The sequence below is a fragment of the Xanthomonas sp. LMG 12459 genome, from assembly GCF_009192905.1.
Lineage (GTDB): Bacteria > Pseudomonadota > Gammaproteobacteria > Xanthomonadales > Xanthomonadaceae > Xanthomonas_A > Xanthomonas_A sontii.
The window spans coordinates 1-81,704 of record NZ_NSGT01000067.1 but is presented as its reverse complement, the minus strand read 5'-3'; the positions used below and the strand labels follow the sequence as shown (position 1 = coordinate 81,704).

Below are 81,704 nucleotides of genomic sequence, written 5' to 3'. Positions count from 1 at the left end.
GGGATTCGGGATTGGGGATGCGCGCGTCGGAAGCGAAAAGTCTTCCTTGTGGGAGGGACTTCAGTCCCGACGCCTTGCGCGACCAGAGGATGGGATGGCTTCGCTCGCCGCGGCTGAAGCCGCTCCTTGTATCTGGACATGTCGCCTGTTTAGTGGTGCGTGAGCCGAGACCACCGTAGAGGCGGCTTCAACCGCGACGCGCTGTTCCCGGAATGGCTGTGAGTGGCGCGCCCGGCGACGCGCGGTCGCAAAGTGACGACTGCGCGCCGCAGGCTTCAACCAATCCCCAATCCCTAATCCCCACTCCCCGCCTCATACGACGGAATCGGCTGCAGCAGCCCAAACTTTTCCTTGTGCAGCTTCTGCTTCAGCGGCGGCAGATCCAGGTCCGGTTCGTGCAGGCGGGTTTCCGGCAGTTGGTCGAGCAGGTGCCGGATCAGGGTCAGGCGGCCGCGCTTCTGGTCGTTGAAGTCGACCAGGGTCCATGGCGCATAGTCGCGGTGGGTGGCTTCCAGCATCGCCTCGCGCGCGCGGGTGTAGTCGGCGTACTGGCTGCGCGACTTCAGGTCCACCGGCGACAGCTTCCAGCCCTTCAACGGGTCGTGCAGGCGCTCGGCGAAGCGCTTTTCCTGCTGCGCCTGGTCCACGCACAGCCAGTACTTGAACAGGCGGATGCCATCGTCGACCAGCAACTGCTCGAACAGCGGGGTCTGGCGCAGGAAGGCGTGGTATTCGGCATCGCTGCAGTAGCCCATGACCCGCTCCACGCCGGCGCGGTTGTACCAGCTGCGGTCCATCAGCACGATCTCGCCGGCCGCCGGCAGATGCGCGATGTGACGCTGGAAATACCACTGCGTGGCTTCGCGGTCGGTCGGCTTGGGCAGGGCGACCACGCGGCACTGGCGCGGGTTCAGGTGTTCGGCGATGGCCTGGATCGCGCCGCCCTTGCCGGCGGTGTCGCGGCCTTCGAACAGCACCAGCACGCGCTCGCCGCTGTGCTGCACCGCCTGCGCCATCGCGGTCAGTTCCAGCTGCAGCGGCTGCATCAGGGCCTTGTACTGCTTGCGCTTGAGGTGGCTCATTTGCTGCTCCGCTTGCGGGTGCCGGTGCCGGCCATGCTGCGCGCCACTTCCAGCAGCGCGCCCTGCTGGCGGGCGTCGAGGGCGCGGTAGGCCTGCAGCAGATCGTGTTCGCCGCGGGTGCGTGCCGGGTCCAGTTGGCTGGCCAGTTCGCCGAGCAGGGCGCCGGCGGGCACGCCGAAGGTGCGCGCCAGGGCGGTGAGCTGGGCGCGTCCGGGCAGCTTTTCGCCCGCCATCCAGGCCTTGACCGTGGCCGCGCCGGCGCGCGGGATGGCCGCGGCGATATCCGCGGCGCTCATGCCGCTGGCCTTGGCCAGCAGGCGCAACGTGGTGTCCAGGGGCATGCGGGAGTCCAGGTCATTCCTTCAGCCGCGGGCGCAGCGTGGCCAGATTGCAGGGGCGGGTGCGGGCATCCAGCTGCGCGGCGATGATCCGCTCCCAGGCCGTGCGGCAGGCCGAGGTGGAGCCGGGCAGGCAGAACAGGAAGGTGGCGTTGGCCAGGCCGGCGAAGGCGCGCGACTGCAGCGAGGAGGTGCCGATCTCCTCGACGCTGATCGCGCGGAACAGCTCGCCGAAGCCTGGCATCTCCTTGTCCAGCAGAGGCAGCAGCGCCTCGGGCGTGGAATCGCGGCCGGTGAAGCCGGTGCCGCCGGTGACCAGGATGCCGTCCACCTCCGGATCGGCGATCCAGGCCGAGACCGTGGCGCGCATCCGATAGCGGTCGTCAGGCAGCAGTTCCCGTGCGTGCAGGCGATGGCCGACGCCGCCGAGAGCGGCGACCAGATAGTCGCCGGAGCTGTCCTGGTCGAGGCTGCGCGTGTCCGAGACGGTCAGCACGCACAGGTTCAATGCGATGAAGTCGGCGTTGGCGGTCATGCCGGCAGCCTAGCGGCTCGCCCGGCCGGCGTACAGCCTGGGCGCGTTGGCGCTTCAGCCGCGGCTACGGCGGGGTTGGCGCGTTGTCGTTGACGACGGCAATGGGGGCGCTTCGGGCCGCCGAAGTGTGCGCCTGGGCGTGGTGATCGCGCGCTGGGATCGCCGCCTGGGCGGGGAGCCGCATCCGCGCACGTTGCTGGCGCGCGCCCGCCGATTCAGGCGTGGAGGTGGACCGGGGTCGTGCCGTCGCATGGCAGGACCAGGGTCGTGGCCGGAAGCGACGGACGCTGGCGGCACGATCGGCGGCCAGCGGCAAGCGCTCGGGTTCGCGCTGCAGGGCACGTCGCTGTGCCTCCGCACTGTGCCACTCGGTGCATTCGAGCAGGGTGCGGCCGTCGTCCGACAGGTACAGGTGCGCGGCGATCAGGCCGCGCAGCGCATGTGCGCCATCCTGCAGGGCGGCGAAGGCGGCATCGGCGCGGCTTTGCGCCTGCGCTGCATTGCGGGTCGGGACGCGGGTCATCACCACGCAGGACGCTGCCCGGTGCGGATCGGATACGCCGCTGCGGATGCGCCGGTATCGCCGCAGCGTCCGCCGCAGCGCCGGCAGGCGTGCACGCAGCAGTCCATGCAGTGCTGGCGCCGCGTCGCAGCAGCAGCGTGCGTACAGCAGGTCGGGGGCATCGCCCAGCGATTCCATCCAGGTCAGGGCATGCAGCCGGTGATCGCACAGGCCGCGCATGCAGTCGAACAGCGCGGCGCGATCCGGAATGGGGGCTTCGGCGAGCAGCATGCTGCGAACGGGGGCGGAAGAATCGGGCGTCGGAATCGGGAGCGGCAGCGACATTGCGGGATCTGCACGAGGAGCGTGCGCGCAGTGTCGGACCTCAAGTTCACTTGAGGTCAAGCGCTTCGGTAGCTCGACTTGCACGCTGGCGACTGCGCCCCTGCGCCCCTGCGCCCCTGCGCCTCACGGGCTGCCGTTGGCTGGGTCGCTGCGACCTGCAGCGACGCTCGTCCACACCACCCGTGCGCTGTGACGCAAGCGCGCTCGGCGATGGGAGACGGCGATGCGGATGTACCGGCGGTGATGTCGATGGCGACGTTGACTGGCGATACGTCGCTACGCCGTCCGTTGCTGGATGTGCCGCCGCGGCCTTGTGGCGCATCCGTGAGCGATCGATCAGGTCGAGCCTGCGCCTTCCCAGCCATGGCGCGAAGCCGTGTCGCGCAGCAGCGCGGCGAAGTCGTCGGCGAAGCCGCGCATGTCGAACAGGCCGCTGTCCGCGCGCCGCGCCTGCAGCCGCTCGCGCAGCGCCTGCAGCGCCGCGGGATCGCGCCCCAGGCGCACCGCGGTGGCGACGAACGCTGCGTCGTCGGCGGCATTCATGTCGTCCAGGCCGAGATGATGATTGAGGCTGCCGGCCACGCGTGCGGCAAAGGTGCTGCCGGGGCAGGTCAGCACCGGGCAGCCGGCCCACAAGGCATCGGAGGCGGTGGTGTGGGCGTTGTACGGATGCGTGTCCAGGAACAGGTCGGCGTGCCGGTAGCGTGCCAGATAGTCCGGATGCGCCAGCTTGGGCATGAAACGCAGGCGCGTCGGGTCCACGCCGGCCGCCGCGGCGGCCGCACGCAGTCGGTCATCGGCCTGGCCCGGGCCGGACAGCAGCCACAGCACGCTGTCCGGCACCTGGCGCAGCACCTCCAGCATCCGCGCCATGCTGCGCGGGCCGAGCTTGTAGCTGTTGTTGAAGCAGCAGAACACGGTGCCGTGCTCGGGCAGGCCGCAGTCGCGGCGCGCGGGCGGGCTGCCGACGACGCGCGTGTCGTCGGATGGCTGGAACGCGCGCGGCAGCCATAGCACCCGCTCGCTGTAGTGCGCGGCCAGCGCCGGCGGCAACGCGTAGGCGTCGCCGACCACGTAGTCGATCCAGGGTGCGCCGGAGGTGCCGGGGTAGGCCAGCCAGTTCACCTGCACCGGCGCCGGACGCAGCGCCAGCACTTCCGGCGTGCCGCCGCCGCCCCAGCCGCGCAGATCGAACAGCAGGTCGATGCCGGTATCGCGGATGCGCTGGGCGATCTGCCGATGCGGCTGTCCGGCCACGTCGTGCCAGGCATGTGCAGCCGCCTGCAGCCGCGCACGGAGCGCGCTGCGGTCGTCGCCGTTGAGCGCGAACAGGTTCACCTGCAGGTCGGCATGCGCGCGCAAGTGCTCGAACAGGGCAACGGTCAGCAGGCCGGTGGGATGCGCGCCGAAGCCGTTGGACAGGAAGCCGATGCGCAGCGGGCCATCGCCGCGTACCTGCGCAGCGGGCAGCGGCGCGAGAGCGCGCGCCAGCGCCTGGGCGCGGTTGCGCGCGCAGCGCAGTTGTTCGTCCGCGCCCGTGTCCTCGTTGAGGAAGGCGAACGGTTCGATCGCCGGGTGGCCTTGCCGTACCGCGCCGCGCACCTGCTGCGATAGCGCGTCCAGTCCGCGCCAGTCGCACAGCTTGCGCCGCCAGTTCAGCAGGTAGGCGGCGATCGACGGTTCCTGCGGCAACAGTGCATGCGCGTGGGCATAAGCCTGTGCCGCGGCTTCCGCCTCGCCATTGTCTTCCAGGGCGTGGCCTAGCCATACCGCGATGCCGGGGTGCTGGGGCGCCTGCCGCAGTGCCTCGCGCAATGCCTGCGCTGCGTCGGCATGACGACCCTGGGTCCAGCGCACCCGGCCCAGCCGCGCCAGTGCCTCCGGATGTCCCGGGCGCAACTGCAGCGCGCGCACGGCGGCCTGTTCGCCGGCCGCCACTGCGCCGGCGCCGAGTTCGGCGTCGGCGAGCATCACCCAGGCCAGGAAGTCCTGCGGATCGCGCCGCACCGCGGCCTGCAGTTGCAGGCGTTCGTCGACGCCGCCGCCGCTCATGCGGCCGTGGCGGCCGCGATCGACCGCGGGCGGTGCACGCTCACGGCGCCAGCGCCTTGACGTAGTGCTGCGCGCTCAGCTCCTGCTGCCAGCCGCAGGCGCGGTACAGGGCCTGCGCGGACAGATTGTCCTGCGCCGTCTCCAGCACGATGCGCACTGCGCCGTCGTCCGCGGCGTGGCGTTCGGCGGCATGCAGCAGCGCCTGCGCCACGCCGTGGCGGCGGTGCGCGGGCGCCACGTACAGGTCGTTGAGGATCCACAGCCGCGCCGCCCGCACCGAAGAGAAGGACGGATACAACTGCACGAAGCCGGCGGCCTGCGCATCGCGTTCGGCCAGCAGCACCACCGACTCCGCGTTGGCCAGGCGCGCGGCCAGGAACGCGTGCGCGGTCGCCGCGTCCGGCGCCTGCCCATAGAACTGCCGGTAGGCATCGAACAGCGCTGCCAGCGCCGGCAGGTCGCGCGCATCGGCGTGGCGCACGCGCACGCTCATGGGCTGTCGCTCAGGCGCGCCAGTTCGTCGACCTGGTGCTCGTGGCTCAGGCGCCCGATCAGCGCATCGAGGTCGCCCTCGATCACGTTCGGCAGGTCGTACAGGGTCAGGCCCTCGACGCGGTGATCGGTGATGCGGCCCTGCGGGAAGTTGTAGGTGCGGATGCGCTGGCTGCGGTCGCCGCTGCCGACCTGCAGCTTGCGGTCCTGCGCCTCGGCCGCGGCCTGCTTGCTGCGCTCGGCCTCCAGCAGTTGCGCCTTGAGCCGCTTCAGCGCCTTGTCGCGGTTGGCGTGCTGGCTGCGCTCGGTCTGGCACTCCACCACCACGCCGCTGGGCACGTGGGTGATGCGGATCGCCGACTCGGTCTTGTTGACGTGCTGGCCGCCGGCGCCGGAGGAGCGGAAGGTGTCGATCTTCAGGTCGGCCGGGTTGATCGCGATCTCCTCCACGTCGTCGGCCTCGGGAATGATCGCCACCGTCGCCGCGGAGGTGTGGATGCGGCCCTGCGACTCGGTCGCCGGCACGCGCTGCACGCGGTGCGTGCCGGATTCGAACTTCAGCTTGGAGTAGGCGCCGCGGCCGACGATGCGCGCTACCACCTCCTTGTAGCCGCCGTGCTCGCCGGGGCTGTCCGATTCCACTTCCACCTTCCAGCCCTGGCGTTCGGCGTAGCGGGCGTACATGCGGAACAGGTCGCCGGCGAAGATCGCCGCCTCGTCGCCGCCGGTGCCGGCACGCACTTCCAGGAACAGGTTGCCGTCGTCGCGCGGGTCGCGCGGCACCAGCAGCAGCGCCAGCTCCGCGTCGAGTTCGGCCAGGCGCGCCTGCGCGGCGGCGATTTCCTCCTCGGCCAGTTCGCGCAGTTCCGGATCGGCGCGCATCGCCTCGGCCGAGGCCAGGTCGGCCTTGGCCGCCGCCTCGGCGGCCAGCGCGGCGGCGACCGGCTCCAGTTGCGCGAATTCGCGCGAGTAGTCGCGGAAGCGCGTGTTGTCGCTCACCACCTCGGGGTCGGACAGCAGGCGTTCGAGTTCTTCGCGACGCTCGGCCAGCGCCTCCAGCTTACGGCGCAGGGTCGGTGTCATCGGTCTTCAGAATGGGGTGGAAATAGCCCGGCTTCTCCGGGAACAGGCGCTCGGCGGCGCGCGCCAGCTCGGCGTCGCCGCGCAGCGCCGCCTCGCGCAGCGCCGCGGTGGGCGGATGCAGCAGGCGGTTGGTCAGGGTGTTGGCGAGAAATTCCAGCACCTCGTCGGCAGGCTTGCCGTGCGCCAGTTGCTGCCGCGCCTTGGCCAGCACGTCGTCGCGGGTGCTGTCGCCGTGCGCGCGCAGGCGCTTGAGCGGCGCCTGGCGGGTGCTGGCCTGCAGCGCCTCCATGTAGCGCACGACCTGCAGGTCGATGATCGCCTCGGCCGCCTCGGCAGCCTCGCGGCGGCCGCGGCGGTTGTCCTCGACCGCGCGCTCCAGGTCGTCGACGGTGTACAGGTAGGCGTCGGCGAGATCGGCCACGCCGGCCTCGATGTCGCGCGGCACCGCCAGGTCGAACAGCAGCATCGGCTTGTGCTTGCGCGCGCGCAGCGCCTGCTCGACCTGCGCCCGCGTCACCACCGGCTCGCGCGCGGCGGTGGCCGAGAACACCACGTCGGCCTCGTGCAGGTGGCGCTCCAGCTCGCTCAGCGGCAGCGCCACGCCGCCGTGGCGGCTGGCCAGTTCCTGCGCATGGGTGAGGGTGCGGTTGGCGATCAGCAGGCGCCGCACGCGGCCCTCGCTGAGATGCTTGGCGGCCAGCTCGATGGTCTCGCCGGCGCCGACCAGCAGCACGGTGGATTCGCTGAGCCGGGCGAAGGAGCTCTGCGCCAGGCGCACCGCGGTGGAGGCGACCGAGACCGGATTGGCGCCGACCCGGGTGTCGGTGCGCGCGCGCTTGGCCACCGAGAATGTCTGCTGGAACAGGCGGTCCAGGCGGCTGCCCATCGCCCCGTGCTCGCGCGCCAGCGACCAGGCGTCCTTCACCTGGCCGAGGATCTGCGGCTCGCCCAGCACCATCGAGTCCAGCCCGGTGGCGACCCGGAACAGGTGCCGCACCGCGTCCGCATCCTGATGCTGGTACAGATAGCCGTGCAGGCCGGCGGCATGCGAGTCCAGCCAGTCGGCCAGGTGCTGCGCATCGCCGGCGATGGCGTACAGCTCGGTGCGGTTGCAGGTGGACAGCAGCGCCGCCTCGGCGACGTCGGGCAGCCCGCGCAGCGATTGCAGCGCGCGCGGCAATGCGTCGCCGGCGAATGCCACCCGTTCGCGCAGGTCGACCGGCGCGGTCTGGTGGTTCAATCCGAGCACCCACAACGTCATCTGTTCAGTTGCTTGCGATAAGCTGCTGGCCATTCAGGGCCCCATTTTACGGCCCGGCCGCTTCCGATGCCCGCATTGATTCGCATCCGTACCTTTCTGCTGCTGTCCGCAATCGCCGCCGTGGCCGCACCGGCCGCGGCCAAGGCACCGAGTCCCGCCCAGGACGTGATGACCCCGGTGCTGGCCGGCGAGTTCGCGTTGCAGGCCGGGCAATTGGCCGACGCCTCGCGCTGGTACCTGCAGGCCGCCAACGACAGCCCCGGCGATGCCGGCCTGGCCGAGCGCGCCACCCGCATCGCGATGCTGGCCAACGACACCGCGGCCGCCGCCCAGGCGCTGGCGCTGTGGCGGCAGCGCGCGCCCGAGTCGCTGGCCATGCGCAGCGCCGAGGCCTCGCTGGCCCTGCGCAACGGCAACCTGCGCCAGGCGCGCAGCTTGCTGGTGGCCCTGCTGCGCGACAAGGACCCGCGCGGCTGGCGTTTCGCGCTGATCGCCCTGGTCAGCGGCAACCGCGATCCGGAGGTCGCCGCCAAGGCCCTGGACCAGTTGCTCGACGCCAATGCCATCCCCGACCAGCTCGAGGCCTGGCAGGAATTCGGACGCCTGGCGCTGCGCCTGGACCAGCCCAAGCTGGCCGAGCGCATCGTCGACCAGTTGGTCAAGCGCTTCCCACAGGAGCCGCGCGTGGCGCTGCTGCATGCCACCCAGCTGCAGCAGGCGGGCAAGATCGAACAGGCGCGCGCGTTGCTGCAGGGCGTGGAGCCCAAGGTGTCCGGCGACCCGGAACTGCGCACCGCGCTGGCCTATGCCTACGACGCCATCGGCGACACCGCCGCCGCGGCGCGGGTGCTGGCGCTGGGGCCGCAGACCACCCAGAACTACGGCCTGCGCGCCTCGATGCTGGCCAAGCTGCAGGACAATGCGGCCCTGACCGCGCTGTACGACGAGCTGCGCAAGGGTGCCGACCGGCCCGATCCGGAGCGGCGCCTGCTGCTCGGCAAGATCGCCGAGTTCCTCAAGCGCAACCAGGAGGCGGTGGACTGGTACCGCGGCGTGCCGGGCGGCCCGTTGCGCAGCGAGGCGCGGCTGCGCGCCGCCGGCGCGTTGTACGCGCTCGGCCAGAAGGACGCGGCCTTCGCCGAGGCGCGCGCGCTGCAGGACGACGCCGAGGCCGACGATGCCGCGCGCCGCGACGCCTACGTGCTGGAGGCGGAACTGCGCCAGCGCAGCGGCGACGACGCCGGCGAGCTGCAGGTGTTCGAGCGCGGCCTGGCTGCGTATCCGGACGACAACGCGCTGCTGTATGCGCGCGGGCTGTCCTGGGAGCGTCGCGACCGCATCGACCGCGCCGAGGCCGACCTGCGCAAGATCCTGGTCACCGACCCGGAGAACGTGGCGGCGCTGAACGCGCTCGGCTACACCCTGGCCGACCGCACCAAGCGCTATCGCGAGGCGTTGCAACTGATCGACCGCGCCCGCACCGCCGATCCCGACAATGCCGCGATCATCGACAGCTACGGCTGGGTGCTGTACCGGCTCGGCAAGACTCAGGAAGCGCTGGTGCAACTGCGTCGCGCCTGGAGCCTGGTGAAGGATCCGGAGATCGCCGCGCATATCGGCCAGGTGCTGTGGGAGCAGGGCAAGCACGAAGAGGCCAACAAGTACTTCGACGAGGCGCGCAAGCTCGATCCGGACAATCGCGCGCTGCGCCGCGCCCTGGACAAGGTGGCGCCGTGACCGCCGGCCTGCGCACCGCCTGGGCGCTGGTCGCCGGGCTGCTGCTGGCCGGTTGCAGTGCGCTGCCGACCCGCACCCCGTCGCCGGTCGCCGTCGCCGCCCCCGACGCCGCTGCGCAGCAGGCCGAGGCCGCGCGTGCGCAGTGGCTGCGGGCGCATCCGGACTGGTCGTTCCAGGGGCGGGTGGCGATCACCAAGGGGCGCAACGGCGGCAGCGGCCGCATCGACTGGACCCAGCGGCAGCGCCAGTACGAGGTGCAACTCAGCGCGCCGGTGACCCGGCAGAGCTGGCGCCTGACCGGCGACAGCCACTCCGAGGCCGGGCGCCTGGAGGGACTGGAGGGCGGTCCGCGCGACGGCGAGAACGCCGAACAGCTGCTGCTGGAGGCGACCGGCTGGGAGATCCCGGTCAACCTGCTGCCCGACTGGGTGCGCGGGCTGGTGGCGACCGACGCGCAGGCGCCGGAGCGGGTCGACTACGACGCGCAGGGTCGGCCGCATATGCTGCGGCAGATGGGCTGGGACATCGAATTCCAGGACTGGTATCCGCCCAGCGACGGCCGTCCGGCGCTGCCGCGGCGCATCGAGGCGCGCAACGGCGATGCCAAGGTGCGCCTGCTGGTCGACGCCTGGACCGTGCCTGCGCCATGAGCGGCGGCACCGACGGGGGCTGGTCGTCCTGGCCGGCCCCGGCGAAGCTGAACCTGTTTCTGCAGATCACCGGCCGCCGGCCGGACGGCTACCACCAGTTGCAGACCGTGTTTCGCCTGCTGGACTGGGGCGACACGGTGCATCTGCGGCCGCGCGCGGACGGGGCGGTGGCGCGGATCGGTCCGTCCGTGGCCGGCGTCGCCGAGGCCGACGACCTGCTGGTGCGTGCCGCGCGCCTGCTGCAAACATCGGCAAATATCGCCCAAGGTGTGGATATCCGCGTCGAAAAGCGCATTCCTGCTGGCGGTGGCTTCGGTGGCGGTTCGTCCGATGCGGCGACCGCGCTGGTGGCGCTGAATGCCCTGTGGGGCGCCGGGCTGGACGAAGACGCCTTGGCTGGCCTCGGCCTGTCGCTGGGCGCGGACGTGCCGGTGTTCGTGCGCGGACGCGACGCCTGGGCCGAGGGCGTGGGTGAGCGATTGACCGCGCTGGCGCTGCCGCCGGCCTGGTATGTGCTGGCCGATCCGGGGGTGCACGTGCCCACCGCGGCCCTGTTCCAGTCCCCGGATTTGACGCGGGATGCTGCGCCCGCGAAAATAGCGGACTTCGTTTCAGGTTTCCTGCTCGGCAACGCGTTCGAGCCGGTCCTGCTTCGCCGCGAACCGGCCGTCCAGGCCACGTTCCAGGCGCTGGCTCGGATCGGCACGCCACGCCTGACCGGGTCGGGGAGCGGTTGTTTCGTCGAGTTCGCCGATCGCGCTGCCGCTGTGCGCGCGCTGGCGGACTTGCCGGACGGGATGCGCGCCTGGGTGGCAGGTGGCGTCCCGCGTTCGCCGCTGCTCGACGCGCTGGAGGCTTGACACAGGTTTACGCAGGGGCGTCGCCAAGAGGCCCAAGGCACCAGGTTTTGATCCTGGCATTCGTAGGTTCGAATCCTACCGCCCCTGCCATTATGCGAGTCCCTCGCAAAAGCCCGCACATCCATGTGCGGGGGTTCAACAGGTAGAAGCATCGCTCCTCCTGGCTTCCCGATTCACATCGTTATCGTCGCCACACGCTCTTTGCAGCCACCCGAGAGACCCCTCATGCAAGACCAACGCAACCTGCTGGTGTTCTCCGGCAACGCCAACAAGCCCCTGGCCAAAAGCATCTGCCGCGAGCTGGGCGTGCGCCCCGGCAAGGCGATGGTCTCCAGCTTCTCCGACGGCGAAGTGCAGGTGGAGATCGAGGAGAACGTGCGCCGGCAGGAAGTGTTCGTGATCCAGCCGACCTGCGCGCCCAGCGCAGAGAACCTGATGGAGCTGCTGGTGATCATCGACGCGCTCAAGCGCGCCAGCGCCGCCAGCGTCACCGCGGTGGTGCCGTACTTCGGCTACTCGCGGCAGGACCGGCGCATGCGCTCCTCGCGCGTGCCGATCACCGCCAAGGTCGCGGCGAAGATGTTCAGCGCGGTCAACGCCGACCGCGTGCTGACCGTCGACCTGCACGCCGACCAGATCCAGGGCTTCTTCGACATCCCGGTCGATAACGTCTACGCCTCGCCGCTGCTGCTGGCCGACATCTGGCGCGCCTACGGCACCGACAACCTGATCGTAGTCTCGCCGGACGTGGGTGGCGTGGTCCGTGCCCGCGCGGTGGCCAAGCGCCTGGACGATGCGGACCTGGCGATCATCGACAAGCGCCGTCCGCGCGCCAACGTGTCCACGGTGATGAACATCATCGGCGACGTCGAGGGCAAGACCTGCGTGCTGGTCGACGACATCGTCGACACCGCCGGCACCCTGTGCGCCGCCGCGGCCGCGCTGAAGGAGCGCGGCGCCCTGAAGGTCGCCGCGTACTGCACGCACGCCGTGCTGTCCGGCCCGGCGGTGAGCAACATCAGCAATTCGCAACTGGACGAACTGGTGGTCACCGACACGATTCCGCTGTCGGAGGCCGCCCGCGCCTGCGGCAAGATCCGCCAGCTCAGCGTCGCCGAGCTGCTGGCCGAAACCATCCGCCGCATCGCCTTCGGCGAGTCGGTGAGCTCGTTGTACGTGGATTAAAGGCTGGGAATGGGGGATCGGGAATAGGGAATGGGCGGAGCGCGGTATTGCGCTGTTGCGATTCCCCATTCCCGATTCCCCACTCCCGGCTTCACAGACTCTTCTGGTCGCGGAAGAGTCATCAAAACCGCCGCGAGGCGGTTCATTCAACCAGGGTAGTAAACGCAAATGGCAACCACGCATGAAATCAAGGTTCAGCGCCGCGAAGTCGAGGGCAAGGGTGCGAGCCGCCGCCTCCGTCGCGACGGCCTGATCCCGGCGATCGTCTACGGTGGCGATCTGAAGCCGGTCAACATCCAGCTCGACCACAACGAAGTCTGGCTGGCCAGCCAGAACGACTGGTTCTATTCGTCCATCCTCAGCCTGAGCCTGAACGGCGACGTGCAGAAGGTGCTGCTGCGCGATATGCAGCGTCACCCGTTCAAGCAGCTGATCATGCACATCGACTTCCAGCGCGTGAACGACAACGAGGCTCTGCACGCCTCGGTGCCGCTGCACTTCATCAACGAGGACGTGTCCCCGGCCGGCAAGTCGGCCGAAGTGGTCGTCACCCACGAGCTGAACGAAATCCAGGTCGTGTGCCTGCCGAAGGACCTGCCGGAGTTCGTCGAAGTCGACCTGGCCGCGCTGTCGGTCGGCGACGTGATCCACCTGTCGGACCTGAAGCTGCCGGCTGGCGTCGAGCTGCCGGAACTGAAGCTGGGCAAGGAGCACGACGTGGCGGTGGTCATCGCCAAGCACGGCCGTGTCGAGGAAGAGCCGGAAGCCACCGACGCGGCGGCTGCCGCCGAGCCGGCCAAGAAGGACGGCAAGTAATCGCCTGCGCGGCGTCCGGGCCATCGGTCCGGACGCCGCGGCGATGCATTGCGCATGACTGGTCTGCGTCTGATCGTCGGCCTGGGCAATCCCGGCGCCGAACACGCGAACACCCGGCACAACGCTGGGTTTCGTTTTGTCGACGCGTTGGCCGAGCGGGCCGGCGCGCGCTGGAGTGTGGACGCCAAGCTGTTCGGCGAGACCGCCAAGGTCGAGGTCGCGGGGCAGTCGGTGTGGCTGCTGAAGCCGGCCACCTTCATGAACCTCAGCGGCAAGTCGGTCACGGCCGCCTTGCGCTTCTGGAAGATCGAACCGGCGCAGGCGCTGCTGGCGCACGACGAGTTGGACCTGGCGCCAGGCACGGCGCGGCTCAAGTTCGACGGCGGCCACGGCGGCCAGAACGGACTGCGCGATACCATCCGCCTGCTCGGGCACGCCGGCTTCCACCGCCTGCGCATCGGCATCGGCCATCCCGGCCACAAGGACAAGGTGGTGCCGTGGGTGCTGGGGCGCGCCGGCAAGGACGACCAGGTGCTCATCGATCGCGCCATCGACGACGCCATCGACGTGCTGCCGCTGGCCGTGCAGGGCGATTTCAACGAGGCGATGAAGCGGTTGCATACGCAGGGGAAATAGGGAATGGGGAATGGGGAATGGAAAGGCGGCTATGCTTTCCGATTCCCTATTCCCGATTCTCCATTCCCGGATCACACACATGGGCATCAAATGCGGCATCGTCGGCCTGCCCAACGTCGGCAAGTCGACCCTGTTCAATGCGCTGACCAAGGCGGGCATCGCTGCGGCCAATTTTCCGTTCTGCACCATCGAGCCGAACGTGGGCGTGGTGCCGGTGCCGGATCCGCGCCTGAACGCGCTGGCGGCGATCATCAATCCGCAGAAGGTCGTGCCGACCGCGGTCGAGTTCGTCGACATCGCCGGCCTGGTCGCCGGTGCGGCCAGCGGTGAGGGCCTGGGCAACAAGTTCCTGGCGCACATCCGCGAGGTCGATGCGATCACCCACGTGGTGCGCTGCTTCGAGCATGGCGACATCATCCATGTGAACAACAAGGTCGACCCGGTTTCCGACATCGAGACCATCGACACCGAACTGGCCCTGGCCGATCTGGACAGCGTGGAGAAGGCGCTCAACCGCGCCGAGCGTTCGGCCAAGGGCGGCGACAAGGACGCGGCGGCGCGCAAGCCGGTGCTGGCCAAGCTGCAGGCCGCGCTGGCCGAGGGCAAGGCCGGGCGCAACGCCGGGCTGGACGAGGAAGAGAAGGCGCTGGTGCGCGACCTGTTCCTGCTCACCCTCAAGCCGGTGATGTACATCGCCAACGTGCTGGAAGACGGCTTCGAGAACAATCCGCACCTGGATGCGGTGCGCGCGCATGCCGCCGCCGAGGGCGCCGAGGTGGTGCCGGTGTCGGCGGCGATCGAGGAGGAGCTGTCGCAGCTGGACGACGCCGACCGCGATGCGTTCCTGGCCGATCTGGGCCTGAGCGAGCCGGGCCTGAACCGGGTGATCCGCGCCGGCTACACCCTGCTGGGGCTGCAGACCTACTTCACCGCTGGCGTGAAGGAAGTGCGCGCCTGGACGGTCAAGGCCGGGTCGACCGCACCGCAGGCCGCGGCGGTGATCCACACCGACTTCGAGAAGGGCTTCATCCGCGCCGAAACCATCGCCTACGACGACTTCATCAAGTACAAGGGCGAGGCCGGCGCCAAGGAAGCCGGGCGCCTGCGTCTGGAAGGCAAGGAGTACCGCGTGCAGGAAGGCGATATCCTGCATTTCCGCTTCAACGTCTGATGCGCGCGCGCGTCCTGGCCGGGCGCGCGCGAGCCACGACGATTTCCTGCGACATCGCGTCAAAATACTGTTGACAAGGCGGGGATGTCAGGGAAGAATAGCGGGCTGTTTCACCCCTCTCTGATTTCGGCCTCGCAGCCGGGTTCGAGTGGGTAAGTTGGAGGGATACCCAAGCGGCCAACGGGGGCAGACTGTAAATCTGCTGGCTTACGCCTTCGGTGGTTCGAATCCACCTCCCTCCACCAGTTATTTTGTTGTGGCAGTGCGGCATCCCGTAGCGGGAGTAGTTCAACGGTAGAACCTCAGCCTTCCAAGCTGATGGTGCGGGTTCGATTCCCGTCTCCCGCTCCATTGAACGCGCTTGTGTCACAATAGAACAACGCTCACGTAGCTCAGTCGGTAGAGCACCTCCTTGGTAAGGAGGAGGTCGAAGGTTCGATTCCTTTCGTGAGCACCATATTCAGTCGTCAAATCTTTCTACGATCACCGAGAAGAAGCAGCCATGGCCAAGGGTAAGTTCGAGCGCACCAAGCCGCACGTCAACGTCGGCACCATCGGTCACGTCGACCACGGCAAGACCACGCTGACCGCGGCGCTGACCAAGATCGGCGCAGAGCGCTTCGGCGGCGAGTTCAAGGCGTACGACGCGATCGACGCGGCGCCGGAAGAGAAGGCGCGCGGCATCACGATCTCGACCGCCCACGTGGAATACGAATCCCCGACGCGCCACTACGCGCACGTGGATTGCCCGGGTCACGCGGACTACGTCAAGAACATGATCACCGGTGCGGCGCAGATGGACGGCGCGATCCTGGTGTGCTCGGCCGCTGACGGCCCGATGCCGCAGACCCGCGAGCACATCCTGCTGTCGCGTCAGGTCGGCGTGCCGCACATCGTGGTGTTCCTGAACAAGGCCGACATGGTCGACGACGCCGAGCTGCTCGAGCTGGTCGAGATGGAAGTGCGCGAGCTGCTGAGCAAGTACGACTTCCCGGGCGACGACACCCCGATCATCCACGGTTCGGCCCGTCTGGCGCTGGAAGGCGACCAGAGCGAGATCGGCGTGCCGGCGATCCTGAAGCTGGTGGACGCGCTGGACTCGTTCATCCCGGAGCCGCAGCGCGACGTGGACAAGCCGTTCCTGATGCCGGTGGAAGACGTGTTCTCGATCTCGGGTCGCGGCACCGTGGTGACCGGTCGTATCGAGCGCGGCGTCATCAAGGTGGGCGACGAAATCGAGATCGTCGGCATCCGTGCGACGCAGAAGACCACCGTGACCGGCGTGGAAATGTTCCGCAAGCTGCTGGACCAGGGCCAGGCGGGCGACAACGCGGGCCTGCTGCTGCGCGGCACCAAGCGTGACGACGTGGAGCGCGGCCAGGTGCTGTGCAAGCCGGGTTCGATCAAGCCGCACACCGAGTTCGAAGCCGAGGTGTACGTGCTGTCGAAGGACGAGGGTGGCCGTCACACCCCGTTCTTCAAGGGCTACCGTCCGCAGTTCTACTTCCGCACCACCGACATCACCGGTGCGGTGCAGCTGCCGGAAGGCGTGGAAATGGTGATGCCGGGCGACAACGTCAAGATGGTGGTGACGCTGATCAACCCGGTGGCGATGGACGAAGGCCTGCGCTTCGCGATCCGCGAAGGCGGCCGTACCGTCGGCGCCGGCGTGGTGGCCAAGATCATCAAGTAATGCCCTCCGGCGGCGCAGGCCGCCGGGCTCGACGGCAGGATGGCGGTCTCGGCCGCCGGAATCCGACGAGGTGCAGGCGGCTACGGCCGTCGGGTTCAGCGAAGGGCGGGCCGGAACCTTCGGTCCGCCTTCGCCGTCTCAGGGAAGTGCAGTCGTTCTTACTACACGCCAGTAGCTCAATTGGCAGAGCAGCGGTCTCCAAAACCGCAGGTTGGGGGTTCGAGTCCCTCCTGGCGTGCCAATCTGCCGCTCCCTATCCAGTGACCTCGGTCGCATAGCAGCAAGAGTCGGATGAACAGCAAGATCGAGCATTCCAAAGGCCCCGCCGCCTCTGTCGGTGGCGATATCGTCAAGTACGTCATCGCTGCGTTGCTGGTGGTCGCCGGCCTGTTTGTCTGGTTCTGGTTCGGCGATGCGAGCCGTGCTGCACAGCTGGGGAGTTGGTCCGGTCCGCTGCGCGGACTGGCGGTGGTCGCCGGCCTGGTCGCCGGTGCCGCGGTGTTCCTGCTGACCGCCAAGGGTCGCGAAGGCCGCGAGTTCCTGTCCGAATCCCGTTTCGAACTGCGCAAGGTGGTGTGGCCGACCCGCCAGGAAGCCATCCGCACCACCTGGGTGGTGATCGTGGTGGTGATCATTCTGAGTCTGTTGCTGGGCGGGTTCGATTTCCTGATCCAGAAGCTGATGCAGTGGTTCGTGAGCCGTTGAGGAGAGTGCAGCAGTGAAGCGTTGGTATGTCGTTCACGCCTATTCAGGCTTCGAGAAGTCCGTGGCCCAAGCGCTGCGCGACCGTATTGCGCGTGACGAGATGCAGGAGCGCTTCGGTGACGTGCTGGTCCCCACCGAGGAAGTGATCGAGATGCGCTCCGGCCAGAAGCGCCGTTCCGAGCGCAAGTTCTTCCCGGGTTACGTGCTGGTCCAGATCGAAACCCACGACGAAGGCGGCATTCCGCGCATCGACAACGAAAGCTGGCACCTGGTCAAGGAAACGCCGAAGGTGATGGGCTTCATTGGCGGTACCGCCGATCGTCCGCTGCCGATCCGCGACGAAGAGGCCGATGCGATCCTGCAGCGCGTTCAGGATGGCGTGGAGAAGCCGCGTCCGAAGGTGCTGTTCGAGCCGGGCCAGATGGTCCGCGTCACCGACGGCCCGTTCAACGACTTCAACGGCGTGGTCGAGGAAGTCAACTACGAGAAGAGCCGCCTGCGCGTGGCGGTGCTGATCTTCGGTCGTTCCACTCCGGTGGAACTGGAATTCGGTCAGGTCGAGAAGGCCTGAGCCCGCCCCGGCGCGGCTGCGCCGGGCGCCAAAATCTCTGCTATACTGCGCGGCTCCCTGTCCAGGCAAGCCGCCGGGCAGAACGGAAGCCGCCGCGAGGCGGCTTTCTGCGCACTTCAAAAACGTGATGGCGGGACACGTGATTTTCCCGTCGCGATGGGGAGCCTGCGGTTTAGGCGCTAGCACCCGGAGACACTAAAATGGCAAAGAAAGTCGTCGGTTACATCAAGCTGCAGGTGAAGGCCGGTCAGGCCAACCCCTCGCCGCCGGTCGGTCCTGCGCTGGGTCAGCGTGGCCTGAACATCATGGAATTCTGCAAGGCGTTCAATGCCGCCACGCAGAAGCTGGAGCCGGGCCTGCCGACTCCGGTCATCATCACGGCCTATTCGGACCGTACCTTCACCTTCGTCACCAAGAGCACCCCGGCCAGCGTGCTGCTGAAGAAGGCCGCGGGCGTCAGCTCCGGCTCCAAGCGCCCGAACACCGAGAAGGTGGGCAAGGTGACCCGCAAGCAGCTCGAAGAGATCGCCAAGGCGAAGGAAGCCGACCTGACGGCGGCGGAGCTGGAAGCGGCGGTACGCACGATTGCGGGTTCCGCCCGCAGCATGGGCCTGACGGTGGAGGGTTAAGCAATGGCACAGACCAAGCGACAGAAAGCGATCCGTGCTGCCGTGCAGCCGGGCAAGGCGTATTCGATCGACGAAGCGCTGAAGATCGTCAAGACCACCAGCAAGGCCAAGTTCGTCGAAGCCGTCGACGTGGCCGTGCGCCTGGGCGTGGACGCGAAGAAGTCCGACCAGCAGGTGCGCGGTTCCACCGTGCTGCCGGCCGGTACCGGCAAGAGCGTGCGCGTGGCCGTGTTCGCCCCCGCCGGCGCCAAGGCCGATGAGGCGCTGGCCGCCGGTGCCGACGCCGTCGGCATGGACGACCTCGCCGAGAAGATGCAGGGCGGCGACCTGAACTACGACGTGGTCATCGCCACCCCGGACGCGATGCGCGTCGTCGGCAAGCTGGGCACCCTGCTGGGCCCGCGCGGCCTGATGCCGAACCCCAAGGTCGGCACCGTGTCCGCCAACCCGGCCGAAGCGGTCAAGAACGCCAAGTCGGGCCAGGTGCGCTACCGCACCGACAAGGCCGGCATCATCCACTGCACCATCGGCAAGGCCAGCTTCGAAGACGACGCGCTGAAGAGCAACCTGCAGGCGCTGCTGCTGGACCTGGTCAAGGCCAAGCCGGCGACCTCGAAGGGCACCTACCTGCAGAAGATCTCGGTGAGCTCGACCATGGGTCCGGGCGTCACCATCGATCAGGCTTCGCTGTCCCTGAAGTAATCGCAACACGGCGCCGCCCGCGAGGTGCGGCGCCGGTGTCACCCTTTTGAAGGCGTCGCCCGGGGCAACCCGACGCGAAGCCGTCAAAGACCGCAGGCGCGGTCTGCGCACACCGACGACGGGCACGGAAGCTCGACACGGCAAGGAGTCGCCGTCGGTACAGCGGGATCGCTTAATCAGCCCCTCGGGGCCAGCCGGCGTAGATGGTGCCGCCTTTCTGGAGTTTTTCTGGTGCAGGCCAGCCCGGTGTTCCGGGCGCGCTCACTCCAGGTCTGGAACGGCCACCAACTGGGATGCCATGCGGCATCCCCGGCATCCAGGATGGAGGCCGCCCAGGACCGCAAGCGGCAGGAGCCGCGAGCGGAGTAAGTTTGAAGCAGGGATTCGGGATTCGGGATTGGGGATTGGCAAGAGCGGCGGTATCGCTCCTGACGCATCCCAGGTCGCGCATTTCAACTCCCGGCTTTAACGGAGGAGTGCAATGGCTCTCAATCTGTCCCAGAAGCAAGAAGTCGTCGCCGAACTGGCCGACGTCGCCGCGAAGGCCCACTCCTTGGTTGCTGCCGAGTACGCCGGCATCACGGTCTCGCAAATGACCGCGATGCGCAAGAAGGCGCGCGAAACCGGTGTGTACTTGCGTGTTGTCAAGAACACCCTGGCCGCGCGTGCCGTTGCCGGTACCGAATACGAGTGCGTCCAGGACGCGCTGGTCGGTCCGCTGCTGTATGCGTTCTCGACGGAAGAACCCGGCGCTGCCGGTCGTCTGATCAAGGAATTCGCCAAGGGTAACGACAAGCTGCAGGCCAAGGTCGTGTCGCTGGGTGGTCAGCTGTATCCGGCCGCTCATCTCGAGGTGTTGGCGTCGCTGCCGACCCGCGAGCAGGCGCTGGCCATGCTGGCACGCGTGCTGGCCGAGCCGGCGAGCATGTTCGCCCGTGCGGTCAAGGCCGTGGGCGACAAGCAGGGTGGCGGCGACGCCGCGCCTGCCGACGCCGAAGCGGAAGCCCCGGCCGAAACGGCTTAAGTTCGCGACACCTGAAACGGTTCACTAGAACCTCATCCAGAAAAAATTCCAAAGGTAATCACAATGTCCCTGTCTAACGAGCAGATCGTCGACGCAATCGCCGAAAAGACCCTCATGGAAGTGATGGAGCTGGTCAAGGCCATCGAAGACAAGTTCGGCGTCTCCGCCGCCGCCCCGGTCGCCGCTGCCGGTCCGGCCGTGGCCGCCGCCCCGGTCGAAGAGCAGACCGAGTTCAACGTCATCCTGATCGACGCCGGCGCCAAGAAGGTCGACGTCATCAAGGCCGTCCGCGCCATCACCGGCCTGGGCCTGAAGGAAGCCAAGGACCTCACCGAGGCCGGCGGCGTCCTGAAGGAAGCCGTGTCGAAGGAAGACGCCGACAAGTTCAAGAAGGACCTGGAAGCCGCTGGCGCGAAGGTCGAAGTCAAGTAAGCAGTCCCTTGCATCGCCAGCCGTTCAAGGCGATGCACTGAAGGCTGGGGGCGAAAGCCCCCGGCCTTTGGCCGTTTCAGGCGGGAACCGGGAATCGGGAATGGAGAATCGGAACAGCCACGCTACGTGCGCTCCACGATTCCCCTTTCTCCATTCCCCAGTCCCCGCTTCACCACCGAGTTGGTAGTTGGAAGTAGCGGGAGAAGGCGTGCTGGTGCCGGCAATACCAGCGACTTCCAACTGACAATTTATGTTCACTCAGGGCCGCGGACGCGTGGCCCGCATCAGCCAAGGTGATACCTCATGACGTCTTATTCGTTCACCGAAAAGAAGCGTATTCGCAAGGACTTCGGCAAGCAGCGCTCGATCCTCGAAGTGCCGTTCCTGCTCGCCATCCAGGTGGATTCCTACCGCGAGTTCCTGCAGGAGAACACCGACCCGAACAAGCGTTCGGACCACGGCCTGCACGCGGCCCTGAAATCGGTGTTCCCGATCTCCAGCTACAGCGGCAACGCGGCGCTGGAGTACGTCGGCTACAAGCTCGGCGAACCGGTGTTCGACGAGCGTGAATGCCGCCAGCGCGGCATGAGCTACGGCGCGCCGCTGCGCGTGACCGTGCGCCTGGTGATCTACGATCGCGAGTCCTCGACCAAGGCGATCAAGTACGTCAAGGAGCAGGAGGTCTACCTCGGCGAAATCCCGCTGATGACCGACAACGGCACCTTCATCGTCAACGGCACCGAGCGCGTCATCGTTTCGCAGCTGCACCGCTCGCCGGGCGTGTTCTTCGACCACGACCGCGGCAAGACCCACAGCTCGGGCAAGCTGCTGTACAGCGCCCGCATCATTCCGTACCGCGGCTCCTGGCTGGACTTCGAGTTCGACCCGAAGGACGCGCTGTTCACCCGTATCGACCGCCGCCGCAAGCTGCCGGTGTCGATCCTGCTGCGCGCGCTCGGCTACTCGAACGAGGAGATGCTGTCCGAGTTCTTCGAGATCAACACCTTCCACATCGACCCGAAGGAAGGCGTGCAGCTGGAGCTGGTGCCCGAGCGCCTGCGCGGCGAAACCCTGAACTTCGACCTGGCCGACGGCGACAAGGTCATCGTCGAAGCCGGCAAGCGCATCACCGCGCGCCACGTCAAGCAGCTCGAAGCCTCCGGCATCGCCGCGCTGGCCGTGCCCGACGAGTACCTGGTCGGCCGCATCCTGTCGCACGACGTGGTCGATGCCTCGACCGGCGAACTGCTGGCCAGCGCCAACGACGAGATCAGCGAAGATCAGCTGACCGCCTTCCGCAAGGCCGGCGTCGACGCCGTGGGCACGCTGTGGGTCAACGACCTGGATCGCGGCCCGTACCTGTCCAACACCCTGCGCATCGATCCGACCAAGACCCAGCTCGAGGCGCTGGTCGAGATCTACCGCATGATGCGTCCGGGCGAGCCGCCGACCAAGGACGCCGCGCAGAACCTGTTCCACAACCTGTTCTTCACCTTCGAGCGCTACGACCTGTCCACGGTCGGCCGCATGAAGTTCAACCGCCGTGTCGGCCGCAAGGAAGTCACCGGCGAGTCGGTGCTGTACGACAAGAAGTACTTCGGCGAGCGCAACGACGAGGAGTCCAAGCGCCTGGTCGCCGAGCACGCCGACAGCTCCGACATCCTGGACGTGATCAAGGTCCTGACCGAGATCCGCAACGGCCGCGGCGTGGTCGACGACATCGACCACCTGGGCAACCGTCGCGTGCGTTCGGTCGGCGAAATGGCCGAGAACGTGTTCCGCGTGGGCCTGGTCCGCGTCGAGCGCGCGGTCAAGGAGCGTCTGTCGATGGCCGAGTCCGAAGGCCTGACCCCGCAGGAACTGATCAACGCCAAGCCGGTGGCCGCCGCGATCAAGGAGTTCTTCGGCTCCTCGCAGCTGTCGCAGTTCATGGACCAGAACAACCCGCTGTCGGAAGTGACGCACAAGCGTCGCGTCTCCGCGCTGGGCCCGGGCGGTCTAACCCGCGAGCGTGCCGGCTTCGAAGTGCGCGACGTGCATCCGACCCACTACGGCCGCGTCTGCACCATTGAAACGCCGGAAGGCCCGAACATCGGCCTGATCAACTCGCTGGCGGTGTATGCCCGCACCAACCAGTACGGCTTCCTCGAGACGCCGTACCGTAAGGTCGTGGACGGCCAGATCACCGACGAAGTCGAGTACCTGTCGGCGATCGAAGAGAACGAGTACGTCATCGCCCAGGCCAACGCGCTGCACGACGCCAAGAGCCGCCTGACCGAGCAGTTCGTGCCGTGCCGCTACCAGGGCGAGTCGCTGCTGAAGCCGCCGGCGGAAGTGCACTTCATGGACGTGTCGCCGATGCAGACCGTGTCGATCGCGGCCGCGCTGGTGCCGTTCCTGGAGCACGACGACGCCAACCGCGCACTGATGGGCGCGAACATGCAGCGCCAGGCCGTGCCGACGCTGCGTGCGCAGAAGCCGCTGGTCGGTACCGGCATCGAGCGCGCCGTGGCGCGCGACTCGGGCGTGACCGTGAACGCCCGCCGTGGCGGCGTGATCGAGCAGATCGACGCCGGCCGCATCGTGGTCAAGGTCAACGAGGCCGAGATCGGTGGCGGCACCGACGCCGGCGTCGACATCTACAACCTGATCAAGTACACCCGTTCCAACCAGAACACCTGCATCAACCAGCGTCCGCTGGTGAACGTGGGCGACGTGATCGCGCGCGGCGACGTGCTGGCCGACGGCCCCTCGACCGACATCGGCGAGCTGGCCCTGGGCCAGAATATGCTGATCGCGTTCATGCCGTGGAACGGCTACAACTTCGAAGACTCCATCCTGCTCTCCGAGCGCGTGGTGGAAGAGGATCGCTACACCACGATCCACATCGAAGAACTGACCTGCGTGGCGCGCGACACCAAGCTGGGGCCGGAGGAAATCTCCGCCGACATCCCCAACGTGTCCGAGCAGGCGCTGAACCGTCTGGACGAGAGCGGCGTGGTGTACATCGGTGCGGAAGTGCGCGCCGGCGACATCATGGTCGGCAAGGTCACGCCGAAGGGCGAGAGCCAGCTGACTCCGGAAGAGAAGCTGCTGCGCGCGATCTTCGGCGAGAAGGCCTCGGACGTGAAGGACAGCTCGCTGCGCGTGCCGCCGGGCATGGACGGCACCGTCATCGACGTGCAGGTGTTCACCCGCGACGGCATCGAGAAGGACAAGCGCGCCCGCCAGATCGAGGAAAACGAGATCAAGCGGGTCAAGAAGGACTTCGACGACCAGTTCCGCATCCTGGAAAGCGCGATCTATGCGCGTCTGCGTGGCCAGCTGATCGGCAAGGTCGCCAACGGCGGTCCGAACCTGAAGAAGGGCGACACCATCAGCGACGCCTACCTGGACGGCCTGAAGAAGTCCGACTGGTTCGCGCTGCGCATGAAGGACGAGGACGCCTCCGAGGCGATCGAGCGCGCGCAGAAGCAGATCCAGGCGCACGAGAAGGAGTTCGAGCGTCGCTTCGCCGACAAGCGCGGCAAGATCACCGCCGGCGACGACCTCGCCCCGGGCGTGCTGAAGATGGTCAAGGTGTTCCTGGCGGTGAAGCGCCGCATCCAGCCCGGCGACAAGATGGCCGGTCGCCACGGCAACAAGGGTGTCGTGTCGATGATCCAGCCGATCGAGGACATGCCGTACATGGCCAACGGCGAGACCGTGGACATCGTGCTGAACCCGCTAGGCGTGCCGTCGCGTATGAACATCGGCCAGGTGCTGGAAGTGCACCTGGGCTGGGCCGCCAAGGGCCTGGGTCGCAAGATCCAGAACATGCTCGAGGCCCAGGCCAAGGTCGCCGACCTGCGCAAGTTCCTGGCGCAGATCTACAACCACGACCAGAAGCTGGGCGAGGATCGCGTGGACCTGGACCAGTTCAGCGACGCGGAACTGCTGGCGTTGTCGAAGAACCTGACCGACGGCGTGCCGATGGCCACCCCGGTGTTCGACGGTGCGACCGAGGCCGAGATCAAGCACATGCTCGAGCTCGCCGACCTGCCGATCAGCGGCCAGACCCAGCTGTACGACGGCCGCACCGGCGAGGCGTTCGATCGCCACACCACGGTGGGCTACATGCACATGCTGAAGCTGAACCACCTGGTCGACGACAAGATGCACGCGCGCTCCACCGGCCCGTACTCGCTGGTCACCCAGCAGCCGCTGGGCGGCAAGGCGCAGTTCGGCGGCCAGCGCTTCGGCGAAATGGAAGTCTGGGCGCTGGAAGCCTACGGCGCGGCCTACACCCTGCAGGAAATGCTGACGGTGAAGTCCGACGACGTGCAGGGCCGCAACCAGATGTACAAGAACATCGTCGACGGCGAGCACGAGATGGTCGCCGGCATGCCGGAGTCCTTCAACGTGCTGGTAAAGGAAATCCGCTCGCTGGCGATCAACATGGAACTGGAAGACTGAGGGCAGGGAATGAGGAGTCGGGACTAGGAAACCGCCCGGGCGTTTGCCCACAGGCCGCCGGCGTTTCCTGTCCCGCCTCTCCGCTTCCAACGATTCCCTATTCGCTATTCCCGATTCCCGGAGAAATCAAATGAAAGACCTGCTCAACCTCTTCAACCAGCAGCGCCAGACGCTGGACTTCGACGCGATCAAGATCGCGCTGGCCTCGCCGGACCTGATCCGTTCGTGGTCCTTCGGCGAAGTGAAGAAGCCGGAAACCATCAACTACCGCACCTTCAAGCCCGAGCGCGACGGCCTGTTCTGCGCCGCCATCTTCGGTCCGATCAAGGACTACGAGTGCCTGTGCGGCAAGTACAAGCGCATGAAGCACCGCGGCGTGGTCTGCGAGAAGTGCGGCACCGAAGTGACACTGGCCAAGGTGCGCCGCGAGCGCATGGGCCACATCGACCTGGCCTCGCCGGTCGCGCACATCTGGTTCCTGAAGTCGCTGCCGTCGCGCATCGGCCTGATGCTGGACATGACCCTGCGCGACATCGAGCGCGTGCTGTACTTCGAAGCCTACGTGGTGACCGAGCCGGGCCTGACCGCCCTGGAGCGCCGCCAGCTGCTGACCGAAGAGCAGTACCTGACCGCGCGCCAGGAGCACGGCGACGACTTCGACGCCGCCATGGGCGCCGAGGCCGTGTACGAACTGCTGCGCACCATCGACCTGCAGTCGGAAATGACCCGCCTGCGCGAAGAGATCGCCAGCACCGGTTCGGAAACCAAGCTCAAGCGTCTGACCAAGCGCATCAAGCTGATCGAGGCCTTCATCGAGTCCGGCAACCGTCCGGAGTGGATGGTGATGACCGTGCTGCCGGTGCTGCCGCCGGATCTGCGTCCGCTGGTGCCGCTGGACGGCGGCCGCTTCGCGACGTCCGATCTGAACGATCTGTACCGCCGCGTCATCAACCGCAACAACCGCCTGCGCCGCCTGCTCGAGCTGAACGCGCCGGACATCATCGTGCGCAACGAAAAGCGCATGCTGCAGGAATCGGTCGATGCGCTGCTGGACAACGGCCGTCGCGGCCGTGCCATCACCGGCACCAACAAGCGCCCGCTGAAGTCGCTGGCCGACATGATCAAGGGCAAGCAGGGCCGGTTCCGCCAGAACCTGCTCGGCAAGCGCGTGGACTACTCCGGCCGTTCGGTGATCGTGGTCGGCCCGACCCTGCGTCTGCACGAGTGCGGCCTGCCGAAGAAGATGGCGCTGGAGCTGTTCAAGCCGTTCGTGTTCGCCAAGCTGCAGCGTCGCGGCCTGGCCACCACCATCAAGGCCGCCAAGAAGCTGGTCGAGCGCGAAGAAGCCGAGGTCTGGGACATCCTGGAAGAGGTGATCCGCGAGCACCCGGTGCTGCTGAACCGTGCGCCGACCCTGCACCGTCTGGGCATCCAGGCGTTCGAGCCGGTGCTGATCGAAGGCAAGGCGATCCAGCTGCACCCGCTGGTCTGCACCGCGTTCAACGCCGACTTCGACGGTGACCAGATGGCCGTGCACGTGCCGCTGTCGCTGGAAGCGCAGCTGGAAGCGCGCGCGCTGATGATGTCCACCAACAACATCCTGTCGCCGGCCAACGGCGAGCCGATCATCGTGCCGTCGCAGGACGTGGTGCTGGGTCTGTACTACATGACCCGCGCGCTGGAGAACAAGAAGGGCGAGGGCATGGTCTTCGCCAACATCGCCGAAGTGAAGCGCGCCTACGACAACCGTGCGGTCGAACTGCACGCCAAGGTCAAGGTCCGCATCACCGAGACGGTGATCGACGAGGACGGCAACCGCAGCAAGAAGGCCTCGATCGTGGACACCACGATCGGGCGCGCGCTGCTGGCCGAGATCCTGCCGGAAGGCCTGCCGTTCGCGCTGGCCAACACCGAGCTGACCAAGAAGAACATCAGCCGCCTGATCAACTCCAGCTACCGTCAGCTGGGTTTGAAGGACAGCGTCGTGTTCGCCGACAAGCTGATGTACACCGGCTTCGCCTACGCGACCCGCGCCGGCGTGTCGATCGGCATCGACGACATGCTGATCCCGTCGGAGAAGAAGGGCATCCTCGGCGAAGCCGAGCAGGAAGTGCTGGAAATCCAGGAGCAGTACCAGTCCGGTCTGGTCACCGCCGGCGAGCGCTACAACAAGGTCGTGGACATCTGGTCGCGCACCAACGAGCGCATCGCCAAGGCGATGATGGACACCATCGGCACCGAGAAGGTGGTCAACGCCAAGGGCGAGACCATCGACCAGAAGTCGATGAACTCGCTGTACATCATGGCCGACTCCGGCGCGCGTGGTTCGCAGGCGCAGATCCGTCAGCTGGCCGGCATGCGCGGCCTGATGGCCCGCCCGGATGGCTCGATCATCGAGACGCCGATCAAGGCGAACTTCCGCGAAGGCCTGAACGTGCAGGAGTACTTCAACTCCACCCACGGTGCCCGTAAGGGTCTGGCCGATACCGCGCTGAAGACCGCCAACTCCGGTTACCTGACCCGCCGCCTGGTCGACGTGGCGCAGGACGTGGTGATCACCGAGCCCGATTGCGGCACCACCGACGGCCTGACCATGACCCCGATCGTGGAAGGCGGCGACGTGGTCGAACCCTTGCGCGACCGCGTGCTCGGCCGCGTGGTGGCCGAGGACGTGTTCCTGCCGGGCAACGACGAGGATCCGATCGTCACCCGCAACACCCTGCTCGACGAGCAGTGGGTGGCCAAGCTGGAAGAGGCCGGCGTGCAGTCGGTCAAGGTCCGCTCGACCATCACCTGCGAATCGGCGTTCGGCGTGTGCGCGCGTTGCTACGGCCGCGACCTGGCCCGTGGCCACCTGGTCAACATCGGCGAAGCGGTCGGCGTCATCGCCGCGCAGTCGATCGGCGAGCCGGGTACCCAGCTGACCATGCGTACCTTCCACATCGGCGGCGCGGCCTCGCGTGCGGCGGCGGTGGACAACATCACGGTCAAGACCACCGGTTCGATCAAGTTCAACAACCTCAAGTCGGTCGAGCATGCCAACGGCTCGCTGGTGGCGGTGTCGCGTTCGGGCGAACTGTCGGTGCTCGACGGCCACGGCCGCGAGCGCGAGCGCTACAAGCTGCCGTACGGCGCCACCATCACCGCCAAGGACGGCGACGCCGTCAAGGCCGGCCAGTCGGTGGCGAACTGGGATCCGCACAATCACCCGATCGTGTCGGAAGTGGCCGGTTTCATCCGCTTCATCGACTTCATCGACGGCGTCACCGTCATCGAGAAGACCGACGAACTGACCGGCCTGGCCTCGCGCGAGATCACCGATCCGAAGCGTCGCGGCACCCAGGCCAAGGACCTGCGCCCGATCGTGCGCATCGTCGACGCCAAGGGCAACGACCTGACCATCCCGGGCACCGATCTGCCGGCGCAGTACCTGCTGCCGCCGCGCTCGATCGTCAACCTGCAGGACGGCGCGCCGGTCGGCGTGGGCGACGTGGTCGCCAAGATCCCGCAGGAAGCGTCCAAGACCCGCGACATCACCGGTGGTCTGCCGCGCGTGGCCGACCTGTTCGAAGCGCGCAAGCCGAAGGATCCGGCGATCCTGGCCGAGCGTTCGGGCATCATCAGCTTCGGCAAGGACACCAAGGGCAAGCAGCGCCTGATCATCAAGGACACCGACGGGTCGGAGCACGAAGAGCTGATCCCGAAGTACCGCCAGATCATCGTGTTCGAAGGCGAGCACGTGGCCAAGGGCGAAACCGTGGTGGACGGCGAGCCGAGCCCGCAGGACATCCTGCGTCTGCTGGGCGTCGAGCCGCTGGCCGCGTACCTGGTCAAGGAAATCCAGGACGTGTACCGCCTGCAGGGCGTGAAGATCAACGACAAGCACATCGAGGTCATCACCCGGCAGATGCTGCGCAAGGTCGAGATCACCGACCAGGGCAACAGCAAGTTCCTCAACGGCGAGCAGGCCGAGCGCCAGCGCGTCATCGAGGAGAACGCCCGCCTGGTGACCCGCAACGAGCTGCCGGCCAAGTACGAGCCGGTGCTGCTGGGCATCACCAAGGCCTCGCTGGCGACAGAGTCGTTCATCTCGGCCGCGTCGTTCCAGGAGACCACCCGCGTCCTCACCGAGGCGGCGGTCCGCGGCACCAGCGACACGCTGCGCGGCCTGAAGGAAAACGTGATCGTGGGTCGCCTGATCCCGGCCGGTACCGGCCTGGCGTACCACAACACGCGCCGCCGCAACGCCAGCGGCCTGACCGAGTCGGAGATGCAGACCCTGTCCGGCGGCAGCGCCGAGCCAGCGGTCGAGACCTCCGCGCCGGCGGCTGCGGGCAGCGAAGAGTAAGCAGCAAGCCGGACCGGTCCCGCTCGCGGGGCCGGTCTACCAAGCGAAAGGGGGCGCAGCGGAAGCGCCCCGTATTCCGGCCCCGGACGGGCCAGCAAGTAAAAATTCCGTTGTGTTGACGGCGCTTTGACTTGCCCGCTATACTTTCCTGTCTCGGCAGGCCGTCCTTCGGCCTGCCTTCGTTTTCACGCATCCAGGCCCGACGGCCTCAATCAGAAGAATCCACTGATGGCGACGATCAACCAGCTGGTCCGCAAGCCGCGGCAGGCGACCACCTACAAGAGCGCCTCTCCGGCGCTGGACAAGTGCCCGCAGCGCCGTGGCGTCTGCACGCGCGTGTACACCACCACCCCGAAGAAGCCGAACTCGGCCCTGCGCAAGGTCGCCAAGGTGCGCCTGACCAACCAGGAAGAGGTCATCAGCTACATCGGCGGCGAAGGCCACAACCTGCAGGAGCACTCCGTGGTCCTGATCCGCGGCGGCCGCGTCAAGGATCTGCCGGGCGTGCGCTACCACACCGTGCGCGGTTCGCTCGACGCTGCCGGCGTTGCCAAGCGTCGCCAGGGTCGTTCCAAGTACGGCGCCAAGCGCCCGAAGAGCTAAGGGAAAGTACACATGTCTCGTAAAGGTAATACGCCGCAGCGCGCCGTTCTCCCGGACCCCAAGCACGGGAGCGAAACCATCGCCCGCTTCATCAACATGGTGATGCTGAGCGGCAAGAAGTCGGTCGCCGAAAAGATCGTGTACGGCGCGATGGACGTGATCGGCGAGAAGAACCCCAACGCCATCGAGCTGGTGCAGAAGGCGCTGGACAACGTCGCTCCGGCGGTCGAAGTCAAGTCCCGCCGCGTCGGCGGCGCCACCTACCAGGTGCCGGTCGAGGTGCGTTCCTCCCGTCGCATGGCGCTGGCGATGCGCTGGCTGATCGACTCGGCGCGCAAGCGCGGCGAGAACTCGATGCCGCGCAAGCTCGCGGCCGAGCTGGTCGATGCTTCGGAAAACCGTGGCGGCGCCATCAAGAAGCGCGAAGAGACTCACCGCATGGCGGAAGCGAACAAGGCGTTCGCGCACTACCGCTGGTGACCTTCCGGGCCTTGGAAACGGGGCCCGCTGGCACCATCTGAGTGCCGCTAGCCGCGCCGTTGCGCGTGGCACAAATCCGAAGGCCGCCGCAAGGCGGCGTTCGGCCATCCGAAATCCAAGAAATTTGAGAGGCTCCCTGTGGCCCGTACCACTCCCATCGAGCGTTACCGCAACTTCGGCATCATGGCTCACATCGATGCCGGCAAGACCACCACCTCCGAACGCATCCTGTTCTACACCGGCGTCAGCCACAAGATCGGCGAGGTGCATGACGGTGCCGCGACGATGGACTGGATGGAGCAGGAGCAGGAGCGTGGCATCACGATCACCTCCGCGGCCACCACCGCGTTCTGGACTGGCATGGACAAGTCCATGCCGCAGCACCGCTTCAACATCATCGACACCCCCGGGCACGTGGACTTCACCATCGAAGTCGAGCGCTCGCTGCGCGTGCTCGACGGCGCGGTGTTCGTGCTGTGCGCGGTCGGCGGCGTGCAGCCGCAGTCCGAGACCGTGTGGCGTCAGGCCAACAAGTACGCGGTGCCGCGTCTGGCGTTCGTCAACAAGATGGACCGCACCGGCGCCAACTTCGACAAGGTCGTCGAGCAGCTGAAGGCCCGCCTGGGCGCCTACCCGGTGCCGATGCAGGTGCCGATCGGCGCCGAAGACGGCTTCGAAGGCGTGGTCGACCTGGTCAAGATGAAGGCGATCCACTGGGATACCGCCTCGCAGGGCACCGTGTTCGAATACCGCGACATCCCCGCGCACCTGGTCGACAAGGCCGCCGAAGCGCGCGCGTTCATGGTTGAGGCCGCGGCCGAAGCCAACGAAGACCTGATGGACAAGTACCTCAACGAGGGCGACCTGTCCGAGGCCGAGATCCTGGGCGGTCTGCGCGAGCGCACCCTGAAGGTGGAAGTGGTGCCGGTGTACTGCGGTACCGCGTTCAAGAACAAGGGCGTGCAGGCCATGCTCGACGGCGTGATCCAGCTGCTGCCGTCGCCCAGCGACCGTCCGCCGGTCAAGGGCATCGACGAGGACGAGAAGGAAGACAGCCGTCCGGCCACCGACAACGCCCCGTTCTCGGCGCTGGCGTTCAAGATCATGACCGACCCGTTCGTCGGCTCGCTGACCTTCTTCCGCGTCTACTCGGGCACGCTGAACTCCGGCGACCAGGTGTACAACCCGGTCAAGTCGAAGAAGGAGCGCGTGGGTCGCATCCTGCAGATGCACTCCAACAACCGCGAAGAGATCAAGGAAGTGCGCGCGGGCGACATCGCCGCGGCGGTGGGCCTGAAGGACGTCACCACCGGCGACACGCTGTGCGCGCAGGACCACATCATCACCCTGGAGCGCATGGTGTTCCCGGAGCCGGTGATCTCGATGGCGGTCGAGCCGAAGACCAAGTCGGACCAGGAAAAGATGGGCATCGCGCTGAGCCGTCTGGCGCAGGAAGATCCCTCGTTCCGCGTCAACACCGACGAAGAGTCCGGCCAGACCATCATCCGCGGCATGGGCGAGCTGCACCTGGAAATCATCGTCGACCGCATGAAGCGCGAGTTCAACGTCGAAGCCAACGTCGGCAAGCCGCAGGTGGCCTACCGCGAGACCATCCGCAAGGCGGTCAAGCAGGAAGGCAAGTTCGTGCGTCAGTCCGGCGGTAAGGGCCAGTACGGTCACGTCGTGCTCGAGATCGAGCCGCAGGAACGCGGCCAGGGCTACACCTTCGAGAACGCGATCGTCGGCGGCGTGGTCCCGAAGGAATACATCCCGGCGGTGGACAAGGGCATCCAGGAAGCGGTGGCCAACGGCGTGATGGCCGGCTACCCGATCGTGGACGTCAAGGTGCGCCTGATCGACGGTTCGTACCATGACGTCGACTCGTCGGAAATGGCGTTCAAGATCGCCGGCTCGATGGGCTTCAAGGAAGGCTTCAACAAGGCCAACCCGGTGCTGCTGGAGCCGATCATGAAGGTCGAGATCGTCACCCCGGAGGATTACCTGGGCGACGTGATGGGCGACGTGAGCCGTCGTCGCGGCATCCTGCAGGGCCAGGACGACAGCCCGTCGGGCAAGGTGATCAACGCGATGGTGCCGCTGGGCGAAATGTTCGGCTACGCCACCACGCTGCGCTCGATGTCGCAGGGTCGCGCCACCTTCTCGATGGAGTTCGACCACTACGCCGAAGCGCCGGCCAACATCGCCGACTCGGTCATCAAGAAGAACTGAGATTAGAGCGACGGGATGCGTGCCGCGGACCCGATCCGCGCCGCATCCCGCTCGCTCGTCCCCCAATACGAATCACGAGGTAGAGAAGACATGGCAAAGGGTAAGTTCGAGCGCACCAAGCCGCACGTCAACGTCGGCACCATCGGTCACGTCGACCACGGCAAGACCACGCTGACCGCGGCGCTGACCAAGATCGGCGCAGAGCGCTTCGGCGGCGAGTTCAAGGCGTACGACGCGATCGACGCGGCGCCGGAAGAGAAGGCGCGCGGCATCACGATCTCGACCGCCCACGTGGAATACGAATCCCCGACGCGCCACTACGCGCACGTGGATTGCCCGGGTCACGCGGACTACGTCAAGAACATGATCACCGGTGCGGCGCAGATGGACGGCGCGATCCTGGTGTGCTCGGCCGCTGACGGCCCGATGCCGCAGACCCGCGAGCACATCCTGCTGTCGCGCCAGGTCGGCGTGCCGCACATCGTGGTGTTCCTGAACAAGGCCGACATGGTCGACGACGCCGAGCTGCTCGAGCTGGTCGAGATGGAAGTGCGCGAGCTGCTGAGCAAGTACGACTTCCCGGGCGACGACACCCCGATCATCCACGGTTCGGCCCGTCTGGCGCTGGAAGGCGACCAGAGCGAGATCGGCGTGCCGGCGATCCTGAAGCTGGTGGACGCGCTGGATTCGTTCATCCCGGAGCCGCAGCGCGACGTGGACAAGCCGTTCCTGATGCCGGTGGAAGACGTGTTCTCGATCTCGGGCCGCGGCACCGTGGTGACCGGTCGTATCGAGCGCGGCATCATCAAGGTGGGCGACGAAATCGAAATCGTCGGCATCCGTGCGACGCAGAAGACCACCGTGACCGGCGTGGAAATGTTCCGCAAGCTGCTGGACCAGGGCCAGGCAGGCGACAACGCGGGGCTGCTGCTGCGCGGCACCAAGCGTGACGACGTGGAGCGCGGCCAGGTGCTGTGCAAGCCGGGTTCGATCAAGCCGCACACCGAGTTCGAAGCCGAGGTGTACGTGCTGTCGAAGGACGAGGGCGGCCGTCACACCCCGTTCTTCAAGGGCTACCGTCCGCAGTTCTACTTCCGCACCACCGACATCACCGGTGCGGTGCAACTGCCGGAAGGCGTGGAAATGGTGATGCCGGGCGACAACGTCAAGATGGTGGTGACGCTGATCAACCCGGTGGCGATGGACGAAGGCCTGCGCTTCGCGATCCGCGAGGGCGGCCGTACCGTCGGCGCCGGCGTGGTGGCCAAGATCATCAAGTAATGCCCTCCGGCGGCGCAGGCCGCCGGCTGGAATCGCCAGCGACCTCGGTCGCCGGCATCGCGAAGGGTCGGCGCAAGCCGGCCCTTCGTCGTTTCGGGCTATGCAAAATTCTTGCGATTTGCTCCGCCGTGGTGTTGCGGAGGCGTGAAGTCGTCGCTATAATGCGCGGCTCGGCGTTCCTGGGTAGGGCGCCGGTAAGACAGCGAAAAGAGAGGCAGGACGCCGCTCGTGTTCGCAGGACCGGGAAGGTCGCGTCGCATGGAGCACTCAACAGCCCCGGGTTGTTGACGTTGCTCTAGCTGCGCATTATACTTTTCCGTCTGGGCAGGCCGGGTCGACTGGTCTGCCCCAGTTTTTGGGGCGGAGGAATGCCCCCGCCGAGCCGGATGCTCTGCGGTACGACATCAGGAAACAACCGGGGCAGGTATCCCAGAGGCCTTGCCCGTCGCTCTTTTAACGAAGGAACCCACCGTCATGGCGGACCAAAAGATCCGGATTCGGCTGAAGGCGTTCGATCATCGTTTGATCGACCGTTCGGCCAGCGAGATCGTCGAGACGGCCAAGCGGACCGGCGCGCAAGTGCGTGGCCCGATCCCGCTGCCGACCAAGATCGAACGCTACACCATCCTCGTTTCCCCGCACGTCGACAAGGACGCGCGTGACCAGTACGAGACCCGCACGCACAAGCGCGTGCTCGACATCGTCGACCCCAACGACAAGACCGTGGACGCGCTGATGAAGCTCGAGCTCGCGGCTGGCGTCGATGTCCAGATCAAGTTGACCTGAGGACTACGACCATGACGAAGAAGTATTCGTTGGGCTTCGTGGGCCGCAAGGCCGGCATGAGCCGCGTCTTCACCGAAGACGGCCGCTCCATCCCGGTCACCCTGATCGAAGCGACCCCGAACCGCATCACCCAGCTCAAGACCGTCGAAGCCGACGGCTACAGCGCCGTGCAGATCACCGTGGGCGCCCGTCGCGCCGCGCTGGTCAACAAGCCGGCGTCCGGCCATTTCGCCAAGGCGAAGGTCGAAGCGGGTCGCGGCCTGTGGGAGTTCCGCGTCGAGGACGCGCAGCTGGGCGAGTTCGCCGTCGGCGGCGAAATCAAGGCGGACATCTTCGCCGTCGGCCAGAAGGTCGACGTCCAGGGCGTCACCAAGGGTAAGGGCTTCCAGGGCACCATCAAGCGGCACAACTTCCGCATGGGCGATGCCACCCACGGTAACTCGCTGTCGCATCGCGCGCCGGGTTCGCTGGGTCAGCGCCAGACCCCGGGTCGCGTTTTCCCGGGCAAGAAGATGTCCGGCCACATGGGCGCGGTGCAGCAGAGCACGCAGAATCTGGAAGTGGTCAAGGTCGACGTCGAGCGTGGCCTGATCGCCATTCGCGGCGCTGTGCCTGGCGCTGCCGGTGGCGACGTGATCGTGCGTCCGGCTAGCAAGGCATAAGGAGAGATGACGATGGAACTCGTTATCACGGGTAGCAACAACAAGGTCTCGGTCTCCGACGCCGTGTTCGGCCGCGATTTCAGCGAGGATCTGGTTCACCAGGTCGTCGTCGCCTATCGCAACGCCGGCCGCGCCGGCACCAAGGCGCAGAAGACGCGTTCGGAAGTCAACGGCACCACCAAGAAGTCGAAGAAGCAGAAGGGCGGTGGCGCTCGCCACGGCGCGCTGACCGCTCCGATCTTCGTCGGCGGTGGCGTGACCTTCGCGGCCAAGCCGCGCAGCTTCGAGCAGAAGGTCAACCGCAAGATGTACCGCGCAGCCATCTGCGCGATCCTCTCGGAACTGAACCGCCAGGGCCGCCTGATGGTCGTCGACGCGTTCGACGTCGAGGCCAGCAAGACCAAGGGCCTGGTCGAGAAGCTGAAGGGTCTGGAAGTGGGCAAGCGCCCGCTGATCGTGACCGAAGAAGCGTCCGAGCATCTGTACCTGTCCGCCCGCAACCTTCCCTACGTGGAAGTGCGCGACGTGCAGGGCCTGGATCCGGTGTCGCTGGTCGGGGCCGATACGGTCGTGATCACCGCCGATGCGGTCAAGAAGGTCGAGGAGTGGCTGGCATGAGCAGCAACGAAAAAATCTTCAGCGTGCTGCGCGCTCCGCGTGTCTCCGAAAAGACCGCGCGCCTGCAGGAACTCTCCAATCAGTACGTCTTCGAGATTTCGAACGAAGCCACCAAGGCCGATGTCAAGGCCGCGGTCGAGCAGCTGTTCGACGTCAAGGTCGAGTCGGTCAACGTGTTGAACGTCAAGGGCAAGAACAAGTCCTTCCGTTCGCGCAGCGGTCGTCGCGGCGATTGGCGCAAGGCGTACGTGCGTCTGGCCGAAGGCCAGTCCATCGACGTAACGGCCAAGGCCTGAGGTACATCCCATGCCATTGATGAAATTCAAGCCCACCTCCGCAGGCCGTCGTTCGGCCGTGCGCGTGGTCACGCCCGATCTGCACAAGGGCGCCCCGCACGCTGCACTGGTGGAAAAGCAGAGCAAGTCCGGTGGTCGTAACCACCACGGCCGCATCACCACCCGCCACGTCGGCGGTGGCCACAAGCAGCACTACCGCGTCATCGACTTCAAGCGCAACAAGGAAGGTATCCCGGCGCGCGTGGAGCGGATCGAATACGATCCCAACCGCACCGCCCATATCGCCCTGCTGTGCTACGCCGACGGCGAGCGCCGCTACATCATCGCGCCGAAGGGCCTGAAGGCCGGCGACCAGGTGATCGCCGGTTCGGATGCGCCGATCAAGACCGGCAACACCCTGCCGCTGCGCAACATCCCGGTCGGTACCACTGTCCATGGGATCGAGCTGAAGCCGGGCAAGGGCGCGCAGATCGCGCGTGCCGCCGGCGCCGCGGTGCAGTTGGTCGCGCGTGAAGGCATCTACGCCACCCTGCGTCTGCGCTCCGGCGAAATGCGCAAGGTGCCGTCCGAGTGCCGCGCCACCATCGGCGAAGTCGGCAACGACGAGCACAACCTCGAGAAGCTGGGCAAGGCGGGCGCGAAGCGCTGGCGCGGCGTGCGTCCGACCGTTCGCGGTGCGGCCATGAACCCGGTCGACCACCCGCACGGTGGTGGTGAGGCGAAGGCCGGTCAGGGTAATCCGCATCCGGTCACCCCGTGGGGTGTCCCGACCAAGGGTTACAAGACGCGCCATAACAAGCGCACCGAACAATTCATCGTCCGCGATCGTAGGGGCTAATCGACCATGGCACGTTCACTCAAGAAGGGCCCGTTCGTCGATCACCACCTCGTCAAGAAGGTGGAGGCCGCGGCCGGTAGCAAGCGTCCGATCAAGACCTGGTCGCGTCGTTCGATGATCCTGCCGGAGATGGTGGGTTTCACCATCGCCGTGCATAACGGCAAGAACCACGTTCCGGTGCTGGTCAACGAGAACATGGTCGGCCACAAGCTCGGCGAATTTGCCGTCACCCGGACCTTCAAGGGTCACGGTGGCGACAAGAAGTCGGGCCGGTAAGGAGAGATGACGATGGAAGCGAAAGCAATCCTGCGCACCGCGCGCATCTCCCCGCAGAAGGCCCGCCTGGTCGCCGACCAGGTCCGTGGTCTTTCCGCCGAGCGGGCGGTCAACCTGCTGAAGTTCTCGGACAAGAAGGCTGCCCACCTGATCAAGAAGGTGGTGGAGTCGGCGATCGCCAATGCCGAGAACAACCAAGGCGCGGATGTCGACGAGCTGAAGGTCAAGACCATCATGGTTGATGAAGGTCCGACCCTGAAGCGTTTCATGGCGCGGGCGAAAGGCCGCGGTACCCGCATCCTCAAGCGCACCAGCCACATCACTGTGGTTGTGGGCGCCGCCAAGTAAGCGGAAAGGAAAAGACGATGGGTCATAAAGTTCATCCGATCGGAATCCGCCTGGGTATCGCCAAGGACTGGAATTCCAAGTGGTACGCCAACAAGGCCGAGTTCGCCGGTTACCTGGCAGCCGACCTCAAGGTCCGCGAAATGCTGCGCAAGAAGCTGGCGCAGGCGGGCATCAGCAAGATCCTGATCGAGCGTCCGGCCAAGACCGCGCGCGTGACGATCCACACCGCCCGCCCGGGCGTGGTGATCGGCAAGCGCGGTGAGGACATCGAGAAGCTGCGCAAGGAAGTGAGCGAGATGATGGGCGTCCCCGCCCACATCAACGTCACCGAAGTGCGCAAGCCGGAGCTGGATGCGCAACTGGTCGCCGAGTCGATCGCGCAGCAGCTGGAGCGTCGCATCATGTTCCGCCGCGCGATGAAGCGCTCGGTCGGCAACGCGATGCGCCTGGGTGCCCTGGGCATCAAGGTCAACGTCGCCGGCCGTCTGAACGGTGCGGAAATCGCCCGTTCCGAGTGGTACCGCGAGGGCCGCGTGCCGCTGCACACGCTGCGTGCCGACATCGACTACGGCTTCGCCGAAGCCAAGACGACCTACGGCATCATCGGCATCAAGGTCTGGATCTACAAGGGCGAGATCTTCGATTTCTCCCAGGTTGGCCAGGAAAAGCAGGACGATTCCCCGCGCAACGATCGTAACGATCGCGGCGACCGTGGCGACCGTCCGTCGCGTCCGGCCCGTGAAGCGAGGTAACGGCAATGTTGCAACCCAAGCGAACCAAATACCGCAAGATGCACAAGGGTCGTAACGACGGCCTGGCGTGGAGCGGAAACGCCGTCAGCTTCGGCGAGTACGGGCTGAAGGCCACGGCGCACGGTCAGCTGACCGCGCGCCAGATCGAGGCGGCGCGCCGCTCGATCAGCCGCTACGTCAAGCGCGGCGGCAAGATGTGGATCCGCGTGTTCCCGGACAAGCCGATCACCAAGAAGCCGATCGAAGTGCGAATGGGCTCCGGTAAGGGTAACGTCGAGTACTGGGTCGCGCAGATCCAGCCCGGTCGCATGATCTATGAAATCGAAGGCGTCGGCGAAGATGTCGCGCGCGAGGCGTTCCGCCTGGCCGCTGCCAAGCTTTCGGTGACCACCACCTTCGTGACCCGGACGGTACGCTGATGGACATCAAACAACTCCGCGAGAAGTCGGCCGACGATCTGAAGGCCCACCTGACCGATCTGCGCAAGGAGCAGTTCGCCCTGCGCATGCAGCAGGTCACCGGGCAGCTGCCGAAGACTCACGAAACCCGCCGGGTGCGCCGCGAGATCGCTCGCGTCAAGCACCTGCTCGGCAGCACGAAGTAAGGATGGCCGCGATGAGCGACAATAACGAAAGCAAGACGCTGCGCACGGTCGAAGGCCGTGTGGTCAGCAACAAGATGGACAAGACCGTCACCGTGCTGGTGGAGCGTCAGGTCAAGCATGCGCTGTACGGCAAGTACATCAAGCGCTCGACCAAGCTCCACGCCCACGACGCCGACAACGCCTGCAACGAAGGCGATGTCGTGCGCGTGACCGAGATTGCGCCGATGTCCAAGACCAAGAACTGGCGGGTGGTGGAAATCGTCACCCGCGCGGCCGAATAAGGGAGATCTGAATCATGATCCAGATGCAGAGCTACCTCGACGTCGCCGACAATTCCGGTGCCAAGGAAGTGATGTGCATCAAGGTGCTCGGCGGCTCCAAGCGCCGCTACGCGCACATTGGCGACATCATCAAGGTCACCGTCAAGGACGCGATCCCGCGCGGCAAGGTCAAGAAGGGCGAAGTCTACGACGCCGTCGTCGTGCGTACCCGCAAGGGTGTGCGTCGTCCGGACGGTTCGTTGATCCGCTTCGACGGCAACGCCGCGGTGTTGCTCAACAACAAGCAGGAGCCGATCGGCACGCGCATCTTCGGGCCTGTGACCCGCGAGCTGCGGTCCGAGAAGTTCATGAAGATCGTCTCGCTCGCTCCCGAAGTGCTGTGAGCGGAGGACATACACATGGCTAACCGTATCAAGAAGGGCGACCAGGTCGTCGTCACCACCGGCAAGGACAAGGGCAAGCAGGGCGAAGTCGTCCGCGTCGACGGCGACCGCGTGGTCGTCTCCAACGCGAACATCGTCAAGCGCCACACCAAGCCGAACCCGCAGGCGGGCGTCGCCGGCGGCGTGGTCGAGCGCGAAGCGTCGATCCATATTTCCAACGTTGCGATCCTCAACCCGGCCACGGGCAAGGGCGACCGCGTTGGCTTCAAGGTGCTGGAGGATGGACGCAAACTGCGTGTGTTCCGCTCCAGCGGTGAGGCGCTCGACGCCTGAGGAATGACACAATGACTTCCCGTCTCGAAAAGATCTACAAGGAAGAAGTGGTACCGGCTCTGATGAAGAAGTTCGGTTACACCAATCCGATGGAAGTGCCGAAGCTGGTCAAGGTCACGCTGAACATGGGCGTGGGCGAAGCCGCGACGAACAAGAAGATCCTGGAAAACGCCGTCGCCGACATGGCCAAGGTCTCCGGCCAGAAGCCGGTGGTGACCAAGTCGCGCATCTCGGTGGCGTCGTTCAAGATCCGCGATGGTTGGCCGATCGGCTGCAAGACCACGCTGCGTCGCGCCAAGATGTACGAGTTCCTGGACCGCCTGATCAACATCTCGCTGCCGCGCGTGCGCGACTTCCGTGGTGTCTCGGGTCGTTCGTTCGACGGCCGCGGCAACTTCAACATGGGCGTGAAGGAGCAGATCATCTTCCCGGAAATCGACTTCGACGCCGTCGACGCGATCCGCGGTATGGATATCGCCATCACCACCACCGCCAAGACCGACGCCGAAGCCAAGGCGCTGCTCGAAGCGTTCAAGTTCCCGTTCCGTAACTGATTGACAGACGGGATTCGGGATTCGGGATTCGGGATGGAAGGGCGTTGCGCCCGTCACATCCCGGGTTCTGGAAATCTCCAATCCCCACTCTCGAATCCCGAGGATTTACAGATGGCAAAGACCTCCATGGTCAACCGCGACATCAAGCGCAAGAAGCTGGCGAAGAAGTTCGCCGACAAGCGTGATGCGCTGAAGAAGATCATCGCCTCCGGCACCGCCTCGTACGACGAGAAGGCCGAGGCCGTGACCAAGCTGCAGAAGCTGCCGCGCGATTCGTCGCCGAGCCGCCAGCGCACCCGTTGCGAACTGTCCGGCCGTCCGCGTGGCGTGTACGGCAAGTTCGGCCTGGGCCGCAACATGCTGCGCAAGGCGACCATGAACGGCGACGTTCCGGGCCTGCGCAAGGCCAGCTGGTAATGCCAGCGGCGCCGGTCCCGTTCGCGGGGCCGGGCAGGGTGGTCTAGCCGCCCGCGTGTCGTTCAGACAACGAGTCCGACGCAAGTCGGACTTTTTGTCGTATACTCCCGCTCCTTGCCTCGCGGCAGGGACGGGTATGGCAGCCGCCGCGGGTTCCTCCGGCGGTTGCGCGCTTCACCCCCTGCGTCATTCCACCGCTCCACCACACAAGATTTTCGCGAAAGCGGATATCGGTGCACTCAAAGGTAGACACCATGAGCATGACTGATCCCATCGCCGACCTGCTGGTCCGCATCAAGAATGCGGCCGCGGTTGGCAAGCCGACGGTGAAGATGCCGTCCTCCAAGATCAAGGTTGCGATCGCCGAAGTGCTGAAGGCCGAAGGCTATATCAGCGATCTGCGCGTCAACGCGATCGAGAACAACAAGTCCGAACTGGAAATCGTGCTGAAGTATTTCGAGGGCCGTCCGGTCATCGATACGCTCAAGCGCGTTTCGCGTTCGGGTCTGCGCCAGTATCGCGGCAAGACCGAGCTGCCGAAGGTTCTCGGCGGTCTGGGCGTTGCCATCATTTCCACGTCCAAGGGCATCATGACCGATGCGCAGGCCCGTCAGGCCGGCGTCGGTGGCGAAGTCCTGTGCTTCGTGGCCTAAGGGAAGGAGCACTCACATGTCCCGCGTAGCCAAGAAGCCGATCTCCCTCCCGAAGGGCGTCGAACTCACCGTCCAGGCCGATCAGGTCAGCGTCAAGGGCCCGAAGGGCACCCTGTCGCTGCCGAAGCCGGCCGGCGTCGAAATCAAGCAGGAAAACGGTGTCGCCACGCTGTCGGCGAACGATCCGTCGCACATCGCCATCACCGGCACCGTTCGCGCCATCCTGGCGAACATGGTGCAGGGCGTGTCCGCGGGCTTCGAGCGCAAGCTCGAGCTGGTGGGCGTCGGCTACCGTGCCACGATGCAGGGCAAGGACCTGAGCCTGGCGCTCGGTTTCTCGCACCCGATCGTGTTCAGCGCGCCGGAAGGCATCACCCTGGCCGCTCCGACCCAGACAGAGATCCTGGTGCAGGGCGCCGACAAGCAGCGCGTCGGCGAAGTCGCCGCCAAGATCCGCGGTTTCCGTCCGCCGGAGCCCTACAAGGGCAAGGGTGTGAAGTACGCCGGTGAAGCCATCATTCGCAAGGAAGCCAAGAAGGCCTAAGGCAGGTCCTTCTGCGAGGAGCCCGGCCATCCATGGCCGGACTCTCCACTGCAAAAGCCTGTTCCCCTTCAGCTTTCCTAGGACACATACCATGAGCATCAACAAGAACATCGCCCGCCTGCGTCGCGCCAAGTCGACCCGCGCCCACATCCGCGAGCTCGGCGTCGCCCGCCTGTCGGTGCTGCGCACCGGCCAGCACCTGTACGCGCAGGTCTTCACCGCCGACGGTTCCAAGGTCCTCGCCGCGGCGAACACCCTGCAGGCCGACGTCAAGGAGGGCCTGAAGAACGGCAAGAACAGCGACGCCGCCGCCAAGGTGGGCAAGCTGATCGCCGAGCGCGCCAAGGCCGCGGGCGTCGAGAAGGTCGCCTTCGACCGCTCGGGCTACCGCTACCACGGCCGCATCAAGGCGCTGGCCGACGCCGCGCGCGAAGGCGGCCTGCAGTTCTGATCCTTGCGGGCGCGGCGATGCCGCGTCCGTCCCGCCGATGCGGGCTGCATCGGACCTTGGCGCGCCTTCTGCGCGCGTCCGGGGAACACGGCTCCAGACCACAACCACAAGCGGCAACGAAGCCGTAAATCTTTTCCTCTATCAAGGACATCACAATGGCTGAAGAACAGCGTGCACCGCGGGGTCGTGATCGCGACCGCAACCGCGAAGAGAAAGTCGACGACGGCATGATCGAGAAGCTGGTCGCGGTCAACCGCGTCAGCAAGACGGTCAAGGGCGGTCGCCAGTTCACCTTCACCGCGCTGACCGTGGTCGGCGACGGCAACGGCAAGATCGGCTTCGGTTACGGCAAGGCGCGCGAAGTGCCGGTCGCGATCCAGAAGTCGATGGAGTATGCGCGCAAGGGCATGCTCAACATCGATCTGAACAACGGCACCCTGTGGCACCCGGTGAAGTCCGGCCACGGCGCGGCGCGCGTGTTCATGATGCCGGCATCGGAAGGTACCGGCGTGATCGCCGGCGGTGCGATGCGCGCCGTGCTGGAAGCGGTGGGCGTGAAGAACGTGCTGGCCAAGGCCGTCGGTTCGCGCAACCCGATCAACCTGGTGCGCGCCACCCTGCGCGGCCTGGAAGACATGCAGTCGCCGGCCCGCATCGCGGCCAAGCGCGGCAAGAAGGTGGAGGATCTGACCCATGGCTAATGAATCCACCAAGACCGTCAAGGTGCGCCTGGTGCGCGGCCTGCGTGGTACCCAGTCGCGTCACCGCCTGTCGGTGCGTGCCCTGGGCCTGAACAAGCTCAACGATGTGCGCGAACTGAAGGACAGCCCGCAAGTGCGCGGCCTGATCAACAAGGTTCAGTACCTCGTCCAGGTTGAGGAGTAATCGACCATGACTTTGCATCTGAATGATCTGAAGCCCGCACCGGGCGCGCGTACCGAGCGCACCCGCGTCGGTCGCGGCATCGGTTCCGGCCTGGGCAAGACCGCCGGCCGCGGCCACAAGGGTTCGTTCGCGCGCAAGGGCGGCGGCAAGATCAAGGCCGGCTTCGAAGGCGGCCAGACCCCCATGCAGCGCCGTCTGCCGAAGATCGGCTTCCGTTCGAAGATGGCCAAGGACACCGCCGAAGTGCTGTCCTACCAGCTCGACAACCTGCCGGCCGGCGAGATCGATTTCGCTGCGCTGCGCGCTGCGAAGCTGGTCCCGAGCACCGCGAAGAAGGCCAAGGTGGTCCTGAAGGGCGAACTGACCAAGAAGTTCGTGCTGAAGGGCGTTGCGGCGACCGCCGGTGCCAAGGCGGCAATCGAAGCTGCCGGCGGCAGCGTGCAGGAGTAACACGCAGATGGCGCAGGCTGGCATGGGTAACCTCGGCGGCGGGCTCGGCAAGTTCACGGAACTTCGCCAGCGCCTGTTGTTCGTTCTCGGCGCATTGATCGTCTATCGCATCGGCTGCTACGTGCCGGTGCCGGGCGTCAATCCCGAAGCCATGCTTGCGCTGATGCAGGCGCAGGGCGGCGGCATCGTGGACATGTTCAACATGTTCTCGGGCGGCGCCCTGCACCGTTTCAGCATCTTCGCGCTGAACGTGATGCCGTACATCTCGGCGTCGATCGTGATCCAGCTGGCCACGCACATCTTTCCGTCGCTGAAGGCGATGCAGAAGGAAGGCGAGTCGGGCCGGCGCAAGATCACCCAGTATTCGCGCATCGGCGCGGTGCTGCTGGCGGTGGTGCAGGGCGGCAGTATCGCCCTGGCGCTACAGAACCAGACTGCACCGGGCGGCGCGCCGGTCGTCTACGCCCCCGGCATGGGCTTCGTGCTCACCGCAGTGATCGCGTTGACCGCCGGCACCATCTTCCTGATGTGGGTCGGCGAGCAGGTGACCGAGCGCGGCATCGGCAACGGCGTCTCGCTGATCATCTTCGCCGGCATCGTCGCCGGCCTGCCGGCGGCGGCGATCCAGACCGTGGAAGCCTACCGCGACGGCAACATGAGCTTCATCTCGCTGTTGCTGATCGTCCTGACCATCCTCGCCTTCACCCTGTTCGTGGTGTTCGTCGAGCGCGGGCAGCGGCGGATCACGGTGAACTACGCGCGCCGCCAGGGCGGTCGCAACGCGTACATGAACCAGACCTCGTTCCTGCCGCTGAAGCTCAACATGGCCGGCGTGATTCCGCCGATCTTCGCCTCGAGCATCCTCGCCTTCCCGGCGACGCTGTCGATGTGGTCGGGCCAGGCCGCTTCCAACAGCACGTTCGGTATGTGGCTGCAGCGCATCGCCAACGCGCTGGGCCCGGGCGAGCCGGTGCACATGATCGTGTTCGCCGCGCTGATCATCGGCTTCGCGTTCTTCTATACCGCGCTGGTGTTCAACTCGCAGGAAACCGCGGACAACCTGAAGAAGTCCGGCGCGCTGATTCCAGGCATCCGTCCGGGCAAGGCCACCGCCGACTATGTCGACGGCGTGCTGACCCGCCTGACCGCGGCCGGCTCGGTGTACCTGGTGATCGTGTGCCTGCTGCCGGAAGTGATGCGTGCCCAGCTCGGCACCTCGTTCCACTTCGGTGGCACCTCGCTGCTGATCGCGGTCGTGGTGGTGATGGACTTCATCGCGCAGATCCAGGCGCACCTGATGTCGCACCAGTACGAGAGCCTGTTGAAGAAGGCCAACCTCAAGGGTGGCTCGCGCGGCGGCGGTTTTGCCCGCGGTTGATTGCTATACTGTTTGAATCCTTCCGCGAAGACGCCCCCGGCTCCCGGGCGCAGTCTTCCGACTTGAAGGGCGGCCCGTGCAGCGGTCTCGTGCGCGGGTGAGACGTGGTGGTCCTGCGCTGGAGTAGCGCGGGCGGCAAGGTGGATACATCGCCTCGCCAACGACGTCCGGCGCCGGAGCATGGGCACACTCCCCATGCCGGGCTTGCGGAACCTTGCGGTTCCGCGGGCTTCCATGTAACCCGAGACCTTGCTAGACTTACAAGTTCACTTTTTGATCCATCCTGCCGGATGGCGCCGTGGTGCGCCGTCGGGCCATCACTCAGTTGGAGAACCGCGTCATGGCGCGTATTGCAGGCGTAAACCTGCCAGCCCAGAAGCACGTCTGGGTCGGGTTGCAAAGCATCTACGGCATCGGCCGTACCCGTTCGAAGAAGGTCTGCGAAGCCGCAGGCGTGACCTCGACCACCAAGATCCGCGACCTGTCCGAGCCGGAAATCGAGCGCCTGCGTCTCGAAGTCGGCAAGTACATCGTCGAAGGCGACCTGCGTCGCGAAATCGGCATCGCCATCAAGCGACTGATGGACCTGGGCTGCTACCGCGGCCTGCGTCACCGTCGTGGCCTGCCCCTGCGCGGTCAGCGCACCCGTACCAACGCCCGCACCCGCAAGGGTCCGCGCAAGGCGATCAAGAAGTAAGGGACCGACATGGCTAAGCCCGCAGCAGCAAAGACCAAGAAGAAGATCAAGCGCGTCGTCACCGACGGCGTCGCCCACGTCCACGCTTCGTTCAACAACACCATCGTGACCATCACCGACCGTCAGGGCAATGCGTTGTCCTGGGCGACCTCCGGTGGCGCCGGTTTCCGCGGTTCGCGCAAGTCCACGCCGTTCGCGGCGCAGGTGGCCGCCGAGAAGGCCGGGCGCGCTGCGCTCGACTACGGCGTGAAGTCGCTGGAAGTGCGCATCAAGGGCCCGGGTCCGGGTCGCGAGTCCGCCGTCCGTTCGTTGAACAACGTCGGATACAAGATCACCAACATCATCGACGTGACGCCGATCCCGCACAACGGGTGCCGTCCGCCGAAGAAGCGTCGCGTCTAAAGGAGCGATAAGAAATGGCTCGTTATATCGGTCCTACCTGTAAGCTCGCGCGCCGCGAAGGCGCCGATCTTTCCCTCAAGAGCCCGGCGCGTGCGCTGGACTCCAAGTGCAAGCTGGAGCAGAAGCCCGGCCAGCACGGCGCGACCGCCCGCAAGGGCAAGCTGTCCGACTACGCCACCCAGCTGCGCGAAAAGCAGAAGGTCAAGCGTATCTACGGCCTGCTGGAGCGTCAGTTCCGCAACTACTACAAGAAGGCCTCGACCAAGAAGGGCAACACCGGCGAGAACCTGCTGCAGCTGCTGGAAACCCGCCTGGACAACGTCGTCTACCGCATGGGCTTCGCCGTCACCCGTCCGGCCGCGCGCCAGCTGGTGTCGCACCGTGGCGTGCTGGTGAACGGCAAGTCGGTGAACCTGGCCTCGTACCAGGTCAAGGCCGGCGACGCGATCGCCCTGTCGGAAAAGGCGCAGAAGCAGCTTCGCGTGCAGGAAGCGCTGACCGTTGCCGAAACGCACGACCTGAACCCGTCGTGGGTCGAGGTCGATTCGAAGAAGTTCAGCGGCATCTTCAAGGCCGTGCCGGACCGTGCGGACCTGCCTGCCGACATCAACGAAGCGCTGATCGTCGAGTTGTATTCGAAGTAATCACATCGGAGAGCCTCCGGTCCACGGAGGCTCGTCAGGAGAACCCGCAACATGACGGTTACCGCCAACCAGGTTCTGCGCCCGCGTGGGCCGCAGATCGAACGCCTTACCGACAACCGCGCCAAGGTCGTGATCGAGCCCTTGGAGCGCGGGTATGGGCATACGCTGGGCAACGCCCTGCGTCGCGTGCTGCTGTCCTCGATTCCCGGCTTCGCGATCACCGAAGTCGAGATCGACGGCGTGCTGCACGAGTACACCACGGTCGAAGGGCTGCAGGAGGACGTGCTGGAAGTCCTGCTGAACCTCAAGGACGTGGCCATCCGCATGCATACCGGTGACAGCGCCACGCTGTCGTTGTCCAAGCAGGGTCCGGGCACGGTCACTGCCGCCGACATCAAGACCGACCACAACGTCGAGATCCTCAACAACGACCACGTGATCTGCCACCTGACCAAGGACACGGCGATCAACATGCGTCTGAAGATCGAGCGTGGCTTTGGCTATCAGCCGGCCGCAGCGCGCCGCCGTCCGGACGAAGAGACCCGCACCATCGGTCGCCTGGTCCTGGACGCCTCGTTCTCGCCGGTGCGCCGCGTCGCCTACGCGGTCGAGTCGGCCCGCGTCGAGCAGCGTACCGACCTGGACAAGCTGGTCCTGGACATCGAAACCAACGGCACGATCGATGCCGAGGAAGCCGTGCGCACCGCCGCCGACATCCTCAGCGACCAGCTGTCGGTGTTCGGCGACTTCACCCATCGCGACCGTGGCGCGGCCAAGCCGGCCAGCAACGGCGTGGATCCGGTGCTGCTGCGTCCGATCGACGATCTGGAACTGACCGTGCGTTCGGCCAACTGCCTGAAGGCCGAGAGCATCTACTACATCGGCGATCTGATCCAGAAGACCGAAGTCGAGCTGCTCAAGACCCCGAACCTGGGCAAGAAGTCGCTCACCGAGATCAAGGAAGTGCTGGCCCAGCGTGGCCTGTCGCTCGGCATGAAGCTGGAGAACTGGCCGCCGGCCGGCGTCGCCCAGCACGGCATGCTCGGCTGAGTTTTACGCATCCGGCCGGTGCCGCAAGGCATCGGCCGCGTGTCGTTCGCTTCATCCGCTTCATCCGCATCACCACGTCGACGGGTCGCCAAGCCCGCGGCGTCGCCCGGTCAGGGACGGCCGGCACGGACCATCCGCAGTCCACTTTCAACGCCAGGACGGCGACAGCGATCTCCAACAGTCACACTCTTCCATAGGAATCCCAACCCATGCGTCACCAGAAATCCGGCCGCAAGTTCAGCCGCACCAGCGCCCACCGCGAAGCGATGTTCAAGAACATGGCGGCGTCGCTGATCAAGCACGAGCTGATCAAGACCACCCTGCCGAAGGCCAAGGAACTGCGCCGCGTCGCCGAGCCGCTGATCACCCTGGCCAAGGTCGACAACGTCGCCAACCGCCGCCTGGCGTTCGCTCGCCTGCGCGACAAGGAAGCGGTGGGCACCCTGTTCACCACGCTGGGCCCGCGCTACCAGGCGCGCCCGGGTGGCTACCTGCGCATCCTCAAGTGCGGCTTCCGCGCCGGCGACAACGCGCCGATGGCGTACGTCGAGCTGGTCGATCGCCCGGCCGTGGCCGAGGAAGTGGCCGAGTAATCGGTTCGCATCTGCAGCAGCAAGAAGCCCGGCATGTCCGGGCTTTTTGTTTTTTGGGGGATCGCGGAGTCGGGATTGGGGATGGGGAGAGCGCGGTCGCGGCGCGGGCTGGGGCGGCCGACAGCGCCATGACACATGGTGATGGAGCGCACGATCGCGGATAATGCGTGGATCGTCGATGCGAGTTCGAGTCCGATGAATCCGTTACGTTGGGGTTTCCGCGCGCAGTTCCTGCTCGGCTTTCTGATCTGTGCCGGCCTGCTGGGCTATGCGATCTTCGTGCAGCTGCAGCTGGGCATCGAGCCGTGCCCGCTGTGCATCTTCCAGCGCATCGCGTTCGCCGCGCTGGGCGTGCTGTTCCTGCTCGGTGCCCTGCACGGGCCGCGCAGCGCCGGCGGGCGCAAGATCTATGGCGTCCTGGCGTTCCTGGCCGCGCTCGTGGGCGCCGGCATCTCCACCAAGCATGTCTCGGTGCAGCTGTTCCCGGACCCGATGGCGTCCTGCGGCCCGCCGCTGAGCTTCCTGCGCGAGACCATGGGGCCGTTCGAGGTGCTGCGCCGTGTGCTGACCGGCACCGGCGACTGCGGCAACATCGACTGGCGCTTCCTCGGCCTGTCGATGCCGATGTGGTGCCTGATCTGCTTCGTGTTGCTGGCGGTGTTCGCGCTGTATGCCGGGTTCAAGAGCCGCAAGCGCACGCTGATCTGACCGTCTTGCGGCTGCGCGTCGGTCGCCTGGTCTGATGGCGACCGTCGTCAACCCGCCGGGCGCTGCTGCGGCCGTCGCGGGCAGCGCTGACGTATGCCGCTGACGCGCACCGACGTTGCCCATCCTGTCCGTTCGGCGCCCCCGGTGTTTGTGCAGTGCCGGTCTGTCGGTCAGCGCGACGCGCTGGCCGGCGCCCGCGCTCCGTCGGCCTGCGGAACCACCTGAACGAGGAATGCCGCCACCGGCCTGGCCCAGACCGACGGGTCGGCCTGGGCGAAGGTCTTGTGGCCATCGTCGCCGAACGGCGGCAGGTCGACGAAGGTCACCGGCGGGGTCGAGCCCGCGCGGTAGGCGGCGTACATGCGGTGCGCCAGGTCGCGCCGGAAGAAGTGATCGTTCTCGGCGTACAGCCATAGCTGTGGCAGCATATTCGCCGCGCCCAGGGTTTTCTCCGCCTCGACCAGGCGGTCCTCGCCGGCGCAGATGACCTCCTTGCCGTTGCTGCCGCGCCCGCCGGCGAAGCTGATCACGCCACGCACGCCGGGTGGCGGCGCATCGGCCAGCGCCACCGCGCCGAGGCCGCCGGCGGACTGGCCGACCACGACGATGCGCTGCGGGTCCACGTCGGGAAGGCGAGCGGCGGCGTCGACGATCGCCGCCTCGGCCGCCGCGATCCTGCGCCCGGCGACGACGAAATCGACGTCGTGGCAGTTGCCTGCGCCTTCCAGGTAGCTGCCGCTGGAACTGCCGTAGCCAGGCCGCAGCGCCAGCACCACCATGTAGCCACGGGCGGCGAACCAGCGCGCGGCGCGGGCGAAGCCGAGGCGGGTGTCGGCGAGCTTGCGCTTGTCCGCGGGCGTGCCGTGGTGGATGACGATCAGCGGGAACGGACCGTGGCCCGTGGGGCGATACACGCGCGCGGCGAGATCGTAGCCGACGCCTTCTAAGACCACCGGCATCCGGAAGTCCGTAACGCGCTTGGCATGCACCGGCAATGGCGCAACGCAGGCGAGAAGGGTGGCCGCGAAGGCGGCGAACAGGTGCTGGCGCATGTGCGAAACCTGCCTGGACGGGCGTGGCAACGCGTCGTGGCGGTTCGTGTGCGATCGGCGTGCCGTGTGGCGCTGCCTCCGCTGGCGATCCCACGGCCACGACGCGGCGCGCGGCTTCGCTGTCCTGCTGGACGTGCCTTGGTCGGGTGGTCCGGATGCATCTTACCCGGCGATTGGCGGCGGCCCCTCGACCGATCGGTAGCGGCTTCCTGGCCACCGTTGCGTTTGCATCACTCCGCCACAACCGCCGTCATCCATCGTGTGGTGGCCTGCGGCACGTCGCGCGACATGCCGCAGGCCGCCGTCAGGGACTTGCTCAGAAGTCCTGCTGCAGGCTCAGGTAGACGCCGCGGCGCGGCGCCCACTGCGGCGCGAACACACCGATGCCGCCGCCGTCGCGCAACTGGTAGTGGCGGTCGAGCACGTTGAGCACGGCCAGCTGTGCGTGCAGCGGGTGGCTGCTGGCCAGGGCGAAGTCGTGGCCGGCGCTGAGGTTGAGCTGGAAGTACGCCGGCAGCTCGCCGCCATTGGGCACGCCGTCGGCGTCGGTGCGCAGGCCGCTGCCGAACAGGTAGTCGGCGCCGATGCGGCTGTCGTCGGCCAGGGCGTAGTTGATGCCGCCGGAGGAGGTCAGCTTCTGGTCGTGGTCCAGGTGGATCCAGTGGTCGTAGGCGTAGGCCAGCGCGTCCGGGTCGAAGTTGTACAGGCTGGTCATCACCCGCTTGCCCATGGCCTTGCTGTAGGCCGCGTTGAAGTAGGCGTTGATCGGGCCGTTGCTGTAGTCGGCGCTGAACTCGGCGCCGCGGATGCGGCCGTAGCGGTAGTTGAAGGTGGAGTAGACGTAGGCGGCGCCGAACTGGCCTTCGTCCTGCAGGCGATCGGCCTTGCGGTAGTAGGTGTCCAGGCCCAGGGTCAGGTGGTCGCCGACCATCTGCGAGATGCCCAGGTCGTAGTAGTCGCTGCGCTCGCTCAGCGGCTTGGTCGGGCCACCCGCCGCCGACTGCTGGTTGGTGGTGCCGTCGTACAGGGCGATGTCGCTGGTGGAGATCAGCTCGGTGGCCGGCGGGGTGAAGTAGCGCGCATAGCCGGCGTGCAGGGTGGTGCTGTCGCTGGCGTGCCAGACCACGCCCAGGCGCGGGCTGAGCTGGCCCTCGGTGGTGCCGAAGGCCTTGTAGCGGTCGCCACGCACGCCGTAGTTGATGGTCCAGGCGTCGCTCGGCTGCCACTCGTCCTGCAGGTAGACCGCGTAGGTGCTGGCGTGGAAGCGGCTGCTGTCGGGAATGAACAGCGGCACGTCGCTGCTCTGGCTGCCGTCGTCGTTGGCCGGGAACACATAGGCGTTGTTGCTGGCGTTGGCGTGTTCGAAGTTGCCGTACACGCCGTAGCGCAAGGTGTGGGTGCTGCCCCACGGCGTGGAGAAGTCGGCCTGCAGGGTGCTGGCACGGTTGGCGCGCTGCACCTGCGAGGCGATGCCGTTGAAGATCAGGTCGCCGGCGATGTCCGGGGAGAAGGCGACGCTGCTGTAGCGCTGGCCGGCCGACAGCTGGTAGCTGGTGTCGCCGAGTGCGCCCTGCAGCACCAGGGTGCCGAAGCGGGTGTTCTCGCGCTGGTTCTCGTCGAGCTGCGCCGAATCGAAGGTACTGGTGCCCTGGTAGGTGAAGGCCGGCGTCTGCCCCGGGTTGTTGGGGATCTGGAAGCGGTTGTTGGCGTAGCCGACCAGCAGACTGAGCCGGGTGTTCTCGTTCAGCAGATAGCTGAGGTCGGCGAAGCCCTTGCCCTGGTGGGTCTTGTCGTGGATCGGGTTGTCGCTGTCGGTCGGGTTCTCCATGCCGATGCGGTTCTGCAGGTAGTTGCCGCTGGCGAACCAGCTGAAGCGGCCGTCGCTGCCCCACCACGAGGCGTTGGGGTTGAGCGTGCCGTAGGAGCCGCCGGTGATGCCGACGCTGCCGCCGTTGCCCAGTTCCACGCCGTTCTTGGTGGTGATGTCGACCACCGCCGCGGTGCGGTCGCCGAACTGCGCCGGCAGCGCGCCGTCGAGCAGGCGGATGTTCTTGATCGTGCGCGGATCCAGGGTCTGGCCGAAGCCGGAGATGGATTCGGGGATCATCACGCCGTTGATGCGGTACTGCAGGTTGGCGTGGTCGCCGCGCACATGGATGCCGCCATAGGAATCCTGGACCACGCCCGGTGCCTGCAGCAGCACCTGGTTGAGCGGGGTGGAAGCGCCCAGCGGCAGGCGCGCGATGTCCTCGGCGCTGATCGCGTACTGGCTGCTGCCGATGTCCGGCGACAGCGCGTTGCGCGCGGCTTCCAGCTTGGCGGTGACGGTGACCGGATCGAGATCGACGGTCGGCTCGGCGGCAGCGCTGCTGTCGGCGGCGGTATCCGCAGCGAGGGCGAGGCCGGGGGCGACCAGGAGGATCAGGGCGATGGCGGAGGAGAGGGGGCGACGTGTCATGGCGAGGTGGACCGAATGGAAAGGAATTGTTACTTAATAACAGTGTGCTTTCGCAAAAACGCCGGCGTAGGCCGGAAGTCATGGTGGCATCGCGATGTTGCTTGCCGTTCATGTCCTGGCGCTGCCAGCGTGACCGGCGTGCGGCGCTATGCGGCGCGCCCCGGCTCTGCGAACATCGCACACTGCCAAGGAGTCCTTTCATGAATCTGTCCGCCGCCGCCGTGTCCGCATCCGCCTCGTCGTCCTGGTCACCTGCCAGTTGGCGTGACAGGCCGGCGCTGCAGATGCCGGTGTATCCGGACCCGCAGGCGCTGGAGACCGCGCTGACGGAACTGCGGCAGTTGCCGCCGCTGGTGACCTCCTGGGAGATCTTCGCGCTGAAGAAGCAGCTGGCCGAGGCGCAGGAAGGCAAGCGCTTCCTGCTGCAGGGCGGCGATTGCGCGGAGAACTTCAGCGATTGCGAATCCGGCACCATCTCCAACCGGCTCAAGGTGCTGCTGCAGATGAGCCTGGTGCTGGTGCACGGCCTGCGCCTGCCGGTGGTGCGGGTCGGTCGCTACGCCGGGCAGTACGCCAAGCCGCGCTCGGCCGATACCGAGACCCGCGAGGGCGTGACCCTGCCCAGCTACCGCGGCGACGTGGTCAATGGCCCGGAGTTCACCGCGCAGGCGCGGGTGCCGGACCCGCGGCGCATGATCACCGCGCACTCGCGTTCGGCGATGACCATGAACTTCGTGCGCGCGCTGATCGACGGCGGCTTCGCGGATCTGCACCATCCCGAGTACTGGAACCTGAGCTGGGTCGGCTGCTCGCCGCTGGCCGAGGACTACCAGAAGATGGTGGCCTCGATCGGCGATGCGGTGCGCTTCATGGAGACCCTGTCCGGCGCGCAGCTGTACAACCTCAATCGCGTCGATTTCTACACCTCGCACGAGGCCTTGCTGCTGCCCTACGAGGAAGCGCTGACCCGCGAGGTCCCGCGGCAGTGGGGCTGGTTCAACCTCAGCACGCACTATCCGTGGATCGGCATGCGCACCGCGGCGCTGGACGGCGCGCATGTGGAGTACTTCCGTGGTATCCGCAATCCGATCGCGATCAAGGTCGGGCCGTCGGCGCAGCCGGACCAGTTGCTGCGCCTGATCGACGTGCTCAATCCGGAAGACGAGCCGGGCCGGCTGACCTTCATCCACCGCATGGGCGCGGCGCAGATCGCCGAGAAGCTGCCGCCGCTGCTGGACGCGGTGAAGCGCGACGGCCGCCGCGTGCTGTGGGTGTGCGATGCGATGCACGGCAACACCGAAAGCACCAGCAACGGCTACAAGACCCGGCGCTACCAGAACGTCCTGGGCGAGGTGGAGCAGTCGTTCGACATCCACGCCGCGGCCGGCACCCGCCTGGGCGGCGTGCATCTGGAACTGACCGGCGAGGACGTCACCGAGTGCACCGGCGGCGCGCGCGAACTCACCGAGCGCGACCTGGAGCGGGCCTACCGTTCCAGCGTCGACCCGCGCCTGAACTACGAGCAGTCGCTGGAGATCGCGATGGCGATCGTGCGCAAGCAGAACGGGCGCAACGTCGCCACGCCGCTGGCGTAGTCGGTTGGTGTAGTCCGCGGCGCGTGCCGCTGCCGCACGTGCGGCGCATTATCGTGCCGTGGCCCGAGGGCTGCAGCATCGCTGCATGCGATACCGCGCATCGGCTTCGCGTCGCCAGCGGCATGCGCCGCTTTTCGGAAGCGCTTGCACGCGCGCCTGTATGCCATGCGGCTGCCGTCGCCCGGCGCCGCCGCGCGTGCTCGACATCGCGCTAATCCCTCCACTGCCAGACTGTCGCGACTCCTCCCCCCGACAAAGGAGCGCATCTTGACCCTCGATCTTCATTGGGTGCCCTGGCGTGCCTATACGCTGCCGATCGGCGCCGCGCTGATTCTCGGTTTTCTGGCCTGGTGGCTGCTGTTGCGGATCGCCCAGCGCATGCGCGGCCGCGACTACCGGCGTGCGCGCATCGTGCGCGTGATCAGCGTGCCGGTCGCCTTCCTGCTGCCGATGCTGATGCTCAGCTTCGCGCTCGAATCCACGCCGCTGGACGAGAAGGCGCTGACCGACCTGCAGCACCTGCTGCACATCGGCATGATCGGCTGCGTGACCTGGCTGCTGGTGCGCGGCGTGGCGGCGCTGGAAACGGCGATCCTGCGCAGCCATCCGATCGAGGTGGCGGACAACCTCACCGCACGCCGCGTGCAGACCCAGACCCGGGTGCTGGCGCGGGTGGCGATGGGCACGATCATCCTGGTGGGCACCTCGATCGTGCTGCTGACCTTCCCTGCGGTGCGGCAGATCGGCACCACCTTGCTGGCCTCGGCCGGCATCATCGGCCTGGTCGCCGGTATCGCCGCCAAGCCGGTGTTCGGCAATCTGATCGCCGGCCTGCAGATCGCGCTGACCCAGCCGATCCGACTCGACGACGTGGTCATCGTCGAAGGCGAGTGGGGCCGCATCGAGGAGATCGGCAGTTCCTACGTGGTGGTGCGGATCTGGGACGAGCGGCGCATGGTGGTGCCGCTGACCTGGTTCATCGAGAACCCGTTCCAGAACTGGACGCGCAACAGCGCCGACCTGCTCGGCACCGCGTTCCTGTGGCTGGACTACCGCACGCCGATCGCACAAGTGCGCGCCGAGCTGGAGCGGATCTGCAAGAGCGAGCCGCTGTGGGACGGGCGGGTCTGCGTGACCCAGGTGACCGACACCAGCGAGCGCACGATCCAGGTGCGCCTGCTGGTCAGTGCGCGCAACTCCGGCGACGCCTTCGACCTGCGCTGCATCGTGCGCGAACGCATGCTGGATTTCCTGGTGCGCGAGCATGCCTACGCGTTGCCGCTGCTGCGCGCGGAAGTGGCGCCGGAGCCGGTGCGGCTGTCGCACCCGCCGGTGCGCGCCAGCGATTCGGAGGCGATGCGTTCGCCCGGTGCCGAGGATGGGGCGCCGGCAGTGAATGCGACAGCGGGCGAGGCACGTGCGTCCCGCTGATCGCTGAGCGGTCTTGCCGCATGATCATGCGGCGTGGGATGGGATTTGCGCGACCACCAGCGGTGCCCGCCGAATGCCAGGAACGCGAATGCGCCCACCGGTGACTGGCAGGCGCATATCGCTTGAAGAAAGCCGGCACCGCCGCGGCGCGGGGTGCGGCTAGGCTGCAGGAGGATGCCGCCGCCGCCGCACCAGGTCGCGGGCGAGGATGCCGACCACGGCGAGATTGATCGCCAGCACCGCCCACGACGCCCAGCCGGGGTGGCGCACGATCGCGTAGACGTCGAAGGGCAGGTAGATCGCCGCGGAGATGCAGCCTAGCAGCGAGGCCCAGGCCTTGGCGCGCCACAGGCCCCAGGCCTCGATGATGTGCAGCACGCCGTAGGCGAGCATGCCGGCGGCGGCCAGGTGCACCGCGCCGGGGTTGATCATGGTCAGCAGCGAGGGCAGGGCGCCGTGGTCCGGGTCCAGGCTGAAACGCACGATCAGCTTGTCCACCCCCGCGCGCAGCGGGGCCGGACCCATCAGTTCCAGCCCCGTGGCCGCCAGCACCGCGAGCAGGCCCTTGCCGGCCTCCAGCAGTGCGATCAGGTGCAGACCCGGATGCGCGTGCGGATCCGGGTTGTACGCCTTGTCGGCGGCCATGGGCGTGCGCTATCCCTTAGCCCGCGCGACCGGCGCGCTTGCGCTCGTTTTCGGTCAGGTGCTTCTTGCGCAAGCGGATCTCCTTCGGGGTGACTTCGACCAGTTCGTCGTCCTCGATGAAGTCCAGCGCCTGCTCCAGCGTGTACTTGATCGCCGGAGTCAGCTTGATCGCATCGTCCTTGCCCGAGGCACGCATGTTGGTCAGCGGCTTGGTCTTGATCGCGTTGACGGTCAGGTCGTTGTCCTTGGAGTGGATGCCGACCAGCTGCCCTTCATACACGTTGTCGCCTTCGGCGGCAAACAGGCGGCCGCGCTCTTCCAGCGGGCCCAGCGCGTAGGCGGGGGTGGCGCCCGGCGCATTGGCGATCATCACGCCGTTCTGGCGCTTGGCGATGGCGCCCTGCTCCTTCGGGCCGTAGTGGTCGAACACGTGGAACAGCAGGCCCGAGCCCTGGGTCAGGGTGCGGAACTCGTTCTGGAAGCCGATCAGGCCACGCGCCGGGATCATGTAGTCCAGGCGCACGCGGCCCTTGCCGTCCGGCTCCATGTTCTTCAGCTGGCCCTTGCGGATGCCCAGCTTCTCCATCACGCCGCCCTGGTGCTGCTCCTCGATGTCCACCACCAGCTGCTCGACCGGCTCCATCAACTGCCCGTCGATCTCCTTGATGATCACTTCCGGGCGCGACACGGCCAGTTCGAAGCCCTCGCGGCGCATGTTCTCGATCAGCACCGACAGGTGCAGTTCGCCGCGGCCGGAGACCAGGAACTTGTCGGCGTCTTCCAGCTGCTGCACCTTCAGCGCCACGTTGTGCACGGTCTCGCGCTCCAGCCGGTCCTTGAGCTGGCGGCTGGTCAGGAACTTGCCGCCGGACAGGTCCTTGTTGCCGGCGAACGGCGAGTTGTTGACCTGGAAGGTCATCGAGATGGTCGGCTCGTCCACGGTCAGCGGCGGCAGCGCCTCGGGGGCTTCCAGCGCGCACACGGTGTCGGAGATGGTCAGCTCCTGGATGCCGGAGATGGCGACGATGTCGCCGGCCTGCGCGCTGTCCTGCTCGATCCGCTCCAGGCCCAGGAAGCCCAGTACCTGCAGCACCTTGCCCTGGCGCTTCTTGCCTTCGCGGTCGATCACCGCCACCGGCATGTTCTTCTTCAGCACGCCGCGCTGGATGCGGCCGATGCCGATCACGCCGACGAAGTTGTTGTAGTCCAACTGGCTGATGCGCATCTGGAACGGGCCGTCCGGGTCCACGTCCGGCTTCGGCGCGTGCTGCATGATCGCTTCGTACAGCGGGGTCATGTCGCCGTCGCGCACGCTGTCGTCCAGCGAGGCGTAGCCGTTCAGCGCCGAGGTGTAGACGATCGGGAAGTCGAGCTGCTCGTTGGTGGCGCCGAGCTTGTCGAACAGGTCGAACACCTGGTCGATCACCCAGTCCGGGCGCGCGCCGGGGCGGTCGATCTTGTTGACCACCACGATCGGCTTGAAGCCCATCGCGAACGCCTTCTGGGTCACGAAGCGGGTCTGCGGCATCGGGCCGTCCATCGCGTCGACCAGGATCAGCACGGTGTCCACCATCGACAGCACGCGCTCCACCTCGCCGCCGAAGTCGGCGTGTCCTGGGGTGTCGACGATGTTGATGCGGTTGCCCTGCCAGGTGATGGCGGTGTTCTTGGCCAGGATGGTGATGCCGCGTTCCTTTTCCTGGTCGTTGCTGTCCATCACGCGCTCGGCCAGCACCGTGCGCTCGGACAGGGTGCCGGACTGCTTCAGCAGGCAGTCGACGAGGGTGGTCTTGCCGTGGTCGACGTGGGCGACGATGGCGATATTGCGAAGATTTTCGATGGACATGCGAAAGGGGGCCAGCCGGCGCCAGAAGGAAGGAAAGGAAGCCACCTAGTATACCCGGATCCCGTGACGCCTGCCGGCGGTCGGCGGCGGTGGGCCGGGCGGGGGCATTCAGGCGCCGGCGCCGGGCGCGGGCAAAGCCTGAACGAGGCGACGTGTATCCTATGCGCCCCTCATGACGCCCCCGTTTCCAAGGAATCCCATGTCCCTGATCGCCCATTTCGACACCGCCCGCGGCCCGATCAAGATCGAGCTGTATCCCGACAAGGCCCCGCTGACCGTGGCCAACTTCGTGAACCTGGCCAAGCGCGGCTTCTACGACGGGCTGAACTTCCACCGCGTGATCGCCGACTTCATGATCCAGGGCGGTTGCCCGGAAGGCTCCGGCCGCGGCGGCCCGGGCTACCGCTTCGAGGACGAGACCAACAACGGCGTGCGCCACGACCGCGGCGTGCTGTCCATGGCCAACGCCGGCCCCAGCACCAACGGCAGCCAGTTCTTCATCACCCACACCGCCACTCCGTGGCTGGACGGCAAGCACACCGTGTTCGGCAAGGTGCTCGACGGCCTGGACGTGGTCGACAGCGTCGCCCAGGGCGACGTGATCAACAAGATCACCATCGAAGGCGACGCCGACGCGGTGCTGGCGGCCAAGGCCGACCGCGTCGCCGAGTGGAACCGCACCCTCGACGCCTGATCCGGCGCTGTCCGCGCGACCGGCCCTGCGGCCGGGCGCGCGGAGCCTGCGTGCTACCATTTTCCCGATTGATTGCCGCACCCGACCGCCGATGACGATGCGCCCCCTTGTGTTGTGCCTGCTGCTGCTCGCCATCGGCGGCGGCGTGCATGCCTGGTGGCGCAGCGCGGACCCGGCGCCGTCGGCCGCACTGGCCGCGGGCGACCCGCGGCGGCTGACCGGCGAGGCCGGCATCGTCATGCTCGCCGCCGACTGGTGCGGCTACTGCCGCCGGCAACAGGCCGATTTCGCCCGCGCCCAGGTCCGCTACACGGTCCTGGACGTGGAGCAGGAGGCCGGCCGCCAGGCCGCCGCCGCGCTGGGCCTGGAAGGCGTGCCGATCACCGTGATCGGCCAGCACGTGGTCGAAGGCTACGACACCGCCGCCCTGGACCTGCACCTGCAGCCGCTGGGCTATCGCGTCTACTGATCCACCCCACCCACTTTCTTAGCAGAGGAATCCCCCATGAAAGCACCCGTTCGTGTTGCCGTCACCGGCGCCGCCGGCCAGATCGGTTATGCCCTGCTGTTCCGCATCGCCTCCGGCGAAATGCTGGGCAAGGACCAGCCGGTGATCCTGCAGTTGCTGGAACTGCCGATGGAGAAGGCCCAGGCCGCGCTGAAGGGCGTGATGATGGAGCTGGAAGACTGCGCGTTCCCGCTGCTCGCCGGCATGGTCGGCACCGACGACGCCGAAGTCGCGTTCAAGGACGCCGACATCGCCCTGCTGGTCGGCGCGCGTCCGCGCGGCCCGGGCATGGAGCGCAAGGACCTGCTGCTGGAGAACGCCAAGATCTTCACCGCGCAGGGCGCGGCGCTGAACAAGGTGGCCAAGCGCGACGTCAAGGTGCTGGTGGTCGGCAACCCGGCCAACACCAACGCCTACATCGCCATGAAGTCGGCGCCGGACCTGAACCCGAAGAACTTCACCGCGATGCTGCGCCTGGACCACAACCGCGCGCTGAGCCAGCTCTCGCTCAAGCTCGGCAAGCCGGTCGGCGGCATCGAGAAGCTGGTGGTGTGGGGCAACCACAGCCCGACCATGTACCCGGACTACCGCTTCGCCACCGCCGACGGCGCCTCCATCGCCGATGCGATCAACGACCAGGAATGGAATGCCGGCACCTTCATCCCGACCGTGGGCAAGCGCGGCGCGGCGATCATCGAAGCGCGCGGCCTGTCCTCGGCCGCCTCGGCCGCCAACGCCGCCATCGACCACGTCCGCGACTGGGTGCTGGGCAGCAACGGCAAGTGGGTGACGATGGGCGTGCCGTCCGACGGCTCCTACGGCATCCCGGAAGGCGTGATCTTCGGGTTCCCGGTCACCACCGAGAACGGCGCCTACACCATCGTCAAGGATCTGCCGATCGACGACTTCAGCAAGAAGTACGTCGACAAGACCCTGGCCGAGCTGGAAGAAGAGCGCAGCGGCGTGGCCCACCTGCTGGGCTGATCGCCAACTGCGATCGCGTCGTCACGGAACGCCGGGCCCCGCCCGGCGTTTCGCGTTGTGGGAGTCCGACATGATGAATCTGATCCACTGGCGGCTGTACGTCGCCGTGGTCGAGTGCGGCAGCATCAGCGCCGGTGCCGCGCGCTGCGGCATCACCCAGTCCGGCGCCAGCCAGGCCATCGCGCAGATGGAGCACGTGCTGGGCACGGCGCTGCTGCTGCGCGAGCGCGGGCGGATCCGGCCGACTCCATTCGGGACGCGTGCGCTGGAACATGCGCGGGCGATGCTGGCCGAGCTGGGGCAGATCCAGGCCCTGGCCAAGGCGGAGCGTGCAGCGGGTGCGGCCTCGCTGCGGGTCGCCGGCTTCGCCTCGTCGCGGCCATGGCTGGCGCCACGCCTGCGCGCGTTCGAGCGGGCGCATCCGGACACGGGTGTGGTCTGGCTGGAAGGCGGCGACGAGGAGGTCGAGGCCTGGCTGGCGGCCGGGACGGTCGACCTGGGCGTGGTGCTGGATCCGGCGCCGGAGCGCGACGCCATGGTGTTCGGCATGGACGAGTGGCTGGCGGTGCTGCCGCCGGCACTGGCGCGTCCGCAGGCGCGCGACATCGCCCTGGCGGAACTGCTGACGCTGCCGTTCGTACTGGCCACCGGCGGCTGCTGGCTGCATGCGCAGCGCCTGGCCGAACGCGCCGGGCTGGCGATCGCCGACCTGCGCCTGCAGGTGCGCGACTGGTCCAGCGCCTGGGCGCTGGTGCGCGACGGCGCGGGCGCCAGCCTGCTGCCGACGTCGGTGCTGCCGGCCGAGCGCGACGGCGTGCAGGTGCTGCCGTTGCAGCCGCGGCTGCAGCGCCGCTTCGCCCTGGTCGCTGCTGCACACGCGGCGCCGGCCGCGCTGCAACTGCGCCGGTTCCTGGACGAGGCCATTAGCGGCGCTACTGACCCGGCCTGACATTCTTGTTTCTCCGCAGGCCGCCGTGCCGCACACACTGCGCGCGCCGACTGTCCGGCGCCTCTTCGAGACCGTTCCGATGCTCCTCTATGCCGCCCCTGGCGCCTGTTCCCTGGCGCCGCACATCGTGTTGCGCGAACTGCAGCTGCCGTTCCGGTTGGTGCGCGTGGACAACCACAGCAAGCGCACCGCCGATGGCGAGGACTTCCGCGCGATCAATCCCAAGGGCTACGTGGCCGCGCTGCAACTGGAGGACGGCCAGGTGCTGACCGAGGGGCCGGCGATCCTGCTGTACCTGGCCGACCGCTGCCCACAGGCGGCGCTGGCGCCACCGGCGGACGCAGACACTTTGCCGCGCTACCGCCTGTACGAGTGGCTGGCCTTCATCAACAGCGAACTGCATGCCGGCAGCGTGCCGCTGTTCGATGCCGGGCTGGCACCGGCGCGGCGCACCGCGGTCGCCGCTCGCCTGCTGCAGCGCTATGCCCATGCCGAGGCTGCGCTGCGCACGCAGCCGTACCTGCTCGGCGAGCGCTTCGGTGTGGCCGATGCCTATCTGTTCACCGTGCTCGGCTGGCTGCCGCGGTTCGGCCTGTCGCTGGACGCGCATCCGGCGTTGGCGGCGTACGCGGTGCGCATCGCGCAGCGTCCCAGCGTGGCGGCGGCGCTGGCCGCCGAGCAGGCGCTGCAACCGGCCTGAGCGCGGCACGCAGGCGGTGCCAGGCATGACCTTCGGCGCTCGGCCGCAGCGCGGCGGCCGTGCTAGGTTGCCCGGGCCATTCGAAAGGGGATTTCGACCATGCTCATGCCGTTCCGCTGGATCGGCGCCCTGGCGCTCGCCAGTGCGTTGCCTGTCGCCGCCCACGCCGCCACCGCCGACAGCGGGTATCGGCAACCGCCCGAGCCGCTGCTGGGCGTGATGCGCGCCCCGCTCAATCCGACGCCGCGGCTGGACCCGACCGGGCGCACCCTGTTGCTGGTGGAGCGCCAGGCCTACCCGCCGATCGCGCGCGTCGCCGAGCCGTACCTGAAGCTGGCCGGGGTGCGCGTGGAACCGCGCACCCACGCCCGCCACGACATGTCCAACGGCTACGGCATCCGCGCCTGCCTGGACGGCTTCAGCCTGGTCGACGTGGCCAGCGGCAAGCAGACCGCAGTGACTTTGCCGGCCGGTGCCTGCCCGGCGCAGCCGGTGTGGTCGCCGGACGGGCGCCGCTTCGCCTTCAACAACACCGCGGCCGACCGCGTCGAACTGTGGCTGGGCGATGTCGCCACCGGCGCGGTGCGTCGTATCGACGGCGTGCAGCTCAACCCGGTGCTGGGCGGCGAGATCCAGTGGCTGGGCGGCAGCGACACGCTGCTGGTGCGCGCGGTACCGCAGGACCTGGGCCCGGCGCCGGTCAAGGCGGCGGTGCCGCCGGGACCGGAGGTCAAGGAAGCGATCCGCGGCAAGGGCGAGAGCAGCACCTACGAGGCCCGCGACACCCTGTCCAGCCCCGAGGACGAGGCCCTGTTCACCTACTACGCCACGGCGCAGCTGGTCACCGTGGATGCCGCCAGCGGCAAGCTGCGCACGGTCGGCAAGCCGGCGGTGTACTCGGTGGTCGACGGTGCGCCGGACGGCCGCCACGTGCGCGTGGAGCGCCTGCAGCGTCCGTACTCCTACGTCACCACCTACGGCCGCTTCGCCCACGACGTGGCGGTGCTGGACCTGGCCGATGGCAGCGAGCGCGTGCTGGCGAACCTGCCGGTGGCCGACCGGGTGCCGGTGCACGGCGAGCCGACCGGACCGCGCGACTATTCCTGGCGCGCCAACCAGCCGGCCACGCTGATCTGGGCCGAGGCGCTGGACGGCGGCGACTGGAAAACCAACGTGCCGGCGCGCGACAAGCTGCTGACCCTGTCTGCACCGTTCACCGGCAAGCCGCGCGAGCTGGCCAAGGTGACCCAGCGCTACGCCGGCCTGAGCTGGTTCGCCCAGGGCGGGCAGGCGCTGCTGGACGAGTACGACGAGAACCGCCACTGGCGCCGCACCACGCTGCTGGATGCGGACCGCCCCGGCAGCGCCGGGCGGGTGCTGTTCGACCTGTCCACCGACGACCTGTACGCCGATCCCGGCACGCCCGAGCTGCGTCGCCTGGCCAACGGCGAATACGTGCTGCGCGAGGACAACGGCGCGCTGTTCCTGAGCGGGCAGGGCGCCACCCCGAGCGGCGACCGGCCGTTCCTGGACCGCTACGACCTGGCCAGCGGCAAGACCCAGCGCCTGTTCCGCAGCGGCGCCGACGTCGACGAAGCCTTCGCCGGGTTCGCCGCCGACGACACCACCCGCTTGCTGACCTGGAGGCAGTCGCCGAGCGACCCGCCGAACGTCTACCTGCGCACGCTGGGCCAGCCGCAGCCGGCTGCGGCAGCCGGCGAGGCGGTGGTCGCCTCCACCCTGGCGCCGGTGACTCGCTTCCCCGATCCGACACCGGTGGTGCGGCAGATCAAGAAGCGGCTGGTGACCTACAAGCGCAAGGACGGCGTGGAACTGTCCTTCACCCTGTACACGCCGCCCGGCTACAAGGAAGGCACGCGCGTGCCGGCGATCCTCTACGCCTATCCGCTGGACTACGCCGATGCCTCCAAGGCCGGCCAGGTCAGCGGCGCCAACGACCGCGACTTCACCCGCCTGCATTCCTACCAGCTGTTGCTGCTGGCCGGCTACGCGATCATCGACGACGCCGCGTTCCCGATCGTCGGCGATCCCAAGACCGCCTACGACACTTACCTGCAGCAGTTGGTGGAGAACGCGCAGGCGGCGGTGGACAAGGCGGTGGCGCTGGGCGTGGTCGACCGCGACCGCATCGGCGTCACCGGCCACAGCCACGGCGCGCTGATGGCGGCCAACCTGCTGGCGCACACCGACCTGTTCCGCGCCGGTGTGGCCACCAGCGGCAGCTACAACAAGACCCTGACCCCGTTCGGCTTCCAGAACGAGCGGCGGTCGTTCTGGGCCGCACCGGAGGTGTACGCGCAGGCCTCGGCGTTCTTCCACGCCGACAAGATCAACGAACCACTGCTGCTGGTGCACGGCATGGACGATGCCAACCCCGGCACCGAGACCACCCAGGCCCCGCGCATGTTCCAGGCCATCCGCGGCCTCGGCGGCACCGCGCGGCTGGTGCTGCTGCCGTTCGAACCGCACTGGTACACCGCGCGCGAATCCAACGAGGACGTGGTGGCGGAAATGCTGGAGTGGTTCGACCGCTACGTGAAGCAGGCGCCGCCGCGTGCGGCGTCGGCGGACAAGGCGAAGACGCAATAGTCGGCCGACCTGGGAGCGCACGATGACATGGCGTTTGCTCTGCGCGCCGGTGTTGCTGGCGCTCACTGCATGCGGTGCGGTCGACACGGTGAAGAATGCGTACGCGCATTCGCGGGAGGTGGCTGCCGACTTGGAGAAATCGGTCGGCAGCAAGCCCGCGGTCGGCTTCAACTGGGCGAACGGCGCGCTGGTCCAGGTCACGGTCAATTTCCAGGGCGTGCCGCACAAGCCGTTGGCGCAGATCATGCAACTCAGCAAGGATTCGGTGGCCACGCGCTTCGAGCAGGCGCCGGGGGGGGGGCGTTTACGGTGCCGGGGAAGTAGCTAGTAATTGATGCTCATGGTCGCGGAAGCACTGTGCGCATCTCAGTCAACCGTCTAGGAAGACGTATCCATGGATCCTCTGTCCTTCAGTTTGCCGACCGTCATTTGGTCGGGAATTGTCGCTGCATTTATCTCTTTGAGTGGCGTGGTCCTTTCCAATCGTGCCAGCATGAGCCGGCTTAAGGAGCAGTTGCGGCATGATGCAAAAGAGAAGCATCAGGATCGTCTCGCAAGTCTGAGGCGAGATGTGTACTTGCCGCTTATTGCCGAAACAAATAGAGCGAATGGGTACCTTGGATCTCTCTCTGCTCAAGATCCAACTGAGGGCGGTTTTGGAGAGCCTCTGCAAGGTGTGATCGCAATGTTGGCGAAAGTCCAACTTGTTGGCTCTCGAGAAGCTACAGCGGCCGCGGCCGAGTTGACTGCGCTGTATGGGGAGGCGCTTCTAAGGCTTATCGGCTTTGCAAAGCCAATGCATGAGGCAAAGATCGACATTAGGATTTCGGATGAACTGTATCAACAGAGTGCTGCTCAGGTGCAGCGAGTGCTTTCCGAGATTGCAGCGGAAAACGAATCAGGGGTGCCAAATCAAATTCGGCTGGCTTCGCTGTTTAACTCATTGAGCAACTATCGTGAGCAGTCTTCAATTCATTCAGGCGCGCGCAATGCCGCCTGGGATGTCTACAACTCTAATCAGCAAGGCTTCGCAAGAGCGGTCCTTGAGGAAATAAAAAGGCTTGGCCCCGCGCAGATCAGTCTAATGTGCGCAATTCGAAGTGAATCAGGTTTGGATGGTGATGCTTCTGAGCTCAGGGCTCGGCTAGAGGAGAATAGCAAGAGGGGAGGTCAGGCAATTGATGAGTTGCTGAGTAAGCTGAATTCATCTGTTGATGGCTGAAAATTGCTGGGCTCAGTGCGTTTGCCGGCGGATCTTTGGGGTAAATACGATGAAGAATGAATTTGAAGACGATCTCATCATTGTGCCAGTGCCTCCGCTAGTTGCAGTTTTGCTTAATCTGGAAAAAAAGAAGGGATCTTCTCTCACAGAAGGCGAAGTCCTGGAGGCGAGAGACAATGCTGTTTGCATCGCATTGCCAAAGGGCGTATGCGATGCTATCGCGGAATCTCGCGGATACAACGACATCGATCCTGAGCGGGCCTGGGAAGAGTGGGTTGAGATTCGCTCCTCACTTCAAGCTGGGTCTGACAGTTAGCTCAGCCCAAACTCGCCCCTAGGGATTGTGAGGAGAACGTTTATGTTCTTCGACCAAGGTCGGAACGACGCCCTCCCCGCCGAAGGACTATGCTCGGAGCCGGTGCACCGGCCTTGGGAGGGGCGGCATGGACTACGCGACGCTGTACCGACGCTCGATCGAGCGGCCGGAAGAGTTCTGGGCCGAGCAGGCCAGGGCGATCCACTGGGAGCGGCCGCCGCAGGCGATCCTGGAGTACGACACGCCGCCGTTCCGGCGCTGGTTCGTCGGCGGGCTGACCAATCTGTGCCACAACGCGGTGGACCGGCATCTGCCCGAACGCGCCACGCAACTGGCGCTGGTCGCGGTGTCCAGCGAAACCGGGCAGACTCAGGAGATCACCTATGCGCAGCTGCACCGCGAGGTCAACGCCTTCGCGGCGGTGCTGCAGCGGCTGGACGTGCAGCGCGGCGACCGCGTGGTCATCTACATGCCGAACATGGCCGAGGCGGTGTTCGCGATGCTGGCCTGCGCGCGCATCGGCGCGGTGCATTCGGTGGTGTTCGGCGGTTTCGCCGCGCACAACCTGGCGCTGCGCATCGACGATGCGCGGCCCAAGCTGTTGATCGCCGCCGATGCCGGTAGCCGCGGCGGCAAGCGCATCCCCTACAAGCCGCTGGTCGATGCCGCCTGCGCGGAGGCCAGTGCGCCGCCGCAGACCGTGCTGATCGTCTCGCGCGGGCTGGATCCGGCGCAGCCGCGCGTGCCCGGGCGCGATGTCGACTATGCCGAGCTGCGCGCCGAGGTCGGCGATGCGCAGGTGCCGGTGGTGTGGCTGGAATCCAACGAGCCCAGCTACCTGCTGTACACCTCCGGCACCACCGGCAAGCCCAAGGGCGTGCAGCGCGATGTCGGCGGGCATGCGGTGGCGCTGGCGTTGTCGATGCGCACGGTGTTCGACTGCGGCCCGGGGCAGACCATGTTTTCCACCTCCGACGTGGGCTGGGCGGTGGGGCATTCGTACAACGTGTACGGTCCGCTGATCGTCGGCGCGACCTCGCTGTTGTACGAAGGCCTGCCGGTGCAGCCGGATCCCGGCGTGTGGTGGGCGCTGTGCGAGAAGTACCGGGTGCGCACCATGTTTTCCTCGCCGACCGCGATCCGCGTGCTGAAGAAACATCCGGCGCGCTACCTGCGCGAGCGCGACCTGAGCGCGCTGCGCTATCTGTTCCTGGCCGGCGAGCCGCTGGACGAGCCGACTGCGTTGTGGATCGGCGAGGCGCTGGGCAAGCCGGTGATCGACAACTACTGGCAGACCGAAACCGGCTGGCCGGTGCTGACCCTGTTGCCGGGCGTCGAGTTGCGGCCGGTGAAACCGGGATCGCCCGGCTTTCCCAATCTTGGGTACCGCACGCGCATCGTCGACGAGCACGGCGTCGAGGTGCCGGCCGGGCGCAAGGGCGTGCTGGTGATCGAGCCGCCGTTGCCGCCGGGCTGCATGACCACGGTGTGGAACGACGACGCGCGCTTCCTGCGCAGCTACTTCAGCCATTTCGATACGCTGCTGTACAGCTCGCTGGACTGGGCGATCCGCGACGAGGACGGCTACACCTTCATTCTCGGCCGCACCGACGACGTGATCAACGTGGCCGGACATCGCCTGGGCACGCGCGAGATCGAGGAAGCCATCGCCGGCCATGCTGACGTGGCCGAGGTCGCGGTGATCGGCATGCACGACGAATTGAAGGGGCAGGTGCCGGTGGTGTTCGCGACGCTGAAGCAGGTCGCGCCGGATGCCGCGGCAGTAGTCGAGGAACTGCGCCAGTGCGTGGTGGAGCGTCTTGGCGCGGTGGCGCGGCCGGCGCAGGTGTATCTGGTGCAGGCCTTGCCGAAGACGCGGTCGGGCAAATTGTTGCGGCGCTCGCTGCAGGCGCTGGCCGAGCAGCGCGATCCGGGCGATCTGTCGACGCTGGACGATCCCGGCGCGCTGGAGGAAATCCGCCGCGCCTTGCGCGGTTGACGTGCGACTGGCGACGCCGGCGCAGCCGCGCCGGCGTTCGCATCGCCGATCAGCTCAGCCCTTCGGCCTGCAGCGCCGCCTGCACCTGCGGATCGGCGGACATGCGTTCGAAATGCAGTTGCAGATTGGGGCCGAGCGCGATCTGCTGCGCGCGCGCCCAGCGCAGGGTGACGAACAGGTAGGCATCGGCGATGGAACGGCGCGCGCCGCCCAGCCAGGTCTGCTGTTCCAGCGCAGCTTCCACGCGCGCGTACAGCGTGCGCACGCGTTCGCGTGCATGTTCCTGGGTGCGGGCGATCACCGCGGCATCGTCGAGATAGCGGGTGCTGCCGAACAGCGGATGAAACGCCGGGTGTAGATCTGCGTTGAGGAAGGCCAGCCAGCGCTGCACTTCGGCACGGCTGCGCGGGCTGCCGTCGCCAGCCAGGTGCGCGTCGGGCGCGAGATCGGCGATGTAGTTGAGGATCGCCGAGTTCTGGGTCAGCACCCAGTCGTCCATCTGCAGCGCAGGCACCGCGCCGGCCGGATTGATCGCCAGGTACGCCGGCGCCTTCATCGCCGCGGCATCCAGCAGCTTCAGTTCGAACGGCAATCCGGCCCAGCGCAGCGCGATGTGATCGGCCAGCGAACAGGCGCCGGGCTTGGAATAGAGTTTCATGGCAGGCGGTTCCGCATCGGTCAGGACGGCAGAGCGTACCTGCTGTGCGGGGCGCTTGGCGATGAAGACGCGCCATGCGTGGCGCGCGCGCCTGCGTCAGGGCATGCCTGTGTGGCGAACGATCAGGACGCGTTGCGCGGGTGCAGCTTCTGCACGCGATAGAACGTGTGGTCGCCGATGGTCGCGACCTGATAGGCATTGCGCCAACTCGGGCTGGCGATGGCATGCGCGGCGAAGTGGCTGGCGCCCGGCACGATCTCCTTGCGCTGGCCCTGCGGCAGCGCCCAGTTGCGCTCGGCGGCGAAGGCGACCTTGACCGCATCGGCCCAGGCGTCGTCGTTCTTCAGTTCGGTGCCCGGCTTCACCAGGCCTGGCGCGAACTGCTTGCGTGCGGTGACCACCTGGCACATCGAATCGCCCCACAGGCCGCTGTCCAGGCGACGCAGCGCCACTTCCGCGACGGCTTGTTGTCCGCGCAGCGTCTGGTCGCGCGCTTCCAGGTATACGGTGGTGCTGAGGCAAAGCGAATCGGCAGCGGGTTGCGGCAACAATTGCGAGAGCCAGAGAATCCAGGCCAGTTTCATCGTACTCCTTGCTCCGTATGGGCCGTCGTCGTGGCGCTGCGCCGGGATGGCGCGGCAAGCGATGCGGCTTGGCGTCATGGGGAGGCGGCCTGTCACGGGCCGCCCGGGTGCCGGCAATCTGAAGTCCGGCGGATCCGCCAAGATGGGCGGATCGAGAAGAGGCGCGAACGATAGGGGCCGGTTCCCGAATCGCAACTGAATCCCGAGTGTTGACAGGGTTCACATCTCGCTGTGTCGAGATGCCGTCGCGCCTGGCCGCGCGACGGCATTGTGCAACGCCGCACTGCGGCGCATGAGGCTCAGGGAAACTGCTTGCGCTGCATCAGCATGGCGTACACCTTCACCACCGGATCGGCGTGTCCGCTCAGTTGCGCCAGGCGTTGATCGCGATCCGGCCAACGCTGTGCCTGATCGGCGAGCACGCGCAGATCGCCGAACCAGGTGTCGTGATCGCGTGCGTAATACGGGCCGCTCAGCAGCGTGGCGAGCAGGTGCATGCCGCGGTCGCGCGCCGCGCCCGCCGGCGCGTACTCGAGATAGCGCAGCAGTTCGCGCAGGCGCGCGCGCTGCACGCGGCCGCTATCGTCGCTGGCGGCGGTCTGCTGCAGCACGCCGTGGTCGAGTTGGTCGAGGAACTCGATCGATGCTTTTTCCGTGGCCGCATCGCCTGCACCAGCAGCCGCATCCAGCAACTGCGTGCGGATGTTGTAGCCGGCCTGGCGGATCAGCGAGATCGCATCGGCGTCGATCGACTGCGCGGGGAGCTGCGGTGCCGGCACGATGCGCTCGGCCGGCAGCTCGGCGACGAAGCGCTGTTCCAGCAGCCAGTGGTTGCCGAGCACGCTGGAAGCGCAGCGCGTCTGCGCAAGATGCGCGGCGACGTAGCCGCGGTAGGCAGCGTGCAGGCGCTCGCGCAGGGCGCTGTCGGACATTTGTTGCAGCACCAGCGGCATATCGCCGGCCACGCTGAGTTCGGTGGCGGTGAAACCGGCATCGTCGCCGCGGATGCGTTCGAACATGCGCACCAGGCTGTCGCCGAGCTGTGCCTGTCCCGCAGTGTCCAGCGGCGCCGCGGCGAGCGCCATCTTCAGCGCCGGGGCGGTGTCGGTTTCGTGTTGCGCCGCGTCCACGCGTGCGGCGATTGCGCTCGCGCGCGCTGCCGGTGACGCCGGCTGCAATGCGCTGGCCAACGCATAGGTCGGGCTGGGATCGTCGAGATAGTCCGCATCGCAACTGCCGGCGTGCGGCGTCGGCAGCGCGGCGAACAACGCCTGAACCTGCGCTGGCGTGGCGTGTTGTGCGGCGCGTGTCTGCAGCGTCAGCCGATCCAGACCAGCGGTGCGCGGTGAGCGAAGTTCGTCGTCGTGCTCTTCGTCGATGCTGCCGACGCGGGCCAGGCCTGGCATGCGCCGTTGCGCGCGCTCGGCCAGTGCCACGGCCTGTTGGGTCAGCCGTTGCGCGGCAGCGGCCCGGTTGCCGTCGGCTGGAAGATCGGCGGATGCAGCCAAGCGCAGCAGCACATCGGCCTGGAAGTCGGCAGGCAGCGCCTGCGCCGCGGCCAGCACCGCACTCGCAGGTGGCCCGGGCACGGCGCTACCGTTCATCGAAGCGGCACCAGTGGACGGCGGCGTCTGCGCACTGGCCGGGCCGGCATGCGGGTGTGTTGCGAGGGAAGCCGGCGCTGCGGGTTGCGCGCCGTGGGCGGTGGCCGCGCGTTGCAGCAGCGGCACGCACGCGCCGGCGACCAGCAGCGCGAGAAGCAGATGACGGGGACGTGGGGCGGAACGCATGGGAACTCCTGAAGGCGGGCGACGGACTGCACGGCGCATGGGCGCCGTGCAGGACCGGGGAGCGCACTCCCCGGCGCGACCAGTCAGTGGTCAGTTGTAGCGCGCGGTGTTGCGCGGCACGTTGGCGCGGATCACCCCGAGCGGATCGTCGGTGATGATGCTGGTGAAGCCGGCAGTGACCTGTGCGCGGAAGTCCGGACGGTCGTCGGCGGTCTCGTTGCCGAAGTACTTGGTACGGGTCAGGTAATCGTCGAGCGAGGCACAGCAGGTGCCGTTGCTGCGCACGTAGTGCTGGCCGTCATGGCTGCTGAGGCGGTACTCGGGCACCGGCGAGAACGCGCCGATCGCGCGTTTCTGCGCCTGGTTCTCGGCCAGCAGTTCGGCGGTCGGGTCGCCGCGGCGGGGCTGCTTGTTGCCGATTTCCAGCCAGGCGAAGCCGTTTTGGCGACGCGCCTCGTTGATCCAGGCGTTGACCCGGCACGCCGGCGTGTCGCCGCGCCCCGAGCCGCACTCGCCGACGTAGCCGCCATCGGCCAGCCTGTCCATGTCGCCGGCGTAGATGGTCGGCGCGAATGGCACACCCTTGGTGAAGCGGGTGATCTCGCTGGGCGTCTTCGGCAGCAGCGAGGCGCTGAATTTCAGCACCACCTGGTTCTCCATGCGGAACGCGTGGACCTGGTCGGCCGCGCGCGAGACTGCATCCAGGTTCTTCAGATCAAGCACCACCACCATGTGGTTGGCGTAGGTCACCACGGTGTTCAGCGCCTTGGCCAGCGAGGTCGGATTGTCGTTGGTCTTGGCGAAGTTCTTGTCGCGCAGGAACGAGTTGACCAGATCATGACTGGTCAGGGTGCTGATGTCCGGATTCCAGCCCTTCGGATTGGTTGCCGGCTGGAAGATATAGAAGCCGGGTTCGTGATACACCACGCGACCGGCGTTCTGGTCGTGGAACAGCCAAAGGATGCCGTCGGAGGCCTGCTTGACATCGAGTTCGATCGCTTCGATGTTGTTGTTGTAAGTGCTGAGGATCGAGCAGGTGGAGTTTTCCGCGCAGCCGTCGCCGACCAGGCCGCGGTGCGAAATCACCACGACATCGGCGTGGCTGCCCTGGTAGGGGGCTTTCATCACGTTGAGGATATGTTGCGGGTTCCAGTTGCTGGCGGCCGACGCCATGCCGGACAGCGTGGCCAGCGACGCGCAGGCCAGCGCCAGGGCGAGAACCTTGGCGGGTTTCTTGGGCAGTTTCATGTGCTCTCTTCCGTTCGGGGTTGATGGAATGAAGTGAAGCAGCGCAGCGCGCGGCAACCGCCGCGCCCATGGACGCGGTTGTTTGCAGCGCAATGCTCGAAGCGACGGGCATCGTCCTGGCGTTGCATGCCACCCGTCTGAAACTGGACTCCTGGCGACACCCCGCGTGGGCCACCGCGCGGTGTCGCCGGGATTTGGACCGAGGCCGGCTACCGTGGCGTGTCCGCGCCGTGCAGGTAGCGTTGCAATGCCAACGGCTCGTCGGTTTGGATCATGCTGACGCCGTGCTTGCGCAGCCCACCCCAGACCGCGGCCGGATCGCGCAGCGCGCGCTGGTCGGTGTAGTTGGCCGACAGCCGCATCGGCCTGCCGCTGGCGATGTCGTTGGTCATGGTGTTGACGAACAGGCGCGCGTGCGGCGCCAGTTCGCGCTGCGCGATGTCCAGCACCACCGGGTCGTCGAACATCAGCTGCACCACCGCCGGCTGCAAGCTGACGGCGCGGCGCAGGGCCTGCTCGGGCGGCAGCGTCGATTCGCGCTGCAGGTACAGCGCCTGCACCGCGATGTCGGCCTTGCGCGCGCGCTGCAGCACCGCTGCGGGCACGTCCAGCGGCACGTTGAGCAGCACGTCGCGTTGCGCGCCGGCCGCGTCCACCGCGTCGATCACCTGGTCCAGCGCCGCGGCCTTGACGTCCAGGTTCACCAGCACCTTGCCGCGCGCCACGGCCAGCGCCTGCGCCAGCGTCGGCGGATGCCGCGCGGTGAGCGTGCTGTCGCGGCCGCCACCCCGGCTGCGCACGCGCAAGGCGGCGATCTGCGCCGCGTCCAGATCGGCCACCGCGCCGTGCCCGTCGGTGGTGCGGTCCACCGTCTCGTCGTGCATCAGCACCAGCGCGCCGTCGCGGGTGGTGCGCACGTCGATCTCGACCATGTCCACGCCGCGCGCGATGCACGCGGCGATGCCGTCCAGGGTGTTCTCCGAGGCGAACGTCCAGCAGGCGCGGTGCGACACCACCAGCGCCGGCCCATGCGGGTCGCGCAGCCGGTCGGGCAGGCTCGGCGTTGCCGCCATGGCCAGGACCGGCATCGACAGCACGGCGCTCATCAGCAGTCTCCGGCAGCGCATGCTCACCATCTCCAGGTCAGCGACGTGTTGTAGTTGCGGCCGAAGATCGGCCGCGCGTAGATCGCGTCGGCGGTGCCCTGGCCGGACAGCGTGTCCACGCGCGCATTGCCTTCGGTCAGGCCGAGCGCGTTGCCGACGTTGGCGGCGTGCAGCTGCAGCTCCAGGTGCTCGCTCAACCGCGCGAACAGGCCAAGGTCGTAGGTGGTGTAGGCGGGCAGGGCGGTGGCATTGGTGTAGTCCACATAGCGCTGACCCATGCGATAGGCGGTGGCCGACAGTTCCAGCGGCCGGCCGTCGATGTCGAAGTACAGGGTCGGGCTGATCGACGCCATGAACTTCGGGATGCGCGAGATCTGCTTGCCGTCCAGGTCGCCGTAGCTGAGGCCGGTGGTCGCGTTGCTCAGGCCACGCGTCTGCGGATCCTGCAGCGTGGCCGAACCGGTGATGCCGAACAGCGGCAGCGGCCGCCAGGTGAACTCCGATTCAAGGCCCAGGGTGCGGGTCTTGCCGACCAGCGCCAGGCTCTGCACCGCACCGCTGCCGTCGAGCACGATGGCGCTGATCGACAGATCGTTGAAGCGGCTCCAGAAGCCGACCGTGGAGAACGAGAAGGTGTCGCCGAAGCTGCCGCGCAGGCCTGCCTCGGCTTGGTCGATATCGGTGACGTCGGCGTGTTGGGTCTGGTAGACGTTCTGCAGCCGCGGCAGGCGCTGCGACTGGGTGTAGCGGGCGAAGGTCTGCAACTGCGGGGTCAGCGCGAACTCGGCACCGAGCGTCCACTGCGTGGCATGGCGATGATCGGTGCGCGGGCTGAACGCACCGCTGAGCCCGCCGACGTTGTCGTCGGCGAGCGTGGTCGGATCGCCGAGATTGCGCGTGGTGTTGGCGTAGACGCCGCCGTTGGCGTTGTAGCGGGTGTAGCGCACGCCGGCATCCAGGCCAAGGCGGCCGAAGCGCACCGAGTCCCACAGGTACGGCGACAGGTAGGTGCCGTTGGCGAAGCCGCGGGTGACGCCATTGCCGTAGCGCACGAAGCCGTTCTGGGTGACCGAACCGACCACGTTGCCGGCGGCGTCGTAGGCCAGCACGTCCAGGCGCTGCGCGTTGTTCTGCAGCGTGGTCAGCACGGTGTTCTGCAGGCGGTCCTGGCGGTATTCGAAGTGCTGCACGTCGAGGCCGGCGGTGAGCGTGTGCTGGCCCAGCGCCGTGTCGTCGAACGCCTTGCTCAGGCGCAGGTCGTCGGACAGCGTGCGCAGATGGGTGCGCGCATTCCACAAGCCGCTCTCCAGCACCAGGCCGTTGGCCGCGGCTGGATCGTAGGCGGCGCCGTTGCGGCTGGCGACGTAGCCGACCCGCGCCACCCGCGTGCCGAAGCCGCTGCGCGCACGGCCGAGCTGGGTGTTGAGATAGGCGCCGGCGTCGTAGGGCGCGGCGCCGGAGAACAGCGCGGTGTAGTCCACCTCCGCATCGACGAAGCGCATGCGGTTGTTGAAGGTCAGGCCGTTGCCCAGATCCCATTCCAGGTGCGTGCCGAGTTGCTTGACCTTGCTGTGGATGCCGTCGGCCAGGTCGAGGTTGCGCGCCAGCGGGCCGTTGCCGTCGAAGCTCAGCGCGGTGGTGTGGCGCAGGTCGTTGGACAGCAGGGTGCCGTCCAGCGGATCGATCAGCGCCGACAGCGATTGCGACGGGTTGCGCGGGTCGGCCAGCGGGATCGGGTTGTAGAAGGCGGTCCGGTCGTTGAGGTACTTGGCGTCGACGTCGAGGATCGCATCGCCCATCAGGAAGGTCAGGTTGCCGCGCAACTGGCCGCCCTGGTCGGCGGTGTAGCCGGTGCGGCGCAGACCGTCGTCGCTGCGGTGGTAGCCGCCGATGCTGTACAGCACGTTCTCGCTGAGCGGGCCGGCGCTGTAGGCATCCTCGCGGCGCAGGCCGTCGCTGCCGACGCTCATGCGTACCGCGCCCTCGGGGGTGGCGGTGCCGTGGCGGGTGATGGCATTGACCGTGCCGCCCGGCGCGTTGGTCGCGAACAGCGGCGAGGTGCCGCCGCGGACCACTTCCAGGCGCTCGGTCATCATGTCCAGCGCGAACAGGGTGTCGACGTTGAAGAAGCTTTCCTGCGGCTCGTCGAACAGGGTCAGGCCGTCTTCCTGGTACTGCACGTAGTACCAGCCGCCGGCCGGCAGGCCGCGCACGTAGAGGTTCTGGCCGCCGCCCTGGCCGCCGGAGGGTTCGGCGGAGAAGCCGGGGACCGCCCGCAGCATGTCCACGCTGCTGCTCGGGGTGCTGCGCTCCAGGCGTTCCTTGGACACCACGCTGATCGCGAAGGGGGCGTCCTTCTGCGACTGGCCCTGCGGCGTGCCGGTGACCACGATCTGGTCCAGCGTGGTGGTGGCGTCTGCCGGGGGTGCTGGCGCGTCCTCGGCATGGACGGTCGCGGCGCTGCCGAGGATGGACGCGAGCGCCAGTGCCAGCAGGCTCGGGTGCGGATGAACGGTACGCATGAAGACCCCCAGTAAAAGAATGTGTGGTTAATACTATTTGCAATGTATGAAAATTGGATGTCCACGTGCTAGGTTGTTGCGGTTCGTGCATCCATCACGCTTTGCGTCCGCCTATGCCGCATTCCGATTTCCCGCCGCGCGTCAGTGCCGGCGGCCGCCAATTGCTCGATCGTGTGTTCAAGACCGGGGTGCAGACCCAGGCGGCGCTGAGCCGCGACCTGGATCTGTCGCAGCCCACCGTGGCGCGCCTGCTGCAGGGCTTCGTACAGGACCGCATGGTCCAGCTCAGCGCCCGTGCCGCCGAGGGGCGCGGCAATCCCAGCGTCGATGTGCGGCTGGCGCCGGATTACGCCTACGCCTTCGGCATCGGCCTGATGGGCGACGTGGTGGCGCTGGCGCTGGTGGATTTCGCCGGCACCGTGCGCGGCCAGCGCCGCGTGGGCCTGGCCGATATGCGCCGCGCGCCGGTGCTGGCGCAGTTGCAGCGATTCCGTGCGGAGCTGCTGGCCGAGACCGGCGTGGACCCGGCGCGGGTAGTCGGCATGGGCATGGCGATTTCGGCGTTCTTCACCGGGCAGGGCCGGCAGATGGCCGGGCCGCCGGCGCTGGAGGACTGGACCCAGGTGGACCTGGTGCCGATCCTGGAAGAAGCCCTGGGCTGCGCGGTCACCATCGAGAACGATGGCGCGGCGGCGGCGGTGGCCGAGAGTCTGTACGGGGTCGGCCGCGACTGCCGCGACTTCGTCTACCTGCACCTGACCAACGGCTTCGGCGGCGGCATCATCGCCGATGGCCGGCTGTTCCGCGGCCACCGCGGCAATGCCGGCGAGTTCGGCGGCATCTGGACCGTCGGCGGCATGGCCTATCCGAACCTGGACGCGCTGCTGTCGCTGGTGCGGGCCGCCGGCCAGGACTACGCCGGAGTCGAGCAGATGCTCGGCGCGATCGACGCGCACACCCCGGGCGTGGACGCCTGGCTGGACATGGCCGAGGCGCCGTTCTCGCAGTTGTGCGCGTATCTGGCCTATGCGCTGGATCCGCAGGCGATCGTGATCGGCGGGCGCCTGCCGGCCGCGATCGCGCAGCGCCTGATCGAGCGTATCCGCATCCCGCGCGCGCCCAACCGCCACGGCCTGGCGCCGCCGCTGCCGCAGTTGTGCATCGCCCGCACCGTCGGCGACGCGGTGACCCTGGGCGCGGCGTTGATGCCGCTGCAGCGGGCGTTTTTCGCCTGAGACATGCAGCGGCGGGCGCAGTGCGTCGCGCCGCGGTGCAGGTGTTGCTGACCAGACGCTAGCCCGCGTTGCAGCGCGGTGGCGTCGACCGTGCGCCGCTGTCTCAGCCGCTGCTCGCGTTCGTCGCCAGGCCGGCACCGATCGGATGCGATCGCCGGCGTCCCGTCAACAGCGCCAGCAGCAGGCATAGCGCCCCGCACAGCAGCGGGCCGGCCGCCATCGCCCAGCACAGCAGCAGGCAGTGCCCGTCGCGGTAGGCCAGCGCATCCAGCAGCACGCCGATCAGTACCACCCCGGCGGCCAGCGCGATCTGTGCGGCGGCGGTCAGCGCGGCGAAGCACAGCGCATGCTCGGCGACCGCCCGGGTGGCTGTGTACTGCGCATGCCAAGCCCACACCAGTTGCCCGCCGCTGCCGCCGATGGCGCCGATGCAGGCCGCTGCGGCCAGGCTCAGCAGCGGCTGCGCCGGCAACGCCAGGGCGAACAGCGGCGCGCACAGCAACAGGGCGCCGCCGAGCCAGGCCAGCCGTTGCGTCGGCGTGCGCTGTCGACCCCAGCGCGCGGCCAGCGGCTGCACCAGCACCGTGCCAAGCGCGTAGGCGATCAGGACCGCACTGCCCCAGCCGGGCGAGAGCAGGCCGTAGGCGGCCACGTACGGGGCGAGCTTGGTGAACGCGGGCAGGGTCAGCGAGACCGCTGCGATCAGTGCCAGCGGCTGCCAGGGAATCGCGCGCCACGAGGGCGCTCGGTCGATCGCGAGCACAGCCGTGGCGTCGGCCGGGGCAGGGTGCGCATTGGCGTGATGGCGCAGCGCCCGCTGCAACTGCCAGGCGCACAGCATCGCCACCGCCGCCAGCACCGCGCTGGCCTGCAGCGCCAGGCTGCCGCCATCGGTCCCGCGCGCCAGCACCGCACCGACCACGCTGCTGATCAGCAGCGCCGCCGCGCCGCTGCCGGCCAGGCGCAGCGCACTGGCGCCGTCGTGGCCGCGCCAGGGCCACTGCGCCAGGCTCAGCAAGGTGTTCTGGGCCACGTCGCAGGCGGCGTAGGCCAGCCGGAACAGCAGGCTCACCGCCAGCACGTAGCCGAGTCGCCACGGCGGCGGCAGCAAGGGTGCGGCGAACACCAGCAGCAGCGCCAGCGCCGCGGCGGCCAGGCCGTGCCATTGCAGACGCCCGGCGCTGCGCACGTCGCGCAGGCGCCGGCGCAGGCCCCAGCCGGCGCCGAGGCCGATCGCGGCGCTGAGCAGCAGGCCCAGCGCCAGCACCAGCCCGGCCGTGATCGCGCGCAGCCCGGCATGTTCGGTCAGCGAGTAGATCAGCAGCAGTTCGCCGGCGTACCACAGCAGGCTCTTGCCGAAATGCGCGCCGGCATACGCCGCCAGCGCCGTTTGCGGCAGGCGGGGCAGGGCGGGCAGGGGCGAGGCGGGCGGCATGCCCAGGCTTATAGCCGCGCGATGCGACAGCACCAAGTCCGCCGCGCCGGCTTGCTAGGATCGAAGGCGCTGGTCCCCGTCGTTCGAGGAGTTCGCCGATGTCGCTGTCATGGTCATGGCCCCGGTTGCTGTGCCTGTGTCTTGCCGCCTTCGCTGCGCCTGCCGTCGCGTCCGTGGCCGCGCGCCCGCAGGCGGTGTATCAGCTGTCCGCCGCCGACCTGTTGCGTCTGCTGCGCGGCGATGCGCAGGCCGCGGCGACGCCGCTCGCCGGCAGCGCCGAGCAACGCCGCGCGCAGGCCGGCACGCTGGCGCGGCTATACATCGCCGGCGTCGCCGACGCCAGCGAAGGCAGACAGTGGTGCGCCGGCGCGCAGGGCGTGCTGACGCACGAACTGGTCGATCGCGTGTTCACCGCGCTCGCCGCGCTGCCGCCGGCGCAGTTGCGGCAGCGCGCCGCGGTTCCGGTGGAGCAGGCGCTGCACGACGCGTTCCCCTGCGCGGCGCGTTGAGCGTCACAGGCCCGTCGGTGACGGGCGCCGGGCCTGACTGCTGCGGGCGACCTGGGCTTGCGCGTGCCGGGATCGAGAGCGATCGCCCTACAACTGCGCCGCCAGCCGGCTGCCCTGGGCGATGGCGCGCTTGGCGTCCAGTTCGGCGGCGACATCGGCACCGCCGATCAGATGCGCGCTGCGGCCGGCGGCCTGCAGCGCCGCCTGCAGGTCGCGCCGCGGTTCCTGGCCGGCGCAGACCACCACGGTGCCCACCGGCAACAGTTGCTCGGCGCCGTCCACGCGGATGCGCAGGCCGCTGTCGTCCACGCCCAGGTATTCGACGCCGCCGAGCATGGTCACGCCCTTGGCCTTGAGCGTGGCGCGATGGATCCAGCCGGTGGTCTTGCCCAGCCGCGCGCCGGGCCGGCCCGGGCTGCGCTGCAGCAGCCACACGCTGCGCGCCGGCGGCTCCGGGCGCGGCTTGCACAGCGCGCCGCGGCCTTCGAACTGCGGGTCCACGCCCCATTCGGCCATCCACCGCGCCGGGTCCAGCGCGGTCGACGCACCGGCGTGCACCAGGAACTCGCCGACATCGAAGCCGATGCCGCCGGCGCCGATGATCGCCACCTTGTCCGCCGCCTGTACCCGGCCCTGCAGCACGTCCAGATAGCTGACCACGCTGGGATGATCGGCGCCGGGGAAGTCCACCGCGCGCGGCACGATACCGGTGGCCAGCACCACCTCGTCGAAGTCGGCCAGCAGCGCCGCATCGGCGGTGGTGTGCAGGCGCAACTCCACGCCGGTGGCGTCGATCTGGTGGCGGAAGTAGCGCAGCGTCTCGTGGAATTCCTCCTTGCCGGGAATGCGCTTGGCCACGTTGAACTGGCCGCCGATCTCGCTGGCGCTGTCGAACAGGGTGACGCGGTGGCCGCGCTGCGCGGCCACGGTGGCGCAGGCCAGGCCGGCCGGGCCTGCGCCGACCACGGCGATGCGCTTGGGCGCGCGGGTCGGCAGGTAGTTCAGTTCGGTCTCGGCGGCCGCGCGGGGATTGACCAGGCAACTGGCGGTCTTGTTCTCGAACACGTGGTCCAGGCAGGCCTGGTTGCAGGCGATGCAGGTGTTGATCGCCTGCGCCTGGCCGCGCTGCGCCTTGTTCGCCCATTCCGGGTCGGCCAGCAGCGGCCGCGCCAGCGACACCATGTCGGCGCCGCCGCCGGCCAGGATGCGCTCGGCCACGTCGGGCATGTTGATGCGGTTGGTGGCGATCAGCGGCAGCCGCACGTGCGGCTTGAGCTTGGCGGTCACCGCGGCGAAGGCCGCGCGCGGCACCGAGGTGGCGATGGTCGGCACGCGTGCTTCGTGCCAGCCGATGCCGGAGTTGATGAGGGTCGCGCCGGCGGCCTCGATCGCCTGCGCCTGCAGCACGATCTCCTGCCAGTCGCTGCCGTCCTCGACCAGGTCCACCAGCGACAGCCGGTAGACGATGATGAAGTCCGGTCCGCAGGCGGCGCGGATGCGGCGCACGATCTCCACGGCGAAGCGCATGCGCTTGGCCGCGTCGCCGCCCCAGGCGTCATTGCGGCGGTTGCTGCGCGGGGCGATGAACTCGTTGATCAGATAGCCTTCCGAGCCCATCACCTCGACGCCGTCGTAGCCGGCCTCGCGCGCCAGCTTGGCGGCATGGGCGTAGGCATCGATCTGGCGTTCGACGCCGCGCGCCGACAGCGCACGCGGGGTGAACGGATTGATCGGCGCCTTCAGTTTCGACGGCGCCACCGACAGGGGGTGGTAGGCGTAGCGCCCGGCGTGCAGCAGTTGCAGGCAGATCTTGGCGCCATGCGTGTGCACCGCGGCGGTCACCTGCCGGTGCGGGCGCACTTCCCATGGCCAGGACAGCTTGCCGCCAAACGGTTTCAGCCAGCCGACCACGTTCGGCGCGAAGCCGCCGGTGACGATCAGGCCGACGCCGCCGGCGGCGCGCTCGGCGAAGTACGCGGCCAGTTTGGGGAGGTCGCGGGCGCGGTCTTCCAGGCCGGTGTGCATGGAGCCCATCAGGATGCGGTTGCGCAGCTGGGTGAAGCCCAGGTCCAGCGGGGCGAACAGGTGTGGGTAGGCGGCGGGGGTGG

The 81,704-nt window shown here is 67.4% G+C and carries 82 protein-coding genes and 5 tRNA genes; 67 read left to right on the top strand and 20 right to left on the bottom strand.

From position 1 onward, the window contains the following. Positions 1-293: 293 nt before the first annotated feature. The 8 genes from ppk2 to hemA form a co-directional block, all read right to left on the bottom strand. A complete protein-coding gene (gene ppk2 / locus CEK65_RS15240) occupies positions 294-1,082 on the bottom strand; it encodes a polyphosphate kinase 2 (RefSeq protein ID WP_152182232.1) in 789 nt (262 codons plus the stop codon). After that, positions 1,079-1,423, bottom strand: a complete 345-nt coding sequence (locus CEK65_RS15235; RefSeq protein WP_010341252.1) for a helix-turn-helix domain-containing protein — start codon at positions 1,421-1,423, stop codon at positions 1,079-1,081. Before CEK65_RS15235 ends, ppk2 begins: the two co-directional genes overlap by 4 nt. Positions 1,424-1,436: 13 nt before the next feature. Beyond that, positions 1,437-1,955 carry a molybdenum cofactor biosynthesis protein B gene (gene moaB / locus CEK65_RS15230; protein WP_017908870.1) on the bottom strand — a complete coding sequence of 173 codons (519 nt, stop codon included), beginning with the start codon at positions 1,953-1,955 and terminating at the stop codon, positions 1,437-1,439. 64 nt (positions 1,956-2,019) lie between these two features. Beyond that, positions 2,020-2,802 (bottom strand): hypothetical protein, encoded by a 783-nt coding sequence (locus CEK65_RS15225; protein WP_226980592.1) that lies wholly within the window; start codon positions 2,800-2,802, stop codon positions 2,020-2,022. Positions 2,803-3,138: 336 nt separating this feature from the next. After that, positions 3,139-4,854, bottom strand: a complete 1,716-nt coding sequence (locus tag CEK65_RS15220; protein ID WP_152182231.1) for a tetratricopeptide repeat protein — start codon at positions 4,852-4,854, stop codon at positions 3,139-3,141. A 40-nt stretch (positions 4,855-4,894) separates the two neighbouring features. Continuing rightward, entirely contained in the window at positions 4,895-5,347 is a 453-nt protein-coding gene (locus CEK65_RS15215) for a GNAT family N-acetyltransferase (protein WP_152182230.1), read from the bottom strand. Continuing rightward, the gene (prfA, locus tag CEK65_RS15210; RefSeq protein ID WP_010341257.1) at positions 5,344-6,429 is read right to left on the bottom strand and encodes a peptide chain release factor 1; all 1,086 of its coding nucleotides are present in this window, start codon (positions 6,427-6,429) and stop codon (positions 5,344-5,346) included. Before prfA ends, CEK65_RS15215 begins: the two co-directional genes overlap by 4 nt. Continuing rightward, positions 6,407-7,690: a glutamyl-tRNA reductase gene (gene hemA, locus CEK65_RS15205; RefSeq protein WP_152182229.1), complete on the bottom strand. Its 1,284-nt coding sequence runs from the start codon at positions 7,688-7,690 to the stop codon at positions 6,407-6,409. The genes prfA and hemA overlap by 23 nt, the downstream gene beginning before the upstream one ends. A gap of 66 nt (positions 7,691-7,756) precedes the next feature. On the opposite strand from hemA, the gene CEK65_RS15200 reads away from it, so the two are divergent. From CEK65_RS15200 to CEK65_RS14930, 53 genes are all read left to right on the top strand, one after another. Further along, on the top strand, positions 7,757-9,427 hold the full coding sequence (locus CEK65_RS15200) for a tetratricopeptide repeat protein (protein ID WP_152182228.1): 1,671 nt from the start codon (positions 7,757-7,759) through the stop codon (positions 9,425-9,427). Next, positions 9,424-10,077 carry a lipoprotein insertase outer membrane protein LolB gene (gene lolB / locus CEK65_RS15195; protein ID WP_152182227.1) on the top strand — a complete coding sequence of 218 codons (654 nt, stop codon included), beginning with the start codon at positions 9,424-9,426 and terminating at the stop codon, positions 10,075-10,077. The genes CEK65_RS15200 and lolB overlap by 4 nt, the downstream gene beginning before the upstream one ends. Beyond that, positions 10,074-10,937: a 4-(cytidine 5'-diphospho)-2-C-methyl-D-erythritol kinase gene (ispE, locus tag CEK65_RS15190; protein ID WP_152182226.1), complete on the top strand. Its 864-nt coding sequence runs from the start codon at positions 10,074-10,076 to the stop codon at positions 10,935-10,937. The genes lolB and ispE overlap by 4 nt, the downstream gene beginning before the upstream one ends. Before the next feature lie 13 nt (positions 10,938-10,950). Then, a tRNA-Gln gene (locus CEK65_RS15185) sits at positions 10,951-11,027 on the top strand. Between the two features lie 135 nt (positions 11,028-11,162). Continuing rightward, entirely contained in the window at positions 11,163-12,122 is a 960-nt protein-coding gene (locus tag CEK65_RS15180) for a ribose-phosphate diphosphokinase (RefSeq protein ID WP_017907365.1), read from the top strand. Between the two features lie 168 nt (positions 12,123-12,290). Further along, entirely contained in the window at positions 12,291-12,938 is a 648-nt protein-coding gene (locus CEK65_RS15175) for a 50S ribosomal protein L25/general stress protein Ctc (protein ID WP_017907366.1), read from the top strand. A gap of 54 nt (positions 12,939-12,992) precedes the next feature. Further along, positions 12,993-13,574: an aminoacyl-tRNA hydrolase gene (gene pth, locus CEK65_RS15170; RefSeq protein ID WP_017907367.1), complete on the top strand. Its 582-nt coding sequence runs from the start codon at positions 12,993-12,995 to the stop codon at positions 13,572-13,574. A 79-nt stretch (positions 13,575-13,653) separates the two neighbouring features. Beyond that, on the top strand, positions 13,654-14,745 hold the full coding sequence (ychF, locus tag CEK65_RS15165; protein WP_010341267.1) for a redox-regulated ATPase YchF: 1,092 nt from the start codon (positions 13,654-13,656) through the stop codon (positions 14,743-14,745). A gap of 159 nt (positions 14,746-14,904) precedes the next feature. After that, positions 14,905-14,990, top strand: a tRNA-Tyr gene (locus CEK65_RS15160). A gap of 32 nt (positions 14,991-15,022) precedes the next feature. Continuing rightward, positions 15,023-15,096, top strand: a tRNA-Gly gene (locus CEK65_RS15155). 30 nt (positions 15,097-15,126) lie between these two features. Beyond that, positions 15,127-15,202, top strand: a tRNA-Thr gene (locus CEK65_RS15150). A 45-nt stretch (positions 15,203-15,247) separates the two neighbouring features. Further along, positions 15,248-16,438: an elongation factor Tu gene (tuf, locus tag CEK65_RS15145; protein WP_152182225.1), complete on the top strand. Its 1,191-nt coding sequence runs from the start codon at positions 15,248-15,250 to the stop codon at positions 16,436-16,438. A gap of 165 nt (positions 16,439-16,603) precedes the next feature. Beyond that, positions 16,604-16,679, top strand: a tRNA-Trp gene (locus tag CEK65_RS15140). Between the two features lie 50 nt (positions 16,680-16,729). Further along, the gene (gene secE, locus CEK65_RS15135; RefSeq protein ID WP_017908390.1) at positions 16,730-17,143 is read left to right on the top strand and encodes a preprotein translocase subunit SecE; all 414 of its coding nucleotides are present in this window, start codon (positions 16,730-16,732) and stop codon (positions 17,141-17,143) included. A 13-nt stretch (positions 17,144-17,156) separates the two neighbouring features. Then, positions 17,157-17,714, top strand: coding sequence for a transcription termination/antitermination protein NusG (gene nusG, locus CEK65_RS15130; RefSeq protein ID WP_010341344.1), 558 nt, complete (start codon positions 17,157-17,159; stop codon positions 17,712-17,714). A 200-nt stretch (positions 17,715-17,914) separates the two neighbouring features. After that, the gene (gene rplK, locus CEK65_RS15125; protein WP_010341342.1) at positions 17,915-18,343 is read left to right on the top strand and encodes a 50S ribosomal protein L11; all 429 of its coding nucleotides are present in this window, start codon (positions 17,915-17,917) and stop codon (positions 18,341-18,343) included. A gap of 3 nt (positions 18,344-18,346) precedes the next feature. Further along, positions 18,347-19,045, top strand: a complete 699-nt coding sequence (rplA, locus tag CEK65_RS15120) for a 50S ribosomal protein L1 (RefSeq protein ID WP_017908392.1) — start codon at positions 18,347-18,349, stop codon at positions 19,043-19,045. A 481-nt stretch (positions 19,046-19,526) separates the two neighbouring features. Further along, complete coding sequence (rplJ, locus tag CEK65_RS15110) at positions 19,527-20,069, top strand: 50S ribosomal protein L10 (protein ID WP_010341340.1); 543 nt, start codon at positions 19,527-19,529, stop codon at positions 20,067-20,069. Positions 20,070-20,132: 63 nt separating this feature from the next. Continuing rightward, positions 20,133-20,501 carry a 50S ribosomal protein L7/L12 gene (rplL, locus tag CEK65_RS15105; protein ID WP_010341338.1) on the top strand — a complete coding sequence of 123 codons (369 nt, stop codon included), beginning with the start codon at positions 20,133-20,135 and terminating at the stop codon, positions 20,499-20,501. Positions 20,502-20,804: 303 nt separating this feature from the next. Next, positions 20,805-24,956, top strand: coding sequence for a DNA-directed RNA polymerase subunit beta (gene rpoB / locus CEK65_RS15100; protein ID WP_017908393.1), 4,152 nt, complete (start codon positions 20,805-20,807; stop codon positions 24,954-24,956). A gap of 130 nt (positions 24,957-25,086) precedes the next feature. Further along, the gene (gene rpoC / locus CEK65_RS15095) at positions 25,087-29,304 is read left to right on the top strand and encodes a DNA-directed RNA polymerase subunit beta' (RefSeq protein ID WP_152182224.1); all 4,218 of its coding nucleotides are present in this window, start codon (positions 25,087-25,089) and stop codon (positions 29,302-29,304) included. Between the two features lie 228 nt (positions 29,305-29,532). Next, positions 29,533-29,907 carry a 30S ribosomal protein S12 gene (gene rpsL / locus CEK65_RS15090; protein ID WP_003469157.1) on the top strand — a complete coding sequence of 125 codons (375 nt, stop codon included), beginning with the start codon at positions 29,533-29,535 and terminating at the stop codon, positions 29,905-29,907. A gap of 12 nt (positions 29,908-29,919) precedes the next feature. Further along, entirely contained in the window at positions 29,920-30,387 is a 468-nt protein-coding gene (gene rpsG, locus CEK65_RS15085; RefSeq protein ID WP_010341334.1) for a 30S ribosomal protein S7, read from the top strand. A gap of 138 nt (positions 30,388-30,525) precedes the next feature. After that, positions 30,526-32,616 carry an elongation factor G gene (gene fusA, locus CEK65_RS15080; protein WP_152182223.1) on the top strand — a complete coding sequence of 697 codons (2,091 nt, stop codon included), beginning with the start codon at positions 30,526-30,528 and terminating at the stop codon, positions 32,614-32,616. A 90-nt stretch (positions 32,617-32,706) separates the two neighbouring features. Then, on the top strand, positions 32,707-33,897 hold the full coding sequence (gene tuf / locus CEK65_RS15075) for an elongation factor Tu (RefSeq protein WP_043093035.1): 1,191 nt from the start codon (positions 32,707-32,709) through the stop codon (positions 33,895-33,897). Between the two features lie 474 nt (positions 33,898-34,371). Beyond that, positions 34,372-34,683, top strand: a complete 312-nt coding sequence (gene rpsJ / locus CEK65_RS15070; RefSeq protein WP_010341589.1) for a 30S ribosomal protein S10 — start codon at positions 34,372-34,374, stop codon at positions 34,681-34,683. Between the two features lie 11 nt (positions 34,684-34,694). Beyond that, entirely contained in the window at positions 34,695-35,345 is a 651-nt protein-coding gene (gene rplC, locus CEK65_RS15065) for a 50S ribosomal protein L3 (protein WP_010341590.1), read from the top strand. Between the two features lie 12 nt (positions 35,346-35,357). After that, positions 35,358-35,963: a 50S ribosomal protein L4 gene (gene rplD, locus CEK65_RS15060; RefSeq protein WP_010341591.1), complete on the top strand. Its 606-nt coding sequence runs from the start codon at positions 35,358-35,360 to the stop codon at positions 35,961-35,963. Continuing rightward, positions 35,960-36,259, top strand: a complete 300-nt coding sequence (rplW, locus tag CEK65_RS15055; protein ID WP_010341592.1) for a 50S ribosomal protein L23 — start codon at positions 35,960-35,962, stop codon at positions 36,257-36,259. The genes rplD and rplW overlap by 4 nt, the downstream gene beginning before the upstream one ends. A gap of 10 nt (positions 36,260-36,269) precedes the next feature. Further along, positions 36,270-37,097: a 50S ribosomal protein L2 gene (rplB, locus tag CEK65_RS15050; RefSeq protein ID WP_010341593.1), complete on the top strand. Its 828-nt coding sequence runs from the start codon at positions 36,270-36,272 to the stop codon at positions 37,095-37,097. Between the two features lie 6 nt (positions 37,098-37,103). Continuing rightward, positions 37,104-37,373: a 30S ribosomal protein S19 gene (rpsS, locus tag CEK65_RS15045; RefSeq protein ID WP_010341594.1), complete on the top strand. Its 270-nt coding sequence runs from the start codon at positions 37,104-37,106 to the stop codon at positions 37,371-37,373. A gap of 12 nt (positions 37,374-37,385) precedes the next feature. After that, positions 37,386-37,721: a 50S ribosomal protein L22 gene (rplV, locus tag CEK65_RS15040; RefSeq protein WP_003470663.1), complete on the top strand. Its 336-nt coding sequence runs from the start codon at positions 37,386-37,388 to the stop codon at positions 37,719-37,721. Positions 37,722-37,738: 17 nt separating this feature from the next. Then, positions 37,739-38,473 carry a 30S ribosomal protein S3 gene (gene rpsC, locus CEK65_RS15035; protein ID WP_010341595.1) on the top strand — a complete coding sequence of 245 codons (735 nt, stop codon included), beginning with the start codon at positions 37,739-37,741 and terminating at the stop codon, positions 38,471-38,473. Between the two features lie 5 nt (positions 38,474-38,478). Continuing rightward, positions 38,479-38,892 (top strand): 50S ribosomal protein L16, encoded by a 414-nt coding sequence (gene rplP, locus CEK65_RS15030; protein WP_003470657.1) that lies wholly within the window; start codon positions 38,479-38,481, stop codon positions 38,890-38,892. Then, positions 38,892-39,077 carry a 50S ribosomal protein L29 gene (rpmC, locus tag CEK65_RS15025; protein WP_010341597.1) on the top strand — a complete coding sequence of 62 codons (186 nt, stop codon included), beginning with the start codon at positions 38,892-38,894 and terminating at the stop codon, positions 39,075-39,077. Before rplP ends, rpmC begins: the two co-directional genes overlap by 1 nt. Before the next feature lie 11 nt (positions 39,078-39,088). Beyond that, positions 39,089-39,358, top strand: a complete 270-nt coding sequence (gene rpsQ / locus CEK65_RS15020; protein WP_010341599.1) for a 30S ribosomal protein S17 — start codon at positions 39,089-39,091, stop codon at positions 39,356-39,358. 14 nt (positions 39,359-39,372) lie between these two features. Further along, a complete protein-coding gene (rplN, locus tag CEK65_RS15015) occupies positions 39,373-39,741 on the top strand; it encodes a 50S ribosomal protein L14 (protein ID WP_003486699.1) in 369 nt (122 codons plus the stop codon). Positions 39,742-39,756: 15 nt separating this feature from the next. Beyond that, positions 39,757-40,074: a 50S ribosomal protein L24 gene (rplX, locus tag CEK65_RS15010; RefSeq protein ID WP_010341604.1), complete on the top strand. Its 318-nt coding sequence runs from the start codon at positions 39,757-39,759 to the stop codon at positions 40,072-40,074. Positions 40,075-40,085: 11 nt separating this feature from the next. After that, positions 40,086-40,628, top strand: coding sequence for a 50S ribosomal protein L5 (gene rplE / locus CEK65_RS15005; RefSeq protein ID WP_010341606.1), 543 nt, complete (start codon positions 40,086-40,088; stop codon positions 40,626-40,628). Between the two features lie 111 nt (positions 40,629-40,739). Next, entirely contained in the window at positions 40,740-41,045 is a 306-nt protein-coding gene (rpsN, locus tag CEK65_RS15000; RefSeq protein WP_010341607.1) for a 30S ribosomal protein S14, read from the top strand. A 254-nt stretch (positions 41,046-41,299) separates the two neighbouring features. Next, on the top strand, positions 41,300-41,698 hold the full coding sequence (rpsH, locus tag CEK65_RS14990) for a 30S ribosomal protein S8 (protein WP_010340446.1): 399 nt from the start codon (positions 41,300-41,302) through the stop codon (positions 41,696-41,698). 16 nt (positions 41,699-41,714) lie between these two features. Beyond that, positions 41,715-42,242 (top strand): 50S ribosomal protein L6, encoded by a 528-nt coding sequence (rplF, locus tag CEK65_RS14985; RefSeq protein WP_017908703.1) that lies wholly within the window; start codon positions 41,715-41,717, stop codon positions 42,240-42,242. Positions 42,243-42,333: 91 nt separating this feature from the next. Then, a complete protein-coding gene (gene rplR / locus CEK65_RS14980; protein ID WP_043093028.1) occupies positions 42,334-42,693 on the top strand; it encodes a 50S ribosomal protein L18 in 360 nt (119 codons plus the stop codon). Between the two features lie 155 nt (positions 42,694-42,848). Further along, positions 42,849-43,394: a 30S ribosomal protein S5 gene (gene rpsE / locus CEK65_RS14975; RefSeq protein ID WP_010340449.1), complete on the top strand. Its 546-nt coding sequence runs from the start codon at positions 42,849-42,851 to the stop codon at positions 43,392-43,394. Continuing rightward, positions 43,387-43,578, top strand: coding sequence for a 50S ribosomal protein L30 (rpmD, locus tag CEK65_RS14970; protein WP_010340450.1), 192 nt, complete (start codon positions 43,387-43,389; stop codon positions 43,576-43,578). The genes rpsE and rpmD overlap by 8 nt, the downstream gene beginning before the upstream one ends. 6 nt (positions 43,579-43,584) lie before the next feature. Beyond that, positions 43,585-44,028, top strand: a complete 444-nt coding sequence (gene rplO, locus CEK65_RS14965) for a 50S ribosomal protein L15 (RefSeq protein ID WP_010340451.1) — start codon at positions 43,585-43,587, stop codon at positions 44,026-44,028. Between the two features lie 7 nt (positions 44,029-44,035). Next, on the top strand, positions 44,036-45,406 hold the full coding sequence (gene secY / locus CEK65_RS14960) for a preprotein translocase subunit SecY (RefSeq protein WP_026143874.1): 1,371 nt from the start codon (positions 44,036-44,038) through the stop codon (positions 45,404-45,406). A gap of 340 nt (positions 45,407-45,746) precedes the next feature. Further along, positions 45,747-46,103, top strand: coding sequence for a 30S ribosomal protein S13 (gene rpsM / locus CEK65_RS14955; protein WP_010340453.1), 357 nt, complete (start codon positions 45,747-45,749; stop codon positions 46,101-46,103). 9 nt (positions 46,104-46,112) lie between these two features. Beyond that, a complete protein-coding gene (gene rpsK, locus CEK65_RS14950) occupies positions 46,113-46,505 on the top strand; it encodes a 30S ribosomal protein S11 (RefSeq protein ID WP_003470632.1) in 393 nt (130 codons plus the stop codon). 14 nt (positions 46,506-46,519) lie between these two features. Then, the gene (rpsD, locus tag CEK65_RS14945; protein WP_010340454.1) at positions 46,520-47,149 is read left to right on the top strand and encodes a 30S ribosomal protein S4; all 630 of its coding nucleotides are present in this window, start codon (positions 46,520-46,522) and stop codon (positions 47,147-47,149) included. A gap of 51 nt (positions 47,150-47,200) precedes the next feature. Then, a complete protein-coding gene (gene rpoA, locus CEK65_RS14940; RefSeq protein WP_010340455.1) occupies positions 47,201-48,199 on the top strand; it encodes a DNA-directed RNA polymerase subunit alpha in 999 nt (332 codons plus the stop codon). Between the two features lie 209 nt (positions 48,200-48,408). Then, the gene (gene rplQ, locus CEK65_RS14935) at positions 48,409-48,792 is read left to right on the top strand and encodes a 50S ribosomal protein L17 (RefSeq protein ID WP_010340456.1); all 384 of its coding nucleotides are present in this window, start codon (positions 48,409-48,411) and stop codon (positions 48,790-48,792) included. A 195-nt stretch (positions 48,793-48,987) separates the two neighbouring features. Then, complete coding sequence (locus tag CEK65_RS14930) at positions 48,988-49,500, top strand: disulfide bond formation protein B (protein ID WP_043095224.1); 513 nt, start codon at positions 48,988-48,990, stop codon at positions 49,498-49,500. Between the two features lie 170 nt (positions 49,501-49,670). Here the strand turns inward: CEK65_RS14930 and CEK65_RS14925 are convergent, their stop codons facing one another. Together CEK65_RS14925 and CEK65_RS14920 are read right to left on the bottom strand one after the other, a co-directional pair. Further along, positions 49,671-50,552: a CocE/NonD family hydrolase gene (locus CEK65_RS14925; RefSeq protein WP_152182222.1), complete on the bottom strand. Its 882-nt coding sequence runs from the start codon at positions 50,550-50,552 to the stop codon at positions 49,671-49,673. A 316-nt stretch (positions 50,553-50,868) separates the two neighbouring features. Next, entirely contained in the window at positions 50,869-53,010 is a 2,142-nt protein-coding gene (locus CEK65_RS14920) for a TonB-dependent receptor (protein ID WP_152182221.1), read from the bottom strand. A gap of 200 nt (positions 53,011-53,210) precedes the next feature. On the opposite strand from CEK65_RS14920, the gene CEK65_RS14915 reads away from it, so the two are divergent. Together CEK65_RS14915 and CEK65_RS14910 are read left to right on the top strand one after the other, a co-directional pair. Beyond that, positions 53,211-54,605 carry a 3-deoxy-7-phosphoheptulonate synthase class II gene (locus CEK65_RS14915; RefSeq protein WP_152182220.1) on the top strand — a complete coding sequence of 465 codons (1,395 nt, stop codon included), beginning with the start codon at positions 53,211-53,213 and terminating at the stop codon, positions 54,603-54,605. Between the two features lie 267 nt (positions 54,606-54,872). After that, the gene (locus tag CEK65_RS14910; RefSeq protein ID WP_026143871.1) at positions 54,873-56,036 is read left to right on the top strand and encodes a mechanosensitive ion channel domain-containing protein; all 1,164 of its coding nucleotides are present in this window, start codon (positions 54,873-54,875) and stop codon (positions 56,034-56,036) included. Positions 56,037-56,195: 159 nt separating this feature from the next. Here CEK65_RS14910 and CEK65_RS14905 read toward each other — a convergent pair whose 3' ends face one another. Together CEK65_RS14905 and typA are read right to left on the bottom strand one after the other, a co-directional pair. After that, positions 56,196-56,681, bottom strand: a complete 486-nt coding sequence (locus tag CEK65_RS14905) for a DUF2127 domain-containing protein (RefSeq protein ID WP_017913015.1) — start codon at positions 56,679-56,681, stop codon at positions 56,196-56,198. Positions 56,682-56,697: 16 nt separating this feature from the next. Further along, the gene (gene typA, locus CEK65_RS14900) at positions 56,698-58,527 is read right to left on the bottom strand and encodes a translational GTPase TypA (RefSeq protein ID WP_010340464.1); all 1,830 of its coding nucleotides are present in this window, start codon (positions 58,525-58,527) and stop codon (positions 56,698-56,700) included. 199 nt (positions 58,528-58,726) lie between these two features. On the opposite strand from typA, the gene CEK65_RS14895 reads away from it, so the two are divergent. The 10 genes from CEK65_RS14895 (at position 58,727) to prpE (ending at position 68,509) form a co-directional block, all read left to right on the top strand. After that, positions 58,727-59,221: a peptidylprolyl isomerase gene (locus CEK65_RS14895; RefSeq protein ID WP_152182219.1), complete on the top strand. Its 495-nt coding sequence runs from the start codon at positions 58,727-58,729 to the stop codon at positions 59,219-59,221. A gap of 91 nt (positions 59,222-59,312) precedes the next feature. Then, the gene (locus tag CEK65_RS14890) at positions 59,313-59,690 is read left to right on the top strand and encodes an NrdH-redoxin (RefSeq protein ID WP_082028765.1); all 378 of its coding nucleotides are present in this window, start codon (positions 59,313-59,315) and stop codon (positions 59,688-59,690) included. Between the two features lie 36 nt (positions 59,691-59,726). Continuing rightward, positions 59,727-60,713, top strand: coding sequence for a malate dehydrogenase (locus CEK65_RS14885; RefSeq protein WP_152182218.1), 987 nt, complete (start codon positions 59,727-59,729; stop codon positions 60,711-60,713). Between the two features lie 70 nt (positions 60,714-60,783). Next, positions 60,784-61,662 carry a LysR family transcriptional regulator gene (locus CEK65_RS14880; RefSeq protein WP_152182217.1) on the top strand — a complete coding sequence of 293 codons (879 nt, stop codon included), beginning with the start codon at positions 60,784-60,786 and terminating at the stop codon, positions 61,660-61,662. Positions 61,663-61,741: 79 nt separating this feature from the next. Then, the gene (gene gstA / locus CEK65_RS14875) at positions 61,742-62,362 is read left to right on the top strand and encodes a glutathione transferase GstA (RefSeq protein WP_152182216.1); all 621 of its coding nucleotides are present in this window, start codon (positions 61,742-61,744) and stop codon (positions 62,360-62,362) included. 99 nt (positions 62,363-62,461) lie between these two features. Then, positions 62,462-64,972: a prolyl oligopeptidase family serine peptidase gene (locus CEK65_RS14870; protein WP_152182215.1), complete on the top strand. Its 2,511-nt coding sequence runs from the start codon at positions 62,462-62,464 to the stop codon at positions 64,970-64,972. Positions 64,973-64,994: 22 nt separating this feature from the next. Further along, the gene (locus tag CEK65_RS14865) at positions 64,995-65,300 is read left to right on the top strand and encodes a hypothetical protein (protein WP_152182214.1); all 306 of its coding nucleotides are present in this window, start codon (positions 64,995-64,997) and stop codon (positions 65,298-65,300) included. A 66-nt stretch (positions 65,301-65,366) separates the two neighbouring features. After that, on the top strand, positions 65,367-66,194 hold the full coding sequence (locus tag CEK65_RS14860) for a hypothetical protein (protein WP_152182213.1): 828 nt from the start codon (positions 65,367-65,369) through the stop codon (positions 66,192-66,194). Positions 66,195-66,243: 49 nt separating this feature from the next. Continuing rightward, complete coding sequence (locus CEK65_RS14855; protein ID WP_152182212.1) at positions 66,244-66,510, top strand: hypothetical protein; 267 nt, start codon at positions 66,244-66,246, stop codon at positions 66,508-66,510. A gap of 127 nt (positions 66,511-66,637) precedes the next feature. Continuing rightward, a complete protein-coding gene (gene prpE / locus CEK65_RS14850; protein ID WP_152182211.1) occupies positions 66,638-68,509 on the top strand; it encodes a propionate--CoA ligase in 1,872 nt (623 codons plus the stop codon). Between the two features lie 49 nt (positions 68,510-68,558). On the opposite strand, the gene CEK65_RS14845 is transcribed toward prpE, so the two are convergent. From CEK65_RS14845 to CEK65_RS14820, 6 genes are all read right to left on the bottom strand, one after another. Next, positions 68,559-69,167 (bottom strand): glutathione binding-like protein, encoded by a 609-nt coding sequence (locus CEK65_RS14845; RefSeq protein WP_017911124.1) that lies wholly within the window; start codon positions 69,165-69,167, stop codon positions 68,559-68,561. 122 nt (positions 69,168-69,289) lie between these two features. After that, a complete protein-coding gene (locus CEK65_RS14840) occupies positions 69,290-69,751 on the bottom strand; it encodes a cell wall hydrolase (protein WP_152182210.1) in 462 nt (153 codons plus the stop codon). Between the two features lie 299 nt (positions 69,752-70,050). Continuing rightward, on the bottom strand, positions 70,051-71,541 hold the full coding sequence (locus CEK65_RS14835) for a hypothetical protein (RefSeq protein ID WP_226980591.1): 1,491 nt from the start codon (positions 71,539-71,541) through the stop codon (positions 70,051-70,053). Positions 71,542-71,631: 90 nt separating this feature from the next. Continuing rightward, complete coding sequence (locus tag CEK65_RS14830; RefSeq protein WP_152182209.1) at positions 71,632-72,789, bottom strand: glycerophosphodiester phosphodiesterase family protein; 1,158 nt, start codon at positions 72,787-72,789, stop codon at positions 71,632-71,634. Between the two features lie 209 nt (positions 72,790-72,998). After that, complete coding sequence (locus CEK65_RS14825; protein ID WP_152182208.1) at positions 72,999-73,895, bottom strand: glycerophosphodiester phosphodiesterase family protein; 897 nt, start codon at positions 73,893-73,895, stop codon at positions 72,999-73,001. Positions 73,896-73,918: 23 nt separating this feature from the next. Next, the gene (locus CEK65_RS14820; RefSeq protein ID WP_152182207.1) at positions 73,919-76,417 is read right to left on the bottom strand and encodes a TonB-dependent receptor; all 2,499 of its coding nucleotides are present in this window, start codon (positions 76,415-76,417) and stop codon (positions 73,919-73,921) included. A 113-nt stretch (positions 76,418-76,530) separates the two neighbouring features. On the opposite strand from CEK65_RS14820, the gene CEK65_RS14815 reads away from it, so the two are divergent. Further along, positions 76,531-77,652, top strand: coding sequence for an ROK family protein (locus CEK65_RS14815; protein WP_152182206.1), 1,122 nt, complete (start codon positions 76,531-76,533; stop codon positions 77,650-77,652). 103 nt (positions 77,653-77,755) lie between these two features. Here CEK65_RS14815 and CEK65_RS14810 read toward each other — a convergent pair whose 3' ends face one another. Then, positions 77,756-79,087, bottom strand: coding sequence for an MFS transporter (locus CEK65_RS14810; RefSeq protein ID WP_152182205.1), 1,332 nt, complete (start codon positions 79,085-79,087; stop codon positions 77,756-77,758). Between the two features lie 98 nt (positions 79,088-79,185). On the opposite strand from CEK65_RS14810, the gene CEK65_RS14805 reads away from it, so the two are divergent. Further along, positions 79,186-79,596 carry a Rap1a/Tai family immunity protein gene (locus CEK65_RS14805; protein WP_043086288.1) on the top strand — a complete coding sequence of 137 codons (411 nt, stop codon included), beginning with the start codon at positions 79,186-79,188 and terminating at the stop codon, positions 79,594-79,596. 87 nt (positions 79,597-79,683) lie between these two features. On the opposite strand, the gene CEK65_RS14800 is transcribed toward CEK65_RS14805, so the two are convergent. Next, positions 79,684-81,681: an NADPH-dependent 2,4-dienoyl-CoA reductase gene (locus CEK65_RS14800; RefSeq protein ID WP_193314802.1), complete on the bottom strand. Its 1,998-nt coding sequence runs from the start codon at positions 81,679-81,681 to the stop codon at positions 79,684-79,686. Positions 81,682-81,704: the final 23 nt, after the last annotated feature.

Bases quoted from the DNA above. Each gene is read 5' to 3' on its own strand.
- ppk2 (WP_152182232.1), bottom strand. From the start codon at position 1,082: ATGAGCCACCTCAAGCGCAAGCAGTACAAGGCCCTGATGCAGCCGCTG.
- CEK65_RS15235 (WP_010341252.1), bottom strand. From the start codon at position 1,423: ATGCCCCTGGACACCACGTTGCGCCTGCTGGCCAAGGCCAGCGGCATG.
- moaB (WP_017908870.1), bottom strand. From the start codon at position 1,955: ATGACCGCCAACGCCGACTTCATCGCATTGAACCTGTGCGTGCTGACC.
- CEK65_RS15225 (WP_226980592.1), bottom strand. From the start codon at position 2,802: ATGTCGCTGCCGCTCCCGATTCCGACGCCCGATTCTTCCGCCCCCGTT.
- CEK65_RS15220 (WP_152182231.1), bottom strand. From the start codon at position 4,854: ATGAGCGGCGGCGGCGTCGACGAACGCCTGCAACTGCAGGCCGCGGTG.
- CEK65_RS15215 (WP_152182230.1), bottom strand. From the start codon at position 5,347: ATGAGCGTGCGCGTGCGCCACGCCGATGCGCGCGACCTGCCGGCGCTG.
- prfA (WP_010341257.1), bottom strand. From the start codon at position 6,429: ATGACACCGACCCTGCGCCGTAAGCTGGAGGCGCTGGCCGAGCGTCGC.
- hemA (WP_152182229.1), bottom strand. From the start codon at position 7,690: ATGACGTTGTGGGTGCTCGGATTGAACCACCAGACCGCGCCGGTCGAC.
- CEK65_RS15200 (WP_152182228.1), top strand. From the start codon at position 7,757: ATGCCCGCATTGATTCGCATCCGTACCTTTCTGCTGCTGTCCGCAATC.
- ispE (WP_152182226.1), top strand. From the start codon at position 10,074: ATGAGCGGCGGCACCGACGGGGGCTGGTCGTCCTGGCCGGCCCCGGCG.
- CEK65_RS15180 (WP_017907365.1), top strand. From the start codon at position 11,163: ATGCAAGACCAACGCAACCTGCTGGTGTTCTCCGGCAACGCCAACAAG.
- CEK65_RS15175 (WP_017907366.1), top strand. From the start codon at position 12,291: ATGGCAACCACGCATGAAATCAAGGTTCAGCGCCGCGAAGTCGAGGGC.
- pth (WP_017907367.1), top strand. From the start codon at position 12,993: ATGACTGGTCTGCGTCTGATCGTCGGCCTGGGCAATCCCGGCGCCGAA.
- ychF (WP_010341267.1), top strand. From the start codon at position 13,654: ATGGGCATCAAATGCGGCATCGTCGGCCTGCCCAACGTCGGCAAGTCG.
- tuf (WP_152182225.1), top strand. From the start codon at position 15,248: ATGGCCAAGGGTAAGTTCGAGCGCACCAAGCCGCACGTCAACGTCGGC.
- secE (WP_017908390.1), top strand. From the start codon at position 16,730: ATGAACAGCAAGATCGAGCATTCCAAAGGCCCCGCCGCCTCTGTCGGT.
- rplK (WP_010341342.1), top strand. From the start codon at position 17,915: ATGGCAAAGAAAGTCGTCGGTTACATCAAGCTGCAGGTGAAGGCCGGT.
- rplA (WP_017908392.1), top strand. From the start codon at position 18,347: ATGGCACAGACCAAGCGACAGAAAGCGATCCGTGCTGCCGTGCAGCCG.
- rplJ (WP_010341340.1), top strand. From the start codon at position 19,527: ATGGCTCTCAATCTGTCCCAGAAGCAAGAAGTCGTCGCCGAACTGGCC.
- rplL (WP_010341338.1), top strand. From the start codon at position 20,133: ATGTCCCTGTCTAACGAGCAGATCGTCGACGCAATCGCCGAAAAGACC.
- rpoB (WP_017908393.1), top strand. From the start codon at position 20,805: ATGACGTCTTATTCGTTCACCGAAAAGAAGCGTATTCGCAAGGACTTC.
- rpoC (WP_152182224.1), top strand. From the start codon at position 25,087: ATGAAAGACCTGCTCAACCTCTTCAACCAGCAGCGCCAGACGCTGGAC.
- rpsL (WP_003469157.1), top strand. From the start codon at position 29,533: ATGGCGACGATCAACCAGCTGGTCCGCAAGCCGCGGCAGGCGACCACC.
- rpsG (WP_010341334.1), top strand. From the start codon at position 29,920: ATGTCTCGTAAAGGTAATACGCCGCAGCGCGCCGTTCTCCCGGACCCC.
- tuf (WP_043093035.1), top strand. From the start codon at position 32,707: ATGGCAAAGGGTAAGTTCGAGCGCACCAAGCCGCACGTCAACGTCGGC.
- rpsJ (WP_010341589.1), top strand. From the start codon at position 34,372: ATGGCGGACCAAAAGATCCGGATTCGGCTGAAGGCGTTCGATCATCGT.
- rplC (WP_010341590.1), top strand. From the start codon at position 34,695: ATGACGAAGAAGTATTCGTTGGGCTTCGTGGGCCGCAAGGCCGGCATG.
- rplD (WP_010341591.1), top strand. From the start codon at position 35,358: ATGGAACTCGTTATCACGGGTAGCAACAACAAGGTCTCGGTCTCCGAC.
- rplW (WP_010341592.1), top strand. From the start codon at position 35,960: ATGAGCAGCAACGAAAAAATCTTCAGCGTGCTGCGCGCTCCGCGTGTC.
- rplB (WP_010341593.1), top strand. From the start codon at position 36,270: ATGCCATTGATGAAATTCAAGCCCACCTCCGCAGGCCGTCGTTCGGCC.
- rpsS (WP_010341594.1), top strand. From the start codon at position 37,104: ATGGCACGTTCACTCAAGAAGGGCCCGTTCGTCGATCACCACCTCGTC.
- rplV (WP_003470663.1), top strand. From the start codon at position 37,386: ATGGAAGCGAAAGCAATCCTGCGCACCGCGCGCATCTCCCCGCAGAAG.
- rpsC (WP_010341595.1), top strand. From the start codon at position 37,739: ATGGGTCATAAAGTTCATCCGATCGGAATCCGCCTGGGTATCGCCAAG.
- rplP (WP_003470657.1), top strand. From the start codon at position 38,479: ATGTTGCAACCCAAGCGAACCAAATACCGCAAGATGCACAAGGGTCGT.
- rpmC (WP_010341597.1), top strand. From the start codon at position 38,892: ATGGACATCAAACAACTCCGCGAGAAGTCGGCCGACGATCTGAAGGCC.
- rpsQ (WP_010341599.1), top strand. From the start codon at position 39,089: ATGAGCGACAATAACGAAAGCAAGACGCTGCGCACGGTCGAAGGCCGT.
- rplN (WP_003486699.1), top strand. From the start codon at position 39,373: ATGATCCAGATGCAGAGCTACCTCGACGTCGCCGACAATTCCGGTGCC.
- rplX (WP_010341604.1), top strand. From the start codon at position 39,757: ATGGCTAACCGTATCAAGAAGGGCGACCAGGTCGTCGTCACCACCGGC.
- rplE (WP_010341606.1), top strand. From the start codon at position 40,086: ATGACTTCCCGTCTCGAAAAGATCTACAAGGAAGAAGTGGTACCGGCT.
- rpsN (WP_010341607.1), top strand. From the start codon at position 40,740: ATGGCAAAGACCTCCATGGTCAACCGCGACATCAAGCGCAAGAAGCTG.
- rpsH (WP_010340446.1), top strand. From the start codon at position 41,300: ATGAGCATGACTGATCCCATCGCCGACCTGCTGGTCCGCATCAAGAAT.
- rplF (WP_017908703.1), top strand. From the start codon at position 41,715: ATGTCCCGCGTAGCCAAGAAGCCGATCTCCCTCCCGAAGGGCGTCGAA.
- rplR (WP_043093028.1), top strand. From the start codon at position 42,334: ATGAGCATCAACAAGAACATCGCCCGCCTGCGTCGCGCCAAGTCGACC.
- rpsE (WP_010340449.1), top strand. From the start codon at position 42,849: ATGGCTGAAGAACAGCGTGCACCGCGGGGTCGTGATCGCGACCGCAAC.
- rpmD (WP_010340450.1), top strand. From the start codon at position 43,387: ATGGCTAATGAATCCACCAAGACCGTCAAGGTGCGCCTGGTGCGCGGC.
- rplO (WP_010340451.1), top strand. From the start codon at position 43,585: ATGACTTTGCATCTGAATGATCTGAAGCCCGCACCGGGCGCGCGTACC.
- secY (WP_026143874.1), top strand. From the start codon at position 44,036: ATGGCGCAGGCTGGCATGGGTAACCTCGGCGGCGGGCTCGGCAAGTTC.
- rpsM (WP_010340453.1), top strand. From the start codon at position 45,747: ATGGCGCGTATTGCAGGCGTAAACCTGCCAGCCCAGAAGCACGTCTGG.
- rpsK (WP_003470632.1), top strand. From the start codon at position 46,113: ATGGCTAAGCCCGCAGCAGCAAAGACCAAGAAGAAGATCAAGCGCGTC.
- rpsD (WP_010340454.1), top strand. From the start codon at position 46,520: ATGGCTCGTTATATCGGTCCTACCTGTAAGCTCGCGCGCCGCGAAGGC.
- rpoA (WP_010340455.1), top strand. From the start codon at position 47,201: ATGACGGTTACCGCCAACCAGGTTCTGCGCCCGCGTGGGCCGCAGATC.
- rplQ (WP_010340456.1), top strand. From the start codon at position 48,409: ATGCGTCACCAGAAATCCGGCCGCAAGTTCAGCCGCACCAGCGCCCAC.
- CEK65_RS14930 (WP_043095224.1), top strand. From the start codon at position 48,988: ATGAATCCGTTACGTTGGGGTTTCCGCGCGCAGTTCCTGCTCGGCTTT.
- CEK65_RS14925 (WP_152182222.1), bottom strand. From the start codon at position 50,552: ATGCGCCAGCACCTGTTCGCCGCCTTCGCGGCCACCCTTCTCGCCTGC.
- CEK65_RS14920 (WP_152182221.1), bottom strand. From the start codon at position 53,010: ATGACACGTCGCCCCCTCTCCTCCGCCATCGCCCTGATCCTCCTGGTC.
- CEK65_RS14915 (WP_152182220.1), top strand. From the start codon at position 53,211: ATGAATCTGTCCGCCGCCGCCGTGTCCGCATCCGCCTCGTCGTCCTGG.
- CEK65_RS14905 (WP_017913015.1), bottom strand. From the start codon at position 56,681: ATGGCCGCCGACAAGGCGTACAACCCGGATCCGCACGCGCATCCGGGT.
- typA (WP_010340464.1), bottom strand. From the start codon at position 58,527: ATGTCCATCGAAAATCTTCGCAATATCGCCATCGTCGCCCACGTCGAC.
- CEK65_RS14895 (WP_152182219.1), top strand. From the start codon at position 58,727: ATGTCCCTGATCGCCCATTTCGACACCGCCCGCGGCCCGATCAAGATC.
- CEK65_RS14890 (WP_082028765.1), top strand. From the start codon at position 59,313: ATGACGATGCGCCCCCTTGTGTTGTGCCTGCTGCTGCTCGCCATCGGC.
- CEK65_RS14885 (WP_152182218.1), top strand. From the start codon at position 59,727: ATGAAAGCACCCGTTCGTGTTGCCGTCACCGGCGCCGCCGGCCAGATC.
- CEK65_RS14880 (WP_152182217.1), top strand. From the start codon at position 60,784: ATGATGAATCTGATCCACTGGCGGCTGTACGTCGCCGTGGTCGAGTGC.
- gstA (WP_152182216.1), top strand. From the start codon at position 61,742: ATGCTCCTCTATGCCGCCCCTGGCGCCTGTTCCCTGGCGCCGCACATC.
- CEK65_RS14870 (WP_152182215.1), top strand. From the start codon at position 62,462: ATGCTCATGCCGTTCCGCTGGATCGGCGCCCTGGCGCTCGCCAGTGCG.
- CEK65_RS14865 (WP_152182214.1), top strand. From the start codon at position 64,995: ATGACATGGCGTTTGCTCTGCGCGCCGGTGTTGCTGGCGCTCACTGCA.
- CEK65_RS14860 (WP_152182213.1), top strand. From the start codon at position 65,367: ATGGATCCTCTGTCCTTCAGTTTGCCGACCGTCATTTGGTCGGGAATT.
- CEK65_RS14855 (WP_152182212.1), top strand. From the start codon at position 66,244: ATGAAGAATGAATTTGAAGACGATCTCATCATTGTGCCAGTGCCTCCG.
- prpE (WP_152182211.1), top strand. From the start codon at position 66,638: ATGGACTACGCGACGCTGTACCGACGCTCGATCGAGCGGCCGGAAGAG.
- CEK65_RS14845 (WP_017911124.1), bottom strand. From the start codon at position 69,167: ATGAAACTCTATTCCAAGCCCGGCGCCTGTTCGCTGGCCGATCACATC.
- CEK65_RS14840 (WP_152182210.1), bottom strand. From the start codon at position 69,751: ATGAAACTGGCCTGGATTCTCTGGCTCTCGCAATTGTTGCCGCAACCC.
- CEK65_RS14835 (WP_226980591.1), bottom strand. From the start codon at position 71,541: ATGCGTTCCGCCCCACGTCCCCGTCATCTGCTTCTCGCGCTGCTGGTC.
- CEK65_RS14830 (WP_152182209.1), bottom strand. From the start codon at position 72,789: ATGAAACTGCCCAAGAAACCCGCCAAGGTTCTCGCCCTGGCGCTGGCC.
- CEK65_RS14825 (WP_152182208.1), bottom strand. From the start codon at position 73,895: ATGAGCGCCGTGCTGTCGATGCCGGTCCTGGCCATGGCGGCAACGCCG.
- CEK65_RS14820 (WP_152182207.1), bottom strand. From the start codon at position 76,417: ATGCGTACCGTTCATCCGCACCCGAGCCTGCTGGCACTGGCGCTCGCG.
- CEK65_RS14815 (WP_152182206.1), top strand. From the start codon at position 76,531: ATGCCGCATTCCGATTTCCCGCCGCGCGTCAGTGCCGGCGGCCGCCAA.
- CEK65_RS14810 (WP_152182205.1), bottom strand. From the start codon at position 79,087: ATGCCGCCCGCCTCGCCCCTGCCCGCCCTGCCCCGCCTGCCGCAAACG.
- CEK65_RS14805 (WP_043086288.1), top strand. From the start codon at position 79,186: ATGTCGCTGTCATGGTCATGGCCCCGGTTGCTGTGCCTGTGTCTTGCC.